Here is a 112,318-nt window from a genome sequence, read left to right on the forward strand (position 1 = left end):
ATTGGCGCGCGCTCGGGCCCGGCGATCTCGATCATACCGTTCGCCGGTTTAGCTAGAGCGGCGTCAGCCATGGCGTCGGCGACATTGTCCGCTGCGATCGGCTGAAAAGCGCCCGTCGGCACGCGAACACTCGTTCCTTCGGTTGCCGACTGGGCGATGGCACCCACGAACTCGAAGAACTGGGTGGCATGGACGATTGTGTATGGCACTCCTGAGCTGCGGATATGCTCTTCCTGACGCAGTTTGGCTCGGAAATATCCCATCGCCTGCATACGATCTGTGCCGACCACCGACAGCGCGACATGATGACGAACGCCTGCGGCCTTTTCCGCCGCAAAGAGGTTGCGACCAGCTGCATCGAAGAATTCCATTGCGACGTTCTCGTCGAAGGACGGCGAGTTCGCCAGATCGATAACCACCTCGGCACCGGCCAGAGCTCCGGCAAGACCTTCTCCAGTCACTGTGTTCACGCCCGAATTTGGAGATGCGGCAAGCACCTCATGTCCCTTCTTGCGAAGCCGTTCGACGGTTTTCGAACCAATGAGGCCCGTGCCTCCAATTACGACGATCTTCATGTCCTATCTCCTGGTTTCAAGTTTGATATTGAGTTGCGGGTCTGCTGCCGGCGTTATTCCGCCGAGGCTGCTTCCTCGATTAGAGAGGCTATTTCCTTGGGATGTGACACCGTCAGGGCATGCGAACCGCCCTCGATGACGACGGTCTTCAACGCATGCGCGCGCTTGGCCATGAAGCTCAGCACGGCTGGCGGGATGTTGCGATCTGCGGAACCGTAAATGGAGTAGGACGGCAGCGTCTTCCAGGAGGCGGCGCCCGACGGTTCGGCCAACGCGGCCTGCGTGATTGGGCGCTGGGTGGCTGCCATCAACCGCGCCTCGTCTTCGGCCACATCGGCGGCGAACTGATCGTGGAAGCGGTCCCGTCGAATGTAGAGGTCCTGCCCGCCGCCCGGCAGCGCAGTCGTAGTCAAAGCGTCCGCCAGCGTGCTGCCGGGATATTTTCCCGAAAGGCTCGCGCTTGATTCACCGGCCTCCGGAGCGAAAGCGGAGACATAGACCAAAGCCTTTACATTCGAATTTCCGTTCGCCGCTTCGGTGATGACCGGCCCGCCGTATGAATGACCGACCAGCACCACCGGTCCCGAAATCGAGCGGAGGACACCTGCGACAGTCGCGGCATCGCTGGCGACGCTGCGGAGCGGGTTGGCAGCGGCGATCGCCGTATAACCGTCCTTGGCAAGCGCGCCGATAACACCGTTCCAGCTCGACGAGCCGGCGAATGCGCCGTGCACCAGCACGATCGTCGGTTTGGCGGGCGGTTCCGCGGCATGTGCGAATGCTGCAACTGCCGTACCCACCATTGCGGCAAGCGACAGAGTTTTGATGATATCGCGCATCTTATGTCTCCTGTTAAAGCCTCTTCGACTGGTCAGGAGAATGCGCTACGCCGGGCCGCCAGCCTATCGAACAGAGGCATCGACCATCTAGTCCCAGAGTACAGGTAGGATAGATCGGGTGATTAGGTTATCCCGCCTGAACTCAGGGCAACCGCCCCCGTGGAAAGGGAGGGCCTCATGCCTCGCCAGTAATCGGCGGCTAAAGCTCGAAGACAATCCCAGCTTTCCGGGTCGTGTCAGATGGCGAAGGAAGGGGCGTACGGCGCTGACGCGCCAAGACCAATCGCCTCGGGGAGCAGCTTTTGGTTGTGAGGACAGTATTGCGCAGGCTCAAGCCTGCGGCGTCTCGCGAAGACTGGAAGGCAATGAATCCCAGGCGCGAATGAGTTCGCCGATAGAAATAGTCCGCATCTTACGCATTACATTGCTGCGGTGGAGTTTTACCGTGATCTCGCTGATGCCGAGCTCGAAAGCGATTTGCTTGTTGAGGCGGCCGCGCGCAACTTCACGAAGCACCTGACGTTCGCGCGGCGTCAGCGTCGCGAACCGGCTGGAATGCTGATGGATGTTCTCCGCCTGCGCCCTCTGCTCCACGTCCCGCTGAATGCCCGCAATCACGGCGTCCAACAACGTCTGGTCGCGCACCGGTTTCGTCAGGAAATCGACGGCGCCGGCCTTCATGGCTTGCACTGTCATCGGAATGTCGCCGTATCCTGTGAGAAAGACAATGGGTTTCGTAATTCCGCGCGACGAGAGTTGATGCTGCAAGTCAAGACCACTCGCGCCGGGCATTCGGACATCTAGCACCAGGCAGCCGGGCCGATCGGGGAGACCGGCGCTCAACAGTTCCCGGGGCGACGGGAAACAGACGACATCAAGCCCGACAGATTCCATAAGTTCCTGAAGGGAGTTGCGAACGTCTTCGTCGTCGTCGACGACGAGGACCAATGGACTATCCGCAGTGACGGTTAAGGTGTCCATCGGATCACCTCTCGAAAAGGCGGGAAACAGGCTTCACGAAGCGTCTCCCGCCAACCGAATCGTCTCCCGGCTGAATGGGCAACAGCGAGTGAGAAGCACCGCTGCCTTCTAGGACGATTGTATCCTTCATTGCTCTACATCCCCATCTACCCGAGCGGCCGCGTTTTCAGCCCGCCAGCCGCAACTTCACGTCCTGCTTCGCCTGCAATTCAGGGCAACGCTCCATCTTCCGCAGCAGGCCCCCGGGTCCTGGTCCTTGCCCTGTCGACAAGCCATTTGCGAACATCGTCGGAGAACGCTGGCGGCGCCTTGCGCGCCAAATCACCGGCAATATCCGCCAACGTCTGGCTCGCGAGCGAATCTCGCATAGCTTTCTCAGCACGCAACATCACCGCATGGATCGCGCATACGCCTTTCGTTGCCCATGACGGTGGCCGGTCCCGATATACAGCGCAGCGGCTGCGAATCTCTTGGCAGTCAAACAAGGGCTTTCTGCCTTCGATCGCGTCAACAACCTCCAGAACGGTGATATCTTGGGGCTGCTTTGCAAGCAGATATCCTCCTTTTATGCCCTCGGATGCGGTCACGATCCCCGCCTTCTCCAGCTTCGGAAATACCTTCGCCACAAAGCTAGGCGAAATCCCCTGAAAGTCAGCCAGATCGCGACTGCTGAGCGGCGCTCCCGGCGAGCTTGTCAACCACAGAAGACAATGCAACCCGTATTCAACACCTGCTGTTATGTGAGCCATAACGCGGACTATACTTGTCCGCGTTATGGCTGGCAAGCACTGATTTGAACTGCCCCGAAGCGCAACTGCGGCGGCACGGAAATCAATAACCGCTGAAGAGGGCAACGTCTGGCTTCCGCCTAAGCCATCATCGGCATACGGCAATCGGCAGATACATTGTGACCTGAGTGCCGGCATTGAGTTTACTTTCAACGGCGATATGTCCCCCCACTTCCTCGACGAACCGCTTGACCACGGGCAGGCCGAAGCCGCCAAGCCCCGTCGCTCTTGTTGTGAAGAAGGGCTCGAAGGCGCGCTGCAGCGTATCTGCGCTCATGCCGAGGCCATTGTCCAAGATCTCTATCTCGACAGCCGCCGTAGATCCGCCTTTTGCCGCTCTTCGCGCGGCAAGTGCGATAGTCCCGCCATCCGGCATGGCATCGCGCGCATTCGTCAGCAGGTTCATAATGGCTCCCAGCAGATTGATCCGACTGCAGGTCAGGGGCGGTAAATCCGGCTCCACCTGAACGTCGAGCTGAATTTCGGGCTCCCAGATTTTCTCGACCAGCTCCCGAAGCTCGCTCAGGCAGCCACCGATGCTGACGGCTTCCACCGAGGCCGCTCCCTCGCGTGCCCGACGGAGGGTCTGCTCCACAAGCGTTCCGGCGCGTGCAAGAGACATTCTCGCGCTGGAAACGATGGGCGGCAGGCTCGGATCGGCCGCCAAATGAGCGTTGCGGGAGAGGATGTTCAATGCTGATACCGCAACCTGTATGAGATTGCCCAGATCATGAACCGTGCCGGGGATGGAATCGGGCGGGTGACCCTTAGCGGCGGCACCGGCAACAGAAAGTGGAAAGTCGTTCTTGGCTTGCAAGCCTATTTCGCTATGCGACATGAGATCCTCCATGGGCGCAGAACAGGCCCAAATCGGTCAGCAACTCACCGCAAACTAAGGGATGGCAGCGGTGGGATCGATCAAGCTAAGGATGGGACATGGCCATACCGATAGATAGGTTTTCACGGGGGTGGTCTTGTCTCGAGCAGGATGGCTCGGAGCAGTAGGCAAATATGCTGGGTCAATCCGATCGATCTTAGATACGCACCAAAGGATTAGCCGCATCCGCCGCAAGCAAGGTTCAATTGTCCGTATGATTGGGCAGCGGCGCGGTCCGCATGACCTCGCGCTCGTCACAGCGACTACAAAGTCTCGCAATCCATGACCTCGAATGACGAGGTCATGTTGCTGTTGGTTGCTATCTAGCCGGCGATATAGGATGTCAAGACGGGATCGGCGACCGAAGGGTCCGCACCCCCCCCGGCCGCCGGCTCGCCAACGCTTTTCGCGGAGTTCAAGTAGCGCGAAACCACGGAGCAGTTACAACTAGTCAATGCGGAGGCCTTGCCCAATCCGGACCATTCTCACCTGCCGCTTTAAGGCGCCGGCGCATTCTCTGGCGCAGGAGTCTGCGAATTCGCCGTCAGTCGGACTTCAGGCATGCAATCGTGGCTTCCCCCAATCCAGGCGGAGTTCGCGCGTCAACCAATTGGAATAGAGAGCCAACATTCCGCGTGCCGCCCGGTCGCCTTGAAGGGACTCGAACCTAAAATCTCCTTGGGATTGAACATGGGAGGCGAAGCTGTATCCAATGAAGTTGATGTTGATCTTGCCGTCCAGGTGGCGCTTCGGCTGCTGGCCTCGACGGGACAAAACCAGGAATGCGGACATCCTCAGTCACCTCAAGCCGCGCCCCTCTCCACGATCGATCAGCCCGTTCGCTCGAAAATCAGGCGGACCAAAGTTCCATCGCTTGCTGCGGCATTGATTGTCGTCGCAATCAGCCGGAGCGGTCCCCGCGCGACGAGCGCTTTCGGCTGAGGGTGTTGTCCGGGACCGGCGTCGAAAAAGGCAGAGCATTGATGATCGGTGTCGAGCACGGCGATGAAGGATGTTGTGACGACAGTTTCGCCGCAAGCGGCGCATCGGAGAATGTACGATCCGAAACGGACAACGGATTCTGTGTCAGCCCGTCCGCACGACACGCAGGCCAAAATACCGTTCATTGCATCAATTGCACCTGGCGACGTTGCGTCTGTATGGCTCATGAGGCGGCGGCTAGAATGATCGCAATAACGAGCAGCAGCGGACCCATCCACTTGAAATGACGAACGACCGACGGCCGACGGGCCGGATTGCTTGATAGCGACAGATAACCAAATCCGACCCCCGTCATCCAAAGGCCAGCGCAAAACATGATGAATTCGTCAATGTACGCTGCTACCATGCTTCTCTGCCTCAGGGTTGTTGAATGTGGCCAAATTTCGTCGTTGGCCATCGCCACCAGGTCTTGTAAATATCGCCACCAGGTCTTGTAAATCATGACGGCGGAGCCCCTCGTTTTGCGGATTGTCGAGAGGTTCAAGTGGCTTCACCCGCGTGAGACCGGCCAAGACTACCTGAGCTAACGCCGTCAGAATGCTGTCTTAGGTCATGAATTACCACCGCCCTGGTCTATGTAAAAGCATAAACCCGTTTTCGCTTGGCGGAAACGAGCAACCTCCCAGCGTTCAGATGCCTTGGGTCTAAAAACTCGATACCCCTAACCGCGCGCTCTGGTGAGGGAGTAGCATCCCCCGCTATTCGGGACGCCGAGCCTTTTCCGAGGGCAACATTCCGCTGAACGTCCCTAGCCGAGGCGGATGTTCAAGATTCGAGATGGAAATCGAGGAGTTCTTGCGGCTCTCTGGTATCTGGCCCTCGCCCCGTTTAGCCCCTGGAGGCGATGCCAGGCTCGACAGTGATGTTCGAAGAAGCGTGGCCTTGAAACGCCTACCTATTCGCTCTAATGAATGGCGAAGGTTGAGCATCGGCCATATTTCGGTGGTACAGGCAGTTCAGGAAATGACGGATTCGGTGCTCTCGGACGGCAATGATCCCCAGCGGTTCCTCGCGGGTGTCATCGAACGATGCTACGGAGAGCTCCGACGCTATGCGCGACGGAGGGTTGGCGACGATGCGGTGGCGGACGAACTTGTCCAAGAGGCTTGTCTACGGCTGGTGACGACTGGCAACGACCTGCCGTTCAATCCACGGGCCTATCTCTACCGCATACTCTCGAATCTCGTTACTGATCACCATCGCCATCGAGTGCGCCTCCAGAGAAGTTTCATCGACGCTGGCACCCTGGATGCTGCCGATGATCGGCCGGATGCGGAGCGGGAGGTCATCGGCCGGCAGCGACTGGCAGTTCTCGCACAGGCCGTTGCTGAACTTCCGCCGCGATGCCGCGAGTGCTTCGTTCTTCGGCGCTTCGAAGGGTTGTCCCACGCCGAAATCGCCAATCGGATGAGGATCAGCACCAGTGCTGTGGAGAAGCACCTGGCAGCGGCAACGGTCCACTGCGCTCGGCGCGTAAAGGCAAATGACTAAATTTGCACCCGACCTGGGGCTTGGCTCCTCCAGAACGTCTTCTGTTTTGGTTGGACTAACTCATTGTCTCATTGTCTCTGGACGTTACAAGGCTAACCGTTGTTCATGACGGATCTCAACGACAAGGATATGCTGGAACAGGCGGCCGAATGGTTCTTTCGGCGCGATGGCGGCCCTCTCTCGGTAGAGGATGAGGTGGCATTCCGTTCTTGGCTTGCGGCCTCAGATCAACACCGCGACGCTTATTCAGAAATTGCCGGCACTTGGCGGGACCTTGGAGCGGCTCAGCTAACCCCGGCCTTTCTAACGCCGCCTCCGCCTGCGCGTGACTTCCTGCGACCGATCGCGGCCGGCTTCACGTTTCTCTGTCTCCTTGGCCTTGGCATTTACGTCCTCGACGTTCCATCGACGTTGTTTGCCGATGGCTATACGGCAATTGGCGAATTCCAGGTCCTGGCTTTGCCGGACGGCTCAACAGCCGAAATGAACAGCGGCACGGCTATTACAATTGCCTACTCTTCTGGTGAACGCAGAATCCACCTTAAGAAGGGTGAGGCTGTCTTCACCGTGATTTCCGATCCGCACCGACCTTTCATTGTGGAGTCCGAGGGAGGCGAGGCAACTGCGCTCGGCACCGTATATGGTGTTCGAAACGATGACCGCGGCGGTGTCGTGACGGTAATCGAAAGCCATGTTGCCGTTTCGGGCAAGCCTGCCGGAGCATCCGTCGAACTCGGCCCGGATGAACGTGTCCGTTACGAAGATGGCCATCTTGGCTCCATCGAGAAAGTGGATGCTGCATCCGAAACGGCATGGAGACGGAGAAAGCTGATCTTCGTCGACCGGCCGCTGGGCGAGGTTATCGACGAACTCAACCGCTATCATAAGGGAGTGATAAGGATTGTCGATGGGTCCATCAGAGCGCGACGGGTCAGCGGCGTGTTTGAGACAAGCGACATCGTCAAGATCATCGAGGCGCTGGAAAAATCCTTTGGATTCAATGACACACGGCTGGGAAGTCTCGTGATCTTGATCCATCGCTGAATTTTTTTGAAATATCTTGATTTCCTTACTCCGGTTTTTCTCTGGGCAAACGTCTTAGACCGCGAAATCATCTGATTGCCTGTTGTCAGCGGTCAGAGATGTGTCCAGGGGGTCTACATGAATTCTCACTTTGCGGCGTCTCACCGCTCCACGCGCAGGCTGGCGGTATTTCTTGCGACGACGGTATTTTTGCCGGTTGTCACGGTTCCTTTCGTCGGCATCGCCGCTGCTCAGGAGCGAGCCGTGACGGTGCGGTATGAAATCGCAGCCGGGCCCCTGCCCCAGGCATTAAACCGCTTTGCAGACGTGGCGGGTTTGCAACTTATCTACGATGCTGCGGCCACACGATCGTTGCGGACAGATGGCTTCCGGGGAGAAGGCGCAGCGCCGGAAGTGATCGCCAAGCTGTTGTCGGGGACTGGACTAACCTGGCGGTTCACCAGCAGAAACAGCGTGACGATTATCGGCCCATCGGAGACGGCAAGCGGCGCGTTTGGCTCTGACGACGCGACCGTCCTTCAGCCCATCATTCTAAGCGGCGGCCAGTCGAGTGAGGATTCCTACAATTTGGATTCCAGCACCACGGCCACCCGTATCTCCGCCGATATTCAGAAGACACCACGTTCGGTAAACGTCGTGACACAGCGACAGATGATCGACCGGGGGGTATCCGATCTCGAAGAAGCAATCGCCTATTCGCCAGGTGTCGCCACCGGACTCTACGGTAACGATGATCGCTACGACCAGTACGTGATCCGCGGTTTTGAAACCCAGAATGTCGGTACCTATCGAGATGGCATGCCGTTGCGCACATTCGGCTGGGCGGCATGGCGGACCGAACCTTTCGGGTTGGAGCGCCTCGATATTCTCCGGGGGCCGACCTCCGATCTTTATGGGTCCAACGAGCCGGGGGGCCTGGTCAATGCCGTGACCAAACGTCCGAGCTTCGAGCCAGGCAATACGGTCTTTGGCCGTCTTTCCAGCTATGGAGGAATGGAGGCCGGCATCGACAGCACTGGCCCGATCGGCGATGATTTCGCCTACCGCTTCGTCGGTGTGGCCAACCGATCAGGCACAAATTATGACGAAGTCGATCAGGGACGTTTCTACGTGGCGCCTTCGTTGACGTGGAAGCCGGAAGACACAACCAGCCTCACTCTTTTCGCAGAAATTCAAAAGGACCATGTCGGAGACAGCTGGTCGGTTGTGCCGGAATACGGATCGCGGCGCCACAACCCGCTTGGGCATTTCTCGCCGGATACCTACACCGGACTTGCAGACCACAACTCCGTCAAAACCAGGCAGACCACCGTCGGCTATGAGTTCGAGCATGAGTTCGAAACGGGCATCACCTTCCATAGCAAAGCGCGATATGCGCAAAACGACTGGCGGATGCGAACCGCGGTTCCGGCCGCTTTCGTCTCGCTGCCTGCACTGTTTGGTGTACCTGGAGCAGATCCGAGTTCGGTTGACACCGCGTTGCTCAGCAAGTTCGATCTAGACCAGAAGGCCTACCAGGCGAGTTTCGATAACAATTTATCTTACGAATTCGAGTCCGGAGACTTGAGCGGCACTATTGTGGCAGGCTTCGACCATTACCTTGCCCGTTCCGATGTGGATTATGCCCAGGGATATCTGGGAGAGCTGAATCTCTTCACGGGTGATCTGACAAACTTCCTGTCCGGGCTTCCCACCCATCTGCCTGCCGTTTTGAACAATGACATAGATCAGACGGGTGTGTATCTGACGAGCCGGAGTGAGTTCGACAACCTCGTTTTCAGTGGCGGCATCCGGCATGATTGGGTCACGAGCTCAACAGAAACGAGTGCCGGAAAGATCACATCCGAAGGTCAGGTGACGTCCGGCAGTTTCGGCATTGCCTGGAATTTCGATGATGCATGGACCGTCTATGGCAACGCTGCCTACTCCTTCAACGTTCCTCCCGCCGGCATCACGGCAAGCGGCGCGGCCCTCGACATGGAGACGTCACGTGCCTACGAAATCGGCCTGCGTTACAAGCTGCCGGAAGACCGCGGTCACTTTAACGTGGCCCTGTTCGACACAACAAAGCTGAACGCCACTTATAACGACCCGACCGACTTGACTGGAATAACAAAGATCCAGGCAGGCAAGGTTCGCTCAATGGGTGTCGACGTCGACGCGCTTCTTGAGCTTAGCCACGGCTTCACGGTTCTCGGCTCCTACACGTATGTGGATGCCGAGGTGACGAAGGATCCGACGCTCCAGGGCAAGAGGCCTGCGAGGGCGCCTGTCCATTCGGCCTCCGCCTGGGTCAAACATGATGTGCAGGCGCCTGCGCTTGAAGGTCTCAGTCTTGGGATCGGGATACGGCATGTCGGCTCATATTTTTCGGATGCCACCAACGCCTATCATATCAGCTCCGCTAACCTTCTCGATGCATCGATCAGCTATCAGCGGGACGGCTGGAGCCTCGTTCTGGCCGCGCGCAACCTCGCCGACAAGGAATACGAGGCCGAATGCAATGCCGCCACATTCGCTACGGCGGTAGGCCCACTGGCGGACTATGCCGGTAGCTGCACCTACAACGAGGGGCGACGGGTGACGTTCACCGCGTCGCGCAAATTCTGAACCAATGCATCCAGCGAAGCGAAGGCACCTCTGGGTGTCAGATTATTCGGGGCACCCGATGCAGGTTTTGAGAAGATTGATAGTCCTGTCGACGCTGTTATTGACCGCGAGCAGCGCGTGTGCGGAAGACTTCCCGCGCACGATCGAGCATCGCTACGGGTCTACGGTCGTGACGACAAAGCCGGTTCGAGTGGTCACACTCAGCTACATCGGGCACGACTTCGCGCTGGCATTGGGGATCAAACCGGCAGGCTTGCGCTACTGGTACGGAAACAACCCAAAGGGCGTCTGGCCTTGGGCAGAGAAAGCTCTCGGAGACGAAGTCCCGGTTGTCTTGAGTGGTCAGATCGATCTCGAACGAATCGCTGCGCTGCACCCTGACCTCATTGAGGGGATGTGGTCAGGCATGACCGAAGCCGAATACCGATTCCTGTCGAGAATAGCGCCCACCTTGCCACCGGCGGCCGACGGCGGGGATTACGACATGCGCTGGCAGGAGATGACCAGAGTTTTCGGTTACGCGACGGCTCGCGAAACGGCCGCAAAGGAGATTATTGATCGACTGGAGGGGAAGTTCGCGGCCGTTCGGGCGGCACACCCCGATTGGCATACGAAGACAGCGGTGATGGCGTCTATACGAGGGCCCGAAACCTTCACGTCGCGCGATGTCAGAAGTCGCTTCCTTGCCGCCCTTGGCTTCAGAACGCCAGACGCGGTCGATGCGCTGGCGGTGGGGCGGAGTTTCTATGTGCGCTTGTCTCCTGAAGATCTGACCCCGATCGACACTGACGTACTGATCTGGCTGAATTCCGGAAAAGGGCGCCCTGAGTTCGCAAGCCAGCCGCTTTATCCCTTTCTCCGTGCTGTCAGGACTGGGCGTGAGGTCCATGCTGACGTCCTGCTTTCTGCAGCGCTTTCACATTCCAGTCCGCTCAGCCTCGACTATGCGCTTTCGAGCCTCGTTCCGGAGCTTGAGAAGGTGCTGGCAAGTACTTCGCCCTCAAACGCTGCTAGCGCCGGGGGCCAAAACCCATGAAGAGCCGGCCGCTGTTACTCCTCGCGTTGCCCATTTTCCTGATATTGTTCGGTCTGACACTCTCACTCGGCCCTCGGCCTATTACGTTTAACGAGCTGTGGAATGCACTCGTTGCCAGGGATTTTAATCGGCCCGAAGATATTGTCGTGTGGTCGTTGCGAATACCGCGGCTGGTGGCAGCCTTATTGTGCGGCGCGGCCCTCGGAGCGGCTGGCTCCATCATGCAGACAGTTACCCGAAACCCGTTGGCAGACCCTGGGCTGCTTGGAATCAATGCCGGAGCGGCTTTCGGTGTGGTGATCTTCATTGCCGTTGCCGGCGATGCAATAACATTGGCAAGATCGGTGGCCGCCATGGCGGGCGCAACCTCGGGTGCCTTGGCTGTTCTGGCGCTTGGAGCCTTTGCGGGCAGCAGGCCGCACCCCATACGTCTGCTTCTCGCGGGTGCTGCCGTCAGCGCGTTCTTCCTGGCGATTGTGCGTGGCTTCCTTTTGCTGAACCAGCAAGCGCTCGACACCTATCGTTTCTGGGTCATGGGCGGGCTTGACGGGATATCCATGGCAGCCATCGGGACGTTGTCGCCACTGTTCGCCGCAGGCCTCGTCCTCGCGGTGGCTGCCGGATTGATGCTGAACGCCTATGTGCTCGGCGAGGATCTCGCCAGGTCGCTTGGCGTCGATATCCGGCTCGCCTACCTGCTTGGACTTGCCGCCGCCGTTTGTCTCTGCTCGGCCGTTGTCACGCTGGCAGGCCCTATCGGCTTTGTCGGACTGATCGCGCCACATCTTGCCATGGGGCTGGTCGCCGGGGACGAGCGTATTCGGCTATTGGTGTCGGCCCTTCTGGGCGCCACCATCCTCCTGGCTGCCGATATCGCTGGACGTCTGCTGTTTGCCGGCACGGGCATGCAGGCGGGGGTGATGGTCGCCGTGATCGGCGCACCGGCTCTGATCCTTGCAATCCGGAGAGGACGGGTAGGCGTATGAGAAGGCCAACTGCTGTGACGTGGCGATGCTTTGCGTTTTCCGGGAGGGTTAACCCGCAGACGCTTGTCTTGACCGTGCTGACGCTTGCAATCCTCATGTCTGTCTCCGGGCTTGCTCTGTACTTTGGAAACTATCCGCTGACCACGGCGGAAATATCGACCATTCTCTTTCAGCAAGGGGATGAAACCCCCGATATCGTCATTTGGTATCATCGTCTGCCGCGCCTTCTCGTCGGGATCGGGGCTGGCGCAGCTTTTGGCGTCGCCGGCGCACTGATCCAGGACATGTTGCGCAATCCGTTGGCTTCTCCAGACATCGTCGGATTTAGTTCCGGCGCTGCCACCGGAGCGCTTTTCACCGTTATGCTGACCGGAAGCAGTTTTTGGGTCTTGCCAGGAGCCATGGTTGGCGGCGTGTTGTCCGCAGCGTTCGTTCTCGCGCTCGCCTGGAACAAGGGGCTGTCGTCAGCGCGTCTCGTGATTACAGGTTTGGCGCTGAGCCTCTTCCTCATGGCTCTCGTCGATATCATGATGGCGCGGCTAGATCTCTTGACCGCCGCAGACATCATGAAATGGCTCGTCGGCGCGTTTCCCAGTCCCGAATGGGGTGACGTAGTCCTGATCTTTGGCGCATTGATCATACTTGGGCCGTTCGCGCTATGGCAGGGATTTGCACTGAAGAGCCTGGCACTAGGCGATGACATTGCCACAGGTCTAGGGCTCAACGTCTCGACAACCCGATTGAAAATCCTCTTTCTGTCAGTTGGCCTCACCGCATGCGCCGTCAGTGTAGCCGGGCCCCTGCCGTTCGTCGCCTTCGCAGCCAATCCAATCGCCCGCAGGCTTTCAGCTGCATCCGGTGCGGGCAACGGCTCGCCGCTTTTGGGAGCCGCGGCAATCGGGGCGTGCCTGACGGTCCTTGCCGATCTTGTCTGCCGTTCTCTCCCTATTGGGGCCGATCTTCCGACCGGGGTCTTCACTGCGATGATCGGAGCCCCGCTATTGGCGTGGCAACTTACCCTCGAAATCCGCAAGGGAGTGATTTGATGAAAACCGCCACCTTTCCACTGTCAGCTGGAGGCCTGACACTGACGCGGCCGGTCGGCACTGTGCTCGACGACATCGGTCTTGCTGTGCCAAGGGGAAAGATCAGTGTCGTCATCGGTCCCAACGCCTGCGGGAAGTCAACATTGCTGCGTTGCCTCGCCCGGCTTTTGCGGCCGGATGAGGGGGAGGTGTTGCTTGAAGGAGACCCCATCGATCGCCAGAAGTCGAAACAGGTCGCAAGGCAGCTGGCGATCCTGCCGCAAAATTCGACCGTCCCGGAATATCTACGCGTATTCGATCTGGTCGCGCGGGGAAGAACTCCATGGCAGTCACCTTTGTCACAATGGTCCCGCGGAGATGCTCTGGCGGTCGAGCGAGCCCTGGCGCTGGCCGGTGTAGAGGCGTATTCACTTCGGCCCCTGTCGGAACTGTCCGGCGGACAGCGCCAACGAGCCTTCATCGCAATGATATTGGCGCAGGACGCACCAATCCTCTTGCTCGACGAGCCGACAACGTTTCTGGATCTGCCCCATCAGATCGAGCTTCTGGATCTGGTGCGAAAGCTGAATCGGGAGAGTGCCAAAACGGTCGTCATGGTTCTCCACGACATCAATCTGGCCGCACGTTTCGCCGATCATGTATTTGCACTCAAGGATGGGAAAATACATCGCGAGGGCGCGCCGGGCGATGTGATCACGGAGGCGACGATGCGGCAGATTTTTGGGTTGGATTGTCTCGTCATACCCGATCCGCTGCATGGTTGTCCGCACGTGATTCCTCGGTGAAAGGGCAAATGATGTCGGTCATGGAGCGGAATCCACATCCTTTCATCGCGCATGCGGTATTTCCGGGCATCGGGTTCGAGATCGTAAAGTCGATCATTCTACGTGAGGCACAACAGCAAGGTCTGCCCATTGTTGAGGAAAATGGCTGTGTTGGTTGCCGCACGGACCTTGGCGAAATCCTCGTATGCGCAGCATCCGATGGTCTCGAAATGACGGTAACGGCTGCACAGAGCGATACCCTCCAGCTGCTGCGCGACGAGATCGGGGAGCATCTGCTAGAGGTCGCGCCGGAAATAGCCCGTGTTCTGTGCTGGAAAACAGTAGACGGTGCCGGTGTATCGCCGCCGGGTTTCCGTCTCTGCAAGGTCGTCTCGGTCAACCCTATTGGGTCGGCTTTCCTGCGTGTGCGGCTGTCGGGTCGCGACCTCCAGCCCTTCACTGGGGATGCCATCCACTTTCGGCTTATACAGCCACCATGCAGCGGGCCGCCGGCCTGGCCCTATATTGGCAATAACGGCCGGACCGTATGGCCGACAGGAGACGGCGCGATGCATCGCCCCGTCTACACAGTCCGGAACGCAGATCCGGACGCGAGCTGGATCGAGTTTGATGTGTTTAGGCACCTCGGCGGCCGCACCGGCAAGTGGGCTGAGACCGCTCCCGCGGATGATGTCGTTGGTATCATGGGGCTTGGCCGAGGAAAGCTGATCCAACGCCCCCAATGGCTGATCGTAGGTGACGAGGCAGCATTTCCCGCAATCGCAAGGTTATTGGAAGCACAGGCAGTGGACATAACGGGCTCTGTTTTTCTTCTCGAAACCGTGCCCGGATCCGCCGAATATCCCATTCCAACTCCGGCGGGCGTCAGCCTGACGACGCTTTGCGTGGATGCGATCGGCGATTGGTCTGCCGTAATGGCAGCCCTCCCGCCGTTGCCCCACGATCTGCGAAATGTCTGTGTTTGGTTCGCTGCTGGGAAAGATATGGCCGACGACTTCAGGAACCTCTCCATCATCCAATCTCGCCGCCCGCCTGATCTCCACATTGCGGCCTACTGGTCATAACCTGCATTGGCAGGACGGCATTCCAAGCACTCCCACTGCAAGCAAGGTGCGGCGGTTCAAATGCGCGCCCCGCCTTGTGCCAATAATACGCTCAAAGTTCATCAACGCTGGCATCATATGATCCGACTTTGCAGGTAAAGGCCGCGATAGAACACCTCCATGTTCGACCATCATCTGATCCGTTTTTTCATTTCCTGTTACCCCACCAAATCCGACGTAGGGAATTGTGTCCAACTATCTTTATTCGCCCTGAGTGGATCACGGCGAAGTGGAAAAGCCGATCAAATCGTGCTGAAAATCAACACACGGTCAAGGTGCGTGTCAAACAGCACTGACGTTGATGGAAAGGTACTACCACATGGTTTTCAACATGACGTTTGGCATTCGATTCATCCGCATCCTGACAAACCTGTTGCGTCGATCGGCGTTCATGGCCGCTATTTGCATCTCTCTCCCAGCACACGGAATGGAAGATCCCGTCAGCGGACTGAAGATCAATCTCGGCAGTGGATTCGTCATCAAGCGCGACTCTGCAAAGGACCCGGTATATGATGTCCTTTTCGGGATCGACCCCGCCTCCGGGCAACCGCGGCCAGTCGGAACATCAAGCTATCTCTGCGGCGTTACGTTTCGTGCCGATCCCCAGAACGTCGGTTTCACTCAGCCTCAGATCAACGCGAGATCCTTGATGAGAAATGGAGCGTACAGGCCCGGAGATCGCTCTCGGCTAGCATAGAGCTGGAGACCGCCAGCGCTTTCGAGATCGATGACATTTCCGGAGTCGAGTTCATCGGCGTTCCTAAAACCGGTCCTGACCACGCGAACGTTCGGATGATGATGTCCATGCTCGAAACCCCCAAGGGACGCACAACCGTTACCTGCGCTACCACCAAGGCGAGTTTCAATGATGTCATGCCAATGTTCCATAGGATCCGAGATGCCATCAGCCCTCCGCGCTAGGAGCGCCTCCTGAGCTCTCACAATTTGGTCGAAGCCCTCATGAAAGCAGCAAGCCGCCCCAGATTATGCCTGGTGACCTGCGGTCGGAGGGGCCGGGGTCAGTGAAGTTCGCACTGACCTCTCCAGGATAGGTTTCACGAGCCCGCGATCGGCATGGAGCAAGAACGCGCTCACGGAAGTTCTGAATCCGCAGCCTTCATGGCGGCGGAATCCTACGGCACGATACATATCGGGAGCGAGAACTTCGGACCAGATAATCAGGCGGCCCAAGGTCTTGAGGGATCCGAACTCACGGCACCTACATGCAGACGTAGTTATCTGGACCAGGGATTAATAACTTTCAGCCCAGCAGCCTCGAAAGGGCTGGTATCACGAGTGGCGATCGCGAGGCCGTTTGCTGCCGCTGTGGCTGCAATGTAGCCATCAGCCGTGCCAATCGCTCTCCCACATACCCGAGCGCGTGCCATCAGTCCGGAATAAGACTGAGAAGCAGCCAGGTCGAAGAACAGGATGCGCTCGGAAAAGTGGGGCAGCACTTCGCCCTCAAGGCGGTCGCGAAGGATAGTTTGCCGTTTCCCTGAAGGCATAGCAGCGATCCCGAAGCGAAGTTCAGCAATCGTTATCGCGGATAGGAAAAGCGTTTCGATAGCTTGGGCGTCCAACCAGGCGGTTACTGCCTCATCAGGTACCGGTTTCCAAGGCTCGGATATAACGTTGGTGTCCAGCAAGATCATTCGAAGGTCATCGGTTCAGCAGGTGTCTTGTCGCGGCTTTTCTCTATGGCTTCAACGTCGCTGTCGGAAAGCCCGGCGTCGCGACCAATGGCAGACAGCAAGGAACCGAGCTTTATACGTTCGGGAGGACGGACAGCGGCTTCAAGAATGTCGCGGATCTCGGCCTCGGTGCTCCGGCCATGATGAGCGGCTCGAACGCGCAGAGCACGATGTGTTTCGTCAGAAAGGTTTCGAATGGTGACTGCCGGCATTGATATCACCTCCGTAAAAATGATGGCCTTGATATCAAATATACAGAAATGACCCAACTTCTCAAGACGTTCATTGACGAGGACGAACATCCCGTCAGTTTAGATATCCCGCCTTGAAAGGATCTGAACCGCTGACACCCTACGCAAATGAGCTAAGGGTTTGATAAAACGAACGCCGCGGCATAAGGTTACAGCGGAGGTGCCGCAAATGGAAGCTGTATGCCCTCAGAAGTGCGTATGTAGTAACTCCGCGGCTATCCGGAAAATGTACCCAGAACCGTGGTTATGGTTAACTGCATCTCAACTCTTCGATTGTAGTTGATGTGAGGATCGGATAGCCTGTTTTTATAATTGCCCTTGCATGCGAGACGTTAGAAAATGGTCAGCTTAGACGACCGGATCGGCATTTTGGCTGAACAACACGGCCTGGCCCGCGCTAGCCTGTTCCGCAGCAGGAATACGTATCCCCAAGGTGACCACGAGGTTTTGCTGGACGGCGCCTACGGTAGCTTCGCAGTTTCGGTTGCCCAGGATGTAGACCCGATAGAGGCCTCATCCTGGGTCTGGTCATCGAACATACCTCACCATGTGCTCTTTAAGGGCGATAAGGTCAGGGTGCTGCGCTGGGATCGGCCTGATGACGCGACGGAATTCGATAGCGGTCGAGTATTGGACAGCCCAGCTGATTTCTATAACCACCTGCGGTCTGATAGGACGGAAGACCGCCGCTCCATCGTCGAGCATTCGGTGTTACTGTTCAATCGGGTGCGCAGCCTTGTCCAGCACGCAGAACTGCCAGATGAAAAGTCAATCTCGGTCTATCTGACGCTCCTTTCATTGTTTGCCGGCGAACAGCAATCCGACGGGCGGGGCATTTCGGAACAAGTCTTGCCTGCCGGTGCTAGACAATTGCTGTCGTCGATCCGCAGTAGCGATGTCGAGGGAATATACAAAGACTTTCAGACCCTGCAGCTAGGCAACCGCTCGTTGGCCGCCAACGTTGCGCTGGCGATGCGACATGCATCTGGCGCTATATTTCAAGAAGCCCACTACACTCTTGTCCAGACTCCACCGCCCGACCTGTTCAATTATCTAGGCCCTGCTGTCGTGCGTAAGCCGGCGCGCGGGGGCGTTCATTTTACGCCGCCATTTTTGGCTAGGGCCTTATCCGAACAGGTACTTCTGTCTCTCGGAGACCTGCACTCTCGAAAACATATCGCGATAGCCGACATCGCGTGCGGGTCTGCTGCCTTTCTGGTGGAAGCCTTGCGGGCGTTGGAGAGGTTCAAGTATCGAGGTCGGATCACGCTGATCGGACGAGACACGTCGCAGGTAGCCATCGATATGGCCCGCTTCGTACTCGGCATGGCAAGTAATGAATGGCCTGGGAGCCAGCGCGTCACGCTCGACCTTGCGGTCGCAGATTCTCTCAGAACAAAGCTTTCCTCTCCCGTCGATGTGGTTGTCATGAATCCGCCATTTGGTAGCTGGCAGGAGCTTGATCTCATGCAAAGAAGCTACCTGTCGGAGACATTGAGAAAAACCGCAGGGGCCAGGCCGGATCTCAGCACAGCTTTCGTTGAATGCGCACTTGACATTGTAAAGAGGGATGGGGCCGTCGCCACGCTTTTACCTGCTAACGCGCTCGACGCCAAGTCTGCCAGTTCATGGAGGCACCACCTCGCCGAGAGGAAGCGCGTTTACCTGTCTGCGCTATTCGACGACCAGACAATCTTTTCGCATGCCCGTGTGCGTGTTGGCGCCCTGATCTTGAGCGGCAATCCTATCGATGAAACAATTAAGCTGCATGCCGGAATCAATCCGGAAAGCGCGGGCGACTCATTGCGTGCGCTCAGATTGAAGCGATGGGCTATCGATGACGAGGCCGGCTTTTCGCTCACCATCGAGCCTTCGCGAACTTCATCCAGAATACCCAGCTCGCCTTCGTCTGGTGCTGAAGCGCTGCCCGACCAGAACCTTGGCCGGTTACGTCCGCTAACGCGAATTGCCAAGCAAACGCTAAAAACCACAATTGCAGACGTTTTCGAGGTTCGGCAAGGCATTCGCACCGGTGAAAACGCTGCATTCGTTCTCAACGAGGCACAATGGAGTGAGCTGCCTATAGCCGAGCGCCGATTTTTCCGTGCAGCCATTTCATCCAAGGGCATTGCAACAGGCCGGGTGACGCGTTTGTTCCACGTGTTCTATCCATATGGCGAGGCGCACGGGATAGAAAATGAGACTCAGCTGCGCCAATGGCTGCCACACTACAGCGCTTTATATCTCGAACCGAATCGTCAAAAGCTCGCCCAAAGGCGTGGCAAGGCAAGCCGGTGGTGGGAGTTGAGCTGGCCTCGCTTAGGCATGGAGACCACCCCACCTACATTTGTGTCAAAATACTGGGCAAAACCCGGTGGCATTGTCCGCCACACGCCTAGTGATGCCATGGTGCTGCAAGGTTTTGGTTGGGTCGTTCGACAATCGCCGGAGGGCGAGCTTGCAGCGAATGAACGGCAGCAGATCGAATTCGCGTACCTGTCTTTCTTGAACTCTTCCGCATTTTTCAACCTTGTGGCAGAGCATGCTCCTCCGACAGGTGGAGGCCAGTTTGACATGAGTCCTCGCTATATTCTGGACATACCGGTACCCGATCTTTTCAAGAACTATAGAAGCTTGGAAAGAGAGATTGGTGCGTTGTCGGAGTTTGCGGCGTCTCATCTCGCGGCCAAACCGGACGACCCCACGGGGTTCGAAGCCGAAATCGAGGCCATTGCCACCGCCATTTTGGGACTGGATCGCAAGCCGGGTAACGGCCGGGCAGCAAGCCCCGCCAGCACGCTTCCCCTGTGGGCCAAGCCTTTCGTCGAAAAGGGGATGGATGGAACCGAGCGGGGCTACCGGGTGAGGATATTGGGGAAGATTCAGGAACTGGCGCAGTCAGGGAACTATGTCGAAATCAATGATGCGCTTGAGGCCTCGCCTGTTTCTCAACTTGCGGAAACATCATTGATGACCCTTCTGCGTGGCACATACCGATTCAAGTCGCAGCTTAGAGATTGGAATGGCTTTCGTGATCGGGTAGCCCTCGAACTCGATCAGCGAGGACAGAATGTGAAGCGGCTCCTTATCGGATTATACGAATGACATTCCAGCACTGTGGGCAAGTTACGCCCAATCCTGCCTATGTCGGTATCGCGATCAAATCAACATCCCAGCGACACCAGCGCATGCATGTCGGCCTGCTATACCGCCATTCCAGTGGTGGGATTAGGTTCGCCCATCTCGCGATGCACAACAATCTGTGCGATGATCCGCTTCCACTCGAACCTGACTTTCTTTGGTCGGATTGTGAAGCGCTTTCCCACGCTGATTCACTGAGCGAATTCGTGGCCGATTTCATCGAGATGTGCGCCCAGTCGAAACAGATCCCCTACGGGCCGAATCCTCCCGAAGCAGCCTTCGACGAAAAGGGACGATACAAAAGTCGAGATGTTAGCGAAGGCCTCACCTGTGCAACCTATGTCTCGTCGGTTCTGCATGGCGCGGGCTTTCCCGTAGTGCAGCTTGAAACATGGCAAAGCCGTCCGGATGACGCACAATGGTGGTCACCGATATTCGACTACCTGAATGTAAAAGAACCTGCACGCGCGGCAGAGTTAAAAGGTATTAGTGTCGGTTTTCGCCTTCGGCCAGATGAGGTCGCGGTCGCTTCAACCTGCGCCCATCCGCCAATTTCTTACGATGATGCGCTCATACAATCGCGGCCTTTGCAACAGCTTCTTTTCCCCCCGCCACCACCACGAGCTGAACTCAACGCGAGCGAAATCTCACCGCAGAGCTCGATCGGCCAGATACAGAGCAATTTCCCATCAGAAAGCATCATACCCAGCGGCCAAAAGTAATTCCGGCATTCGTGAGTTTGAACTGCTTGATGGCGTCGGCGATGGCCTTCCCTATGGTCACGCGAATCCGCCATCACAGAACCAGGGGTCGGCAGCCCACGCCGAATAAGCGGCCGTTCGCCAGCCGTTTCGGCGAGCATTCCTGCAGCTACTCGCTTTCGCCATTAATTCCTCGCGAACAGCATTCAGCCCTCCGGCACCATGCGTTTGATGCAGCGAGTATCTTATGTTCAACAACTCCTCAGCAGCTTGAGAGGCATACAGCGCCGCGAGCTTTAGGCCCTTGAAGTGATTTCGGACCCTTTGCATAAGAATTGGATCCCAAGCTGCAACGGCTTGTACCTCGAAGAGGAGAGCGCTGGGCGATGTCGGCACGACGCTCGCGACCAACCACGCCTCGGAGTCGACATCGTCGTAATAGGGATGAATGCTAACCTCTTGCGCCGTAGTCGGAAACCCTGCCAGTTTTGCCTTGTTGCAATCGGTACATGATGGGACCAGGTTCAAAGGCGACACAGCAAGCGCCGGGTAGTGAGCCTTGGGCAGATGGTGATCCAATGTCATCACGTTTCGATGGGCACAGAGGGGACAGCGGCCGTTAGGCGCAGAAGCGAAAATCTCGTCATAAATTGGACGCCCGGGACCTTTTGCTCCCGCCATTCGCTGAGTGTAAACGGTCTCCATTTCATCCTTTGTTACTGCGACAACCGGTGCGATCCTGGGAATGGAATGAAGGTTCTGAAGTGGTCCGGCAACGTCATATGCGGCGGAGGCGTCAACAACAGCACTTGCTGCAGCGTTCAGCCGAGTTTTCAGGTTGACGTTTTTGACACGGCTGATGCAGAGGGTGAACGTGTCGAGTGCGGTTTGGGCTGGTTTGTCGAGTTTCAGCATCAGATGTCGTTCGCATCTCTCGCTACGATCAAGGCCCGCACAAGAGCGCGTGCTTCACCGCCGAGTTCGTTGCCAAACTTTTCGACAATTCCATTGAAGGTCGATCCGCTCTGAACCTCATCCGTAAGCAATTTGTGAAACCCGGAATGAGTTACCTCGAGGCCGAACACCTCGCGAGTTAGGATGCCGACGTTCTCGCCAAACGTCTCGACTTCCGGTCTCTCAGCTATAGAGCGCTCTCCTATCCGTCGGATCTTCCAGCAGCAATTCATTGGCACTTCCTGGAGGACCACCGGAGAGTGCGTTGCAATAACTGCCACTCCATTCCTGTTGACCAGTAGGTCCGACAACGCCCTGACGAAAGCTGACAACAAAGGCGGATGCAAATGCGCCTCGGGCTCATCGAGTAGGACAAGCGTGCGCTCCTCAACTGTCTCAACCAGTCGAGTTATCGTCAAAAGGACGATTTTGTGGCCCGAACTCAGCAAGTCGAATTTGCGCCGGGCTTCTCCTTTCACATCTTCGCTGTCGAGCTCAGGGTTTGCTAGTTCGACCACTTCCGCATCGCTAAAGACGCGATCGGTCTCAAGTGTTTCTAGGGCACGTTGCCATCGTGAGGCCCGTGCCCCCTGACGGCATGCGAGCACGCTGTTTGCAAACTCTGTTGCCAATCTCGCTGGAGATTTGGGCACCAGGCGTCTATCTTTGTCCGCACTGTCGATACGTTTCAGACCGACGTATGTATAAAGAATGCCTTCGCTTTTGTTTTGTCGGTTGGGAAGCGGCTCAAATGAGTCGAATGCACTAAAGGAGACGGATACAATGTTCGCGAAAACCTGATCTTCCAGAATATCCTCTGGATCTCCTTCAAACGATCCGACTTCGCTTGTCCGAGCGTTCGAATCGACTATTGCCCGAGTCATGTTGTTGAGCAGATGGGTCTTCCCGACTCCGTTTCGTCCGATAATTACATGCACGTTTGTCGGCGGGTTTGAGCCTGGCTCGACTTCAAACTCAAAGACCGGAGGCGACACAGCGACTCTCCGAGGCTTAGGCCCGGTATAGGAAAAGCGGTATTTTGAAAGCCGGGCGCCCCCACGCGACATGCGTGAAAACTGTCCTCGCACCGTTGCCGGCGTGACTGACCGCAAAAGCGAAACACCCGTGACACCCTCTTCGCGGGCGAGTTGAAAACGATCAAGATCAAACGCCATATCGCGCAAACCGCGCAGAATAAAGTCGCGCGCTTCATCTCCGAGGTTGTTCAAGTCTTCATAGTAGCTGTCGTCTTGGCCAAGGGAGAAGAACTCCTCGCCGAGCTCATCGAACTCCACGGGCAACGCTGGACGTCGCTGCTCCTTCTCCATTTTGAACTGGCCAATCTTAACGCCACCTATGTCATGCCGCGTTCCGTCTCCGTCAAAGACCACCAATTGGTACAAGGTATTGTATTTAAACCAGTCATCCCAATTGTCGGTCAGCAGAAAAGCGCAGCCGATAGCATCGGCCGGTGGCCTTACACCATGCGCTAGAACTTTAAAGAACAAGACGTTTCCCCACTTCTAGTGGTAGCCGACACACGAGCAGTGCACTTTTGACCGGATCTACGAACCATCAACGGTCTCCAGCTTGGAATTCACTGATTCAGCAACTGGCTCGCGAAGGCGCTCGTGCGCAACTTCTTGTGCTTCAACGAAGAAGCTTTTACCGGAAATTCCTGCTCGATCGAAAAATGCTTGGTTTCGCTCGCGTGCGTCATTCAAAAGCGTATCCCAGCCAATCAGCTCTATCGATCCTTTGAAACCGCTACGTGGCTGGTAAAAGCGACCTCGACCGTCTGCTGTTCGATCCCAGGAATAGGTCCAGTCATCCATTTTTCCCACAATATCGGCGACAATGAAGCAATAGAAAACTGTGTCCTCTTTCAGTTTAATGGGCCTCCCGCGTACGTCGATCTGCCCGCCGCCCAGCAGCCGACGCACATAACGCTCTACTTGATGCTGGGGATTTTCGTCGTCTGCGTAGCTCGTCCTACCTGGGCGCTTGAACTCAACGAGCAAGACCCGTGACGGGTCGTCGGTCTGCCGTAGACCGTGTACATGATCGAATATGAGAACGTCCGGCCGCTCATCACTGTCCACGGCGCTGGTCAGGTTGTGAAACTCGTCGTCTGAGCTGAAATATTGCGCGAACGTCAATCTCTCGTCGATGATCCAGAGGTCATGCGACGATGCAGGCACGACCTTCCTCGCCCCATCTGCCAACGTGTTTATCCTTAAGGGGCAAATGAATGAATGCAGAATGTCCTCTCGCTGGTAACTACTATCACGGGAATCATCGCGGACTTTTTCGAGCAAGATTTCCATGAAATCCAAAACCACCTTTCGGCGAACAATATACTCCGCCAGGCTTTTCTGCTCGGTTTCCTCGATGGCTTTGCCTGCGGCTTCAATTGCGGCCGAGAAGGTGTTCACATCGACTGATGGCTCTTTAAGCCGTTCCAGAACTTTCCGGATTTTCTCCGCTTGCCGCTGATCACGCCGAAACCGTTCACGTGAAAGATGACCAAATATTGCGTCGTCATTCAACTCGCCCGATGGAAGCTTGTCCTGGAGATCATCGATGTCGCCAAACGCAACAGATGGGTATGATTCCGTTATCGCTCTGACGCGCGTGCGCTGGTCTTGGCGGAGAGCCGCCAATGGCGCCGCGAGAAAAGCTTCGATGTAGGAGAAGCAGACATCGTTGACGATGTCGTCCAGGACAGCGTCCTCAAACTGAAATTTGGTTCTTTCTTGGTTGACGTTCTTGTCGAGGTAGGCGCCCGTCAGTACGGCATGGAAAACTCGATCGCTCTTTTCGCCGAAGAACTTTAAGCCCAGCTTGCCGTCTATCTTATGAGAATGAACGGTACGGTCATGAGCAATGAAATGGACGAAATGTGAGCCCTGCAAGTCAGCGCTGGCAATCTTGTCGCATTCCATGAGTGTGAGACTAAGCTCGCCATACTCGGCGCTTTCGATGCTCGGAATTACCTCTTTTCGATGGATAACCGAGTTGATCTCGTCCGGGTAGTGTCGTGTCTCGTCTCCGCAGTGAACGGTCACTCGAGGCGACCTGGAACCGATGAATGTTGGAAGGAAATGAGATGTAAAATGTTGAAATACGTAGCTTGCCCGGCCCGGAAATTTTGCTCGATACGGATTGTCGCGTAACCCGTCGAACTCCACAAGAAAGCCTGTGTCAGTGGTCGAGTTCCCCAGGTTTTCCTCGCTGTAATCCTGGATCTGATCTGACAACGACAAGACAAACCTGAAGCTCCTCCGCTTCACAGCCTCCCCTTCAGCGTAGACGCTGTTGACCTTTATCCCTTCAAAGCAATCCAGCCACAGAAGACGACCAACGCCCTTCCCGCCACGGGCGTACTTGTTGTCAGTATCAGTGGTAGAGAATGCTTCAAAGTTGCGTTCGTCTAAACCATTGCCGTTGTCCTCAACCACAATCTTCACTGGCGCCTGCTTTCGACCTGTGACGATGGTAACAACAACGCGGCCGTCGCGGGCCACATTCTCGCGGAAACGATCCTGTGTTGAGTGGATAGAGTTGCTAACGGCTTCGAACAACGGTTGCATGGCATCAGCCGTATTCGATGGCTTCGGTAAACGATCAATTCGTTTAACGAGATTTGTTCGCAATGATGGCACAGGCTGCTCCCCAAGTAGAACACAATCTAAGCGGTAATTAGATCTATTCGCAATCGACCTGACGCGAACACGACAAATAAAGTTTCCTTGCGTGTTATAGAATTCCCCATGCCCGAAACCTCCCCCTCCCCGTCATCTCCCTGAGGCCAAGCTCCAAAACAATCCGCCGCGCCGCCTGCGGCGTCATCTCCAGCGTCTTGGCCACCATCCCGGCCGACACCAGCGGTTTTGCCATGACCAACTCGACCAGCTCCGGCAGTTTCGACGATGTCCGGCGCCCGTCCAGCTTTCGGTCCATCATTGCCTTCGCCAGCGTCAGCCGGTCATGCTCTTTCAAGCCAATCTCGGCAGCAGCAAGCAGGCCATGGGCGATGGCAAGCAGCCGGGTCTCGCGATCGCGATGCCGGCGCCGATCCACCGGGATGGTTCTCAGGCCGGTATTGACGGCGGCGAGATGGGCACCGGTGGTAACGCCTGCCTGGCGCAATATCGACGCGGCCAGCAGCCGGCCGAGCCAGGGCGCGTGCTGAAGGACGGAAAGTTCGTTCCAGGCATCGAGGGTGACGATCGCCTGCAGCACCGCCGGCAGGTTTTCTGCCTGCCGCAGCACGCCGCGCCATTCGTCAAGCCGCGCATCCTCGTCCCAGTCGAGATCATAGATTATCGGATCTTTTTCTTGGCCGCCGCCACGGCCGGGCCGCCTTGCGTTCTCGATCGCCGCCTCGGATCGAGCCAGCACCGCATCAATGGCGGCATAGTCGACGCCGGGTGGATCCTCCGCGTCATCACCATCTTGCCCCTCCCCTTCCGGATCAAGCGTGGTCTCGCGCCGGGTGGCGCCAGCCGCCTCTGCTTCGCCGACGCCGCTCGACGTCACTGCCTCCGTCTGCCGGAGCGTTCGAATGCCGTCGGCCGATAGCGCCCAACCAGGTGGTTGGGCGGCAATGCGCCGGCGAGTGCGCAGCACATCGCGGGCGATGGTGAGTTCGTGGGTGGGTGTGCGAATATCGCGGGTGGCGTCGTGGAGGACGAGGTCTTCCAGGTGAACGAGTTCGCCATCGATCCACAGCGAGGCGCAGGCATCGGTGAACTGGGTGCGCTCGATCCAGCCCTGGCCGACCTTCGAACGGGCCACCCGCTCGTCCAGACGCGTGAGAGCGACGCCGGCGTCAAAAGCCGGCTGCATCAGGGCTGTTATGCTGATTTTCGCGAGATCATAAGGCATTGAATTTATGGTAAATGATTTCTTACAGGAACTCTATCTAAATATTACGGTTCGCCAGATGGTATAGTCGATAGTTGAGGTTATAACCATCGATAAGTACAGGTTATCAGAGGTGATGCGTACAGTGCATCTGTACGCTGATGAGCGACATGCTATCTTTGCGGAAAAAGCGCTGCCGGAGCCCAAAACCATGACGCAAACCAGCTACAAGATCAGTGAGGCCCGCAAGAACTTTGCCGAGGTACTCGAACGCGCCAACCGGGGCGAGGAGATCATCATCATGCGGGGCAATGATGTCTACGCCCGCATCGGCCCGGCTGAAGCCGGTGGCAAGCGGCCGTTCGGCCTGCTGCGCCAGCGTGGTCTGCCCGACGACCTGTTCGACGATCACGATGCGGATCAGGCGGCGATCGACGCCGGTGACTGGAACGACGATACCGGCGTCTTTCGCGGTCCCCTCCCCGATGACGAGAATCGCTCGTGAAAATCCTGCTTGATAGCCACGTGGTCTACTGGTGGACGATCGGCAGTGACCGCCTGTCGACAAGAGCCAGATTGCTCATCGGGGACAAGGCCAACGTTATCCTCGTGAGCGCCGTCTCTTTCTATGAGCTGAACAACAAGATGCGCCTCAAAAAACTTGATCTGAAACCGCAGGAATTGCGGGCTGCGGTGACAACCAGCGGTCTGCAGACATTGGCCATCAGCGATTTGCATGCCGAACTGGCTGCTGCATTTGACTGGGAGCATCGCGACCCGTGGGACCGGATCCTGGCGGCACAGGCCCGGCTCGAACACTGCGCTTTCGTCTCGACGGATGTCGTGTTCGATGCAGTGCTTCATGAACGAGTCTGGTGAGATTGCCAAAAATGAAAGTCCTTGTTGAAATTGCAGAGACCTTCGACCGATTTGAGGAATTGTTTGAACGCGGCGATGAGATCCTGATCTGCCGTGATGGGACTCCCATTATAAAAATGAAGCCGATCCCGAAAGGCCCGGATCCTGGGGAAAAGCTATCGGCTCTGATGGTAGAAGGTCGTACAACCGTGCCGGCCAGCAGCACATCAAATCACGACGATTTTTATGACGAGCACGGTCTGCCAAAATGAACGCCATCGATCGCCGCGCGAAAGAACTCGACACCATCGCCGCTGTGCTGCCGCTGGAACGGCGCGACGAACTCGCCGAGCTTCTGACCGATCAGAATGTCGAAACGCTTCGACACCTCGTCAACGAAGGCGTGGGCGAAAACACTTTGCGCGCCCTCACCTCGGATCTCGCCTATCTGCAGGCCTGGTCGCTGGCAGCCACGGGCCGCTCTCTGCCGTGGCCGGCGCCCGAGGCGCTGTTGTTGAAATTCGTTGCCCATCATCTGTGGGATCCGGCAAAGCGCGAAAGCGATCCGGACCATGGGATTCCGGTAGAGGTCGAACGAAACCTTCGCGGCCAGGGCTTTCTAAGGGTGATAGGCCCGCATGCGCCGGATACGGTGCGCCGGCGTCTGGCCACCTGGTCGACCCTGACGAAATGGCGCGGGATGACCGGCGCTTTTGCCTCCCCTGCTCTCAAGTCCGCCATCCGGCTCGCTGTCCGTGCGACACTGCGACCGAGAAGGCGCAGGAGCGCCAACGCAGTGACTGGCGATGTGCTGGCCAAAATGCTGGCGACCTGTTCCGAGTGGCGGTCTGCGCGATATCCGCGATCGGGCGATCCTGATGGTAGCCTTCGCTTCTGGCGGCCGCCGGCGCAGCGAGGTTGCCGGATTGCGGTGCGAACAATTGACCGTCGAGCCGCCCATACCGGTCGAGAATGGAGCCACCCTCCCCTCCCTTGCCATTCATCTCGGGCGCACCAAAACCAGCAACGGCGATCACGATGAAGTCGTGTATCTCACCGGCCAGCCGGTCGAGGCGCTGGATGCCTGGCTCGAAGCTGCCAGGATCGAAACAGGCAGTGTGTTCCGAAAAATCGATCGCTGGGACAATGTCTCGCGGCGGGCGCTCGATCCGCAGTCGATCAACGCGATCCTGAAACAGCGGGCGGTGATGGCTGGATTGGACAGTGGGGAGATTTCAGCACATGGCCTGCGATCGGGGTATCTGACCGAAGCGGCCAATCGCGGGGTTCCCCTCCCGGAAGCGATGGAGCAATCACGGCATCGCTCGGTTCAGCAGGCGTCGTCCTACTATAACAACGCGACACGGCGAAGTGGGAGGGCGGCGCGGTTGCTGTAGCTGCTAAACGTCCAACAACGATTTAGGGGACATTCTTCTCATTTTAGTGAGATGACCCAAATCATCGAACAGAACGACGAAAAATCACTTCGAGGACATATCAGCGCCGTCTCTCAGCACGGCGCCTGTGCGTGATGTTTCGCGCCTTAGGTGCCGAGCGGCAGCCCCTCACCTCCCCTGCGACGAGGACAGGGCGCCAACCCATCTCGCCAGTCTTGCTGATCGGGCGCGCGGCTATGTCGAGGCGGCCAGTTCCGCCAATACCCGCAAAGCCTATGCCTCGGACTGGAAGCATTTTTTCCGCCTGGTGCCGGCGGTCCGGCCTCGCTCCCCTACCACCGCATCCGCAGACTGTCGGCCTCTATATCACGGCCTGCGCTTCCGGCGCAGCCGAGCGCGGGACGAAGGCGAACTCCGTGTCGACGATCGAGCGCCGCCTTTCCTCCTTGTCCTGGAATTATGCCCAGTGCGGCCTGACACTCGAACGAAAGGATCGTCATATTGCCACGGTGCTGTCTGACATCCGAAAAAGTCACGCGCGACCTCCAGTCCAGAAAGAGGCGATGCTGACAGAAGATCTCATCGCCATGGTCGAAACGCTCGATCGCGGCACACTCCGCGGCCTGCGTGACCGCGCCATGCTGTTCATCGGCTCCTAGCGTCGATGGTGGCACAAGGTTGCATCAATATTCTGTGTGCAATTGACAGCAGCTCTGTCATCCATACTATGAGCTTCCTATGTTGTCAGAGACATACAAGCACTCGAGGCCTCATGATCTGCGTACCGCTTCAGAAGTTTGGCCCTGTTGTGCAGAGGATCACATTCTCGCGTGGGCCTGAGCAGTTTGAATGGAGGATCGGTCGAAGCGATGGGGATCCGATATGTCGTTCGTTGACATACGATATCGTCAGTGAAGCCTTGCTAGTCGCGGAACAGAAACTGCAGCGGTTCTGCCACGCGGTCAACGATTGGACCGGCCACACTGACGAAGATCGTGCCAGTTTTCTAGCTGAGCTCAAGGAAATGGGCCGCGACTTGACGGCAGCGTTTTTTGCTGGAGAGGCACCATTGTTCGTGGAACGACTTAGTTCGACTCGTTCCAAAATAGTTGAGCAGGTGCACATAGGCATCACCCAGCAGTTGCCGTTGGACTTTTGTTTGCTCGAGGCCAACGGCGAAGAATTTTTTCTTGGCGAACGGTACCTTTGCCCGCAAACGTTGAGTACGCGGACGGACGCACCGTTGCGAAATCTTATAGCCGGCGCGACCGGTCACGGCGGTTTCTGTCCGGTCGGTTATGCTGAGGACGATGAATTGCCGAGCGCTTGCAAGACCCCTGCCTCCGTCACGCGCCCGCATGTTGAAGAATTTGCTGTTATATCGGAGAACCTTGCAACCGGAGTGACTGCCAGTGTACTTCCCGGCATCACTTCGCTACTGACTTCCGACGATCTGAAAGCACTTAGGAAGTGGATCTCCGCGCGCTACCAGGTGCTGCATATCAACAGCCACGTGAAACGCCAGGAAAGAAACAGGTATCGCCCCCATCTTCAACTGCGAAGCAAGGCACTTGTTGGCTCAGAACATCTCAACTTGCCATCACCAGAAAAGCCGGATTTCACAGGGACGTTTGTCTTCTTAAATGGGTGTGGCACCGTTATCGGTTCGACCAGTTTCAATACGTCCGTAGCGCGCCACTTCCTAAAGTACAACGCTTCGGGCATCACATGCACGACTGGTCCCGTTGATGACGCATTCGCAACGGAATTCGCTCGCGAACTCTATACGAACCTGAATGGCAAAAGGATGTCGGCTCGCCACGCCGTGATCGCGACGCGCGCGGCTATGACCGAGCGGAAAGGTCACCCGATGGCTTTGCTATATACGTATATTGGCCAAGATGATTTGGTGCTCAAACAGGGCAATGCTGCGTGAAAGCCCAAGGTTAGATCGTGTGATAACATCCCACCTGAACATGCCGGATTGCTGGAGGATTGAATTAGGTGCATGTAATTCTGCTTGAACGCTTGAAAAAGCTTGGTCAAATGGGCGAAGTCGTGAAGGTCCGCGACGGTTTTGCCCGAAACTTCCTGCTGCCGCTCGGCAAGGCTCTCCGTTCCAACGAAGCCAACAAGAAGCGCTTCGAATCCGAACGCGCCACGCTCGAAGCCCGGGACCTCGAGCGCAAGGGCGAAGCCTCCAAGGTCGCCGAAGTTCTCGACGGCAAGTCCTTCATCGTGGTTCGCGCCGCCGTCGAAACCGGCCAGCTCTACGGCTCGGTCGCTGCCCGCGACATCGTCGAGGCGCTTGCCGCCGAAGGCTTCAACGTCGGCCGCAACCAGGTCGACCTGAACACCCCGATCAAGGAAATCGGCCTGCACAAGGTCGTCCTGCACCTGCATGCGGAAGTCGAAGTTTCGGTTGAACTGAACGTTGCCCGCTCCGCTGAAGAAGCCAGCCGCCAGTCCAAGGGCGAAAGCCTCACCTCCGTCGACGCCATCTACGGCGTGGACGAAGATGCGCTGCGTCCGGAAGACTTCTTCGATCCGGAAGCCGACTGGGACGACGATGACAACTACATTGCCGCCGAGAAACGTGTTTATAATCCATTAGTTAGCGCGAATTTCTCGACATTAAGGCCTCAGCAACTATCTGTTAGTAGTATTGTGACTCGTATGAGTTCACCAGATCTAGGTGAGCGACTTGATAGTATAAGAGAAGCGTCGCAGTTGCTCCTTTCCCTTGAGGGAGGAAATACCATGCCGATCGAGAATTCGCAGCCAGATGCTGCAACATCTGGCTTCGAGGTATCTACGCTTCCGGCGCGGCTTTACGAACGAATGTTCGTATCCGAGCCAACAGAAGCCAGAGCAGCAGCCTATTCGCTTGTTTTAAGCGCGCCCGAATATCGAGGCCATCTGGACCCGCAGGCGTCACCAGAGCAATTGTCTCGAACACAGCTGGCGGAGTTCAGACAAGGTTTACAGAACCTCTTTTCAGATATCGGCGTAAACTATTTTTCCTACATGGACGCTTCAATGCCACCAAGTTCTAATGGAGACCGCCAAATTGTTCATGTCGTGGTGAAGGTCAGCAGGAAGCTGCCGTTTGATGTTGGCGGACAAATCCTGCTGCTGCGCGAAACCGAGATCGAAGATTGTCATCTTAGGATATCGAGTCCGATCGCCCTTGGAGTTGAACAATATCCTGACAAGGATGCCGAGGCTGGTGTAATTACCTCGGCAAAGGCGGATCTCTTGATTCAGAGGCATCAGTTGCACGAACATACTGGACTACCGATCACAGTGTCGTTCAACCATTCGGTTGAGACGGTTGACCTACCCGTCCGTGAAGCGTTCCGCTAATTTTCAGACTCATCTTCGGTTCTGATCAGAAGTTCGGTATCAATTCCGAAATCAGCCAGACTTGCCAGTTGGATAGTCCGTCCGCCACGCTCCAGGGCCAGATTCTCGGCAGACGCATTCTCCCCGCGATTCTGCAAGATCGTATTCTCCAAGCCTCGGAACCAGAAGCCAGCGCGATTGTCGCGAATCAACTCGACAGCCTGAAATGCGACGACTACGGGTTCAGAAATCCGCCGCATATGGATCTGGTGGCCGGTTGACGTCGCCTGATCGAAGGCAAAACCAATTTCCGCCCACTCCTCTACATCAAAATCGATCCCCGTCTTCATCTCACTTCGGTCAGCCTTAGCAAGATATGCGCCGTTCGCTTGAATCGTCTCAAGCACGAGATAAAAGCTCTGACCTTCATCCAGGTAAGCGCGTCCCACGTCATTCAGAGTGATCTTCCTGAACGCCGCCTCAGCTTCACCCTGGCTGATTGAGAGTCGCTTGCAGCCTGCGAGGTTGATATCGAGTTCTGTGACTCGCATTCGGTCGAGGGCCGCTTTGACCTTGCTGGATGGAACACTGGCGGTCGTTAAAACTTTTGCGAGTGACACGGCCGCCTTGACGGTCTGCTTGGTTGTTGCGCTTCGACCAAGACGAGGATACGCACCACTTCCGATCGTCCCACGATAGGGACGATCGAACAGATTGTCTGCTTTGTCGAAGATCGGTCTCGTCTGCTTATGCTTAAAGCGGCGACGAGCTATATCTCCTGGCGCGAGCTCGCTAGGACGCAAGCCTGTCTTGAGGATCATAAACCCATCCTCTTTGAAAAGAGCTTTAGCTATCTCGTCATCGGTATTGTTTAGGCATTCGAACATTTTACCTCCGGTAAGCTCGTTAGATTTCAACAGTGACAAATTTAAAAATCACGGCGCCAATAAAATTCTGATAGTTATACTAACTTTGCTTGAGAGCTTCGCCACGCACGATCCCTTTTTTTAACAAAACTATGCGCAACCCACATTACAACCGCGATAGAAGTAGCCAATTGTTCCATTGTTTTCCGCGTCTTAAGCGCCAGTTGCTTCAGGGCATGAGCGCAGCTATGTCCAAGCGGCGAGCGCCACGAACACGTGGAAGGCGAACACCCTTGACTGGAACCAATTCCGCTTACAACCCGAATTCAAATCGCCAAGTTAAAAGGCACGGCCCTTCACCATCCTCGCCGAAATGGTATGGCAGCCAAGGATGAACTCGAAACGAATGGGCAATGTGAAAACGAATTACGTCTCGACGTCATTGAGCGCGCCTGAATTTATCCATTCGCGGATGACTTTTATCTGCGGACCGGTGGCGTAGGGTCCCAAGTATGGCATCCGAGGTATTCCCTCTTCGTCCAACGGCCCCATCAATACTTGTAGCAGGTATGTTTCATCCGCCCGCCCATTACCCACCATCGACGGGTCAATCAGCCGATAGGTCGACCCGAATATCACCGCAGTCGCCTTTCTCAACCCATCGGCGGTATCCCAGCTGAAGAGATTGCCCCCATGAGATAGTTTCATATGGGGAATATTACGCCCTTTAGCTAGCGTATCCAGTACTTTCTTGACATCGGCAAAGCATGCCATAGTCGTTCCCCTATACCGTATGTTCGAGGACTTCGAGCGTCATAGTGAGTGCTTCCTTGAATTCCGCGGCCGTTGCCGGAGCCTTGTCGCGAGCCGTTTGAATTCTTGTTTTCCACTCGTCGACCGTGGCCACAGGGAATGGTCGGAATGTTTGTACAGCGATCCTGAAGGCACCCGCTGATTCCCACTTCCCGTTTGGCTGGGCAGGATTTAATTCCGCTTCAATGTAGGCCAGCAATTTAGGAACAATGTCCTGTGTTTCTCGCATAAGACTGCGAATTGCGGCCCTGTTGATAAGAGGATCAGCATCCGCGTCCACCAATTCCAGGCGCAAAGCGCGACTGTTGCTGTCGCCGGCAAGGGCGCGAATGACAGCAAGCGCCGTCTCCGTGTCGTTTTCCTCCATGGCTTTGGCAAGCACATCACTCAGAGTGGGGGTGGTGCCCGCCGGCGCAAGCGTCAACGCCGTGACTAGCTGGGCTCGAAGGGAGCCGCGGATGCTGGGTGCCGCCAAGAGATCGGTCAGATAAACCCGGGCATGCGGATCGTTCATCTGCGCGAGTGAAACAGCCGCGGGCACGGCCTGTTCGTTACTCACATCGGTGGCAACGCGCATGAGCGCATGATGAACGTGGTGAGCCAAGTGTTTAGGAACGTTCCCATGGTGTATCACGGGCGCAGCTTCGATGATCGCTGCCATTAAGGGGCCAGATTGATCAGATTGTTGTTGTAGCAACTCGAGCACGAATTCTGCGCCGCGCGCTGGATCTCCTCCGATCAAATCGGCTGCTGCCAGTTGACGGAGATCCTTCGGCGACGCCGTCTCCTGCATTATGGACTTTAAAATTGCTTCCGTTTCCGAATGACCTGAGTTTCTGAGGATAGTCAGGGCTTTAAATCGGCGAGCCACAGGCGCTTGGCTATCCCGGATCGTTTCTGCAAGCACGCTTTCCAGGGAGACTGAGTCCGAGACCGAAACCACGGGCGGCTGCGGCCTCACACCGAACGGCACGTTATCATAGGCAACTCCGTGCGGCAGTGCGCCGGTCAAACCAAAGTAGTCAATCATATCCGCCGGACGTGGCTGAGCGTCGGCGGCTGGCCATGTGCCGTTCGTCACCGCCTTCGGAAACGCGCCGAACGGGTTTTGATCGGGACGATTGCCACGGCTCTCATCGTCATCTACGACCCGCCCTGAGGTCCCATCCCACGGCCACATCGCATCTTTCAAATTGTGCCCGAGCGTAGTGACTTTTGTATCGTTGGGAATGAATGCCCCTATGAAGTTGTAGCTGTCCGTATTTGTCCCGACGGTGTCAAACCGGTCATAATGCCATTGCCACTGAGCCCATAGCCGGTCATGCTCGGCATGGAACGGCCAAAATGAGGGATCTGATGGGGAAATAAGGCAGTTTGCATGCCAGGCGCCCAGGAGAGCATGCCCGAAGTTATGCGGATTATCCTCTAGGCCGCGCCTAAATTCCCCAAACTTGTCTGCGTCCGGGTAAGGTGGTGTCGCGCCAAAGAGCTCCGTGTCACCAATAAGCGGCTTCCCATTGCCCATCTTCAGCCACGACGTGTCCTTCGGTGAGCGAATGACCGTCTTGAGATCCTTATAGGCAATGCTCCAACCGTAGAGCCAATTGGCCGGCGAGAAAATTACCTCGGTTTGGAATGTGTCCACCGATCGCCGGTTTGTTCCGAGAATTTGACGATCAAACGCCTTGGTGGCTGCATTGATGCGCCAATAGGGGATCGTTACCGCAGGATTGATCGCCTGCAGACGACGTTCGAAGAGTAGCAGGAACGCCCTATGCCAGGGTAGAAAAGCAGCGCCGCCATGGGCTTGATCTGGCCAATATTTTGGGTTGAGCGTGCCATTCGGTAGCTTTGCTTCCTGGTAGGGAAACTTCCCCTGTGAAGCAAGGTCATGCATGATCGGAAACAGTTCGAACCCGTTCGCCTCCATGTGCAGATCCCGCATCGCCTTGAGAAATGCGGTGAGTTCCGCCGGAGTCAAACTGTCGATGTTTTTCCTGACGCGGACCATGACGGCGTGCGTGCCGACGATCGGTCCAGCAGCATCGCCGGAATGCACCTCAATGACCGCATCTTTGTCTGCAGTGCTGGCGCGCGGATACGCCCCGGCGACCACGAACGGGACCCAGCTCCCGTCTGGAGGCAGCGTTACTTGAAGTGCTGGCTGTGTAGCGGTTTCCCCGGGCGCGACCTTGTCGGCAAACGCGACTAGCCCATCAAGGGGCTGCGTTCGCCCCTCAGGAAGCGGCTGCTCAGGGTCGTTTGTCAGCGTCACCACTACTGGTGCTGACGTGGTGCCAGTAAATCTAATTCGCGCTGGTGTTGGTGCCCATGTCAGGTAATCATCGGTCGGAGCGGAGGTGCCGTTGATCTCGACCTCGACCGTTGGCAGATTGCCAGATTGCGCGAACGCCGTTTTCGTTCCGGATGGTACGGGAAACCCCGCAGATGCTAGAAATATTCCGCCAAGGACCTCACGCCGACTGATCGCCATCATCGCCTCCCCATGAAAGGATCCAGCATCCATTTGCAAAATGTAACACAGATGAATGCCTGTCAATTAGATTGAGTGACCACGTTCAACTGATCGTACTGGTAGCAATTTGGGACGGCGTCCTCGTCGCCGTGCCACTTGATCGCCTGGTACGATCCGTTTGTCATCTCCTCGAAGTCAACGAGAACCTCGAGGGACGCTGCATCGATTTCTGATCACTGCGCGATCCGAACGATACTTCGACAGCGCAGGGTATGTTCTCGCTACTCGTCCTGAGCGCCGTTGCCCGACTGGAGCGCGCCCTGATAGCCGAGCGAACAAAGTTGGGGCTGGAAGCTGCCAAGGCACTCGGTCGGATCGCGAGCGGCGTGATCCTCCGTGAGGGCGAAATCGTTCTCGCCGTCAGTGGATATCAGGCAACGACATCGTCTATCAGCGATTATCCTCTTGCACATGGAAAAATACCCAGAGCTTCAGCCTGCTCCTTGGTCAGATGGCTGTACTTGGGACTATGAACGATGAAGTCTCCCCTCATCACCGTTACAATCGGGTCGTCTGCGGCCTTGAAATAGCAAAGCTCGGCAGCGTCGGATTTCGATAACAAAATCTCATTGCTGTTTATGGCCTTTCGCAGGTTCATCGTTGCAGTGCAAATACGAACAATCTCTTCGATCTGGTCGTCGGCCAAGGTGGCTACGTTCAACCGCTTGATTGCAGATTCAATTTTGCGTCGCTGTATACGACGACCCGGCGGCTCCGGGGTTGGAACATCTTTAGCCGACGCCTTAGTGGACCGTATCTTTTGTTCGCTCTTACCCTTGCGCGCTTTCGTCATCGCATTGCTCCTCTATCGAAACTTTGCCTACCGATCGTTTCGCAGTCCCGCTCGTTCCAACTGGTTCAGATGGAAGGCTTCTGCGAGCGGGTTCAATGATCTCGTGCCAAGGGCCATCGGGCCAAACGTGAAGACGAGCTGGTGTGTACGATCGCGTCCGGTCTTAAAGAAAGTGCCGTCGGGATTTACGGATTTCGTGGTGAAGACCCATTTCGGGGTGATGTTACCAGAGACCGATTCCTTGATCGAAACGGTTTGAGACAGAACGTTTTTCTCTCCGACGATCGTGTTTTCGGCACTCGGGGCGCCGGCCAATCCCAGTCGCACGGTTACTAGGCGAGATTCCAAGGTTGGAAGAATTTTAAGATCAATATCGACGAGGGGTGAGCCCTCTTTGTTGCCATCCGGGTTGCGGCAAGGCCGGGTCTTATTGTCAAGACGAAATAGATTGGGCTTATAGAGGGCGGAGAGTGGGAAGAACACATTGTATTGGGTTTCGTTCGTAGAAACTGATCCAACGCTCACCCCGCCTCCGATGGAAATGGGTTTATCTGGCGTCCAGATGAAACCCGGAGCGATGGTGGAGTTTTCCGACACCGTTAGGTCCGTCGCAACCTCGACACCCCAGTGTTGCAGAAATTCGCTGTACGCCTTGCCGCCAGGTCTCCTCGAGGCCAAGTCCAAGTCGTTTCTAATTGCGAGGGTGACGGCGTAGCTAAGCTCGCATACGACGCTGTGCACCAGCGTGGTATTCATTCGGATAACATCACTGGTGCTAGAGTTGGGCCAGTCGCGTTGGCTCGGAATGTAAGTTCCGCAACTGGTCAATGGCAGACATGCAACGCTGGCCAAAAGTAATGATGCCTGATGCGTCCTTTTCAATATCGCCTCCCACAAGCAAAAGGAATACTTCGCCGATCTTGAATTAGATCAAGTTCCGCAGCGCTCACAGATAATATTTTGAATTCCGCCTCGAATACTGAATATCAGCTCCAGCTATCACCTGTCAGTTGCAAACTGGCAACACCGTGAAAAATATCCCAACCATAAAATGCTGTATGTGGGCGCTCGGTCGGCTGAAGCCGGTCTACGAAAGAGCATGAGGCAAGACTCACGTTCCGGTGTTAATCCACGCTTGCAATGCGTCATTTTCTCGCGCGTTTCTTACTTGTACAAGACACCCGAAAAGCGCGCGAGAAAACCGTGGCAAACGGCAAGTCGCCAATCCATCGCCGGCCCCCAAACGTCTTGTAGGCTATGCACGTGTGCTATAGCCGCCGGCGTTCGCGGCGACCTCAGCGAGACCGAGTGCCTTCAAGTTCTCCGGTCATTCCCTTCGCGCTGGCCTTGCCTCCTCGGCCGAGGTCGACGAGCGTTACGTCCAGAAGCAGCTCGGTCACGCGTCCGCCGAGATGACCCGAAAATATCAGCGGCGAAGGGATTGCCTCCGCGTGAATCTGACCAAGGCTTCAGGGCTATAGCTGGCGCCTGCCCTCTATCGCCCGACCGCCCGCTTGCAGATTCACTTCCCACGCACTATAGTCACTATAGTCATGTTGGTTACAGGTGAGACTATGCACGCATCAAGGCACGATGATATGAGCTGGACGGTCGCTGGCGCGAAGGCAAAGCTTTCGGAAGTCATGGAGCGCGCGCAGTTGGCGCCTCAGACCATTACCCGCAATGGGAAGCCGAGCGTGGTGGTCGTTTCTGCCGAAGAGTGGCAGAAGAAGACTGCGCGCAGGGGATCGCTTGCGGAGTATCTATTGGGATCGCCTCTGCGTGGCGCCGATCTGGATACTGAGAGACAAAACGACGAGCCGCGTGACTTGTCGCTATGAGACTCCTTCTCGATACGAACGTTCTGTCGGAAGTTACAAAACCCCGCCCCGCTGAAGGTGTTTTAAACTGGCTCCACGGGCTGGACGAGGACCGCACGTTCATCAGTATCATCTCGATTGCAGAAATTCGCCGCGGTGTCGCGCTGATGGATCCTGGGCGAAAGCGCGACGCCCTGGATGAATGGCTCACGCATGATCTGCCTCAACGCTTCGAAAACAGGATTATTCCGGTGGAAGCGCCTGTCGCCTTGGCTTGGGGTGATCTCATGGCTCTTGCCAAGCGAAGTGGTCGCGGGCTCGCCACCATGGACGGCCTAATTGCCGCTACCGCCGTCGCTCACCAATTGACCCTTGCGACGCGCAACACCAAGGATTTCGAAGGCTTTGGAATAGACATCATTGATCCATGGGTGGACTGATCGGGCTCTTGTTTGTCGATCTCGGTGCTCGATTGTGAGAGACAAGGAAGGCTCGTTCCTTGGGTTGGCCTACGATGTGCGCAAACCATATGAGCGGCGACCGGGCAATCCTGATGGTCTTTTGCATCCGGCGGAAGGCGGCGCAGCCAGATTGCCGCTCTTCGCATCGAGCAGAGACCGAGGCACCGACGTCGTCGAGAACGGCCCACCCTCCCCTCTTTGGCCATTCATCTAGGCCGCACCAAAACCAGCAGCGGCGATCACGACGAAGTCGTCTATCTCACCGGCAAGCCGGTCAAAGCGTTGAGTGCTTGAATGGTTGCCGCGAAGATCGAGAGCGGCGAGTTTTCCGCTTCCCGAGGCGATGGAGCAGTCAGGCCATCGTTCGGTGCAACAGGCTTCGAGCTATTACACTAGCGCGACTCGGCGCAGCGGTCGGGCGGCCAGTCGACGCGCTCGAAACTTGGCTAGCTGCCGCAAGGTCGATTGCTGGAGCAAAGTCTCGACACAGGACCGGGAAGGCTTAGCCTACGTCAAAAGGTGGCGATGTGTTCGCGCGATGAAATAGTAGAATTTGCCTTATAACGGCCAAGAGGGCGTCATGAGCAAATCTGCTTTCTTCGGAGTGATATTTTTTATCTCAACGCAAGCCACAGCCCAAATGGGCGATCGCTACGAGTTTCGCGCGCACAGTACGCAGCTTATAGATCGCGTTTGGTGGTTTCATAGCGTCGCCATCGACAATCAGCAAAATAAAACTTGGTGGTGCGTCTACTACGTCAATATTCGTACGATCATCACGAAGCTGGAATGTTTGCGGAGGCTGATTCCGTCAACGGATATAGATCCAAGCTGGTCTGGCGGCATGGCTTTGGCGAGCAGAAATACTGATCCGCCGAAGATTGCTTGGTCACTGGATCCCTATGCAGGTAATCTGGAGGCCTGTCTCTTGGTCACCAAACTGAGCTGTAAAGCCGTGCAGCTCGGCTCTTCTCCCAGGTTGCTAGAGTCCAGTTTGCCTTCGCCTTTTCGGATATGGAGATAGAGCTGCCAGGGTTGAGATCACAGCTGGTCGTCGCTGAATTCGAAGATCTCGTAGCCGTCAGCCCCGGAGAGTTCCGCCGCACTCCACAGGATCCGATAACCTTGGCCGAGCTCTCCGTTGAAGCCGTTGGAGGCGGCAAGGAAGGCCTTGATCTCCGCCGGCAGGATAACCTTCAGTTTCGCCTCGCAGGCCGCGATTTCAGCCGGGCTTGCACCCGGCAACTGGCAACCGTTTACAAATTTCTCCAGCATCAGCAGGCCCATTCGAGCTTCATCTCCTTGAGGTCGATCTGGGCGACACCGTCGCCGAAATTGAAGCCGCCGAAGATCTCCGAGACCTCGATGTAGAAGGGCGAGAAATCGGGATAACCCTGCATCGGAAACATCGTGCCGCCGAGATGGGCGTGCCAGTCCTGAAAGCGCTCCAGCCCTAAAGCCTGGCCTTCTTCGGAATAGGCGGCGATATAGCCGCTGACCTCGTTTTCGTGCCTGAATTCGCGCGCTGGCTTTCCGACATTCGGGTCGCCCTCGCGCAAGGTGATCTCGATCGGCCAACCGTAGTCGAGCGCTTCTGTTCCCGGCAAGTTCTTCCAGCCCCCTCGCAGGCCGCGCTGCGGCCAGAAGCTCGTTGACGGCCAGTCCGCCGGGCGAAAAGACGCTTTTCGCCTGCTGCTCGGCCACCGTTCTCGGTAGGTTGAATTCGCCGAAATAATCGAGCGGCGATTTCGAGAGCCAGCCGGGAACAGGAGCGCCCCCGATGGCCGGCGGTGCACCGAGCGGTGCTGCAAACTCCTCTTCCGTCAGCCAGAAGAGAACGTAGGCGTTGTCCATGAATTCCATGTCGAAGCGGCGCGGATCGGCCCGGCGCGCACCTCCGGTGTCCACATTTCCGCCTGCCGGGGGCGTTTCCCATTGTTCGTCGACAAAGAGCGAGATCGCCACATACTCTTCGCCGAGCGTGCGATATTGCGGCGGCAGTTTCACCGTGAAGGCGTGGCGAAGCGGCATACCGTTGGTAGCGCTGACCGGCCATCTCCTGGCATCGATGCCCGGCGGGCGGCCATAGCACCAGCCGCTATCGGGACGGCGGGCGAGATCGACAGGATCGGTCATCGTCAGGTCATAGGCCTTGGTGAGGCTGGGATCGGCATATTTATAGGGCCGCTCCGGATAGACCGCCGTCGGATCCGTGAGACTGATGATCCTGACGACATCCTCTCTGATGCCGACGCCGAGCGTGAGCGTATCCGACAGGTTTGTCTCCAGCATGGTCCAGCCATATTTCTCCCGCTCGTCCGAGATGCGCTCGACACCGGGATAAAGCCGATGCAGCTCTTCGGCCGGCATTCCCATCCTGACGCCATGGATAGGGGGAAGTTCGAAGGGGGCGCGGAAATGAACCTCGCCGAGCCTGCCATCGGCGGTAATGCGCGTGCCGAATTCCTCGATATGCAGATGGCCTTCCGCCTGTAGGCTCGGCTCCTTCCAGCTCGTCCCCAAAGCCGCCTTCAGCTCCTCCACAGATACACCCGGCTGCATCGGAGCCAATCTCGCATTGTCTATCGGCATGCGCGTCATCTCTCGCTGACCGTCCCGCGCAAGAGATAGGACGGGTTGGAGACAGGGCAATGACGTAGCGGGAGGTTGAAGGCTCAGCGTGGCGGGGTAGCAGCCGACGTCTGATGGAAGCGCGTATTCCATCGAAGTAGATTGGATAGCCACCGGAGGCGAAGTTGTCAGCGCGCCATCGGAGGCGATCGAGATCATCCGGAAAAGGTCTGCATCGCAGCCCAGGATCATGAGCAGGTGTAACGTCGGGCCGCCGTCCATCGCTGGAGCACCGGGATCAAACTCGCATTCCGGTGTGGGACTAACAGAACTGCCAGTGGACGGTGCGGGTTCTTTCACCTATCGATTGGTCATGAAATCGTCGCTCGATCATATGCCCCCGCGCAAACAGCGAGAACTCGGCAGGGTCCTGGAAGTCCTGCACGAGGAATTCGAGGACGCCCTGAAACAGGGCACGGCCGGCTTCAAGAAGCGCGGCCGGATCCTGAAGATCATCCTGTTCGGCTCCTATGCCAAGGGTGGATGGGTCGACGAGCCGTTCACCATGAAAGGCTATCGCTCCGACTTCGATTTGCTGATCATCGTCAACGACCGCAGGCTCTGCGAATTCGCCGACTATTGGTACAAGGCCGCCGACCGGCTGATCCGCGACACGTCGATCGAAACACCGGTAAGTTTCATCGTCCATTCCAGGCGCGAGGTGAACACCTACCTGAAGGAGGGACAGTACTTCTTCTCCGACATCCGCAAGGAAGGCATCATCCTCTATGAACTGGATGACGAGCCGCTGGCGGAGCCGCAGCCGCTGTCGCCGGCAGATCGTTCGAGAATCGCGAGGGAGCATTTTGAAGAACGTTATCCCACCGCGGTCGGCTTTCTTGATACCTCGCAATACACGCTCAGCAGGGGCCGCAACAAAGAAGCTGCGTTTCTTCTCCATCAATCGCTCGAGCAAGCCTATTCCTGCGTCCTGCTGACGTTGACGAACTATGGTCCGCCTTCCCACAACATCAAGTTCCTGCGCTCTCTCGCCGAGGAACAGGACCGGCGTCTGGCCGAGGCGTTCCCGCGCGATCAGCACCGCGAGCGCGCCTGGTTCAACACGCTGAACGAAGCCTATGTGAAGGCGCGCTACTCGAAGCATTACGAGATCAGCGAGGAGGCCCTCTCGTGGCTGGGAGAGCGGACTGAAATTCTGCTCGCCCTGGTTAAATCGGTCTGCTCCGAGCATCTGAAATCTTTGGAAAGCAGCCCCAACTAGTGCCGGATCGATTGTTGTCGATCCGGCACTAGCTGGGCAAACAACAGGCGGGGCTCTCCTGGTCGAAGCGGGCCCGGGGTATGGAAGCGTTCTCGTTTGCGCTCAGCCGCGTCAGCCTTCTACTTGGCTACGCATCCCCATGAACTGGAATTTTTCCCAACGGCAACCGAAACACCGATAGCGCCAGCACGATCATTTGAGGCGCTGTTCAGTCTGGGCGTCGAACAGATGGACATGGTCACCGGAAAACGTCAGACGAACGGTTTCGCCCGCGACCACCACGCTCCTGCCGTTCAAGGCAATGACAATCTCAGGCGTTGTCGCAGTCGTGATGAACGTCACCGCGCCGGTCGTTTCAACTGCCGCGACGGCGACCTTGAAGCCGGCGGCATCAGGCGCGGCTAACGTAAGATGCTCCGGGCGGATGCCGACGATCAAGGCACGCCCGGCCGGCAGCGGGCAATCGAAAGGAATGGTTTGCGGCTCGGCAAGATCCAGAACAAGGGCTCTGCCGTCAGGCGTCGAGCGCGCCGGAATGAAATTCATCGCCGGCGAGCCGATGAAGCCGGCGACGAAGCGATTGCTGGGCCGGTCATATAGATCGAGCGGCCTGCCCTGCTGTTCGATGACGCCGTTGCGCATCACGACGACATGATCCGCCATCGTCATCGCCTCGACCTGGTCATGGGTCACATAGACCGAAGTCGCGCCGAGGCGATCATGCAGCGCCCTGATCTCCTTGCGCATGTGGACACGCAATGCTGCATCGAGATTCGAGAGCGGTTCATCGAAAAGAAAGGCCTGCGGGTTGCGGATGATGGCGCGGCTCATCGCGACGCGTTGACGTTGCCCTCCCGACAGTTCGCGGGGATATCGGTGCAGCAGGTTCGACAATCCGGTAATCGCCGCGACATCGGCGGCCGCCTTTTTCCTCTCCGCCTTGCCGACCCCGTTGATCTTCAGGCTGTAGGTCAGGTTCTGTTCGACGGTCATATGCGGGTAGAGCGCATAGGACTGGAACACCATGGCCAGATCCCGCTTTCGGGGCGGCACCCCGTTCATGCGCTTTCCGGCGATGACGAGATCGCCGCTCGATATGGTTTCGAGCCCCGCCAGCGAGCGCAGCAGCGTGGACTTGCCGCAGCCGGACGGTCCGACCAGTGCGACGAACGAACCCTTTCGAATGGAAAGGTCGATATCCTTCAGCGCATGATAGGCGCCGTAATATTTGTTGACGGCCGAGAGTTCGATCTGGTGGGTCATTTCAAGGCTCCCGATGTGAGTCCGGACACGATGCGGCGTTGCAAGAGCACGAAGATGGCGAGGATGGGCGTCACATACATGGTGGCGTAGGCCATGATGTTGTTCCACTCGCTGGTGTTCGGGCCCATGAAGGAATTGAGCCCGACGCTGGCGGGCTGGAGCTGGATGTCCTGGATCATCGATTTGGAATAGACGAATTCGCCGAAGGCCTGCATGAAGATGAGGATGGCGCTGACCAGAATGCCGTTGCGCGCCAGCGGCAGAACGATGTTGAAGAAGGCGCCGATGCGGGAATTGCCGTCCACCAGCGCCGCCTCCTCCAGCTCCATCGGCACGGCCATGAACGTTGCGCGCACGAGCACGACAAAGAAGGGCATGCTTTTGGCGGTAATGGCCAGGATAACGGCAAAACGCGGATATTCGAGCAGGCCCACTTGCGAAAAACCCACGAAGATCGGCGTTATCATCAACGAGGCGGGCAAAACCTGAAACATCAGGATGAGGAAAAGCCCGATATCCACCCAGACATTGCGATAGCGCGCCAGCACATAGGCACAGCCGGTGCCCAGAAGCGCGATCAGCGCCACCGCACCGAAGGCAATGACGGTGGAGTTCCACAGGTAGCGGCCCATGTTCCGGCTTTCCCAGACATAGGTGAAGGTCTGCCATTGGGCAGAGGAGGGCCAGAATGTCGGCGGCGTGGCAAACATTTCCGAGCCGCTTTTCAGCGCCGTCACATACATCCAGTAGAGCGGGAAGAGATAGATCGCCGCCATCACGATGGACAGGACAAGCAGCAGCCGGTTGCGTGCATTGTCACTCATCCGCGCACCTCGTGACGTGTGGAGCGGACATAGACGGCTGCGGCAAACATCACGAAGACGGTCATGATGACGGAAATGGTGGCGCCCTTGCCGAAATCATATTGCCGGAAGGAAAGATCCCAGGCCCAGTATTGCGCGACATTGGACGAATTGTTCGGGCCGCCGTCGGTAATCGCGGCAAACAGATCGAACTGTTGCAGGGTGAAGATCAGCCCGAGTGCGATGATGGCGCCGATGGTGGAGCGCATCATCGGCAGGGTGATGGTCCAGAAGCGCTGCCAGGCATTGGCGCCATCCATTTCCGCCGCCTCGTAGAGATCTGCCGGAATGGCGGCAAGACCGGTCGCAAGCAGGATCATGTTGAAGGAGGTGCCAAGCCAGATATTGGCCAGGATGACCGCCCAGAGCGAAAAATTCGGGTCCGACCGCCAGAAGATATTGCCGTCCATGAGGCCGGTTTGCTGCAGCAGAAAATTGAGCACGCCGAAATCGCCCGACAGGATCCAGTTCCAGATGGCGCCGACGACGAGGCCGGGCATGACCCAGGAAACCAGAAACAGGCCCCGCAGCCAGGACGCGCCGGGAAAATTGATCCAGAAGAACAAGGCGAGCGCAAAGCCGACCAGGAACTGCCCCGTGATCGACCCCACCACGAAGACGATCGTGTTCCTGAGGATGGACATGGTTTCAGGCTGGGTGAACAGGTCCACATAGTTCTTGAAGCCGACGAAAGGCCGGATGACGCTGCCGAGGCTGAACATGTCCACTTCCTGGAAGCTCATCAGGATGTTGTAGAGCAGCGGAAGTCCTGACAGCGCCAGGAGAAACGTGAAGGGCACCCCGACCAGAACAAGGTCGAAGCCACGGCCATCCGTGATGCTGGAGAACACTCTTTTCATCGAAACCTCGCTGAAGCCTGGATGATGACCCGGCGGTGGGTGCCGGGCCGTCACTGCGGGATGGCGGCTGGCTCAGCCCCCGATCGACTTGATCTTCGCAGCTGCCTGATCGAGCGCGGCCTTCGGCTCCATCTGGCCTGTCAGGGCTGCCTGAATCGCGTCCTGTACGGCTTTCGAGATTTTCGGCCATTCCGGCGAAGGGCCGCGTGGCTGCGCATATTTCAGCTGTTCCACGAAGGTGGCGAGCGCTGAATCCTTCAGGGCATTGCCCGTCGGCGGGACCGGAAGGTCGGACCGGGCCGGAAGCTGGCCGAAATCCTTGTACATGGTCACATCCTTCGACGCGAAGAATTCCAAAGCCTTGAAAGCCTCTTTCGGATGTTTGGTGCTGGAAAAGATCGCCCAGTTGAAATCGCCCATGGCGGATGAACGCTGAGCGCCCTCGCTCGGCACCGGCAGAAGCGCGGTGCCCCACTGGAATTTGGCGTCGCTCAACATCCGGTCGATTTCCCAGGGGCCGGAAATCGCCATGGCCGCATTTCCGGCATTGAAGGTGGCCGTCGAATCCCATTGGCTTCGGGTGAGCGTATCCGGCGAGGCCAGCTTTTCATCCAGCATCTGCTTCCAGACCGTCAGGGCCTTGACGGCACCTTCGCTGTTGATCGTCTTATAGGTGGCGCCGCCCATCTGCGCCCAGGGCAGGAACTGGAAAGTGCCTTCCTCGTTGGCCTTGGCGGAAAAGGTGAGGCCGTAGATATTCTTGGACGGATTGGTGAGCTTTTTCGCCGTCGCCAACAGTTCGGCCCAGGTCTGCGGCGGCTTTTCGGGATCGAGACCTGCGGCCTTGAACAGATCCTTGTTGTAATAAAGCGCGATCGTGTTGGTCGCCTTCGGCACCCCGTAATATTTTTCGTCCCAGGTCACCGATTTCAGCGGGCCGGGGAAATAATTTTCCGGTTTGATCACCTTCGATTGCCGGATCATGTCGGTCAGATCCAGAAAGGCCTTGCGGGACGCGAACATGGCATGGTTGGGATTGTCGATGGTGATGATGTCGGGCGCCTTGCCGGTCGAATAGGCGCGCATCGCCTCGCTCACCACATCGTCGAACTGGAGTTGGCGATATTCGATCTGGATGCCGTTCTTCTGCGCGTTGAATTCCTTGATGAGGTTGGGCGCGGGCTGGATATCGCGGTCCAGCGACCAGAGAACGAGTTTCACATCCTCCGCTCTCGCGCTCATGCCGGCAAATGACGCACTGGCCAGAGCCAGCGCAATGGAAATCATAGTCCTGCGGATACCCATGGTTCTCCTCCTTCTTGGTTATCCTCAATTCTCATCCGGCTGACGCAGAGCTCCTTCTCTGGCCAGCCGGCCTGCGCATCAGACCGGATCGGCGACGAACGTGCCGCCCCTTGCCTGTTTCAGATGGTTCAAGGCGTGGATCTGGCCGGTCATTTCCAGCGCATCCCGGTAGACGGGATCATGCCATCCCTCGATGTCGATGGAGCCCGACCAGCCGGCCAGCCGCAGTTCCGAAATAATGTCGGTCCAGTTGCTGTCGCCAAAGCCCGGCGTGCGCATGAAAACGAAGGGATGTTTTCCGAAGATGCCGTGCTCGCGGATCACGTCCCAGCGGATGGTCGCATCCTTGCCGTGAACGTGGAAAATCCGCTTTGCCCATTTGCGGATCTGCGGCAAGGGCTCGATCAGATAAACCATCTGGTGGCAAGGCTCCCATTCGAGCCCGATATGCTCGTCCGGCGTCTCATTGAAAATAAGTTCCCAGGCATCCGGGTTATGGGCGATGTTCCAGTCGCCGGTCGCCCAGTTGCCGTCCATGGCGCAATTCTCAAAGGCAATACGGATGCCCTTGTCGGCGGCGCGGCGGGCAAGTTCGCTCCAGATTTGCCGATAACGCGGCAGGCTTTCCGGCAACGGCCTGTTGCGGATGCGCCCGGTGAAGCCGGCAACGCAGGTGGCGCCGAAATGATGGGCGTTGTCGATGCAGTCCTTCCAGCCCTGAAGCGTCTGGAGATCGAGTTCCGTTTCTTCCAGCGGATTGCCGAACATGCCGATGGTGGAGATCGTGATGTCCCGCTCGCCGATCGCCTCACGGCAGCGTTTGCCAAGCTCGGCGATGTCCTGACCGTTGGCGGTCTGCCAGAAAAAGGGCTGGAAGCTTTCAAAGCCCATGTCGGCGATCTGGGAAATCCGCTCGGCGGCCTGGCCCTTGGTGGCGCTGATCATGGTGCCGATGCGGATGGAATGGTTTGCCTGTCCGGTCATATTGCTGGCCCTTATGCTGCAAGGTCGATGGTTTGCCGGGACCTGGCGCTTTCAATCGCGCCAAACACCATGGCAAGGCTCTTGATATTGTCCTGTCCCGCTGTCTCCGGCACGCCGCCGGTTTCGATCGCCGAGAGGAAATCGGCAATGACGCTGGCATGGCCGTGGGTTTCCTCCTCACGGGCGGGCGGCAGAACCTCGATCGGGATTGCGCCGCGCAGCAAGCCGTTGTCGCTTCCCGCAACCGAGGCGCGGAAGGCATCTTCGCCGTCCCAGGTCAGCATTCCGTTCGAGCCGACGATGCGCCATTCGCTTTCCCAGCTGGTGCGCTGGCCTTCAGCGCACCAGGAGCCGCGATAGGTGAAGACCACGTCGTCGGTGAGCTGAAACACGGCATTGGCGCTGGCGCCATGGGCATACCAGGAGCCGGGCGGATTTGTTTCCAGGCAGTAGACGGAAAGCGGTGCCTTGCCGGAAACGAAACGCGCCGCATCGAAGGTGTGGATTGCCATGTCCAGAAGCAGGACATTGTCCATCTGCTCCCGGAAGCCGCCGAAATGCGGGGCGATGAAGAAATCGCAATGGATTGCGGTGATCTCGCCAATCGCGCCGCTCTCGACGAAGCGTCGCATGCGCCGCACACCGGAAATGAACCGCCGGTTCTGCACGACGGCATGGATGCGCCCGGCAGCCTCGGCGGCGCGGACGAGGTCTGTCGCCTGCTCCATCGAGGTGGCCATGGGTTTTTCGCTCAGCACATGGCATCCGTGGGAAAGCGCGGCCTTCACGACGGAATGGCGGGCGGCGGGAATGACGACGTCGAAGACGATGTCCGCACCGGTTTCGCTGAGCACGGCGGTGAGATCGGATCCGACAGAGACGGGCTGAAGAGAAAACTCGCCGGCCAGGGCCTGCGCAACCGACACATCGAGATCGACCAGACCCACGACGGTCAGCGCTTGCCTCAGCTTCGGCCTCGACTGGAGCGCACGCAGCCACCCTTTGGCCATGGCTCCGCAGCCACACAAAACGACCTTGTATGTCACCGACATCCTCCCCATGCAATGGTTACGGCACGGCACCTCCTGTGCAGCCGTAAACGTTTACGGTACTATGAACGCATCGATTTTTTTGTCAATACTGCTTCCGAAAACGATTACGGTCGTATGTCGAACCCTTGAAAGGCTCCCCTGTGACAGGCATCCGCCAACTTGCCGATTATCTGGATATTTCCATTGGCACCGTGTCGCGCGCGCTCAATGGAAAGGCGGATGTGAACGCGGAAACCCGCAGGCGCGTTCTGGAGGCGGCGGAGAAGCTTGGCTATGTGCCGAACCAGTCGGGCCGCTCACTGCGCAAGGGCTCGACCGGGGTGGTCGGTTTCATGATGCAGACCGGCCCGGAAATCACCAGCCAGGGAGACGCTTTCTTCATGAGCGTTTTCGACGGGGTGCAGACCGTGCTTAGCCGCCACAAGCTCGATCTCGTCGCCCTGCTCTGCTCTTCCAACGAAGATCCCTATGCCTATCTGCAACGCACCGTGGCGCGCGGTTTTGCCGACGCCATCATCCTCTCGGCCACCCGCCGCAATGATGCACGGTTCGAACTGTTGCACCGGCACGATATTCCCTTCATCTCGCTCGGCCGCAGCCTGACCGATGTCGGCCAGCCGTGGATCGATCTGGACTTCGAAGGCATGGCGGAGGTCGCGATCAAACGGCTGATCAAGGCGGGCCACAGAGATATCGGGATCATCTGGCCCCATGGCGATCTCAACCTGGGTTACCTGTTTGCCGATCGATGCCGCGAGGTGCTCGCGGAACATGGGCTTGTCCTCAGCGAAGATCATGTCTTCCGGGCGAAACCGAGCGAGGCGGGGGGCTACGCTGTAGCACACGAGATCGCATCCAGATCTCCACGCCCGTCGGCAATCGTCCTGGTCAATGAGATACTGGTGACAGGGCTATACAAAGGACTAGAGGACGCCGGCGTCAAGCCGGGCAAGGACATTGCGATCATCGGTCGCTACAGCCCTCAGACCCAGTTCCTCTCTCCGGCGTTGACCTGCTTTACGTTGTCGCTTCGTGATCTGGGGATCAGCCTGGCGGAGCATCTTCTGTCGGTCATGCCGGCCTATCAGTCCGATTACGTCGGACAGACACCCCGCGTGATCTGGCCCATGACATTGATCGAAGGCACAAGCGGCTGAGCCGCAGTCTCGGCGGATACCCAGGGTCAACCCAGAAGATGACGTCTTAGCCATGACGCACCTTAAGGAGAATTGGATCGGGGACCTCGGTGTTCGGGCTGGGGAATTTCCCAAAGGCTTTGCAAAACGCTTGACATCCGGACGGGAGAAAGCAAATGCTCTGCCATGGGGTTGCGATCACCCCACGAGGCCACGGCCGAAGAATCGCGTCCATGAACCCGCAACAACGGAGGACGCGTCATGCCGTCATTTCTTGAAATCACACCCGACAAGCTTGCCCGCATCATCGGCACGCCAAACCTGCCGACGATCATCGACGTCCGCAACGACGAGGATTTCGGAAGCGATCCCCGGTTGATCCCCGGATCGATCCGCCGGGATTTTCGCCGCGTTACCGAATGGGGCACCGAGATAGCCGGTCCTGCCATTGTCCTTTGCCAGAGAGGACAGAAACTCGGCCATGGCGTTGCGGCACATCTCAGGGCAATGGGGAAACAAGCCGAAACGCTGGAAGGCGGGTTCGAGGCCTGGCGCGACTCGCAAGGCATTCTCGTTCCCGAGGAAAAGCTCCCTTCGCGGGACGTCCAGGGGCGAACCGTCTGGGTGACGAGGTCCCGCCCAAAGATCGACCGGATCGCCTGCCCGTGGCTGATCCGTCGGTTCGTCGATCCTGCCGCGATCTTTCTGTTCGTTCCGGCGAGCGAAGTGGCGCTGGTGGGCGACCGCTTCAACGCGACGCCTTTTGACATCGAGGACGTGTTCTGGAGCCATCGCGGGGAACTGTGCACCTTCGACGTGATGATCGACGAGTTCGGATTGAAGAGCGACGCTCTTTTGCATCTCGCCACCATCGTGCGGGGCGCCGACACGGCCCGACCCGAGCTGGCCCCTGAAGCGCAGGGTCTGCTGGCCATCTCGCTCGGATTGTCACGGATGTTCAACGACGATCTTGAGCAATTGCAGGCCGGCCTGTTGGTCTATGACGCGATGTATCGCTGGTGCCGCGACGCCACGGAGGAGACACATAACTGGCCAAATCCGAGGAAGGGGTAGCGGCCATGACCGATACGGCAAAAAGCCTCATCGCCAGCCAGCCGGTCGCCGGCGGCGATGTCGTACCTCTTTCCGAAGCCGTCAAGGTCTGGGCACGGGTCGCCGCACTCAGCTTCGGCGGCCCGGCCGGCCAGATCGCGGTGATGCACCGGATCGTCGTCGACGAAAAGCGCTGGGTCGGGGAGCATCGTTTCCTTCACGCCCTCAACTACTGCATGCTTCTGCCCGGTCCCGAGGCCCATCAGCTCGCCATCTACATCGGCTGGCTGCTCAACAAAACGAAGGGCGGCATGATTGCAGGTCTCCTGTTTGTCTTGCCGGGCTTCATCTCGATCCTGGCGCTGAGCTACATATATGTCCTCTTCGGCGACGTGACCCTCATTGAGGGGATGTTCTTCGGCCTGAAATGTGCCGTGCTCGCGGTCGTCATTCAGGCGGTCTTTCGGATCGGCAGTCGCGCCCTCAAGAACAAGGTGATGGTGGCGATCGCCACCGCCGCGTTTGTGGCGATCTTCCTCCTTCACGTGCCGTTTCCGCTGATCATCATCGGTGCTGGTGCCATCGGATATTTTGGCGGCCGTGCCGGGGTCGCTGCGTTCAGGGTCGGCGGCGGGCACAAATCCGGTTCCGGCAAAATCCTCGAAGATCGGGACTCCGTTCTCGGCGAAGACATTCCCGTCCATGCGCGATCGAACCTGGCCTGGTCGCTGAAGACCTCAGGCATCCTTGCGGCGCTGTGGCTCCTTCCGGTCGCCGTTCTGCTGCTGACGCTCGGCCGTGACAACGTATTTTCGCAAATCGGCGTGTTTTTCAGTCAGATGGCGGTCGTCACCTTCGGCGGCGCCTATGCCGTGCTCGCCTACGTCGCGCAGGAGGCCGTCGAGCAGTTCGGCTGGCTCCGTCCCGGTGAAATGCTCGATGGACTCGGCATGGCGGAGACGACACCCGGGCCATTGATCATGGTCACGCAATTTGTCGGGTTCCTTGCGGGCCATCGTGATCCGGGAGCGATCAATCCGCTGACCGCAGCGACCCTCGCCGCCATCCTGACGACCTGGGTTACGTTCCTGCCAAGCTTCCTCTGGATTTTTGCAGGCGCCCCATTCATCGAAAAGATGCGGGGCAACGTCGCCCTGACGGGGGCAATGTCGGCAATTACCGCCGCCGTCGTCGGCGTGATCCTGAACCTCGCGGTCTGGTTCGGCCTGCACGTCCTGTTTGGCGAGGTTCGCCAGATATCGGCGGGTCCGTGGTCCATGGATATACCTGTCTTGAGCTCGGTTATTTTGCCCTCACTCGTTTTGACGGCCATCGCCGCCATATCCATCTTCCGCTTTGGCCTGTCGGTCATCACGACGCTTCTGGGGTCAGCAGTTTTGGGAATCTGCTGGAGCTTTATCGCCTTGAGTTGATGTGGGCCGAGACGCTTGGCGTCTCGGCATTGTTTAGATTGGTGCCGGTCAAGGGGCGACGCGAATAGATCCTGCGGCTTTGACGCGACTGGTGCAGCTGTCTACCGCCACTGCGTCGCATTGCCTGCGGCACAGCCGTAGGGCGGCAAGGAACCGGCAAAGGTGGCCTTGAGCCTGGCGCACCCCCAGCTGTTGATCGGACCGGGCATGGAACTATTGAGCGTAATGCCGACTTCATCATAGGGGCTGTCAGTATTGGTGACATAGCGATGCCAGCGGAAACCGACGAGAACAACGATTGCAAGGACGACCGTCAGCAGCAGGCGAATCAATTTCTTCATGGGAATATCCTTCAGACGCAAAATCCAGCGTCTAGCACCCGGATGTCGAAGCTGAAAGTGCTGCTGCCAAGCGCACGCCGGTCCCATCGGATGCAGGGCCGCAACAAGATTGTGACCCTTATCTTGAGACCACCCTCCCGCTAACAGGGCCGGGTGGGAGCGAGATTTGCACGCATTGCGGTCAGCCCCACTTCATTTCGCCAGTGGCGACCTTGGAGCCTATGTCGAGCGCGATGCCCATGCCAAGCCCCGGGAAGCGCGCTTCCATCGCCGCCTTCAGCCCGGCCGAACCCTTGGCCTTTGCCAGTTCTTCCTCGAACGCCTTCAGATAGGCGATGGTATGTGCGACGCCTGAAAGGTCACTCAGTGCTTCCGGCGTCATATGGCCGGCGACCACGATTACCGGCTTGCGCGCTGCGATCTTCTCGAGATTGGCGATCCAGGCGGCCCGCAATTCGGCGCTGTTGGTGTCGGCCGTCCAGACGTGAACACCGTTGAAGATCATCACGCCGCCGAATACGGCGTTCAACGACGGGACGAAGAGATAACGGCGATTGGACAGGCCTTCCGCGTCGACGATCTCGACGATTTCGCCGTCAACCGTCAGCGCCTTGCCGTCAAAGGTTTCCGGCATGACGATGTCGGCCAGCGCCTGCGGGCCGTTCTCCTTGAGCTGCGGCCCCCAGACAGCAAGCTTCTTTTCGACACTGCTCTTGATGGCCGCGACAGTGGCCGCGGCCGCGATCACCTTGGTACCCGGGAAGGCAGCCTTGATCGGGCCAAGGCTGAAATAATAATCCGGATCGGACTGGCTGACATAGATCGTGGTGAGCGTCTTGCCCGTGGCCTTGATCGCTTCGGCGACAGCCTTGCCGTCGGCGAGCGTGAAGCCGCCGTCGATCAATATGGCTTCCGTTGCGCCGGAGACCAGGACCGGGCTGCGGAAGAACCCGTTCTGCCCGGCAGGAAAGTGCTTCCACGTCAGGCCGGTGGCGGCATGGCCGAGACCCACGGGCGCAAAGACGGCGGTGGCGCCTGCGCCGAGAGTGGTTTTCATCATCGTTCTCCTTGTGAACATCGCTGTCTCCTGGTGTTGCGTTCGGTCTCTGGAATTCAGGTTATGACGACTGGGCTGGCAGCCTGATGGGATGCCGGTCTGATCCCGGCAGCGGATCCAGCCGATGGGGGATGTGGATCCTGACGCTCATGCCGCGCTGCTTGTGAAGCCGTAAATGACATGAGGAAATAGAACCAGGAAGACCAACAAACACGACAGAATGTATGCTAAGAGCTGACAATCACAGGGGAAGCCTTCATGCAGGATGCGACCAATCTCAACCGGCTCGCCTATTTCGTGGCTGTCATCGATGCGGGGTCTTTCACCCGGGCGGCCGAGTATCTCGGCATCACCAAGGCGGTCGTCAGCCAGCAGGTTGCAAGGCTGGAAAAGGAGGTCGGCACGACGTTGCTGATGCGCACGACGCGGCGTCTGCAGCCGACCGAGGCGGGCCGGATGTTTCACGCCCGATGCGTATCGATCCTGAGGGAGGCCGAGGATGCGCTGGCGGAACTGGCGCAAGCCAGGTCAGAACCCAAAGGCCTGTTGAGGATCACGGCGCCCTATGACTATGGCACCTCGGTCATCGTGCCGGTGGTCACCGCCTTCACGGCCCGTTATCTGGATTGCAAGGTCGAACTGAACCTCAGCGACAAGATGGTCGATCTGGTCGCCGACAATATGGACCTCGCCATTCGTGTCGGGTGGCTCGCCGACTCAAGCCTGCAGGCCAGGCGGATCGGCTCGTTTCAGCAATACCTGGTCGGTCCGCCGCAGCTTGCCGGCAGAATAGCGGACCTGAATGGGCTCGCCGAGTTACCCACCCTGCCTTTTGTTGCCAACAACGCGCTACGAGAACCCTTGGAGTGGAGGTTCACGCGCGGCGGTCAGGAGACGCTGACGGTGCGGTTCAAGGCGTCGATCGCGATCAATACCACGCCGGCGGTCATGCAAGCGGCGCGGCAAGGTGGCGGATTGTCGGTCCTGCCGGACTTTCTCGCGAACGCTGAACTGGCCAGTGGACGCCTGATTCACGTCCTGCCCGATTGGCAGCTGCCCTCGGGTGGCGTGTTCACGGTCTATCCGGCGGCACGCTTCCGTCCGCCGAAAGTCTCCGCATTCGTGGAAATGCTGATAGCGGGTTTGAGAACCGAAACACCGGGCGCGGAATGAAATCCGGTTCCCGGCCATCTGCGGCTTGACAGATTTTCCAATTCACTCATAGTATAAATTGGTCAGACAATCTGACCGCATGCGCATCAAGGGAGTGATGCGCTCGGAGGAATTCGATGTTCGTGGCGTTGGAGCCGCGCCGGCTTTATCGCCAGGTCGCGGAGCAGATTCGTGTGCTGATCGACACGGGGGAACTGAAGCCGGGATCGAGGCTTCCGCCCGAGCGGGAGCTTGCCGAGCGGTTTTCCGTTTCCCGGCCGACAGTCCGCGAGGCACTGATCGTGCTCGAGGTCGAAGGTCGGATCCAGATCCGGATGGGATCCGGCGTCTACATCTCCAGCGCCCCGAAGCAGCCCGCGAGTGTCCTGCCGAACGACGAAGGCGGCGGCCCCCTCGAAATCCTTCAGGCGCGTTGCCTGATCGAAAGCGGCATCGCGGAAGAGGCCGCACGTCTCGTAACGCCCGACGGCATTGCCCGCATCGATCTGCTGCTGGAGCGCATGGAGCAGTCGCTGAACGACGGCCCCGTCGCTCTTGCCTGCGACCGCGACTTTCACACGGCGATCGCCGACATCATCGGCAATTCGGCGCTGAAGCACTTCACGGGGCTGATCTACGATACCCGGATGTCGCCCTATTTCACCAAGCTCGCCAGCTACTTCGAAGGACCGCACACCTGGAAGCTGGCGCTCGAGGAGCACCGTGTCATTCGTGACGCCATTGCCGCGGGGGATCCCGCCGCTGCGCGCGAGGCCATGCGTCGTCACCTGACGCTGGCGCAAAAGAGATTCTCGGAAAGCTTCGGGGAGGAACCGACCCGAGAAGACTGACCGTCCGCCATCGCGGCCGGATCGACCATACAGTTCCGTTTCACCTGGGAGGAAAGAATGAAACACCGACTGAAAACATTGCTGGGCGCCGCCGCAGTCATCGTTGCATCGACGCTTTCGGCGCATGCCGAGACCGTGCTGAAATGGGCTCATGTCTATGAGACACCCGAACCTTTCCACACCGACTCGGTCTGGGCTGCCGGCGAGATCGCCAAGCGGACCAATGGCCGCTACAAGATCGACGTCTATCCGGCTTCACAGCTTGGAAAGGAAGCCGACATCAACCAGGGCCTCAAGCTCGGCACCGTGGATATCATCATCTCCGGCTCCAGCTTCGCGGCGCGTGACCACAAGCCGATCGGCGTCACCTATTATCCCTATATCTTCCGCGACCCGAGCCATCTTCTGGCTTATACGAAGAGCGACGTCTTCAAGAAGCTCGCCAAGGGTTACGAAGACAAGACGGGCAACCACATCGTCGCTCTCAGCTATTATGGAACGCGCCACACCACATCCAATCGCCCAATTTCGAAATGCGCCGATATGGCAGGCCTGAAGATGCGGGTACCGGATGTTCCGGCCTACTTGGCAATGCCGCGCGCCTGCGGTGCCAACACGACGCCGATTGCCTTTGCGGAAGTCTACCTGGCGCTGCAGAACGGCACCGTGGAAGCCCAGGAAAATCCGCTGACGACGATCGAGGCCAAGAAGTTCTACGAGGTCCAGAAGAACATCGTGCTGACGGGTCACATCGTCGATCATCTCAATACCGTCGTCTCCAAGACCCGCTGGGCCAGCCTCTCCGACGAAGACAAGAAGATCTTCACGGATGTGATGCTGGAAGCCGCAGCCCGCACGACCAAGACCATCGAAGCCCGCGAAAAGGCGCTCGTCGATGAATTCAAGAAGAAGGGCCTGACCGTTACCGACATCGACAAGGCAGACTTCGAGAAGAACGTCATCGACAAGGTGAAGCTCGAGGACTTCGGCTACGAAAAGGCCGACTGGGAAGCCATCCGCGCGTTGAAGTGACGATCCCAGCCCCGGCGTGCAACGCGTCGGGGCAATCTCTTGCGATTTTTCATGAACGGAGTGGACCCGATGACGGAGCATTCGCACGCGCCGATAAGCGTGGAAGAAATGGCGCATGCCTTTGAGGAGGAAGCAGCGCCCGTTGACCTGTCTCCCTATGCCATCGAGGACTGGGTGACGCTTGCGGTCTTCTGGGCCATGGGTCTATCCGTATTCCTGCAATTTTTCACACGCTACGTGCTGAACGACAGCTTTTCATGGACGGAGGAAATCGCCGCCAACTGCCTGGTCGTCGTCGTGTTTCTCGGTTCCGTGATGTGCGTGCGAATGGTCCGGCATATTCATGTGGATCTGCTCTACCGTTTCCTGTCGAGGCGGGCCGGAAGGCTCCTGGAACTCGTGGTCGATGCGATCAGCATTGCCTTCTTCGCCTATATCACATGGCTGATGTGGCGTTATCTGGAGATTGTCGGGGAGGAGCGAATGGTCACGGTCGACCTGCCGCGCGGCATCGTCTTCTACACAGTCTTTGCAGCTTTCGCCCTGATGTTCCTGCGATCCGTCCACAACCTGGTCAAGGACCTGACCGGCACCAAGACCGTGCGCGAGCAGGCGCAGGACGATATCCATGTGGGAGGAATTTGACCATGCTGCTTCTGATTGGGTCATTCCTCGTACTTCTGATGATCGGCACGCCGGTCGCCGTCTCCATGGCTGTCGCCTCACTGCTCTACCTGGTGATCTACGGCGTGGCTCCTGACATCATCGCCGCCCAGCGCATGATCGCCGGCGTCGAAAGCTTTCCGCTGATTGCCGTGCCGTTCTTCATCCTGGCCGGCAACCTCATGAACATTGCCGGCGTCACCGGCCGCATCTATCGCTTTGCGCTTTCGCTCGTCGGCTGGATGAAGGGCGGCTTGGCGCAAGTCAACATCATCGGCTCGGTGGTCTTTTCCGGCATGTCCGGAACGGCGCTGGCAGATGCTGCCGGTATCGGCACGATCGAAATCAAGGCTATGAAAGACCATGGCTATCCGGTCGAGGCGGCCGTCGGCGTCACCGCGGCGTCGGCAACGCTCGGCCCGATCTTCCCGCCGTCGCTGCCTTTCGTCATCTACGGCATGATGGCGAATGCGTCGATCGGCGCCCTGTTCATGGCGGGCATCATCCCCGGCATCGTGATGACATCGCTGATGATGCTCACCGTCTATATTTTCGCCAAACGCAAGGGCTGGGGCTCCGATACGCCCTTCGAGCTGAAACAGTTGCTCGGCGCCTCGCTCGAAGTGGCGATCGTGCTTGCCTTCCCTGCCACTGTCTACCTGATGATCCTGGCGGGTCTGTCGGTCAATGTCGCGGTGCTGATCGGGCTTGCGTTTCTGGTGGCGCTGGACTGGTACTTCGATTTTTCCGCCGTCATGGCCCTGATGACGCCTGTCCTGTTGATCGGCGGCATGACCATGGGCTGGTTCACGCCCACCGAAGCCGCCGTGGCGGCTGTCCTCTGGTCGCTCTTCCTCGGCCTGGTGCGCTATCGCACCATGACGGTGAGGGCATTGGCCAAGGCATCCTTCGACACGATCGAAACGACGGCCTCCGTTCTGTTCATCGTCACCGCGGCATCCATCTTCGCCTGGCTGCTGACGGTCAGCCAGGCAGCGCAGCTGTTCTCCAACTTCATGTTCAGCCTGACGGACAGCTGGTGGACCTTCCTGATCATCGTCAACATTCTGCTTCTGATCGTCGGCGCCTTCCTCGATACGATCGCCGCCATCAGCATCCTGGTACCGATCCTGATGCCCGTGGCCGCACGCTACGGCATCGACCCGGTGCATCTCGGTCTCATCATCACTCTCAACCTGATGATCGGCCTGCTCACTCCGCCGGTGGGCATGGTGCTCTTCGTTCTCTCCCGCATCTCCAAACTGTCGGTGGAACGAACTGCGCTTGCCATCCTGCCCTGGATGATCCCGCTGTTCATCGCGCTCGGCCTTATCACCTTCATCCCGGCGATCACGCTTTGGCTGCCCACCCAGCTTGGCCTCATCCGATAACCGCCGGGTCCGCCTTCGGTGGACCGGCGACCTCTTGAACGAAAGGTACCAGTGCGATGCAGACGCGCGTTGCCCGCCTTCATGCTCAGCGTGACCTCCGAGTGGAGACGCTGGATGCCCCCGATCTCGGCCCAGGCGAGGTGCTGCTTAGAATGGCAGCGGGCGGCATCTGCGGCTCCGATCTCCACTATTATCAGGATGGCGGGTTCGGGCCGGTGCGGGTTCGCGAACCCATCATCGCCGGCCACGAGGCCTCCGGCTTCGTGGAAGCCTTGGGCGCAGGAGTTTTAGGGCTCGAACTCGGGCAACTGGTTGCGGTCAATCCGTCGCAGCCCTGCGGCGATTGCCAATACTGCCGGACCGGCCAGCCGATCCATTGCCTCGACATGCGTTTCATGGGCTCGGCGATGCGCCTGCCGCACGAAAACGGCATGTTCCGCGAGAGGCTGGTCGTCCCGGCGATCCAGTGCCATCCGGTGGGGCAGGATGTGTCGCCGGGCGAGGCCGCCTGTGCGGAGCCGCTTGCCGTGTGCCTGCATGCCGTCGCCCAGGCCGGAGACCTGTCGGGTCGCAACGTGCTGGTCACGGGAGCAGGTCCGATCGGACTTCTGACGGTCGCCGCGGCCCGGCATGCGGGCGCCGCCCGGATCGTGGTAACTGATCTGGCCGATGCGGCACTGTCACGCGCGCCGTCCATGGGGGCGACCGAGACGATCAACGTGGCTTCCAATCCGGACGGGCTTCTTCCCTTCCAGGAGAACAAGGGCAGTTTCGACGTGGTGTTCGAATGCTCGGCTTCAGGTGCGGCCCTGCGCTCGGCATTTGCCGCGATCAAGCCCCGCGGAACCCTCGTCCAGGTCGGTGTGACCGGTGACATGACCATCCCGCTCAATGCGCTGGTCGGCAAGGAGATCGTCTGGCGCGGCTCGCAGCGCTTCCATGCGGAATTCGCCGAAGCGGTCGATCTGATCGCCCGGCGGCGTATCGACGTGCGGCCGATCATTTCACACAGCTTCCCGCTGGATGCGGTGACCGCGGCTTTCGAGCAGGCTGCGGATCGTTCCAAGGCCTGCAAGGTGCAGATCACATTCCAGCAGACCAAATAATCGTGAGGGACAAGACATGAGACATACGTGGCGCTGGTTCGGCCCGATCGACAAAGTGAGCGTGGGAGATGCCGCGCAGGCCGGCGCGGAAGGCATCGTTTCGGCGCTCCACCACATTGCGACCGGCGAGGTCTGGCCGGTCGACGAGATCGCCAGGCGGCACGAGGAGATCAAGGCCGGCGGCCTGGTGTGGGATGTCGTGGAGAGCGTTCCGGTTTCCGAAGACATCAAGACGCAGACCGGCGACTGGAAGCGCCACATTGCCAACTGGCAGGAAACGCTGCGGCGTCTCTCGGCCTCCGGCATCCGCACGGTCTGTTACAACTTCATGCCGATCCTCGATTGGACACGCACGGACCTGCGCTGGGACACCCGCCATGGCGCGAAGGCCATGCGGTTCGACCTGACCGATTTTGCCGCCTTCGATATCCATATCCTCAAACGTCCCGAGGCTTACCGCGATTATCCGGAATGGCTGCGGGAGGAAGCGGCAGAGCGGTTTTCCGCGATGGCGGATGCGAAGATCGCAGCCCTGGGCAAGAACATCGGGGCCGGGCTGCCGGGCTCGGCGGACGGCTATACGCTCGACCAGCTGCTGGAAAAGCTGCGGTCCTACCAGGGCATCGACCGGGCACGACTGCAGCAGAACCTCGTCGACTTCCTGACGGAAGTCACGCCCGTGGCGGAAGAAGTCGGCATCAACATCTGCGCCCATGGCGATGATCCGCCCTGGCCGTTGCTCGGCCTTCCCCGCATCCTGTCGACCGAAGCCGATTACGCACATATGCTGGATCAGGTCAGCGCGCGTGCCAATGGCGTGACGCTCTGCACCGGCTCGCTGGGCGCAAGAGCCGATAACGATCTGCCCTTCATCGCCTCGCGTTTTGCCGACCGCATTCATTTCGTGCATCTGCGCAATGTGACGCGGGACACCGACACGGTCCCCTGCTCATTCTTCGAGGACGAGCACCTGGAAGGCGCAACGGACATGGTTGCCGTGATCGCCGCGCTGCTTTCGGAGGAGGCCCATCGGCGCGGGGAAGGCCGCGAGGATCACCGCATCCCCATGCGACCGGATCACGGGCAGGAAATCCTCGACGACCTGGCCCGCGGTGCGCAGCCGGGCTATCCCGCCATCGGGCGGCTGAAGGGGCTGGCGGAGCTTCGCGGCATCGAGCGAACGCTCACGCATCCCCGCTATGGCCTGAGGGCATGATCATGAACTGGCTGCCCGGCCAACAGTCGTCACATAGTCGCTGAGAACATGGCCGTTCAAACAGCCGGCGGAGGTTCAACCGCGCCGGAAGGAATGATGCAGGCGAGCGCCTGATGAACCGTGACCTCCGAAAGAAGGTCCCCCGCTGCGTCGCAGACACGGATACTGCGAAGACCGAACTGCCCACCGCCGCGAAGGCAGTCTGCGGCGAGATCGCGGATGCCTCGGGTCGCCTCCGTGGTCGCAGCTTGAAGATCGGGAAGGTCCGAGCCGTCAGGATCATCGATCACGAGCGCAGACAAATAATTCAGGTGAAGGAAGAATTTCGGCATTCGAGTGCTCCAGGGTCGCGACTAGCTCCTCCCGCCAAAGCACATCGTTTGATAGGGATATGAATATATCTAGTATTTTAGAATTGTCTACGGGACTAAATACCCTCCGCACAGGACAAATACCTGCAGTTGGCGGACTTGGAGCGACGGATTGTCCGCTGGCGCACCAAACCACCGCGGTATTTTGAAGCTTGTATACTGCCAATATCGTCTGCTGAATTCTCAGGGCGCAGACGGCTGAGAGTGGCTACTCTTGCCCCAACACCGGCCAAGAGAACCATGACGGCAATTTCCCAAACATCCATGCGCAACAAGCTCCTCGCATCACTGCCAAGCGCCGACTTCGAGCAAGTCGAACGTCATTTGGAGCATATCGATCTGCCGCGCCGCACCCCATTGGGCATGCGCCATGAACAGATCGAACATGTCTATTTTCCGACAGACGGCATCGCGTCGATGGTTGCCGTTTCACCGGAAGGACAAAGGGCCGAAGCGGGCATATTCGGCAACGAAGGGTTCTTCCCGACGTCCGCGGCCATGGGAAGCAACGTCAATATCTTCGACTGCAACATGCAGGTGGCAGGTGAGGCTTACCGGATGACGCTTCCACAGTTCGTCAGCCTCCAACAGGAAAATAGGAACTTTGCAAAGCTCCTGTTGCGCGCCGTCGAAGCGTTCACGGCTCAGGTGGCCTATACCGCATTGTCCAACGCTGTCCATGGCGTAGATGAGCGACTGGCCCGCTGGTTGCTGATGTGCCACGACCGCTTGATGGGAAATGAAATCCCCCTTACCCACGATTTCATTTCGGTGATGCTGGCCGTGCGGCGCCCGAGCGTGACCAGTTCCTTGCACATCCTCGAGGGCAATTTGTTCATCCGCTCGCAGCGAGGGATGATCACCATCCGGGACAGGCCTGCAATGGAGGAGTTCGCCCACGACGCCTACGGTCCGCCCGAGGAGGACTACCGACGGCTGATGTCAGGGCTTTTCCAGGCCTTTTAAAGCAAAAGGGAAAAGGTCAAGTCTCAGTGCAGTTTGAACTCGCCTTCGACGCGACGCCACTCATTGGGCCCGATCAGGCGCTGGTGGGTATAACGAACGGAATGCAGCGGTCCGTCGAGATTGGCCTGCCAGAAATCCAGAAATTTCTGCATCTCGGGAAACCCCGGGGCCAGATCGTAATCCTGCCAGACATAGGTTTGCAGGACGGATTCGAAATCTGGAATGTGGTAGAGAATATGCGCCGTCGTAAGACCATAGCCGTTCAGCTGCCGCTCGAGATCCGATGAAAATTGCATGCTTCATCTCCGTTTAATGACAGTTCGAAACTTGGCCTGATTTTTTACAGACCTTCAACCGAATTCCAAACGCCGGGCTCTGATTTCTGTTCCTTATCAGCATGTTAGCAGCCAAGTGCGCGAAGTGCTGATTTTTCGTCTTCGCCCTCTTGAAATCGAAAAACCGGAAAACCAGATCATTTCGCGCAAAATGCTCGTGAGAGGTTTTGCACCCGCCCGGACTGGTCATCCGGTCCGGGCGGGGGAACAACGTCATCATTGTTTGTCCATTGGAGGAAAACATGTCGTTCCGACCGCTTCATGATCGCATTCTCGTCCGCCGGGTCGAATCGGAAGAAAAGACCAAGGGTGGCATCATCATTCCCGACACAGCCAAGGAAAAGCCGCAGGAAGGCGAGGTCATCGCCGTCGGCCCTGGCGCCCGCAACGACGCCGGACAGGTCCAGGCACTCGACGTCAAGGTTGGCGACCGCATCCTGTTCGGCAAGTGGTCCGGCACCGAGATCAAGATCAACGGCGAAGACCTGCTGATCATGAAGGAAAGCGACGTCATGGGCATCATCGAGGCCCGGGCCGAGCAGAAGAAGGCCGCCTGAGAACACCATCCATCAGTCAAGCAAGCTGCCTAATCGAGGAGTGAAAAATGGCTGCGAAAGAAGTCAAGTTCAACACCGATGCCCGTGAACGCATGTTGCGTGGGGTCGACATCCTGGCCAATGCCGTGAAGGTGACGCTCGGTCCGAAGGGCCGCAACGTCGTGATCGACAAGTCCTTCGGGGCACCCCGCATCACCAAGGACGGCGTATCGGTCGCCAAGGAAATCGAACTGGACGACAAGTTCGAAAACATGGGTGCGCAGATGCTGCGGGAAGTGGCATCGAAGACCAACGACCTGGCTGGTGACGGCACGACGACTGCGACCGTGCTTGCCCAGGCGATCGTCAGGGAGGGCGCAAAGGCCGTCGCTTCCGGCATGAACCCGATGGACCTGAAGCGCGGCATCGACCTTGCCGTCGATGCGGTCGTCAAGGAACTGAAGGCCAACGCCCGCAAGATCTCGAACAATTCCGAAATCGCCCAGGTGGGTACCATCTCGGCCAATGGCGATGCCGAAATCGGCCGGTATCTCGCCGAAGCCATGGAAAAGGTCGGCAACGAGGGCGTCATCACGGTTGAAGAAGCCAAGACCGCCGAAACCGAACTTGAAGTCGTCGAAGGCATGCAGTTCGATCGCGGTTATCTCAGCCCCTACTTCGTCACCAACCAGGACAAGATGCGGGTGGAACTCGAGGATCCCTATATCCTGATCCACGAGAAGAAGCTCTCCAACCTGCAATCCATGCTGCCGGTGCTGGAAGCCGTGGTTCAGTCCGGCAAGCCGCTGCTGATCATCGCGGAAGACGTCGAAGGCGAAGCGCTTGCCACCCTCGTCGTCAACAAGCTGCGTGGCGGCCTCAAGATCGCTGCCGTCAAGGCTCCGGGCTTCGGCGATCGCCGCAAGGCCATGCTCGAAGACATCGCCATCCTGACGGGCGGCACCGTCATCTCCGAAGACCTCGGCATCAAGCTCGAAAACGTCACCCTGAACATGCTGGGACGGGCCAAGAAGGTGGCGATCGAGAAGGAGAATACCACCATCATCGACGGCGCAGGTTCCAAGGCAGAGATCGACGGTCGCACGACCCAGATCCGCGCCCAGATCGAAGAAACCACTTCCGACTACGACCGTGAAAAGCTGCAGGAACGTCTGGCAAAGCTTGCCGGCGGCGTAGCGGTGATCCGCGTCGGCGGCTCGACGGAAGTGGAGGTGAAGGAAAAGAAGGACCGCGTCGACGATGCGTTGCATGCGACGCGGGCCGCTGTCGAAGAGGGCATCCTGCCTGGCGGCGGTGTTGCGCTGCTGCGCGCCGTCAAGGCACTCGACAACCTTGGCACCGCCAACCAGGACCAGCGGGTCGGCGTCGAGATCGTCCGCCGCGCGATCGAGGCTCCCGTTCGCCAGATCGCCCAGAATGCCGGCGCCGAAGGTTCCGTGATCGTCGGCAAGCTACGCGAGAAGAGCGAGTTCTCCTACGGCTGGAACGCCCAGACCGGCGAGTATGGCGACCTTTACGCCCAGGGCGTCATCGATCCGGCCAAGGTCGTCCGTGCAGCGCTCCAGGACGCCGCCTCCGTAGCTGGCCTCCTCGTGACCACGGAAGCCATGATTGCCGAAAAGCCGAAAAAGGAAGCTGCTCCTGCCATGCCCGCAGGGGCCGGCATGGACTTCTGAGTGATGATCCGGCCCGCCCTGTCCCAGGGCGGGCCAACCCGCTCAACGAACAATCGACCACCGGGCGAAATCGCCATCTCCAGCAATGGGGTTACACGATGAGAAAGGAAAATACCGAGAATACCGCACCAGAGCAGGCCGCAGCGGCAATCAGCGCCGCCCATCTGCTGCACCCGGCGTCGCATTTCGACCACCCGCGGGACGTGCTGGCGGCCGAACACATCGGCAGGGACGAGAAGCGGGCGATCCTCGCATCATGGGCTTCCGACATATCCGCCATCGAATCCATGCCGGCCTTGCGCCGTTATCCGGGCATGGAAACCGTCGTCACCTATGACGAAATCCTCGAGGCCCTGAAAGCGCTCGACGGCGGCGGCGAGCCTCTTCCAGCGAAAAGACCGCGAGTTTTGGCGGAACCCGGCAGGAGCGACCGCAGAAAGCCACGGAACCGACGGCTTCGCGACCGTTTTGGCCTGTGCGGCTACTGGAACGGACGTCGCCGTCAGTTGTTTGAAACCTGAACATTCCAACCCGCCGCGTGCCGTCCTGACGGGCGCGGACATGATTTTTGCCGACGACTCTTTGCTCTCACGAGGAGGTTTTGCCGATGAAGATCGCTCAGATCGCACCGCTCGCCGAAAGCGTTCCGCCGAAGCTTTACGGAGGGACCGAACGCATCGTTTCTTATCTCACCGAAGAACTTGTGGCCCAGGGCCACGACGTCACTCTCTTTGCCAGCGCCGATTCCGTCACGGACGCGAAGCTGGTGGCGTGTTCGCAGGTCGCGCTGCGGCTCAACCCGGCCGTCAGAGACCACCTGCCGCATCAAATGGTCATGCTGGAGGAAATCCGCCGCCGGGCGTCCGAGTTTGATGTTCTCCATTTTCATATCGACCTGCTGCATTTCCCGCTGATCCGTGATTTTGCCGACCGCACGGTGACCACCCTGCATGGTCGCCTCGACCTGCTGGACCTGCATCCATTTTATCGGACCTTTCCCGATATCCCGCTGGTCTCGATCTCCAACGATCAGCGCCGCCCGATGCCGCCGGTCAACTGGTCCGGAACCGTCTATCACGGCCTGCCCGCCGACCTCCTTCCCTTTACCGCTACACCGAAAGGCAACTACCTCGCCTTCCTCGGACGTATTTCGCCGGAGAAGCGGCCGGATCGCGCAATCGAGATCGCGACAAAGGTCGGCATGCCGCTGAAGATCGCGGCCAAGATCGACAATGCCGACAAGGCCTATTGGGAGACGGTGATCGAGCCAATGGTCAAGAGCCATCCGAATGTCGAATTCATCGGCGAGATAGACGAGCCCCAAAAAGCGGCTTTCCTCGGCAATGCCGGCGCCCTGCTCTTCCCGATCGATTGGCCGGAACCCTTTGGGCTGGTGATGATCGAGGCCATGTCGTGCGGCACGCCGGTTATCGCCTTCCGCTGCGGCTCCGCTCCGGAGGTGATCGACGACGGCGTTTCCGGCATTCTGGTCGACAGCGTGACTGAGGCTGCCGAAAATGTCGAATGGGCATTGCGGATGGATCGGAGAAAAGTGCGCGCCACATTCGAGAAACGCTTCACGGCCAAACGAATGGCACGGGACTATCTCGAACTCTATCGCAATCTGCCGGGCGTCCGCACCAAGGCCGCACCTATCCGCCGGTCAACCGGCCAGGCGCTCGACCTGCAGGTGGTCGCCTGAAATCTTGAGGAGAAGCCATGTCGATCGCCTCTGCGGACAACCCGACCGGGGTGCTGGCCGGCCCAGGCGCACCGGTCGCGCAATTCTTCATCCCCGCTGCCGCATCGCTGCAGGAGCGGCGGCCACGTACCCTGAAGCACGGCGATACCTTCGCCGTCTTCGATCACAACGGCGATGCGCTCTCCGGCCCGGGCAGCCCGGAAGGCCTCTTCCACCGCGACACGCGCTATCTTTCTCACCTGTACCTGTCGATCAATGGCCGGCGCCCGATGCTGTTGTCGTCGACATTGCGCGACGACAACGCAACACTCACCTGCGACCTGACCAACCCCGACCTCTTCGACGGCAAGGGCAGGCTCATCCTCGAGCATGACCTCATCCATCTGCGCCGGTCGCGCTTCTTGTGGAAGGCAAACTGCTACGAGCGGCTGACCGTCAAAAATTATGACGAGCGACCGCAGCACATTTGCATGGAGATCGCATTCGCGACAGACTTTGCCGACCTTTTCGAAGTCCGCGGTACCGTGAGGGCAAGAAAAGGGCGGCATCTTCCGGCGGTCATCGAGCAGGGCTCGATCCTGCTTTCCTATATCGGTCTGGACAGCAAGAAACGGCTGACACGGCTTTCCTTTGATCCGCAGCCGGACAAGCTCGGCAGCGACCTTGTCGTCTATGAACTCGATCTGGCACCGCACGAAAGCCGGTCGCTGTTCATCGAGATCGGCTGCGACCAGGCGGCGCAAACCGACAGGGCCGGCTACCGCTCGTTCTTTTTTGCCTTGCGGGATGCCCGACGGGCCCTGCGCGCCGCGTCTTCGCGCGCGGCGTCGATCGTAACGTCGAACGAGATCTTCAACGAGGCGGCCCGCCGCAGCATTTCCGATCTCTACATGCTGATGACCGACAAACCGGAAGGTCCCTATCCCTATGCCGGCATCCCGTGGTTCAGCACCGTGTTCGGCCGCGACGCCCTCATCACCGCGCTGCAAACGCTCTGGCTCGACCCGGAGATCGCCCGCGGCGTGCTTGGCCATCTGGCGGCCAACCAGGCAACGGAGCTGGACCCGGCCTCGGATGCGGAGCCGGGCAAGATCCTGCACGAGGTGCGTTACGGCGAAATGGCCGAACTCGGAGAGGTTCCCTTCCGGCGCTATTACGGCAGCATCGATTCGACGCCGCTGTTCCTGATGCTGGCCGGCGACTACCTGAAGCGGACGGGTGACCTTTCAACGATCTTCCGGCTTCTGCCGCATATCGAAGCGGCGCTGACATGGATCGACGAGCACGGCGATCGCGACGGCGACGGTTTCGTCGAGTACGGGCGCCAGACGGAAGAAGGCCTGATCAACCAGGCATGGAAAGACAGCCAGGATTCCGTCTTCCATGCCGACGGAACGCTGGCCAGAGGTCCCATCGCCATTGCCGAGGTGCAGGCCTATGTCTATGGCGCGTGGCTGAGTGCTGCCGAGATCTTCCGTCGGCTCGATCGGCCGGAACAGGTCACCCACCTTCTGGCCAGGGCGGAAGGCCTGCGCCGCGCGTTCGATGCGGCCTTTTTCGACGAGGAGCTCAGCACTTACGTGCTGGCTCTGGATGGGGACAAACGGCCGTGCCGGGTTCGATCGTCGAATGCCGGCCACGCGCTTTTCACCGGCATTGCCTATCCAGAAAGGGCGGGACGGGTCGCACGTACGCTCATGAGTGCATCGTCCTTCTGCGGCTGGGGCATTCGCACCATCGCGTCGAGGGAGGCGCGCTACAACCCGATGAGCTACCACAATGGCTCGGTCTGGCCGCATGACAATGCCCTGATCGCCAGCGGTCTGGCGCGATATGGTTTTCGCACGCAAGCGGCGCGGATATTCGACGGACTGTTTGGAGCCTCGACCTATATCGACATGCGGCGGCTTCCCGAACTTTTCTGCGGATTGCCCCGACAGCGCGCGCAGGGGCCGACATTCTATCCGGTCGCCTGTTCCCCACAGGCCTGGGCCGCGGCTGCTCCGCTTTCGCTGCTGCAATCATGCCTCGGTCTCGATTTCGATCCGAATGCGTTGCAGATCAGCTTCAACGAGCCCCAGCTTCCGGCATTCCTCGACGAGGTCACCTTGCGGCATCTTATGATCGGCACCGGATCGGCCGACATTGCCATCCGCCGCTCCGGCCGCCAGGTCGTGGTCGATGTCGTCGACCGCAAAGGCGATGTTCGGGTTCTGACGATCGCGTGAGCGGGCACCAGGCCCGATCGGAACCACTGCCGGGTTTATTCGGCTTGCTCTTCCTCGTCGGCGGCGAGCAGATCGACAAGGACGGCAACCCTGCCAATCGGCAGATGGCGCCCTTCGCCCATCAGGGCTTCGTCGTTGCTGATCCAGGCCCAGGCTTCGGCCAGTTCGGCCTGGGTCGCGCCGGTTGCGATCACCTCGGTCACAAGTGTCCGATCGACGGGGCCGAGTACGGCGATGACGTCCTCTGAAGTCATTGTCATGATCTCTTCCTTTCCATGCTTCCACCCGCTTATATGGAGGCGAGAAGGCAAAATTCCATTTTTTTGCTTGAGGAATTCGAGAGTCTTGAAACGTCAACCCGCTGAATTATATCAGTAATGTCGATCGTCTGAGGGGATCGACACAAAGCCCGGAGGCGCTGGCAGCGTCTCAGCGTCTCCTGTTCCATGTTGCTTCCAAGGAGGATATGGCTATGAGAACAAACCTCGATTTCTCTCCCCTGTTCCGGTCGAGCGTCGGCTTCGACCGAATGTTCAACCTGCTGGAAAAGGCAGGCAGCTTCGACGTGATCGACAGCTGGCCGCCCTATGATATTCTCAAGACCACCGAAGACGATTACCGCATCACCATGGCGGTTGCCGGCTTCGCACAGGACGAACTGACCCTTACGCAGGAGCAGAACATGCTGCTTGTTTCCGGTCAGAAGGCCAAGGAGGATGAAGGTCAGTACCTGCATCGCGGCATCGGCGGGCGGAGCTTCCAGCGCCGCTTCCAGCTTGCCGACCACGTAAAGGTCGTCGGCGCCAGCCTTACAAACGGTCTGCTGACCGTCGATCTCAAGCGCGAAATCCCGGAAGCGATGAAGCCGCGCAGGATCGAGATCGCGGCCGATTCCGCTCTTCCGCGGCTCGAAACGGGCTATGTCGAGGCGGAGAAAACCGCCGCGTAAGGCTTTCCAACACCGAACGGGCCCAGGTGCCGGATACTGCCCCGCACCTGGGCATTGTTGTATCTGGAGCCTATCTTTGCGATTCTATAGCATAGCGGTGACACCTGCTCTGACCCGGATTCACGGATTGAACAGCAGGTTCGGCATGTAGAGCACGATCCCGGGCATGAAGATCAGAATGAGCGTCACCAGCGATACCGCGATCAGGAAGGGCATGGATTCGCGCGCGTAATCTTCGATCGGGCATCGGAGGATCTGGCAGACGACGAACATCGCCCCACCCACCGGCGGGGTATAATTGCCGATCGTCGCCGCGATGATAAAGACCAGTCCGAAATGCACAGGGTCGATGCCGTATTGCTGGATCAGCGGCATGAAGATCGGCGTCAGCATAACGATCAGCACCGAGCCTTCCATGAACGTGCCGGCCACCAGGATGAACAGCACGATGATCACCATGACGATGGTCGGATCATCGGTGATGCCGAGCATCCATGTGGAGATCACCTCCGGAATGCGCTCGAAGATGATGCCGTAACCGAACACGGCCGAAAGCGCGAGCAGGAACATCACCGCGCCCACGTCGATCAGGCTGGCCTCGACCGCCTGCTTGAAGCTCGTCCAGGTCAGCATCCGATAGGCGAAGACTCCGACCAGGAACGCATAGACGACGGCAAAAGCGCCGATTTCCGAGGGTGTGAAGACGCCGAAGCGCAGGCCAAAGATCAGGATGATCGGGAAGAGGATCGCCCAGCTGCCGGCGATCGAGGCCTTGACGACCTCGGACGGCGTCGGTGCGCGGTCCAGTTCCGGCTTGTAGCCGTGCTTGCGGGCGGTGATCGAGATGGTTACGGCAAGTGCCGCCCAGAGCATGAAACCCGGAATGATGCCTGCAGCAAACAACCGGCCGATCGAGACCTGCCCGACGGTGCCGTAGAGAATGAAGCCGATGCCGGGCGGAATGATCGGCGCCATCAGCGAACCGTAGGACAGCACGCCGGCCGCATAACCTTTCGAAAAACCGCGCTTCAGCATCTCGAAGCCGAGCAGGCGGGTATTCATCGCCGCATCGGCGATCGACGAGCCGGTCACGCCGCTCATCAGCGTCGAAAGCGCGATCGACACCTGCGCCAGGCCGCCCTGCAGTCGCCCGGTCAGCACCGAGGCGAGCTTCAGGAGGTTATGGGCGATGCCCGAGGAGTTCAGGAAGTTTCCCGCGAGGATGAAGAGCGGCACGGCGAGCAGCGCGAAATTCTGCGTCTCCGTCACCGTCAGCTGAACCGTCATGGTGCGCGGCAGGTCCGGGTTCTGCAGGAAGAAGACCACGCCGGAAATGCCGACCGCAAAGGCGATCGGCATCCCGATGACGAGGAGGACGGTGAATACGATCGCCACAAGCAGCATGGCGCGCCCTCACACCACGTCGACGGCGGCATTGGCGACGTGTTCACCGCGCAGGTCCGCCCGGATGTGAAGGAGCGTGGTGGCAAGCAGAAGTGTCGCGCCCACGGGAAGGCTTGACGTCACCCAGGAATAGCTGACCCATGGAATGCCCTGGAAGGAGCGGATGCTGCTGATCCAGGTAAGGGTGAACCCGTAATACATGATGAACAGCAGGAAGGCGACGATCAGCACATAGTTGACCAGGCGCAGCGTCTTCTGCAGCTTTTCCGGCATCCGCAGGGTAAACACGTCGAGCGCCATCATGCTGTTCTTGCGCCAGGCGATGTCGGCGGCCAGAAAGCAGGACCAGGCGAACAGGCAGGTCGCCACGTCGATCGTCCAGTTCTGCGGATAGCTGAAGAAGCGGGCAAGCCCGCCCACAAAGATCAGCAAGGTCATGAGGATCAGAAACGTACCCGCGACGATTGCCTCGATCTTTCCGATGAAATCGTAAAAGCGTATCATCATCTCGTCCTTTCGCGGGCCGTTCCGATCCTCCAACCGCGGCTCCTATTTCTTGCCGAGCTCCGCCCGGACGGCGTTCCTGGCCTCCAGAATGCCGAGCTTCGAATAGGCGGCCTCGCCGGCCTTTCTGAACGCAGCAAGATCGATGTCGCTCACGACCTGCATGCCGCGCTTCTGGAGATCGGCCTTGATCGTGTCCGCCGAGGCCGAGATCTTCTGCGAGGTCTCGCGGCCGGCCGCCCGGCATTCCTCGACAAGCGCCGTCTGGAATTCCGGCGGCAACCTGGCGAACCAATCGGCGCTGACCACCTGGAAGTTGATCAGCATGATGTGCTTGGTCTCGTTGGCGTATTTCAGCACCTCGTAGAAGCGCCCGCCCGGAATGTTGGCATAAACGAGCTCGACCCCGTCGATCGCCTTCTGTTGCAGGGCGGGGTACATTTCGCCAAAGGCCATGGCGGTCGGCGCTGCACCCAGCGCCCGGATCGATTCCTGCCAGATCGGTGCAGGCGGGGTGCGGATCCGCAGGCTAGCGAGGTCCTGTGGTGTCCTGATCGGCTTGTTGGTGAAGAAATGGCGGAAACCCTGCACCCAGTCGAAGCAGACGACCTTCAGACCATGGCTGGACGCGAGCTCGTCCTGCCATTTCTTCAGTGATGGGGTTTCCGAAAGTTTCCAGACATCCTCCAGCGTGTCGACGAAATAAGGGCCGTTCATCACCGCGATGCTGGGGACGTAATTGCCGAGACGGGCGGAATCGGTGTTCTGGCCGACATTGGCGCCCTGGCGGATCTGTTCGATAATGTCTTCCTCGACGCCGAGCTGGGCGCTGTGGAACACCTCCAGCTTCAACCCGCCTTTGGTCCGCTCGTCCACCTTCCTTGCCCAGTCCTGGAAACCCGCATGAAACGGTTCGCTCGGCGCCAGAACGTGGTTGAAGCGCAGGGTGAATTTTTGCTGGGCGCTTGCCGGCGCCGTCGTCAGCGCGGCCAAACCGGCAGCCGCCAGAAGCGGCAGCAGTCTCTTTGCAGAAATGCGCATGCTCTCCTCCTCTTCGTGTCTTCTGGACATCTTTGCCTTGCCGGCTCCTTCGCCGGCAGTCGTCACGGCAACAGCGCGGGGGTCTCCAACCCGAAGCGTTCGCCAAGCTTTACGAACGCCTCCCGCGTTGCCGGATCCAGTGGAACGCCACGCTGTTCACGCTCGTCGGCGACCATCCATTCGCGGTCGCCCGGCGCCATCACCCGCATGCCCTCGCGCGGCGGCGAAGAGCGCAACACCTCGACATAACGCTGCATGCCGGCGGTGAAGACCTCTTCGGGCACGAAAGCGCCGGGCTTCATGGCCAATACGAAAGCGCCAAGAGCGCGGGGCGTGGAAAAATCCGGGCCGTTCATCGGCAAGAGGTCGAAGCTCAGCCGCATGCCCGACAGAACCGCACTCAGGATTTCCACCAGGCCCGCCAGCCCCGCACCCTTGAACCCGAACTCGCCGCCGACCGGCGCCAGCATCTCGGCCAGCGACGGATCACGGATGTCGCGGCCCTCGACATCCGAGGCGACGCCCGCCGGAAGCTCGCGGCCGAGGCTGCGGTAGAGCTTCACGCGGTTATAGGGAATGGCGCTCGTCGCCATGTCGAGCAGCCAGGGCCTTTGACCGGCGACAGGCACGGCAAACGCGATCGGATTGGTGCCGTGGAACCGCATCGCTCCGTCGTGCAGACGTACGAAACTGTCCGAATTGCAGAAAGCAGCGCCGATATACCCTCTCTGCGCCGCATCGAGCGCATAGGCGCCGGCCGGGCCAAAATGCGAGCTGTTGCGGATCGAGACGACGCCTATGCCGCATGTGTCGGCAAGCTCGATCGCCTTGTCCATGGCGCGATAGGCGGCAAGCGCCCCGTGGCCGTGATCGGCATCGAGCAAAGCTACCGCCGGCGCGGACTGAGTCACAGTGATGTTCGGGCGCTTGTTCACCCGGCCGCCGGTCATTGCGGTGATATAATGGTCGAGCAGGCGCACTCCGTGGCTATCCACGCCGAGCTGCGAGCCATGCATCATCGCCCGGGTCGCGGCATCCGCGGTCGCCTCTTCCGCCCCGGCGGCGACAAAAGCCGCGCGGCAGAACCGCTCGACATCGCCGATTCCCGCATGGACCATATCCTCGGTGGCTGAAGTCTGACTCAAAGCGTCTGTCCTCCGTCGATTACGAGTATCTGCCCGGTCATGAATGCTGCTTCGTCGCTGGAGAGAAAAACGGCCGCCGCCGCCATCTCCTCCACCGTGCCCAGCCGGCCCATCGGCTGGCGGGACATGAAGCTGCGCCGCATCGCTTCCGGATCGGCCGCCTCGTCGATCCGACCCTGCAAGCCGGGCGAAAGCGTCGTGCCCGGGCAAAGCGCGTTGACGCGCACGCCGGTCGCGATCACGTCGCGCGCCACGGCCTTGGTGAGGCCGATCAGCGCCGCCTTGCTTGCGCCATAGGCAACCCGGTTCGGGACCCCGGTAATGCTCGAAGCAACCGAGGCGACATTGACGATTGCGCCGCTGCCGCGCTCGATCATGCCGGGCAGGACAGCCTTCATGGTACGGAAAGCGGATGTCGCATTCTGATCGATGCTTTTTTGCCAATCCTCTTCTTCGCAATCGAGGATCGAGCCGTTGTGAACCCAGCCGGCACAATTGACGAGAATGTCGATCGGGCCTGCCTTGGCAAGCACCGCCTTCACCTCCGCAGCATCCGTGACGTCGAGCCCGACGATCTCGATGGCGGGCGAACGATCGGCAAGATCGGCCATCTTGGACGGCGTGCGGCTCGTCGCCACGACTGTCGCTCCTTCTTTGGCAAAGGCGAGCGCGATGGCCCGGCCGATGCCTTGGCCGGCACCAGTCACCAGAGCGCGCTTCTTTGCCAAACGACCCGCCATCCACCTTCCTCTTCCACAGGCGCGTATCGAACGTCTAGTGTGTACACTAGACGTCATTTAATTTTTGGCAAGACGGTTTTTGGATCACGAAATGGCGAGCTTCGGTTCGGGCAGTGAAGCCGGCGAATTGAAGGGATGCAGTCGACCTGCTAGTTTCCTTGCCTTAAGGCCGCGCTGGAGGCGGCCCAGGCGTCAAAAGCGGGGGCCGGAAGCAGGGAGGCAAGATGGTGGACGGGCGCGTGGCCAATGCGGAGGAGCGTCGGCCGAAGGTCGCAGGCGGTGCTGCGCCTCGTCTCTACCAGCAGGTCTACGAGATCATAGCAGGGCAGGTAGCGCAGGGTGTGCTTCCGCCGGGCAGGCGCGTCACCGAAAGCGCGATCGCCCAGCAGTTCGGGATCAGCCGGGCGCCGGCGAGGCAGGCTCTGGCGGAGTTGGAGCGCGAAGGGTTTATCGAAAAATCGGCCGGCCGCGGCTACCAGGTAAGCGCCTCGGAGCCGGGAAAAGCAGCGCGACCGGCGGAGCTTTCCCATATGGCCGATGAGCCGCGCCTCACCCAGTTGTCAAGCTGGGAAAGAATCTACGGCGAGGTGGAAAGCGAGATTGCCGCACGATGTTTCTTCGCCGGCTGGCGCGTCAACGAAGCAGAACTTGCCCGCTTTTACGATGTCAGCCGCACGGTGGCCCGCGACGTCGTCGGTCGGCTACAGCAACGCGGCATCGTCCGCAAGGATGAGCGGGCACGCTGGGTCGCGCCGGCCATGACGCCGGATCACGTCGGTGAACTCTACGAACTGCGCTGGCTGCTGGAGCCCGTGGCGCTTGAAAAGGCGGCGCCCAGGGCTTCGCCCGAAGTCCTTGCCGTCATGCGCGACCATCTGCAATCGGCCATGGACAATGCGGCCGAGCTTACGGGCCCGGATCTCGACCGGCTGGAGGAGGAATTGCATGTCATCCTGCTCGGCCACTGCGACAACCGCACGCTGATGCAGGCGATCGGCCTGCCGCAGGCGCTGCTCGTCGCGCATCGCTTCCTCTATCAGTGGATGCCGCGGTTGTTCGGCTCGGAGCCTTTCCTGCCGGAACATATGGAAATCGTCGAGCGGCTTGAGGCCGGAAGGGTGGGAGACGCGGCGGCCTCGCTGCGACAGCACCTGCAGGTTTCGCGTCAGCGGGCGATCGACCGCATCACGCGGGTAACCCGCGAAGTGCATCCGCACGACCTGCCCTATCTGGACAAACTCGACTGAACCTCCGCCCGGCGCGGCAGCACCGGCGGCCGGGCTACCTCACCGGTATCGCTACCTTCGTAGGGAACATGGTGTCGCTTCACGCGCCGTCTTCGACCAGAAGTCGAATGACGCTCTGGCTCATGTGGAAACTCATGACTTCGTGTGCCTGCACCGGGTCGCCGGCCTTGATCGCTTCAAGGATGCGTTGGTGCTCTTCGACGACACGCGGCGCCACCTGGTCGGGCGGCCGTTCTTGCAGCTTGCGGGTGAACTCCATCATCAGCTTGATCTGGTTGTGCATCGTCCCGAGCGCAAAGGGAAAATACGGGTTGCGGGTGGCTTGCGCCACGGCCATGTGAAAGGCAAAGTCTGCTTCAAAGACGCCCTCGCCGGGCGGCAGGGTCAGCATCCGACGGTGCGCGTCCTCGATACCGCGGATCCCTTCGGGATCACAAAGCCGCGCCGCGTCCTCCGCTGCGGCGCATTCCACCACCTGGCGAAACCGCATGCAGCGCTTCATGTCGAACACCGTCTGGATCGACAGCCCCTGAATATCGGCGGCCGACGGCACGACATCCGCCCGAGGCTGCACGAAATTGGCTGAGCCTCGCCGGGAAATGATCCGGCCGGCGTCACGCATCTTCACCAGCGCCTTTCGCAGGACTGGACGCGATACGCCGAATTGCCGGGCAAGCTCCGCCTCCGGAGGCAGGCGTCCGCCCCCCTGCCAGGCCGGCGCCTCCAGCATTGCTTCCAGCCGGGCGAACACATGCGACGACAGGTCCTTAACGGCGCGCGTTTGCTGAATTATCTCATCCATCGCCACATCCTATCTCCGGCATCCGCCCTTTCCAAGTGGGTCGGACGTTACTAATATTTACTTATATTGACAAATGAGTTCGCTTGCGCGACTTATTTGAAGATCGCCGCCAAGGTGGCCTGAAACCCGCATGACCTGAGAAGTGCCCGACATGACAGAGGACCGGATGCTCATCGAGCCGAATTCGTCGACCCACGCCGCCAACAGCCATCTCGCCCGGCATACGCCGCGTATCGTTTCCGTGCGGGCGATCCCGGTTGCGGGACGCGACAGCATGTTGCTCAACCTCAGCGGCGCGCACGCTCCCTTCTTCACCCGCAACCTGGCGATCATCGAAGACGATTCGGGTCATGTGGGTATCGGCGAGGTTCCAGGCGGCGAGACGATCCGCCGGACGATCGAGGAAGCAGGCCCTCTCCTGATCGGCCAGACGATCGGCGGCTATAACGGCCTGCTCGACCAGGTGCGCAAGACGTTCGGCGACCGTGACAGCGGCGGCCGCGGACTGCAGACCTTCGATCTGCGCACCACCATTCATGTGGTCACGGCGCTGGAATCGGCGCTGCTCGATCTTCTCGGCCAGCATCTCGGCGTGCCGGTGGCAGCCCTTCTCGGCGACGGCCAGCAGCGCGACCGGGTCGAAATGCTCGGTTACCTCTTCTACGTCGGTGATCGCCAAAAGACCGACCTCCTCTATCGTGATGGCAAAGGCGAGACCGACCCATGGTTGCGGCTGCGCGACGAGGAGGCGCTGACGCCGGAAGCGATCGTCAGGCTCGCCGAGGCAACGCAGGAGCGCTACGGTTTTCGCGACTTCAAGCTGAAAGGCGGCGTCTTGCGAGGCGACGAGGAAATCGAGGCGGTGACGGCCATCGCTCGCCGCTTCCCCGAGGCCCGCGTCACCCTCGACCCCAATGGCGCATGGTCTCTGGAGGAGGCGGTTCGCCTCTGCAAGGGACGCGGCGACGTGCTCGCCTATGCGGAAGACCCCTGCGGTGCCGAGCAGGGTTATTCCGGCCGCGAGATCATGGCCGAATTTCGCCGCGCCACCGGGTTGCCGACCGCCACCAACATGGTGGCCACCGATTGGCGGCAGCTCTCGCACGCGATCCAGTTGCAATCGGTCGACATCCCGCTCGCCGACCCGCATTTCTGGACCATGCAGGGCTCCGTGCGCGTCGCACAGGTCTGCCAGACCTTCGGCATGACCTGGGGCTCGCATTCCAACAACCATTTCGACGTGTCGCTGGCGATGTTCACCCATGTGGGCGCGGCAGCGCCCGGGCGCGTGACCGCACTCGACACCCATTGGATCTGGCAGGACGGACAGCGGCTGACCCGCGAGCCGCTGAAGATCGAGGACGGACATATCGCAGTGCCGGATCGGCCGGGGCTCGGCGTCGAGCTGGATATGGAGCGCGTCGAGGAAGCCCACCAACTCTACCTGAAGCACGGGCTCGGCGCGCGCGACGACGCGACCGCGATGCAATATCTCATCAAGGACTGGCGCTTCGACAACAAGCGGCCGTGCCTGGTGCGCTGACGAAAGAACCACAGGGCCGCCATGCGCCGCGGCGGCCATCACCAGGACGCGGCGTCAAGGATCATTGAGGAGGATGAACCATGAAAGCGCGAACACTGCTTGCTATTTCGCTTAGCCTCGGCATCGCTCTTGCCGCCGGGGTTGCCAGGGCGTTCCCCGACGGCCCGATCACCATTATCGTGCCCTTCCCGCCAGGTGGCGCGACCGATACGACTGCGCGGTTCATGGAGCCGCACATGTCCAAGGTATTGGGAGCAAACATCGTCGTCGAAAACAAACCGGGCGCCACCGGCGCGATCGGCGCCGGTCTGGTCGCCGATGCGGAAGCCAACGGCCAGACGCTGCTGGTCGCCTCGCTCGGCACCTTCGCCACCAATCCCTATCTCCAAAAGAAGCTCTCCTACGATCCGGTGAAGGACTTCGATCTCCTGACGGTCGCGGTGAGCACGCCCAACGTGCTGGTCGCCACGCCGAAATTCAAGCCGGGCAGCGTTCAGGAACTCGTGGCGGCGATGAAGGAAAAGTCGGAAAGTGTTACCTTCGCAAGTTCCGGCACCGGCTCTTCCGATCACCTGACTGCCGCTCTCTTCTGGCAGGCGACCGGCACCAAGGGCGTGCACGTGCCCTATAAGGGAGGCTCTGCGGCACAGGCCGATCTCGTCGGCGGCCATGTGGACGTGTCCTTCCAGAACCTCGGTGCGATCATCAATTTCGTGCAGGGCGGGCAGATGAAGGCGCTCGCACAGACGGGCGAGAAACGCCATCCGCTGCTGCCGAACGTGCCGACGCTCACCGAACTCGGATACAGCAATATCGTCGTCAACGCCTGGCAAGGCGTTGCAGCGCCAAAGGGTCTGCCGGCCGACGTCAAGGCAAAACTCAATCAGGCGATCCAGGCCTCGCTCAAAGACCCCGAAGTCGTTGCCAAGTTCAACAAGCTGGGCTTCGACGTCGTCGCCAATTCGAACGAGGAATTCGGCACCTATCTCAACAAGGAGATGGCGCGCTGGAAGGACGTCATCGAAAAGGGCAATATCAGCGCGGAGTAATCCGTGGATTCACGGGCCGCCTCAGTCCCTTGAGCGGCTTCCTCGCAACATCGGGGAAGTCGCCTCAAGGTCCGTAAGAGACTTTTCCGGCATCCGGTCCCCCATCGGCGACCTCGATGTGAAAGAGATCTTTGATCGACGCGACCACATCCTCGATCCGTTCGACGGGGCTGCGGCTCTCCGGCTCGACCGGTACGACTTCCAGCACGCTTGACAACTTGAACGATCGGACACCGTCAGTCACGGTTGTGTACAATCTCCCGTTTTCAATCCTGATGTCTTCAGCAAAAAAATCGTCACTGTCCTCGACTGCCACCAGAAACATTCACAACTCCACGCGATCTTCGGATAGCCCATAAGATCGAGCGGAACACATCATTTCAAATCGAGAAAACGAGGTAGGCCCGGTTGCTCCTTTCGGTGGTGCCGGGTGGACATGTCCACAACAAGCTCCTGTACTCCCGCATCTGGACGCTGAAATAGATCGTCTGGCGGATATGCGAATCACCAGCACTGAACAATGATGGCGATGCGGGAAGACCCCCACCATCAGCAATGGTCCCGCCTCGCGACTGGAGTCCGGAATCCAGTCGCTTGCGCTCAATCGTGCAAGGCCAAGGGACCCATGTTAGCGGTTCCGGCAGTCGAAGCTTGCCGCGCTGTCGACGTTTCCATCCCCCTTGTATTGCGCGTAGGACGGGTAGGGGCATAACGGACGGGTCCGGCCGGGAAAAGCCTTGCCTGAAGCTTCGACACTTCGTGGAGCCTCATCCTTTTCGACCCAGTCGACCAGCTCGGTCAACATGTCGAACTGGTCGAGGCCGGCGGGACCGCCACGGCAATGGGCCATGCCCGGAACGAGATAGAGCCTGGCCCAGTCCTCCACCGGCTTGCCGGTCTTGGTCGCCGTGCTCATCCGGTTGAAGAAATCGACCGTATCGTTGGAGGAGAACCACGGATCACTCACTCCATGGAAGAAAATGATCTTGCTTCCCCGGGCAGCGAAGGAACTGAGGTCCGTCCATTGATCGGCGTTGATCAGCCGCTGCTGCGGATCGCCGATATCGGCTTTCTCGACGGCATCGTCCACATCGAACCTTATGGCGTTGTTCTTGAACTGCCGGTTGCGCTTGTCATCGAACCGCATGAGCCCTGGAATGGGATCTGCCGTGCTCATGACGCCCGTATCGTAGGGAAACGCCACATAGGCGGGCCGACCTGATGCATCGAGTGTCGGCGAAAACGTCTCACTCACCACGTCCACCTGCTGTTTCGTCAGGCAGCCGTCGGCTTTACCGGCAGGGCAAAGGAGGCTCGCCGGATCGAATTTGCAAGCGGCCGGATTTGCGATCATTCCGTCTTCAAGGCCATCAAGGCCATCGCAGGACTTCAGTATCCCCTTGAGAACCAGGTCGCGATCGGCATCCGAGAAGGCCTTCGCTCGGTCCGGCGCGCCGTCGGGGCCGGCCGGAGATATCCTGTTCATCGCAACGTTCTTGGCGGCGAGCGACATGTTCGAACGGCTTGTACGCATGGCCGGAGCCCCGGCGATAATGCCGTCGAACAACATGGGAAAGCGTTGCGCAGAGGCCATCGCCTCGCGCCCGCCGGTCGAACATCCTGCGAAATAAGAGCGATCGGCGACCTTGCCGTAGTAGGCGGCGACCAATGCCTTGCCGAGCCCCGTAACCTTCTCGACCGACCAGCCGGCGAAATTCAGCGTGGCGATCTGATCCGCCCGGAAGGAGGCGTCCCAGGCTTCTCCCTTGTGGCCGCTATCATGCGAGATGACGGCGAACCCACGGGAAAGGCCATTCTGCGCTCCGGCGGCCACGTCTCCCAGGGCTGGCCGCACGACGCCATTCAGGCCTCCGCCGCCTTGGACCAGAAACCTTCCTGTCCAGTTGTCCGGCAAAGCAATGGAAAAACCGATGGCATAGGGCTTGCCGTCCGCGCCGGTGCGGTGTTCGAACGACCCGCTGACGAGACAATGCGCCGGTCCCTTGTCCTTGATGTGATCGGCGCTCGCGACCTTCATGTCGAACCCGGCCAGTTGAAGGGTCTTCGCCGCCGAGCATTTGGCTTCGGGCGAAGAATCCGCGGCGACGGCCGGGGTCAAGCCGGGCACGAGGGCAACAAGCGCTGTGGCAACAACCAGCCTGATCATATCCGATCGTCCTCCTCCATGACGCAGCCTCCTCAAGCCGCGCCGCAATCGCACCAGATTTCAGGCTCCCTGTCAATCAACGGCGGCGCTGCTTGCCTGCCCCAGTCGGTTATTCGGGCTGTCCGCCGATCGTTTCCAATTGTGCCGGCGGGACGGACATGGCCGGCCACTTGATAGCGGTTCTCACATCCTTCATTGCTGCTATCCGACGCGTCGTCTCGACGAAATCGAGCACGATCTTCGATTTTTCCTCCGCATGCCAGGCGACGAGCAACTCGACCTCGGCGGGGATGTCGTCAAGCCGCCTGTACACGAGATAGGGGCTTGGATTGTGGGCGAGCCAGGACGGCGCGATCGCAATCCCGACGCCGGCCGCCACCAGGGTGCCGATCGCCAGGGTATGTGACACCTCCTGCACGATGACCGGGTAGACGCCGGCGCGGCGCAGTGCGCCCATGATCGCGTGGTAGTAGCTCGCCCCGACAGTCGGGGCATAGGTGATGATGGGCTCGCCGGCGAAATCCTTGACCGTCAGGTCTTCCTTCAGCGCCAACCGATGCTCCCTGGGCAGCACCGCCACGAAACCTTCCTGCAGGATATGCTCGGTCTTCAGGAAACCTGCCGGGTTGGTCGGGCGGATGAAGGCCACCTGAACCTTGCTGCTCTGGAGCAGTTCGAGCTGCTGCGCCGTGCCCAGCACCTGCACGTCGACGGTCATCGCCGGATAGCGTTTTCGAAAGTCCGAAATGACCGGCGGCAGGACATGCGATAGCGCCACATGCACGCCGCTGACGGAAATCGTTCCGCTATCGTCACCGGAAATGGAACGGGTATGCGTGACCGCCCTGTCGATGCCGCCTAGGATTTCCTGGGCATGACGCAGGAAGATTTCGCCTGCCGGCGTCAGCTTCACGCGGCGGGTGGTGCGACGGAAAAGCTTGGTGCCGAGGCGATCTTCGAGCTGCCGGATCTGCTGGCTGAGCGGCGCCTGCGCCATGCCGAGCTTGTCGGCGGCGCGGCTGAAATGCAGCTCTTCGGCGACGCAGGCGAAATAGTGGAGGTGACGAAATTCGATGCCATATTTCATATCCAGAACATATCAATACCCCCGTGATTTTGTAATAGATAATAATTTATTCTCGTGATTAGTTTTAAAAAAACGACAATAAAATTGGAACAGCTGGAGCTTCGGCTTCCGAAACGGAGCGTGAATGACGCGTTTCTGGGTGTTGAAAATTCTGCGGACCGTGTTGACGCTTTGGTTCGTGGTGACTTTCGTATTCGTGGTGCTGAGAACGTCTGGGGATCCGGTCGTGGCGCTTGTCGGCGCCGATGCCACGCCTGAGGAAGTCGAACAGTTCCGCCAGCTCTGGCGTCTCGATGATCCGCTCTGGATTCAGTATTTCCGCTACGTCGTCCAGATGGCGACCGGCCAGTTCGGCATTTCCTACCGCGACGGCCGCGAGGTCATCGACATCATCGCCGAACGGGTTCCGTGGACGCTGATCCTCGGCCTTTTTTCCTATATCGGGGCCATCCTGATCGGTGTGCCGGCCGGAATTATCGCCGCCATCAAGCGCGGATCGACCTTCGACAACCTGATCATGGCGACCGCCGTGTTCGGCTTCGCCCTGCCGAACTTCTTCCTCGGCATCCTGATGATCCTGCTCTTTTCGCTGAGCCTGCAATGGCTGCCGAGTTCCGGCACCGGCACCGTGTTGCACCTGATCATGCCCGCCATCACGCTTGCGACCTTCACGGCCGGCACGCTCGCCCGCTTCACCCGCTCGGCGATGCTGGAAGTGCTGGACAAGCTCTATATCCGCGCCGCCGCCGCCAAGGGCGTCGGTTATTGGAAACGCATCATTTTCCATGCGCTGCCGAATGCCAGCATCCCGCTCGTCACCATTATCGGCCTCAATCTCGGCGAACTGATCGGCGGCGCCATCGTCGTCGAGACCGTGTTCGCATGGCCGGGCGTCGGCCGCCTGCTGGTGACGGCCGTCTCTTCGCGCGACCTTGCGGTCGTGCAGGGGCTGGTGCTGATCATGGCGGTGACGATGGTGCTCGCAAACCTGGTCGTCGACCTGCTCTACGGCCTGCTCGACCCGCGCATTCGCGTGCAGAATTGAGGGCCGGCGGATGAAGCGCGTTTCCCCCATTCTGGTTTTCGCCATCGTCATTCTGGCGATCGCGGTCATCGTCGCCATCATCGGCAATGTCTTCACGTCGCACGGCATGTCGCAGCAGAACCTGCTCGCCCGCCTGAAGCCGCCGGCCTTCATGACCGGCAGCAATCCAAACTTCCCGCTCGGCACGGACCGTATCGGCCGCGACATGGTGGCAAGAGTGATTGCCGGCCTGCAGATGTCGCTTTCGGTGGCGATTGCCGGCACGATCATCGGCGCCGTCTTCGGCTCCGTCATCGGCTTCATCTCTGCGCATTTCCGGGGCTGGGTCGAGGAAGTGCTGATGATGCTGGTCGACTTCCAGGCATCGCTGCCGTTCATCCTCATCACCCTGACGCTGCTTGCCTTCTTCGGCAACAGCATGACGCTGTTCATCATCCTGATGGGCCTGTTCGGGTGGGAAAAATACGCCCGCCTCTCCCGCGGCGTGGTTCTGTCGGCGATCAACCAGCCTTATGCCAAGGCGATCGTCGCGCTCGGCGCCGGCAACGGCCGGCTCTATCTCAAGCATGTGCTGCCGAACGTCGCGAGTGCCCTGATCGTGCAGGTAACCCTGACGTTCCCGCAGATCATCCTTCTGGAAACCTCGCTGAGCTTTCTGGGGCTCGGCATCCAAGCCCCGCAGACCAGCCTTGGCCAGATCCTCGGTGATGGCCGGGACTACCTTTCGACCGCCTGGTGGATTTCGATCTGGCCTGGCCTGGTCATCTTTCTCGTCACGCTCTCGATGAGCATCGTCGGCGACTGGCTGCGTGACCGGCTCGATCCGATGCTGCGTGCCCGAACAACCTGAAAATGCCGTTCGAACATAAATAAACAAGGGAAGGTGGAACGATGTTTACAAGACGTGAAGTGGGAAATCTCATTCTCGGAGCGGGGGCGCTGTCGATGGTGGGCAGCCTGCCGAAAGCAAATGCCGCGGACAGGCCGTCGCTCAATATCGCGGTCGACAATCTCTGGGCCAATATGGCGACGATCAACGGCATCTCGACGACGTCGCGCCGTATCTTTCCGAATTTCTACGACAATCTCGTCGACCGCGACTACATCAAGGACGAAAACGGCCTGATCTTCGCACCGAAGCTCGCGACGAAATGGGAGCAGAAGGGCAATATCTGGACCTTCACATTGCGGGAGGGCGTGAAGTTCCACGACGGCACCGAGATGACGGCGGAAGACGCAGTGTTCACGCTGTCGCCGGAACGTCTCTGGGGTGCAAAACCATTCGAGCCGCGCGGCAAGACTTTCACCGCCGGCTTCAAGCGCGTCGAGGCGACCGGGAAATACACGTTCGAGATCGAGACCGAGCGGCCGGACCCGAACATCCCGAGCAAGCTCACCGGCTATATCGGCTTTGTCGTGCCGAAGAAATATTACATGGAAGTCGGCGTCGACGCCTTCGGCCAGAAACCGATCGGCACCGGCCCCTACAAGGTCACGACCTTCCGCTCCGGCGAGATCATGGTTCTGGAAGCCTTCGACGACTATTGGGGCGGCCCGCCGCCGGTCAAGCAGATCTCCTGGAAGATCGTTCCGGAATTCGCCGCCCGCATGGCCGGTCTCGTCTCCAAGGAATTCGACTTCATCGTCAACATTCCGACCGACCAGGAAGCCGCCCTCGAAAAATACCAGGGCGTGACGCTGAAGCGGGTTCTCGCCGACAACTACCCGGCTCTCGCCTTCAACACCCGTCCCGATCCGGAAGACAATCCGCTGGTCGATCCGAACCTGCGCTACGCCATGGTCCAGGCGATCGACATGAACGCGATCGTCCAGGCGCTCTTCAACGGAACCACGGAACACCCGGCAGTTCCGTTCAACTTCAAGGAATACGGCAAATTCTACGACCCGAACTTGCCGGTGAAGCTCCCCTACGACGTGGCGGCCGCCAAGGCGCTCGTCGCAAAGACCAAATACAAAGGCGAGAAGCTGCTGTGGCATATCACTCGCCAGTTTTACCCGAACTACGAAGCCGCTGCCGAAATCATGGTCGAGCAGTGGCGCGAGATCGGCGTCAATGTCGAGGCGCAGATTCGCGACAATTTCGAGCTCGTCTACCGCCGCCCCTATCACATGATGAACATGTCGATGAGTTCGGACTTCATCCCCGGCGACCCCTACCAGCCGCTGTGGCTCGATTGGGGTCCGACGGCATCGCGTTCGACCGCCACCTGGAAGACCTGGGACCCATCGCCGGAATTCATTGCACTCGGCAAGAAGTTCGATGCCACCACGGATTTCGAGGAGCGCAAAAAAGCCTATCTCGCGCTTTCCGAAGAATGGCAGCGCATCACGCCCGGCTATTATCTCTGGAAGAGTGTCTACAACTGCGCCCACCGCGCCGGCATCGAATTCAAGTTCAAGCCGAACGGCGAAATGCGCATCTACGGCGACTACTTCAAGTTCGTATGATGGCAAGCACACGCAAGCATGCGCTGAAGGATATGACGTTCGCGGAGTTCCGCGAACGTCTTTCCGAAAAACCCGTCATCCTCCTGCCCTTCGGCAGTCAGGAGGAACAGGGACCCCACGCCCCGATGGGCGATTTCATGCTGACCGAAGCGGTGGCGGCAAAGGTGGCGGAGGCCTCCGGCGCGATCGTCGCGCCGATCATCCCCTTCGGTTACGCCGACTTTTTCAAGACCATTCCCGGCGGCATCCAGTTCCGGGCCTCGACCTTCTCGGCCGTGGTCGAGGATACCGTGACCGCTTTTCTCGATCACGGCGTCGAGCATATCCTGATCCTGAACGGCCATACCAGCAATGCGCCGCTTTTCGACCAGACGCTTCGCCGCATCCGCACAGAGCGCGGCGTCTCCGTCGCCTTCATCAATCTCTGGCAGGCGATCCCGGACGCGCTCTGGAAGGAGTTGCACGGCTCCTCGGTTGCGGCGGCCCGCGGCCATGGCGGCGATCCGCTGACCTCGATCTACCTGCATCTCTTCCCCGAACTGATGCGGATGGACCTTGCCCGCCCATCCGTGCGCGAAAAAGCCTTCGGCCTGCCGACCGGGGGCGTCAACAACGTCCAGTTCGAGGGCATGCCGGTGCATGTGCCGCTCAATTGCGACGAGGTGAATGCCGACGGCATGCTCGGCGGCGATCCGCTGCTCGCCAGCGCCGAGAAGGGCGAGAAGATGGTCGAGCATCTCGTCGGCTTCTGCGCCCGGTTCGTGGAGCACCTGCGCCGCTGCGACATGCGCTCGGTGACGGCCTTTTCACCACAAGAAGAAAAGGTGTCCTCATGAGCAATGAGCGGCTTTCCATCGAGCGCCTGAACGTGCCGCTGCCGCGCGGCGCCGATCGCGCCTTTGCGGTCGAAGACCTGTCGCTGTCGGTCAGCAAGGGTGAGATCCTTTGCATCGTCGGCGAATCCGGCTCCGGAAAATCGCTGACCGCGCTGGCCGCAATGGGGCTCCTTCCCCGCAACCTCGGCAAGCCGGCAGGCAAGGTGATGTTCGAGGGCAAGGACCTGCTCACCCTCGACGAGGCGTCCCGCCGGGACATAACCGGCCGGCGTATCGCGATGATCTTCCAGGAGCCGACGGCGGCGCTCAACCCGATCTTCCGGGTCGGCGAACAGGTGTCGGAGACATTTCGCATCCATACGTCGCTGAGTGGGGCCGAGATCCGCAAGAAGGTGATCGATCTCTTCCGCGAAGTTCAGCTCCCAAATCCCGAGCAGATCTACCATTCCTATCCGCACCAGCTTTCCGGCGGCCAGTGCCAGCGGGTGATGATCGCCACCGCCCTTGCCCTCGATCCTTCGGTGCTGATCGCCGACGAGCCGACCACCGCGCTCGACGTCACCACCCAGGCACAGATCCTCAAGTTGATGCTGGAGCTTCGCGCCAAGCACGATACCGGCATCATCTTCATCACCCATGATTTCGGCGTCGTCGCCGAGATCGCCGACCGCGTCGCCGTCATGCAGACAGGCAGGCTGGTCGAAATCGGCACGCGCGACGAGATCCTCAACCATCCGAGAGAAGACTATACCCGCCGCCTGCTCGCCGCCGTGCCGACGCTGACGCCGAGGAAGGAGCGAGAAGGCCTTGGGAAGCCGGTGCTGATCGCCAGGAATATCGTCAAGACATTCGCCCGCTCGGGCCTCTTCGGCGGCGGCCGCACCGTGAAGGCGGTGGACGACGTCGATATCACCATCCGCCGTGGAGAGACGCTGGGCCTGGTCGGCGAGTCCGGTTCCGGCAAGTCGACGCTGGCGCAATGCGTCATCCGGCTCGTGCAGCCGGAAAGCGGCGATATCTTGATTTCCGGCGGCGATTTCGCCGGCCTCAACGGCAAGGCGCTGCGCGAGGCACGCCGCAAGGTTCAGATCGTCTTCCAGGATCCGTACACTGCGCTCGATCCGCGCCAGAAGGTCGGCGACTCCATCGCCGAAGGCCCCGTCATCCACGGCCTCGACCGCAAGGCGGCGATGGCCCGCGCGCTCGACCTGCTCGAAGCCTGCGGCCTCGACCGCGCCTCGGCCACCCGGTTCCCGCACGAGTTCTCCGGCGGCCAGAGGCAACGCATCTGCATCGCCCGGGCGCTCGCGGTCGAGCCGGAACTGCTGATCGCCGACGAGAGCGTCTCCGCCCTCGACGTCTCGGTGCAGGCCCAGGTGCTGAAACTGCTGGCCGACATGCAGGAGAGGCTTGGGTTCGGCATCCTGTTCATCACCCACGACCTGCGCGTCGCGAGCCAGATCTGCGACAATATCGCCGTCATGCGCAACGGCCGGATCGTCGAACGCGGCGATCCCGCATCGCTGTTCGGCGCGCCGAAAGAAACCTACACGAAGGAACTGCTCGCCGCCGTGCCCGGCCAGGGCTGGCAGCGTCACGCCAGTGAAACCGAGGCCGGGGCGGCAAAGTCCCGGGAGGAAACCCCATGAAGAAATATCACATCGGCAGCGTGCCGAAACAGGTCGACCCGGAACTCATCGCCAGGTTCGAAAGCGTCGAGGTGGCGACCATCGGCCATTTTCGCCATCGCGGTTTCGTGCATCATTCGATTTCCCCCGTTGTCGAACCGGGCAGGACGCTGGTCGGCACGGCGGTGACGGTGGCGATCCCGGCAACCGACTCCACCCTCCTCCATCACGCGATCGGCTTCATCCGCCCCGGCGATTTCCTGTTCGTCGACAGGCTGGGCGATGACCGGCACGCCTGCATCGGCGGCGGCGTCGCCTTCGCGATCAAGGCCGCCGGCGCAATCGGCGTCGTGCTCGACGGTCCCTGCACCGATGTGGAGGAAATTCTCGAACTCGATCTGCCGTTCTGGTCACGCGGCGTCTCAGGCATCACCACACGGCTCAACGATCTCGGCGGCTCGCTCAACCTGCCGATTTCCTGTGGCAACGTCCCGGTCCTGCCGGGCGATATCGTGGTTGCCGATGCAAGCGGCGTCGTGGTGATCCCGGTCGATGAGGCTGAAGACGTCGTCGAGGAGGCAATCGCGCGTCAGGCACGGGCGGGCCGCAACAAGGACAAGATCGCAGCCGGCGAGAAGCTCGGCGATCTCTCTGGCGCCAGCCGTCTGGTTGCCGCTGCGCTGGAGCCGAAATGATGGAAAATCCGCAATACAATTATCTGCGCGTCGAGCGTGGCGTCTATCGCAAGATCGCCGGCATCAGCGAACGCGGCGTCGTTACCTCCCAGCACTACGCGGCGGCCGAGGCTGGGGCGGCGGTCCTGTCGGCGGGCGGCAATGCCGTCGACGCTGCGGTGACCGCCGCCTTCACCTTGCAGACCGTCGAACCCTGGATGACCAGTCTGGCGGCCTGCGGTTACATGCTGGTCGCCCAGCCGGACGGAAAGGTCGAAGTGGTCGAATTCACCGGCCGCGTGCCTTCGTATTTTGACGAGGAATTCTATAGGCCCGATCCCAGCATCAAGACCTTCATCGGCCACCCGGCATCGGTCGACAACCGCAATGTCCGCGGCTTTACCGCAGCCGTCGTACCCGGATGCGTGCGCGGCTTTGCGGAAGCGCTGAAGCGTTACGGTACGATCGGCTTCGACCGGGCGCTGACGCCCGCGATCGAGCGTGCCCGCAAGGGCATCTATGTCGACTGGCACACGACGCTGGCGATCGCGATCGCCGAGGGCGAGCTCGCCATGGATCCCGGCGCCCGGTCGATCTTTCTCCCCAGTGGCCACGCGCCGGAGCCTGGAGTGACGCTACCACTCGATCAGCTCGCCCAGACGCTAGAGCAGCTGGCCAGCGAAGGCCCGGATTCGCTCTATGGCGGCGCGATCGGCGAAAGACTAGTCGCCGATCTCAATGCCGGCGGCAGCTCGATCACCTTGGAGGACATGGCCAGTTACGCCCCCCTCCTCTACCCGTCCCGGACCATGCCCTTGCAGGGCAAGACCGTGCATGTGGCGGGGGAAACCAGCGCCGGCCAGCGGCTCTTCGACGCGCTTGATCACTTCGACAGGACGCGCGGAAAAGGCCCGGTCGACGCTGGTTTCTTCATGGCCATGGCCGAGGCCCTCTGGGAAAGTTTCGGCGCCCATCGCAAACGCCTCAATCCGGCCGAGACGACCAACAAGACCAGCACCACGCAGGTCAACGCCGTGGATCACGAAGGCCGGATGGTGGCGATCACCTTCACGCTGCTCAACCGGTTTGGCGCCCGCGCCTTGTCGCCATCGACGGGCATCCTGCTCAACAACGGCATGTCCTGGTTCGACCCGACCCCCGGTCGCGCCAACTCGCTGACACCGAACGCCTATGCGCCGAGCAACATGTGCCCGGTGGCGATCACCGACGAGAACGGCGCCTTCGCGGCTTTCGGCGCCGCCGGCGGCAACCAGATCGTGCCGTCGCTGGCCCAGCTCACCGGCATGATCCTGCATGCCGGCCTCGACATCGAAGAGGCAATGAACCTGCCGCGCATGACGACCGGCCCGCATAACGACATCATCGTCAATGTCGACATGCCCGCCGACCAGATCGAGGCGCTCGAAAGGATCGCCACGGTGAAGCCCGCCGCAGCGGTCGTTTATCCCCGGCCCTTCGCCGCGCCCGGCATGGTCGGCCGTCGGGGCAATGCCTTTGTCGGCATGCCCGACATCACCTATCCCGCCGCTTACGCCGCCACAGCCTGACGAGACCAAGATGACAGAGCTGACTTTCGCCCCCGTCGATATCGACGGCGTTCTCAAGATCATTCCGCCGACGGCACCGGCCGTACCGCTGGTGTTCGACTCGCCCCATAGCGGCCTGACATTGCCGGATTTCGAGCGCACGGTTTCAGACGAACTGGTGCGCGTCGCCGCCGACACCCATGTGGACGACCTCTTCGGCTTTGCGCCGTCGATCGGGGCGCCGCTGCTGATCGCGCATTTTCCGAGGAGTTTTCTCGACCTCAACCGGTCGCTGAAGGATGTCGACCTGGAAATGGTCGAGGGCGAGTGGCCGCATCCGGTCCGTGACAGTGCCTCGGCACGCCGCGGCATGGGCATCACCTGGCGTTACGCCTGGGGTGACACGCTAATGTATGGCCGCAAGTTGACGGTGAAGGAGCTGGAAGACCGCATCGACACCTATTGGCGACCCTACCACCGCCAGTTGGTTCGGCTGCTCGATGAAACCCATGCGGCCTTCGGCAAGGTCTATCACGTCAACTGCCACTCGATGCCGGCGATCGGCCACGTGCTCTCGCCCGATCCGGCCGGCACCGTCCGCAAGGACATCGTGGTCGGCGACTACGAAGGCGTGTCGAGCGAACCGGATTTCGTGAAACTCGTGGTCGAGACGCTGGAAGGGTTTGGCTATTCGGTGTCGCTCAACGTGCCCTTCAAGGGCGCCGAGCTGGTATCGGCCTACAGCTCGCCTGGCAAAAACCGCCACAGCATCCAGATCGAACTCAACCGCAAACTCTACATGGACGAGGAAACCCGCGAGAAGATCGCCGGTTACGACGAGTTGAAGGTCAATCTCGCCACGCTCGGCACTGTCATGCGCGACTACGTCCTGCACAAAAGCTGAGGGGCGGCGGACGCCACCAAGTCCCGCAACAGCGCGCATAAGCTCTCCTTAACGCTCAACACGTATTGTGGGCGTGCAACAGGCCAGCGCGGAATGGTAGGCGACCTTCATTGACGACAGCGGTTCCCCTTCGATTACATTCATCGCTGCCCGGGGCTCCGGACGGCTGGGCTGCTCCGATGCTGGTCGCCCAGAACATCGGTCATCGACGCACGGCTGTTCTCGTCATAGGCACCGGTGCGGCCAAGCTGGACCTCCCGCAGCTTCCGGCAGAAGACATCGAGCTTTCGGTTGTTTCAGCATGCGACGGCGTTGAGAACCTCCAAACAATCGTTGAGGCGTCACAACCCCACCTGATCCTGCTCGACATTCAATTCGCAGACTTGTGCGGCGTCCAGATCTGCCGCCAGCTGAAACACAGCTCGGTGACGTCTGAAATACCGGTGATCCTGGTCACTCCCGAGGGCGATGTCGGTGGGAGGATCGCTGGCTTTGAGGCCGGTGCGGCTGACTGTGTCTCCAGCACGATCGACAGCCGGGAACTTGGTGCGCGCCTCAACGCACAACTCGCATCGAGCCGCAGCCGAAAGCAGATTCTGAGCCAGGACGAACAGCTTCGGACCGCACTCGCCAGCATGAGCCAGGGTGTTTGCCTCTTCCATGCGGACGGTACATTGGCCTTGTCCAACCGTCGCTACGCCGAGGTTTACGGGGTCGACCCAGCCTTGATCCGCCCCGGGCAGTCGCTCGAAGACATTATCAAGTTGAGGGACGAAGTCGGAGCCGTTCCGAAGATGTCCATGGAGGAATACCTCGAATGGGCGCAGGACACGAACGCCGGCGATTCGTCGCAAGTCTGGGTCAAGGAACTTAAATCGGGCAAGGTCATCCGGGGCTGTCATCAGCGTACGGCTGACGGGGGCTGGGTGTCGACGCATGAGGACGTGACCGAGGCGCGACTAGCCGAACGATCTCTTGCTGAAGCTCATGCGCAGGCCGAGCGCGCAGAGCAGGAGGCAAGAGCTGCCCATGCACGCCTGCTGGCCGCCTTCGAAGTCGTCCCGGAAGGACTGGCACTGTTCGATGAAAATGATCGATTTGTGATGTGGAACCGCCGCTACGAACAGCTTTACGCCGATAGCGGTGCTCCCCTCGTCAAGGGCATGGGTTTCGAGGACAGACTTCGCAGCGGGCTGCAGCGTGGCCAGTATCCCGACGCGATCGGCCGCGAGGAGGAGTGGCTGGCCGATCGATTGGCTCGTCATGCGGAGCCCAACAGCGCCCATGAGCAGCGCCTGCCGGGGAACCGATGGGTCCGGATAGAGGAACGACGCGTTTCCGGCGGCGGAAGCGTGGGGATCCGCGTCGACATCACGGATCTGAAGATGCGCGAGGCTTCCTTCCGGCTGTTGTTCGAAGGAAACCCCCTGCCGATGTGGGTTCAGGACCGGGAGAGCCTTCAATTTCTCGACGTCAACCAGGCGGCTCTTGATCACTACGGTTATGATCGTGACCTTTTTCTTTCCATGACACTGCTCGACATCCTTTCACCGGAGGACCGGGAAAGAATGAAAACCGCGGTCCCGGGTACGGAGCATGTCAGCGACGCCAATCGTTCCCAGCGGCATCGGACGGCGTGCGGCGCCGAAATCGAGGTCTTTATCTATTCGAGCCAACTTGCCTTCGACGCCCATCCGGCCTCACTGATTGCCGCAGTCGACGTCACCGAGCGAAAACGCGCGGAAAGGGCGCTGCTTCAGCATCGCGACGATCTGGAGGAAACAGTGCGCAGCAGAACGGCGGAAATTGCCCGTCAGGCCGCGGAACTGGAACGGATGCTCGATCAAGAGCGGCAGGTCAACGAACTGCAGCGGCAATTCGTCTCCATGGCGTCTCACGAATTCCGGACGCCGCTTTCGATCATCGACGGGGCGGCGCAACGTCTCGTTCGCCGCAAGAACGCGGTGACGCCGGAATTCATCGGTGAGAAGACAGAGCAGATCCGCAGCGCGGTTTCGCGAATGCTGGAACTGATGGAAAGCATCCTCGCGGTCGGACGCTTGGATCACGGCCACATCGACATCGTCCGCAAGCCATGCGCGCTGGGCGACATCATCAGGACCTGCAGTGCGCGGCAGGAAAGCATACGTAAATCGCACCGGTTCCTGCTCGATCTGGAGCGGCTTCCCTTAACGATTTACGGCGACGGTGCGGCGCTGGAGCAGGTATTCACCAATCTCTTCTCGAATGCGGTAAAATACGCGCCGGACTCTCCAGACGTCTATGTCACGGGGTGGCAGCAAGACGACTGTGTCCAGATTACCGTTCGCGACGAGGGCATAGGTATCGACGCGGACGACTTGCCCAAGATGTTCGGGCGCTATTTCCGGGCGAGAAGTTCGTCCGGCATCGCGGGGACGGGTATCGGCCTCAACCTGGTGAAGCAGGTGGTCGAGTTGCATAGCGGCGAAATTCACGTGGACAGCGTCAAGGGTGAAGGAACCGTATTTACAATCAAGCTGCCGATCGCCGCGCCCGAGCAAACGGACAACGACGCGGCGCAGACGTTGACCGACCAGATGGATCTACCGATCGAGGTCCAGACGTAAAAGTAACAACACGCGGCTCGACGTGATTGCGGACCCGGCTGTGATCGGCTCATCGGCCGCCTTGTCCCCAATCATCTGGGCCCTAGATCCGGCACATGGACGCTGAGCGAATCACAGGTTCTACCAAATCAGCAAGCCCGTCTTCGCGGAAACCTCTCCAGAGGCCGAGCCCGGCCATTGTGGAACAAGTCGAGCGCCTACTGGGTGGGCGCACGCGGAATATCCGGCTCAACGGCGAGCTGGCCCGGCTTTTTCGTGAACGCTCCTGGCCGCAGACCGCCAAGATCATCCGCGCCTGGATGATCTGGGTCAGCGTGCTCGACGTCCTGACCTTGGGCCTCTACGCGATCCTGCTTCCGACCGAAACCGTGATGTCGATGCTTTGGCCGGCATCCATCCTTCCCCCCGCAGCTCTCGTCGCCGCGATGGTGTTTCTGCGGCCGCGCGCTTTGTGGCTGCAAGGAGTTTTCCTTCTCTCGGCTGTCTTTTTCATCCTCCTGTCCGTAGCCCTGGTGGGCGTCAGCGCCGGTGGCGAGTTTTACGAGCGCCATCTGACCATCATGCTTTTTGTGGCCGTCACTGCCATCATCATATTTCCCATCCTGCTTGGCTGGGCCATGGCGATCGGTGCTTCGGCCCTTGGTATCTACCTCGTGTTTCAACTGCACAATCCAGGCATCGAGGCGGGAAGTGCCCTGGCCAGCGCCCTGTTTTTCGCAAGCGGTGTGGCAGCAACCATCGTTGCCCGACGTACTGCAACGATCCTGGCGCACAAGAGTTTCTTGCTCGAGTTGCGAGACCGAAGTCGCCTCGCCGAGCTTGCTGACGCCAATTCCCAGCTGGAACTGCTCGCACGAACCGACCCGCTGACCGGTGTCGCCAACCGGCGCTCGATGATGGAAACGCTCTATCGTTTCTGGAACGAGGACTTAACACGAACCAGAGGCGCGGCGATGCTGATGTGCGATGTCGACGACTTCAAGCGCCTCAACGATAGTCTCGGGCATGCCGAAGGCGATCGCTGTCTGGTGAAGGTTGCCGGCATCATTCAGAGCAGCATGAGAGACGAACGGGACCAGGTCGCCCGTTACGGCGGCGAAGAGTTTCTCGTCTTCCTGCCCGGCGCTGACGAGCGGGAGGCCAGGATCGTCGCCGAAAGAGTTCGCAGCCGCGTAGAAGCGGCGTCGCTTCCAAACCCCACCTCCCGCGTCATTCCTTATGTCACGGTCAGCATCGGAGTAGCGGCGCTGATGCAGGACAGTGAACTCGTCTCGGCGGAGCATCTTCAGCGCCAGGCGGACGCTGCGCTCTATCTTGCCAAAAAAGCCGGCCGGAATTGTCTGATAATCCATGCTCCAGAGACCGGGCAAACCTCCGATTAAACCTGCCCACTCGGGTGGTTGGTTGGGGACGAAATCAAGTTCCAATATCCCGTCTGCCGAACGAGCCAGCGAAATCCTCCTTGAGTAGGAGTGACGAGCCGGATATCGATCGACCCGCAAGCCAGCCAGCCCAGCCTTACAGTATCGAAGTCTACATATGATGATGGCTTGGCGGTTGCACGCCAAGCCATCATCCCCTCTTCGGAAGGGATAGTACCCTTTACGGCGAAAGTTCCTCCAGAACCTGGCCCTTGGTCTCGACCGCGAAGAGGGCCGTCACCAGGGCGCCAACGAGAAGGATCGCTGCGAACGCGCCGAAAACATACTGGATGCCCATCGACGACATGACCCAACCCACCCCGATAGGGCCCGCGGAGGATCCGAGACGAAGCCAGGCGCTGCCTGTACCCGTGCCAATGGCACGAAGGCGGGTCGGGTAGATTTCCGCCGAATAGAGATAGAGCGAGAAAGTGACGGTCTGGACGATGGCGTAGGCGAGACCGGCCAGGATCAGGACCTGTATTGCCGACGTCGCACCCAGCCAGGCGAGGATGGCAAGCGGGATCGGCGCGATCAGAAGGGCACCGGTGTACCAGCGCTTGCGACCGACCTTGTCGATGAGCAATGCGCAGATAACCGCCGCGATCACGCCACCGACCGAGGTGATAAATCCGTATAGGATACTGGTTTCCAGCGGCAGGTTGAATGTCTGGCGATAGAGGGTCGGAAGCCAGGTGATCGTCCCATTGGCGACCATATAGGCACAGAACCACATCGCCCAGATCGACAGCGTGCGCTTGAGGTAGATGCCCTGGAAAAGTTCGCGCCAGTCCGATCGACGACGGACGGGGGCGGCTACGATTTTCGGCTCCGGCAGCTCCTTGCCGGCAGCACGAGCGCTGTTCTCCAACTTGGTGACGATGCGGTCGGCTTCCTCATAGCGGCCGTTGGCGGCGAGCCAGCGAGGCGATTCATTGAGGAACCAGCGCAACGGGATCATCAGGACGGCCGGGATCAGGCCGACGACGAACATCGCCTTCCAGCCATAGGCTGGGACCATGAAATAGCCGATCAAGCCCGCGCCGACGAGACCGAGCAGAAACATGACCTCATACAGCAGGAAGAAGCGGCCCCGCCCCTTCGAGCTGATCAACTCGTTGATATATGCACTCGCGACCGGAACTTCTCCGCCGGTTCCGATGCCTTGGATGAAACGAAATGCCATCATCATGCCGGCGCCGGCCGCAAAAAGGCATGCGACGTCCATGCTGACGAATAGCAGGATGGTGAATAGCAGCACTTTGAGACGGCCGATCCGTTCGGCAAGCCAGCCAAAGCAAATGGCGCCGATCAACTGCCCCAGGTAGCCCATCGACAAGATCATTCCCGTCTGTCCCGGGGTCAAACCCCACTCGCGGACAAGAACCGGCATGGCATAGGCTATGGCAATGACGGTGTAGCCGTCAAAGAACGTCGCTGCGCCGACGATATTTCGAGCCCAGAAGACCTCCCGGGTCACTGGCAGCCGTTCCAGGCGGGCGCTGATTTCAGCTTGGGTATCGACGGCCGGCGACTGCGCGGCCATCCGTTGTTCGATATTCATGTTTCCTCCCTCTGCCTGGCCCACTCTCCCGGCCTGGCGTCGAACCTACGTGTTGGATGTCTTAAACTTCGGGACCCTTTGGCATGCTGTGGTTGTGGATCCGCAAGGCATGGCTCTCTCTCATCGGCCAACCGGGCACCAGCGTGACAGACGGTGCGACGGCGGCGCATCACTCGCCGATGCGACCGCGATCCCCTATCCGTAAAAAGCCCCCGCTTGAGAGGCGGGGGCGTCCTCAGTCACTCGGCTGCCAGAAGCTGCTCAACCCGGCCAATGCCGGCAGCATCGAAGGCTGCAAAGATCTCCGCTTCGGCCTTTTCGCCGAGGTTCTTCAGCGGCTCGCGGATCGTGGCATGGTCAAGCACACCACGATGGACAAGCCCAAGCTTGAGGGCGACGGTGCCTTCCATATGGGAACCACGGTGGTAGACGGCACGGGTGACCGGAAGGAGACGTTCGAAGATCCGGCGAGCTTCCGGATAGTCCTGCGCCTTTCCTGCCTTGATCAGGTCGATCAGCAGTTCCGGTGTGATATTGCCGTAGCCGACAAGCAGGCCGTCGACATCGAACATGGTCGGCAGCAGCCATTCGTCATGGCAGCTCAGGATCTGCAGGTTCGGGTTGGCCTTCTTGAGTTCCGGAATCTCGACGTACCAGCGCTTCATGTTTCGAACGCCGTTTTTGGTGGCGACGACGCCGTCTTGGGTCGCGATCGCAAGCTGGGTGTCCAGGTCGTAGGAAGCCTTGGTGGCATCCGGGTACTGGAACAGGATGCACTGCAGGCCCGATTCCTGCCAGATCGCCTTGTAGCGATCCTGCGGGGCGCCTTTCTGGAAGCCGAAACGCAGCCAGCCGTGGTTCGGATAGACAAGAGCACCGGTCGCGCCGGCAGACTTGCACTTCTTGGCTTCTTCAGCGGCGACCCTGGTGCCCTCGCCGGTGATGCCAGCAATGATTGGAACCCGACCATCGACGGCTTCGACATAGGTGCGGATGAGCTTCAGGCGCTCTTCCTCGGTCAGGAACGTACCTTCGCCGGCATGGCCAAGGATAACCAGGCTCTTGACGCCGTCCATGCCGGCAAGCCATTTGGCAATACGGGCATTGGCCGGATAATCGACCTCTCCGTCGCGGGTAAACGCGGTAACGGGTGCCGGGCTCAGGCCTCTCAGATCCATCGTTGGCATAGATTGTCTCCTCCTAGATAGCCGCTGTCCGCCTTCGTGATCAGCGGTGGGATCGTTAATGGGAACGTTCCCACTATCGTTTCCGATTTTACTGGAGTCAAGATTTTTTTTGTTGCATGGTTGGCGCGTTGATCACGAGAACGCCGCAGATGGAAAAAAGCGAAATGGATTCAAAGCCCGAAGAAGCGAGCCGCCAGACACGAGTGACCATCCTTGATGTCGCTTCGGCAGCTGGCGTTTCGAAATCGACGGTATCGCGCATCCTCGATGAACGACTTCCCCGATCCGACAACGAGACCTCGCGCCGCGTCCGGAAAATCGCAGAAGACATGGGTTATGTCCGAGACGTCTCCGCGGCGAGCCTCCGACGCGGCAACACGATGACTGTCGGCGTGATCGTGCCCCGGCTGACCGATACCGTCATGGCAATGCTTTATGAAGCCCTGGCAAAGGCATGCAGCAAAAGTGGCCGCTTCGCGATTGTCGCAACGACGGATGACAAGCCCAGGGCCGACAGACTTGCTGCCGAGTCTCTTCTGAAACGAGGCGTCGACGGCTTGATCCTTTCGACTGCACGCGAGGATGACGATTTTCCCGACGAGCTGGGGGCCCGGGGTGTACCTTTTGTCCTGGCGTTGCGTACCGATGGACGGAGCCTGTCTTCGGTCGGCGACGACAGGCTGGGCGGCTATCTGGCGACGCGCCACCTCCTGGATCTCGGTCATCGTCGTATCGGAGTAATTGCCGGTCCTTCATATGCTTCCAGCTCGCGCGGGCGCGTCGAAGGCTACAGGCAGGCACTGGAAGAGGCCGCGATCTCGGTCCGCCCGGATTGCATTGTGCCGTCGACCTTCGGGATCGACGCCGGAGCGGATGCGGCCCTGCAGCTCATGCGCCTCGAAGAGCGTCCGACGGCGATCTTTGCCGTGAACGACAACACCGCGATCGGTGCTCTTTCCGGCCTGTCACGCCTCGGAATATCCGTACCCAATGATGTTTCAGTCGTCGGATACAACGATATCCCGATCGTCAGTCATCTTCCGACACCGCTCACGACACTGCGCGTCCCCTTCGAGCAGATTGCGTCAAACGCTTTGGATCTGCTCACGATTGGCGCCACTTCGGCTGACGATCGAATCCGTATTTCGGCTCCGACCCTCATACCCAGAAAATCGTCCGCCAGGCCCAGTTCTTGAAGGGCGTTGGACTATTTCCCTGCTGATCGCTTCGACCCGGACCAGCCTTGATATTTACCGCCAACTGACCTCGATTGGCGCGCTTGCAAGCGAGGAATTTGCGGCGGGCGACACCCCTGATTCGGCCCGGAGTTTGGCGCGAGGCTCGGCCGAGGTCGCCGGCTTCAATTGCCGGATGCTCGGCTCATCAGGGATCGCCATTGGCCGAGCGTTTCGGTCAATTTTATCCGGTCGTCCGGAGCGAGCCGCGGCAGGCCGGGAACCCGCACTTCGCCGACCGAAACGCCAAGCTCTATTTCCACGGCTTCCTTGACGACCGTAACGTTTGCGCCATTGCGGTATTGCGTGCGCATCCGCTCGAAGGGCTCGATGATGTCGATCATCCGGCGAGCCTCTTGATAATCTCCAGCCTCAAGTGCGGCATGAATCGCCAGCGAAATTTGGGGCGCGACGTTGACGAGACCGGAGGTGAACCCGCGGGCGCCGGCAGCGGTGAAGGCTGGCGCCCAGCTTTCCGCCAGACCGCAAACGAACAGCGCGTTGCCCGCAGCGGATGCCGCGACGGCCCGAGACAGAAGCAGGATGTCGGTCGTCGCGAACTTGATGCCGGCGATGTTCGGATGAGCCGCGAGCCGCAGCATGTCGTCAAGGCTGAAACCATCCGCCCTGACATAAGCGACCATCGGCAGCAGAGACGCATCGGCGAGATTGCGGAAATAATCGATCTGGGCGGCGGGCGCTGCGAAAGGATCGACCGGCTGATGCGACATGACGGCGGACGCACCGATCGTCTTCGCTGTCCTTGCCATGGCAATCGCCTCTCGCAACGAGCGCCCTACGGCAGCCGTCACCGGCGCCTTGCCGTCGACGCCCGCCACTGCCGCTTCGGTGACGACCGTGATTTCCGCTGGAGTGAGCGCATAAAATTCACCAGTGTTGCCGGCCGCGACGATATTGTGGATGCCGGCTTTCGCCACCCGCGCATAAATCGCACGGGTGACACCGATATCGACCTCGCCATCCGCTCCGTAGGCGGTAATCGGTACGCCGGAAATCCCGGTCAGGATTTCGCGGAATGTCAGGATATCCATAAGCTTTTCCTCAGATTGCGAAGCGATGAACAGGCGTGCCGCAAGCCCCCGGCTCGAAAGCGTAGATCGTGCCGTCTTCGAAAGTACCGTTGTTGTCGGTGGAGAGCGTGGTCACGTAAAGAGTAGCGAGATCGGGTCCGCCGAAGCAGGGCATGCTCGGCCCCTTGGCGGGCATCAGATAGGCCTCGACAACCGTTCCATCCGGCGAGATGCGGTTGAGCCGTCCCCCCTGCTGGCCGGCGATCCAATAGAATCCGTCGGCATCCACGGCGGCACCGTCCGGCCGTCCTTCCTCCGGGGTGAAGTCATGCAGGCGGCGAGGAGGCCCTGTGACGCCGTGCGCCGAATCGAAATCGAAGATCTGCGCGTAGAGCCCACTGCTGTCGGAATGGTACATCGCCCGCCCATCCGGGCTCCAGGCGATACCGTTGGAGGTCATCAGGTCGCCATCGATCACTGTGTCGAACGACCCGTCCGGCTTCACCCGGTAAAGGCGGCCATTGCCCGTCTGCGGTATCGCCTCGTCGCGGGTACCGACCCAGAAGCAGCCGTCCGGCCCGGCCTTTCCGTCGTTGAGCCGACTGTCCGGCCGACCGCCGTCCGGGTCGCAGAGCAGTTTCATCGTACCGGTTTGGGGGTTCAGCAGGTATACGCCGCTTTCCAGCGCCACCGCGACCTCGCCATTTTCACAAAGAGCCAGGCAGCCGATCTTCGCCGGCATTTCGAACCGATCAACGGCGCCGCCGGCCCGCAGGCAGATTGCCGCGGGTGCGAGGATGTCGACGAACCAGAGATCGCCGGTGCGCGCGTCCCATGTGGGGGACTCTCCGACCTTAAGGGGAAAGTCGATGACGCGGCGAACCTTCGGTGTGATGATCTTTGTTTCGCTCATCGCACAGCCTCCGTGAATACGATCAGTCCGTTCTCGTCCCGGAGCCGGATTGTCCCGTCGTGCTGAGGATCGCAGAAACCTCCGCCCTGGAAGAATGCGGCAAGCGGGCTTTCATCCACCGGCTCGAGGCGCAGATGATCGCGCGAGAAATCCTGTGGCCGGTAGCCGAGCCGCTCGGCAAGTTCATCCTTCCACCAACCGGCATCGTTGCGCGACATGCCGTAGACGACCGCGGCAGCGATGTCGGGATGGGTGAGGCCGATCTTCACAAGCTGGAACAGGTCGCGCGGGCTGATCCAGATCGCCGCCGCCCGTTCGCTGTTCGGATAGGGACCGGCATTGCCGATGCGGATCGATAGCGTGCGGATATCCGCCTTGTCGTAATAAAACCCGGCGACCATCTCGCCCCAGCATTTCGACAGGCCGTAGCGGGTGTCGGGCCGCGGCACGTCGAGGGGCGTGATCGTCTGCGAACGGGGATAGAAGCCGGTCGCGTGGTTGCTGGACGCGAAGACGACGCGGTTCGTGCCGTTGGCGCGGGCGGCATCGTACAGATTGTACGTGCCAAGAATATTGCTCTGCAGCATGTCGCCGATATCGGCCTCGCGGGGAAGCCCGCCGAGGTGAATGACGCCGTCCATGCCTTCGAGTGCGGCACGCATGGCGCTTGCATCCGCGAGGTCGCCCTCGAAGAAGCTTTCGTTCGACGCGAGTTCTTTCGCCGGCCTGATGTCGATCAGCCTGATGTGTTCCACCTCGGGGCGCAGAAATCCCCGAAGCTGCGTGGCGATGTTGCCCGCGCCACCTGTTATCGCAATCCGTTTCAACACCCCTCCTCGCGATGCCTCGCATCGCATGAAATCGAAGGCCTCCTAGCCTCCCACGCCCTGGAACATGCGGGCGCGCGCATTCAGTATATGGTTCTTCATGGCGTCATGGGCCGCCGTTTCCCGCCGTGCCAGGATCGCCTCCACGATCGCCTGATGCTCGTCCTGCACGTGCCGCACATGCAGCGGCGTCCGCTTCAGGCTGAGGCTGCGGGTCACCGACATGCCGATCGAAAAATGTGGTCGGAACCAATCACGGACGGTGACGTGGAACTGGTTGCCGGTCGCCGCGGCGATGGCGTCGTGCAGGTACTGGTCCTCTTCCGCACCGAGTTCGCCGATTTCCAGACAGTGTTCGAGGGCAGCGAGCGCCGAAAGGATACGGATCCTGTCATTGGCCTGCCAGTTGCGGGCTGCCAGTTCTGCCGCTTCCGCCTCAAGTCCGGCGCGGAATTCGAAGAAGCGTTGGACGTCGGCAAGCGATCCGACCGGAACCTGCCTCAGCACCGACGAGTCCGGCCGCTGCCGCACATAGGAGCCGGATCCCTTGCGAGACACGATCAACTCATCCCTGCGAAGCCGCTCCAGGGCTTCGCGCACCACAGGCCGCGATGCACCGAACATGACTGCAAGGTTCGGCTCGGAGGGAAGGCGTTCGTTGATGGGAAAACGGCCGTCGGCGATCATGCCTACGATCTTCTCGTAGATGATATCGCTGAAACGAGGCTCCGCCTTCGCGGCCGCTATCACGCCCGATTGGTTCATCAACGTCCCTTTTCACGTCTCCATTCGCGAAACGCCTGCTCGGCTTCGGCTTCCGGCGGATAAAGCCCGAAAATACCCTCGCCCGCCCCCACGCGTTCTTCGACGAAATCCTCGAAAACCGTCTGCTCGAAGGCTCCGACGAGGCGCGGAGCGCCCTTGTTGATCTTGTGCATGTTGCGAATGAAGACGTTTCGCAGGCCGTGCTTCAGAAGCACCGAGGTCAGCGTGGCTGTCGAGACGCTCTTCAATTTTTGGCGCGAGTCTTCGCTGAAAGTCATGCGTCTCCTCCCTGTCGACATGGCTCTTTTTCACCAGCAGTATTTAACCTGTAAAAATCTGTCAATACTTGTAATCATCTGAAAACCTGCTTATGGTCGTTTTAGCCGATGGGATGGAGGTCCTCGGCGGTCGTGGCGGCAGGGAACCTGCCATCGATCGCCTTTCAGGTCGGCGGTTCATTTGGGAGGAAATTAATGCGCGACGACGAAAATATGTCTTCCGGCGTTACCCGCCGGACGTTCCTTGCAGGCGTTGGCGGGGCCGTTGCCCTGTCAGTTGCGGGCGGCAGCGCCAGCGCGGCTGCGACCAAGGAGGCGCCGCAGCTTGCGGCCCTCGTCAAGGACGGCAAGCTTCCGCCGCTTGCCGAACGTCTTCCGAAGAACCCGATGGTCGTGAAGCCGTGGGAAAAGATAGGCACCTACGGCGGCACGCTGCGGCGCGGCCTTCGCGGTTCGTCTGACCATAACGGTATCCTGCGCATGGTCGGCAATCAGGGCCTGGTGCGCTGGAACATGGACTTCACCCAGGTTCTGCCGAATCTCGCGGAGCGCTGGGAAGTCAATGCGGATGCCTCGCAGTTCACCTTCTACCTCTTGAAGGGCGCGAAGTGGTCGGATGGCCATCCGTTCACGGCCGACGACGTGGTGTTCGCCATCGAGGATGTCGTCAAGAACAAGGAACTCTACAGCTCGACGCCGGCGCAGATTTCCGTGGCCGGCAAGCCGGTCGTGGTCGAAAAGATCGACGACTACACCGTCAAGTTCACCTTCGCCGCAGCCAACGCGCTTTATCTGGAAAACCTTGCGACCCCGCTCGGCCAGCATCCGACGCTGTTCGCCAAGCACTACTGCAGCAAGTTCCTGCCGAAATACAACCCGAACCTCGATGCGGACGTGAAAGCGGCCGGTTCATCGAGCTGGCCGGACCTCTTCCGCGCCAAGTGCGGCGACATCGAAATTCCGCAGCGCTGGGGCAATGCCGAGAAGCCGGTGCTCGATCCCTGGATGATCAAGGAGGCCTATTCCGGCGGCGCCACCCGGGTGCTGATGGTTCGCAATCCTTACTTCTGGCAGGTCGATACCGAGGGCAACCAGCTGCCCTATGTCGACGAGCTGAATTTCGGCATCTCGCAGGACGTCGAGTCGCTGATGCTCAACGTCATCTCCGGCAAAATTGACATTCAGGAGCGCCATATCAATTCGCTCGCGAACAAGCCGACGCTGTCGCAGAACATGAAGAAGGGCGATTACCGCCTGCTGTCGCTCGTACCGTCCGCCGCGCAGCAGTGCTCGCTCTACCTCAACATGACCCACAAGGATCCGGTGCTGCGGAAGATCTTTGCAGACAAGTCGTTCCGCCAGGCCCTTTCGATGGGCATCAACCGCCAGGAAATCATCGACATCGTCTATTTCGGGCAGAGCGAGGGCTACCAGACCGGCCCGCGCCCCGGCCACCCGTGGTATCACGAGAAGCTGGCACGGCAGTTCACCGAATTTGCGACGGACAAGGCCAATGCCATGCTCGACAAGGCTGGCCTCGACAAGAAGAATGCCAATGGCATCCGTCTGCGGCCTGACGGCGAGCCGCTCTTCTTCGCGGTCGACGTCATCCCGACGCTCTATCCCGACCTCGTCGACGTGCTGGAACTGGTGAAGTCGCATTGGGTGAAGATCGGTATCAGCATGAAGGTCAACACCATCGAACGCGCCCTCTATTATACGAGAGGCGACGACAACGCCCATGATGCGCAGGTCTGGCCAGGTCCCGGCGGCCTCGACCCGATGCTCGATCCGCGCGACTTCTTCGCCTTCCATCCGCAGGGATCGCGTTACGCCATTCCGTGGACGCTCTGGTACACGTCCAACGGCGCCAAGGGCGAAGAGCCCCCGGAAAGCCAGAAGAAGCGCTTCAAGCTCTATGACGAAGCTCGTTCCACGGCCGATGTCGACAAGCGCGGCGCGATCATGAAGCAGGTCTTCGATATCGCTGCGGAAGAATTCGAAGTCATGGGGATCTGCCTCGCTGTGGGTGGCTTCGGCGTGATCCGCAACAACCTGCGCAATGTTCCGGAAAAACAGCCGGACAGCTGGTCCTGGCCGAACCCCGGCCCTGCCCTGCCGCAGCAGTTCACGTTCACGAGCTGAGTGGGCACGAGCTGAATTACTCCAACTGTGCCGCCGCCCGACCGGCGGCGGCACCCTTCCGGTCCCATTGCATCACCTGCCCGAACGACGGTCGAAGGCTTTCGTATTGGCATGCCGTGCAATCCGAATTGCGAGCTTTGCATGCTGAAATTTATCATCAAACGTCTGCTATGGATGATCCCGTCGCTGTTTGCGGTCAGCTTCCTCGCCTTCGTTCTGATCCAGCTTCCGCCGGGCGACTTCGTCACTACCTATATCGCGACGCTTGCCTCTTCCAACGAAGTGGTCGATCAGAACACCGCAGCCGCACTCCGCGAGCGGTTCGGCCTCGACCAGTCCATGCTGGTGCAATATCTGAAATGGATCTGGGGAATTCTTTCCCGCGGTGATTTCGGCATCTCGTTCGAATGGCAGCAACCGGTCTCCGGCCTTATCTGGGAACGCATGGCGCTGACCCTGGTCCTCGCGCTCGCAAGCCTGATCGCCACCTGGGCGATCGCGCTGCCGATCGGCGTCTACTCGGCGGTCAAGAAATATTCGATCGGTGACTATGCATTCACGGCCTTCACGTTCTTCGGCCTGTCGATCCCGTCTTTCCTGTTGGCGCTGGTGCTGATGTATATCGCCGCCGTCGAGTTCGGCGCGGATGTGGGCGGCCTTTTCTCACCGGAATACGAGACGGCGCCTTGGAGCATTGCCAAGACGCTCGACCTTCTGTCGCGTCTGTGGCTGCCGGTGGCGATCCTCGCGGTATCCTCGACTGCGAGCCTGATCCGCGTCATGCGCGCCAACATGCTGGACGAGCTGCCCAAACCTTACGTCACGACCGCTCGTGCCAAGGGGCTCTCGGAGTTCCGGCTGCTGATCAAATACCCGCTGCGCATCGCGCTCAACCCATTCATCTCGACGATCGCCTGGCTTCTGCCCAACCTGATCTCCGGCTCGGTCGTGGTGGCGATCGTGCTCAACCTGCCGACAGCGGCGCCCCTGCTTCTCCAGGCGCTGATGGCGCAGGACATGTATCTCGCAGGCGCCTTCGTGCTCCTGATCTGCGCTCTCACGCTGATCGGCTCGCTGATCAGCGACATCCTGCTTGCGCTGGTCGATCCGCGCATCCGGCTCGAATAGGAGGCCCGAATGGTCGATGCAACCATCCTTAACGATCGCCCCGATCGCGTCGCCGTCGCGGCGCAATGGCAGCTGATCTGGTGGGCCTTCAAGCGGCACAAGCTCGCCATGGCCGCCCTTGTCGTCACCGTCGCGATGTACATTGTCGCGATCTTCCCCGGCTTTTTCGCGATCAACGACCCGATCCTGCAGAACGCCCGTTCAACCTTCCATCCGCCGCAGAGCATTCATTTCCTCGATACGGCCAACGGGTTCAGTTTTGGCCCGTATTATTACGGGATGAAGCTGACGCGCGATCCGAACACGCTTGCCGCCCTCTTCGTCGAGGATACCAATACGAAGATTCCCATCCAGTTCTTCGGGCGTGGCTACACCTATTCAGTGCTTGGCCTGTTCGAGACCGACATCCACCTGATCGCCACCACCGACGACAGCAAGCCGCTCTACCTCTTCGGCGCCGATCGTCTCGGACGCGACGTCTACAGCCGCACGGTGCAGGGTGCACAGATCTCGCTGTCGATCGGCCTGGTCGGCGTGTTCCTGTCGCTGCTGCTCGGCATCGTGCTCGGTGGCATTTCCGGGTACTACGGCGGCCGGATCGACTTCGTCATGCAGCGCGTCATCGACTTCGTGCTGTCGCTGCCGACCATTCCGATCTGGCTGGCGCTCGCCGCAGCCCTGCCGCAGGGGTGGCCGGCGGCACTGCAATACATGATGATCACCGTCATCCTGTCGTTCACCGGCTGGGCGCAACTTGCCCGCGTCGTGCGCGGCCGCTTCCTGTCGCTGCGAACCGAGGAATTCGTCGCCGCCGCTCGTCTCGACGGCGTCTCGGAGGGCCGGATCATCTTCCGTCACATGCTGCCAAGCTTCTCGAGCCATATCATCGCCTCGATGACCTTGGCCGTGCCGGCGATGATCCTGGCGGAAACATCGCTCTCTTTCCTCGGCCTCGGCCTGCAGCCGCCGACAGTCTCCTGGGGCGTTCTTCTGCGCGAGGCGCAGAACATCCGCTCCATCGCCACCGCGCCATGGCTGTTCATGCCGGGGCTCGCGGTCGTCATCGCCGTCATGGCACTCAACCTTTTCGGCGACGGTCTGCGTGATGCGGCCGACCCGTACAACAAGTGAGGCGCGGATGACCGATATCCTATCCATCACGCCCCGTCCTTCGATGGCAGCGGGCAAGACGCTGCTCGACGTGAAGAACCTGGTGACGGAGTTTCCGCTTCGCACCGGCATCTTCAAGGCGGTCAACGACATTTCGTTTTCGATCGAGCCCGGCAAGACCCTTTGCGTGGTCGGCGAAAGCGGCTCCGGCAAATCCGTCACCGCCCGCTCGATCCTGCAGATCATCGACTCGCCCGGTCGCATCGCCTCCGGTTCGATCATCCTCAATCGCCAGGACGGCACGTCGGTCGACCTGGCGAGGCTTGATCCGCGCAGCAAGGCGATCCGCGCCGTCCGCGGCCGCGACATCGCGATGATCTTCCAGGAGCCGATGTCGTCGCTTTCGCCGGTGCACACCGTCGGCGACCAGATTACCGAAGTGCTGCGGCTGCATTTGAACATGAGCAAGGCGCAGGCCCGCAAGGAAGCCGCCGAACTGCTGCGGCAGGTGGAGATCCCCAATCCGGAACAGGCGCTCGACCGCTACGCCTTCCAGTATTCCGGCGGCATGCGCCAGCGCGCCATGATCGCCATGGCGCTTGCGTGCAAACCGCAGCTGCTGATCGCCGACGAGCCGACCACCGCGCTCGACGTGACGACCCAGGCGGAAATCCTCGACTTGATCAAGCGCCTGCAGCAGACGACCGGAATGGCCGTGCTGTTCATCACCCATGACATGGGCGTGGTGGCACAGATTGCCGACGACGTGCTGGTCATGCATCACGGCGTCATCAAGGAATACGGGCCGGTCGACCAGATTTTCCATACTCCGAAGGATCCCTATACGAAGATGCTTATCGGCTCCGTGCTGAAGCTGGAGCAGAAGGCGGAAATCCGCCTCGCCCGACCGCCGCTCGACACGAGTGCCGAACCGATCCTCGACATCCGCAACCTCTCCATGCATTTCGGGGAGATGAAGGCGCTGAACGATGTGTCGATCGCTCTCCTGCCCGGCGAGACGCTCGGCATCGTGGGCGAAAGCGGTTCCGGCAAGACGACGCTGGGCCGCTCGATCATGCGGCTCTACGATCCGGCATCCGGCGAAATGCACTACCGGCGCGCCGATGGCAGGGTGGTCGATCTCGCCAAGCTCGAGGGAAAAGAACTGAAAGCCGCCCGTCGCGAGCTGCGCATGGTCTTCCAGGACCCGTTCGGCTCGCTCAACCCGCGCATGACGGTCGCGCAGGTGATCGGCGAGCCGCTGCTGGTCAACGGCCTGTCGAAGGGCAAGGAACTCGACGAGCGGGTCTGCCACCTGATGGATCAGGTCGGCCTCGATCCGGCAGGGCGGGAACGCTACCCGCACGCCTTTTCCGGCGGTCAGCGCCAGCGCATCGGCATCGCGCGGGCGATCACGCTCAATCCGCGCATCATCGTGGCGGACGAGGCAACCTCGGCGCTCGACGTCTCGGTGCGCTTCCAGGTGCTGGATCTCCTGATGCGGCTGCAGGACGAGCTCAAGCTCGCCTACATCTTCATCAGCCACGATATCGGCGTCATTCGCTACATGTGCGACCGCGTCGGCGTCATGTATCGCGGCCGGCTTGTCGAAGTCGGCGGAGCGGACAAGGTCTGCAACAATCCCGATCACCCCTACACGCAGGCATTGATTTCGGCCATTCCCCGGCCGGATCCCCGCGATCGCGATCGCTCCAAGCGGTTCCGGTACATCGAGCCAAGCCCCCACATCGATCCCAGCAACGTCAAGAATAGAAGTTCTGTGCGATGAAGATCACAGGAATCCGCACCTTTCTCATGCATGTGGGCCAGCCGCACCGTTCAAAATGGGCGTCCGACGACGCGTCTGCTTCTTCCGGTCCGGGATCGTCCGAACGAGGTTATTTCGGCGGCACCCGCAACTGGCTGTTCCTGAAGATCGATACCGACGAGGGGATTACCGGCATCGGCGAATGCTCCGGCTGGCCGCGCGTCATCGAGACGGCGATCAAGGATCTCGCGCCGCTCCTGATCGGCGAGGACCCGACGCATATCGAAAAGCTGTGGCAGAAGATGATGATCGCCATGATGGGCCACGGCATGCTCGGCACGGTCGGTGGCGGTGCCATGACCGGCATCGACATGGCGCTCTGGGACATCAAGGGCAAGGCGCTCGGCGTGCCCGTCTGGAACCTGCTCGGCGGCAAGGTTCGCGACCATATTCCGATCTATTCGCATGCCAATACCGTGGAACAGGCGCTTGCCGTGAAGAGCCGCGGCATCAAGGCGATCAAATGCGGCGGCGTTTCCGATCCAGTCCGAAAGGTCGCCACGTTGCGCGAAGCGGTCGGCGACGAGATGGATATCGCCATCGACCTTCACGGTGCGCCATGGATGACGCCCGCCGATGCCTGCCGGCTGGTGCGCAAGCTCGAGCCTTATGAGCTGATGTGGGTGGAAGACCCGATCGCGCCGGAGAACGTAGACGGCTACCGCCGCATCCGCGATGCAGCGCATGTGCCACTTGCCGCCGGCGAACGCAGCGCCACGATTTTCGGTGAGCGCGAGCTGATCGAGAAGGAACTGGTCGACATCATCCAGCCGGATACCGGACGCGCCGGCGGCATTACCCAGATGAAGAAGATTGCCGCCATGGCGGAGGCGCACCACATCCAGTTCGCGCCGCATTCCGGCTCGCTCGGGCCGGTCGCCGAATATGCCGCTCTGCATTTGATGGCCGCGATCCCGAATGCGTTGATCCTGGAACGCCTCGACGACGACTGGGAGGGGCGCAAGAGCGTGATCGTGCCGCATCCGGTCCAGGAAAACGGCTTGATCGTAGTGCCGGACGCGCCGGGACTGGGTTGCGATATCGACGAGGAATTCGTTGCCCGCTACCCGAGCCAGGGCAATCTTTCCGTACAGGTTCAGCCGGATAGCGGCGCCTATGCGCCGGGCACCTGGGGCGAGCATCTCTATGTGCAGACGCGTGTGTCGCGTCGGCAGTATTTCGGCAAGTAAGGACACAGAAGATGAAGATCGACCGGATGCGGGTTTTCATGACCCGCGACAAGGACCGCCCGCGCGTCATCGTCGCGCTCGATACCGACGACGGCCTGACCGGCTGGGGCGAATGCTACAACCACGGGCCGGACAAGGCGCTGCCACCGCTTCTCGACTATCTTTACGGCTTTGTTGCCGGTCAGGACCCGACGCGGG

102 protein-coding genes and 7 pseudogenes (2 of these 109 running past the window's edge) are annotated in these 112,318 nt (G+C 59.7%); 61 read left to right on the forward strand and 48 right to left on the reverse strand.

All coding sequences use genetic code 11. The features are described 5' to 3' along the window. From ACSQ3G_RS30810 to ACSQ3G_RS30840, 7 genes are all read right to left on the reverse strand, one after another. Positions 1-575: the 5' portion of an SDR family oxidoreductase gene (locus ACSQ3G_RS30810; protein ID WP_436113045.1), read on the reverse strand. Its footprint begins 184 nt before the window's first position; the window shows 575 of its 759 coding nt (coding positions 1-575); the start codon lies at positions 573-575; its stop codon lies off the left edge, out of view. Between the two features lie 53 nt (positions 576-628). Beyond that, a complete protein-coding gene (locus ACSQ3G_RS30815; protein ID WP_436113046.1) occupies positions 629-1,414 on the reverse strand; it encodes an alpha/beta fold hydrolase in 786 nt (261 codons plus the stop codon). A 330-nt stretch (positions 1,415-1,744) separates the two neighbouring features. Next, on the reverse strand, positions 1,745-2,395 hold the full coding sequence (locus ACSQ3G_RS30820) for a response regulator transcription factor (RefSeq protein WP_436113047.1): 651 nt from the start codon (positions 2,393-2,395) through the stop codon (positions 1,745-1,747). A gap of 209 nt (positions 2,396-2,604) precedes the next feature. Continuing rightward, positions 2,605-3,321 carry an RrF2 family transcriptional regulator gene (locus tag ACSQ3G_RS30825; protein WP_436113048.1) on the reverse strand — a complete coding sequence of 239 codons (717 nt, stop codon included), beginning with the start codon at positions 3,319-3,321 and terminating at the stop codon, positions 2,605-2,607. After that, complete coding sequence (locus tag ACSQ3G_RS30830) at positions 3,272-4,021, reverse strand: sensor histidine kinase (protein ID WP_436113049.1); 750 nt, start codon at positions 4,019-4,021, stop codon at positions 3,272-3,274. The genes ACSQ3G_RS30825 and ACSQ3G_RS30830 overlap by 50 nt, the downstream gene beginning before the upstream one ends. A gap of 869 nt (positions 4,022-4,890) precedes the next feature. Then, entirely contained in the window at positions 4,891-5,187 is a 297-nt protein-coding gene (locus ACSQ3G_RS30835) for a hypothetical protein (RefSeq protein ID WP_105403697.1), read from the reverse strand. 38 nt (positions 5,188-5,225) lie between these two features. Further along, the gene (locus ACSQ3G_RS30840; protein WP_105403698.1) at positions 5,226-5,408 is read right to left on the reverse strand and encodes a hypothetical protein; all 183 of its coding nucleotides are present in this window, start codon (positions 5,406-5,408) and stop codon (positions 5,226-5,228) included. 431 nt (positions 5,409-5,839) lie between these two features. Here ACSQ3G_RS30840 and ACSQ3G_RS30845 point away from each other — a divergent pair, with 431 nt between their 5' ends. The 8 genes from ACSQ3G_RS30845 to ACSQ3G_RS30880 all read left to right on the forward strand — a co-directional run bounded on the left by ACSQ3G_RS30845 (position 5,840) and on the right by ACSQ3G_RS30880 (position 15,124). After that, positions 5,840-6,553, forward strand: a complete 714-nt coding sequence (locus ACSQ3G_RS30845) for an RNA polymerase sigma factor (RefSeq protein ID WP_436113050.1) — start codon at positions 5,840-5,842, stop codon at positions 6,551-6,553. Between the two features lie 105 nt (positions 6,554-6,658). Continuing rightward, the gene (locus tag ACSQ3G_RS30850) at positions 6,659-7,597 is read left to right on the forward strand and encodes a FecR family protein (RefSeq protein ID WP_105403700.1); all 939 of its coding nucleotides are present in this window, start codon (positions 6,659-6,661) and stop codon (positions 7,595-7,597) included. Between the two features lie 117 nt (positions 7,598-7,714). Next, complete coding sequence (locus ACSQ3G_RS30855) at positions 7,715-10,207, forward strand: TonB-dependent siderophore receptor (RefSeq protein WP_436113051.1); 2,493 nt, start codon at positions 7,715-7,717, stop codon at positions 10,205-10,207. A gap of 58 nt (positions 10,208-10,265) precedes the next feature. Continuing rightward, entirely contained in the window at positions 10,266-11,243 is a 978-nt protein-coding gene (locus tag ACSQ3G_RS30860) for an iron-siderophore ABC transporter substrate-binding protein (RefSeq protein WP_172723933.1), read from the forward strand. Next, positions 11,240-12,229, forward strand: coding sequence for a FecCD family ABC transporter permease (locus tag ACSQ3G_RS30865; protein WP_436113052.1), 990 nt, complete (start codon positions 11,240-11,242; stop codon positions 12,227-12,229). The genes ACSQ3G_RS30860 and ACSQ3G_RS30865 overlap by 4 nt, the downstream gene beginning before the upstream one ends. Positions 12,230-12,303: 74 nt before the next feature. Beyond that, entirely contained in the window at positions 12,304-13,275 is a 972-nt protein-coding gene (locus ACSQ3G_RS30870; RefSeq protein WP_436113242.1) for a FecCD family ABC transporter permease, read from the forward strand. Next, positions 13,275-14,060 carry an ABC transporter ATP-binding protein gene (locus ACSQ3G_RS30875; protein ID WP_105403705.1) on the forward strand — a complete coding sequence of 262 codons (786 nt, stop codon included), beginning with the start codon at positions 13,275-13,277 and terminating at the stop codon, positions 14,058-14,060. The genes ACSQ3G_RS30870 and ACSQ3G_RS30875 overlap by 1 nt, the downstream gene beginning before the upstream one ends. A gap of 8 nt (positions 14,061-14,068) precedes the next feature. Continuing rightward, positions 14,069-15,124 (forward strand): siderophore-interacting protein, encoded by a 1,056-nt coding sequence (locus ACSQ3G_RS30880; RefSeq protein ID WP_436113053.1) that lies wholly within the window; start codon positions 14,069-14,071, stop codon positions 15,122-15,124. 1,274 nt (positions 15,125-16,398) lie between these two features. Here the strand turns inward: ACSQ3G_RS30880 and ACSQ3G_RS30885 are convergent. Beyond that, a complete protein-coding gene (locus ACSQ3G_RS30885) occupies positions 16,399-16,818 on the reverse strand; it encodes a type II toxin-antitoxin system VapC family toxin (protein ID WP_436113054.1) in 420 nt (139 codons plus the stop codon). After that, on the reverse strand, positions 16,815-17,069 hold the full coding sequence (locus ACSQ3G_RS30890; protein WP_436113243.1) for a FitA-like ribbon-helix-helix domain-containing protein: 255 nt from the start codon (positions 17,067-17,069) through the stop codon (positions 16,815-16,817). The genes ACSQ3G_RS30885 and ACSQ3G_RS30890 overlap by 4 nt, the downstream gene beginning before the upstream one ends. Positions 17,070-17,447: 378 nt before the next feature. Here ACSQ3G_RS30890 and ACSQ3G_RS30895 point away from each other — a divergent pair, with 378 nt between their 5' ends. Continuing rightward, positions 17,448-20,213 (forward strand): N-6 DNA methylase, encoded by a 2,766-nt coding sequence (locus ACSQ3G_RS30895; protein ID WP_436113055.1) that lies wholly within the window; start codon positions 17,448-17,450, stop codon positions 20,211-20,213. Next, positions 20,210-20,971, forward strand: a complete 762-nt coding sequence (locus ACSQ3G_RS30900) for a hypothetical protein (protein ID WP_436113056.1) — start codon at positions 20,210-20,212, stop codon at positions 20,969-20,971. Before ACSQ3G_RS30895 ends, ACSQ3G_RS30900 begins: the two co-directional genes overlap by 4 nt. A 57-nt stretch (positions 20,972-21,028) precedes the next feature. On the opposite strand, the gene ACSQ3G_RS30905 is transcribed toward ACSQ3G_RS30900, so the two are convergent. From ACSQ3G_RS30905 to ACSQ3G_RS30920, 4 genes are all read right to left on the reverse strand, one after another. Next, positions 21,029-21,865 carry an HNH endonuclease gene (locus ACSQ3G_RS30905; RefSeq protein ID WP_436113057.1) on the reverse strand — a complete coding sequence of 279 codons (837 nt, stop codon included), beginning with the start codon at positions 21,863-21,865 and terminating at the stop codon, positions 21,029-21,031. Beyond that, positions 21,865-23,412, reverse strand: a complete 1,548-nt coding sequence (locus ACSQ3G_RS30910) for an AAA family ATPase (RefSeq protein WP_436113058.1) — start codon at positions 23,410-23,412, stop codon at positions 21,865-21,867. Before ACSQ3G_RS30910 ends, ACSQ3G_RS30905 begins: the two co-directional genes overlap by 1 nt. Before the next feature lie 57 nt (positions 23,413-23,469). Continuing rightward, on the reverse strand, positions 23,470-25,497 hold the full coding sequence (locus tag ACSQ3G_RS30915; RefSeq protein WP_436113059.1) for an ATP-binding protein: 2,028 nt from the start codon (positions 25,495-25,497) through the stop codon (positions 23,470-23,472). 166 nt (positions 25,498-25,663) lie between these two features. Beyond that, positions 25,664-26,794 carry an RHE_PE00001 family protein gene (locus ACSQ3G_RS30920; protein ID WP_436113060.1) on the reverse strand — a complete coding sequence of 377 codons (1,131 nt, stop codon included), beginning with the start codon at positions 26,792-26,794 and terminating at the stop codon, positions 25,664-25,666. Between the two features lie 190 nt (positions 26,795-26,984). Between ACSQ3G_RS30920 and ACSQ3G_RS30925 the strand changes: the two genes are divergently transcribed. From ACSQ3G_RS30925 to rplI, 7 genes and pseudogenes are all read left to right on the forward strand, one after another. Beyond that, positions 26,985-27,278, forward strand: coding sequence for a type II toxin-antitoxin system Phd/YefM family antitoxin (locus tag ACSQ3G_RS30925; RefSeq protein WP_436113244.1), 294 nt, complete (start codon positions 26,985-26,987; stop codon positions 27,276-27,278). Next, positions 27,275-27,652: a type II toxin-antitoxin system VapC family toxin gene (locus ACSQ3G_RS30930; RefSeq protein ID WP_436113061.1), complete on the forward strand. Its 378-nt coding sequence runs from the start codon at positions 27,275-27,277 to the stop codon at positions 27,650-27,652. The genes ACSQ3G_RS30925 and ACSQ3G_RS30930 overlap by 4 nt, the downstream gene beginning before the upstream one ends. A gap of 11 nt (positions 27,653-27,663) precedes the next feature. Then, on the forward strand, positions 27,664-27,903 hold the full coding sequence (locus ACSQ3G_RS30935; protein WP_436113062.1) for a prevent-host-death family protein: 240 nt from the start codon (positions 27,664-27,666) through the stop codon (positions 27,901-27,903). Next, a pseudogene (locus ACSQ3G_RS30940) lies at positions 27,900-29,028 on the forward strand (site-specific integrase). Before ACSQ3G_RS30935 ends, ACSQ3G_RS30940 begins: the two are co-directional and overlap by 4 nt. Positions 29,029-29,079: 51 nt before the next feature. Continuing rightward, positions 29,080-29,681: pseudogene (locus ACSQ3G_RS30945) on the forward strand (site-specific integrase); the annotation flags it as partial. 239 nt (positions 29,682-29,920) lie between these two features. Then, positions 29,921-30,964 carry a CHAT domain-containing protein gene (locus ACSQ3G_RS30950; RefSeq protein WP_436113063.1) on the forward strand — a complete coding sequence of 348 codons (1,044 nt, stop codon included), beginning with the start codon at positions 29,921-29,923 and terminating at the stop codon, positions 30,962-30,964. 68 nt (positions 30,965-31,032) lie between these two features. After that, positions 31,033-31,605: pseudogene (gene rplI, locus ACSQ3G_RS30955) on the forward strand (50S ribosomal protein L9); the annotation flags it as partial. Between the two features lie 785 nt (positions 31,606-32,390). Here the strand turns inward: rplI and ACSQ3G_RS30960 are convergent. From ACSQ3G_RS30960 to ACSQ3G_RS30970, 3 genes are all read right to left on the reverse strand, one after another. Further along, entirely contained in the window at positions 32,391-33,260 is an 870-nt protein-coding gene (locus ACSQ3G_RS30960; RefSeq protein WP_436113064.1) for a hypothetical protein, read from the reverse strand. A gap of 405 nt (positions 33,261-33,665) precedes the next feature. Further along, a complete protein-coding gene (locus tag ACSQ3G_RS30965) occupies positions 33,666-34,013 on the reverse strand; it encodes a hypothetical protein (RefSeq protein ID WP_436113065.1) in 348 nt (115 codons plus the stop codon). Positions 34,014-34,023: 10 nt separating this feature from the next. Further along, positions 34,024-36,549: a tyrosinase family protein gene (locus ACSQ3G_RS30970; RefSeq protein WP_436113066.1), complete on the reverse strand. Its 2,526-nt coding sequence runs from the start codon at positions 36,547-36,549 to the stop codon at positions 34,024-34,026. 116 nt (positions 36,550-36,665) lie between these two features. Here ACSQ3G_RS30970 and ACSQ3G_RS30975 point away from each other — a divergent pair. Further along, positions 36,666-36,953 (forward strand): annotated as a pseudogene (locus ACSQ3G_RS30975) (recombinase family protein); the annotation flags it as partial. A gap of 32 nt (positions 36,954-36,985) precedes the next feature. On the opposite strand, the gene ACSQ3G_RS30980 reads toward ACSQ3G_RS30975, so the two are convergent. Continuing rightward, on the reverse strand, positions 36,986-37,381 hold the full coding sequence (locus ACSQ3G_RS30980) for a hypothetical protein (protein WP_436113067.1): 396 nt from the start codon (positions 37,379-37,381) through the stop codon (positions 36,986-36,988). A gap of 27 nt (positions 37,382-37,408) precedes the next feature. Continuing rightward, positions 37,409-38,137: a hypothetical protein gene (locus tag ACSQ3G_RS30985; protein WP_436113068.1), complete on the reverse strand. Its 729-nt coding sequence runs from the start codon at positions 38,135-38,137 to the stop codon at positions 37,409-37,411. A 511-nt stretch (positions 38,138-38,648) separates the two neighbouring features. On the opposite strand from ACSQ3G_RS30985, the pseudogene ACSQ3G_RS30990 reads away from it, so the two are divergent. The 5 genes and pseudogenes from ACSQ3G_RS30990 to ACSQ3G_RS31010 form a co-directional block, all read left to right on the forward strand. Beyond that, positions 38,649-38,862 (forward strand): annotated as a pseudogene (locus tag ACSQ3G_RS30990) (tyrosine-type recombinase/integrase); the annotation flags it as partial. Between the two features lie 93 nt (positions 38,863-38,955). Further along, positions 38,956-39,222 carry a type II toxin-antitoxin system Phd/YefM family antitoxin gene (locus ACSQ3G_RS30995; RefSeq protein WP_436113069.1) on the forward strand — a complete coding sequence of 89 codons (267 nt, stop codon included), beginning with the start codon at positions 38,956-38,958 and terminating at the stop codon, positions 39,220-39,222. Beyond that, positions 39,219-39,641 (forward strand): type II toxin-antitoxin system VapC family toxin, encoded by a 423-nt coding sequence (locus ACSQ3G_RS31000; protein WP_436113070.1) that lies wholly within the window; start codon positions 39,219-39,221, stop codon positions 39,639-39,641. Before ACSQ3G_RS30995 ends, ACSQ3G_RS31000 begins: the two co-directional genes overlap by 4 nt. Before the next feature lie 98 nt (positions 39,642-39,739). Next, positions 39,740-40,095, forward strand: a pseudogene (locus tag ACSQ3G_RS31005) (site-specific integrase); the annotation flags it as partial. 147 nt (positions 40,096-40,242) lie between these two features. Then, positions 40,243-40,686: a hypothetical protein gene (locus ACSQ3G_RS31010; protein ID WP_436113071.1), complete on the forward strand. Its 444-nt coding sequence runs from the start codon at positions 40,243-40,245 to the stop codon at positions 40,684-40,686. A gap of 17 nt (positions 40,687-40,703) precedes the next feature. On the opposite strand, the gene ACSQ3G_RS31015 is transcribed toward ACSQ3G_RS31010, so the two are convergent. The 3 genes and pseudogenes from ACSQ3G_RS31015 to ACSQ3G_RS31025 all read right to left on the reverse strand — a co-directional run. Next, positions 40,704-40,949, reverse strand: a complete 246-nt coding sequence (locus ACSQ3G_RS31015; protein ID WP_436113245.1) for an SMI1/KNR4 family protein — start codon at positions 40,947-40,949, stop codon at positions 40,704-40,706. After that, entirely contained in the window at positions 40,937-41,269 is a 333-nt protein-coding gene (locus ACSQ3G_RS31020; protein WP_436113259.1) for a hypothetical protein, read from the reverse strand. Before ACSQ3G_RS31020 ends, ACSQ3G_RS31015 begins: the two co-directional genes overlap by 13 nt. A gap of 640 nt (positions 41,270-41,909) precedes the next feature. Continuing rightward, a pseudogene (locus tag ACSQ3G_RS31025) lies at positions 41,910-42,515 on the reverse strand (DUF7256 domain-containing protein); the annotation flags it as partial. Between the two features lie 91 nt (positions 42,516-42,606). Here ACSQ3G_RS31025 and ACSQ3G_RS31030 point away from each other — a divergent pair. Then, positions 42,607-43,515 (forward strand): nucleotidyltransferase and HEPN domain-containing protein, encoded by a 909-nt coding sequence (locus tag ACSQ3G_RS31030; RefSeq protein ID WP_436113072.1) that lies wholly within the window; start codon positions 42,607-42,609, stop codon positions 43,513-43,515. A 192-nt stretch (positions 43,516-43,707) separates the two neighbouring features. On the opposite strand, the gene ACSQ3G_RS31035 is transcribed toward ACSQ3G_RS31030, so the two are convergent. From ACSQ3G_RS31035 to ACSQ3G_RS31060, 6 genes are all read right to left on the reverse strand, one after another. Further along, positions 43,708-44,778 carry an ABC transporter ATP-binding protein gene (locus ACSQ3G_RS31035; protein ID WP_436113073.1) on the reverse strand — a complete coding sequence of 357 codons (1,071 nt, stop codon included), beginning with the start codon at positions 44,776-44,778 and terminating at the stop codon, positions 43,708-43,710. Further along, positions 44,775-45,602 (reverse strand): carbohydrate ABC transporter permease, encoded by an 828-nt coding sequence (locus ACSQ3G_RS31040; protein ID WP_436113074.1) that lies wholly within the window; start codon positions 45,600-45,602, stop codon positions 44,775-44,777. Before ACSQ3G_RS31040 ends, ACSQ3G_RS31035 begins: the two co-directional genes overlap by 4 nt. Then, the gene (locus ACSQ3G_RS31045) at positions 45,599-46,501 is read right to left on the reverse strand and encodes a carbohydrate ABC transporter permease (RefSeq protein WP_105435299.1); all 903 of its coding nucleotides are present in this window, start codon (positions 46,499-46,501) and stop codon (positions 45,599-45,601) included. The genes ACSQ3G_RS31040 and ACSQ3G_RS31045 overlap by 4 nt, the downstream gene beginning before the upstream one ends. Positions 46,502-46,573: 72 nt before the next feature. Then, on the reverse strand, positions 46,574-47,806 hold the full coding sequence (locus ACSQ3G_RS31050; RefSeq protein WP_105401843.1) for an ABC transporter substrate-binding protein: 1,233 nt from the start codon (positions 47,804-47,806) through the stop codon (positions 46,574-46,576). A gap of 78 nt (positions 47,807-47,884) precedes the next feature. After that, positions 47,885-48,790 carry a sugar phosphate isomerase/epimerase family protein gene (locus tag ACSQ3G_RS31055; protein ID WP_436113075.1) on the reverse strand — a complete coding sequence of 302 codons (906 nt, stop codon included), beginning with the start codon at positions 48,788-48,790 and terminating at the stop codon, positions 47,885-47,887. Positions 48,791-48,801: 11 nt separating this feature from the next. Then, positions 48,802-49,836 carry a Gfo/Idh/MocA family protein gene (locus ACSQ3G_RS31060; protein ID WP_436113076.1) on the reverse strand — a complete coding sequence of 345 codons (1,035 nt, stop codon included), beginning with the start codon at positions 49,834-49,836 and terminating at the stop codon, positions 48,802-48,804. A gap of 146 nt (positions 49,837-49,982) precedes the next feature. Here ACSQ3G_RS31060 and ACSQ3G_RS31065 point away from each other — a divergent pair, with 146 nt between their 5' ends. The 3 genes from ACSQ3G_RS31065 to chrA all read left to right on the forward strand — a co-directional run bounded on the left by ACSQ3G_RS31065 (position 49,983) and on the right by chrA (position 53,464). Further along, complete coding sequence (locus ACSQ3G_RS31065) at positions 49,983-50,999, forward strand: LacI family DNA-binding transcriptional regulator (protein ID WP_436113077.1); 1,017 nt, start codon at positions 49,983-49,985, stop codon at positions 50,997-50,999. A 240-nt stretch (positions 51,000-51,239) separates the two neighbouring features. Next, the gene (locus tag ACSQ3G_RS31070) at positions 51,240-52,052 is read left to right on the forward strand and encodes a chromate resistance protein ChrB domain-containing protein (RefSeq protein WP_436113078.1); all 813 of its coding nucleotides are present in this window, start codon (positions 51,240-51,242) and stop codon (positions 52,050-52,052) included. A 5-nt stretch (positions 52,053-52,057) separates the two neighbouring features. Continuing rightward, positions 52,058-53,464, forward strand: a complete 1,407-nt coding sequence (chrA, locus tag ACSQ3G_RS31075; protein WP_436113079.1) for a chromate efflux transporter — start codon at positions 52,058-52,060, stop codon at positions 53,462-53,464. A gap of 101 nt (positions 53,465-53,565) precedes the next feature. Here chrA and ACSQ3G_RS31080 read toward each other — a convergent pair whose 3' ends face one another. Together ACSQ3G_RS31080 and ACSQ3G_RS31085 are read right to left on the reverse strand one after the other, a co-directional pair. After that, the gene (locus ACSQ3G_RS31080) at positions 53,566-53,805 is read right to left on the reverse strand and encodes a hypothetical protein (protein WP_436113080.1); all 240 of its coding nucleotides are present in this window, start codon (positions 53,803-53,805) and stop codon (positions 53,566-53,568) included. A 181-nt stretch (positions 53,806-53,986) separates the two neighbouring features. Continuing rightward, positions 53,987-54,883, reverse strand: a complete 897-nt coding sequence (locus ACSQ3G_RS31085) for an MBL fold metallo-hydrolase (protein ID WP_436113081.1) — start codon at positions 54,881-54,883, stop codon at positions 53,987-53,989. 237 nt (positions 54,884-55,120) lie between these two features. Here ACSQ3G_RS31085 and ACSQ3G_RS31090 point away from each other — a divergent pair, with 237 nt between their 5' ends. The 7 genes from ACSQ3G_RS31090 to uxuA all read left to right on the forward strand — a co-directional run bounded on the left by ACSQ3G_RS31090 (position 55,121) and on the right by uxuA (position 62,273). Then, positions 55,121-56,035, forward strand: coding sequence for a LysR family transcriptional regulator (locus tag ACSQ3G_RS31090; protein ID WP_105401836.1), 915 nt, complete (start codon positions 55,121-55,123; stop codon positions 56,033-56,035). A gap of 116 nt (positions 56,036-56,151) precedes the next feature. Then, positions 56,152-56,865, forward strand: a complete 714-nt coding sequence (locus tag ACSQ3G_RS31095; RefSeq protein WP_436113082.1) for a FadR/GntR family transcriptional regulator — start codon at positions 56,152-56,154, stop codon at positions 56,863-56,865. 57 nt (positions 56,866-56,922) lie between these two features. After that, complete coding sequence (locus ACSQ3G_RS31100; RefSeq protein WP_046665592.1) at positions 56,923-57,897, forward strand: sialic acid TRAP transporter substrate-binding protein SiaP; 975 nt, start codon at positions 56,923-56,925, stop codon at positions 57,895-57,897. A 69-nt stretch (positions 57,898-57,966) separates the two neighbouring features. Then, positions 57,967-58,542 (forward strand): TRAP transporter small permease, encoded by a 576-nt coding sequence (locus ACSQ3G_RS31105; RefSeq protein ID WP_436113083.1) that lies wholly within the window; start codon positions 57,967-57,969, stop codon positions 58,540-58,542. Positions 58,543-58,544: 2 nt separating this feature from the next. Continuing rightward, positions 58,545-59,951 (forward strand): TRAP transporter large permease, encoded by a 1,407-nt coding sequence (locus tag ACSQ3G_RS31110; RefSeq protein WP_436113084.1) that lies wholly within the window; start codon positions 58,545-58,547, stop codon positions 59,949-59,951. Positions 59,952-60,007: 56 nt separating this feature from the next. Further along, positions 60,008-61,057: an L-idonate 5-dehydrogenase gene (locus ACSQ3G_RS31115; protein WP_436113085.1), complete on the forward strand. Its 1,050-nt coding sequence runs from the start codon at positions 60,008-60,010 to the stop codon at positions 61,055-61,057. Positions 61,058-61,073: 16 nt separating this feature from the next. Beyond that, a complete protein-coding gene (gene uxuA, locus ACSQ3G_RS31120; protein ID WP_436113086.1) occupies positions 61,074-62,273 on the forward strand; it encodes a mannonate dehydratase in 1,200 nt (399 codons plus the stop codon). A gap of 56 nt (positions 62,274-62,329) precedes the next feature. On the opposite strand, the gene ACSQ3G_RS31125 is transcribed toward uxuA, so the two are convergent. Next, positions 62,330-62,605: a DUF6894 family protein gene (locus ACSQ3G_RS31125; protein ID WP_436113087.1), complete on the reverse strand. Its 276-nt coding sequence runs from the start codon at positions 62,603-62,605 to the stop codon at positions 62,330-62,332. 279 nt (positions 62,606-62,884) lie between these two features. On the opposite strand from ACSQ3G_RS31125, the gene ACSQ3G_RS31130 reads away from it, so the two are divergent. Further along, positions 62,885-63,610, forward strand: a complete 726-nt coding sequence (locus ACSQ3G_RS31130; RefSeq protein ID WP_105401831.1) for a Crp/Fnr family transcriptional regulator — start codon at positions 62,885-62,887, stop codon at positions 63,608-63,610. Positions 63,611-63,633: 23 nt separating this feature from the next. On the opposite strand, the gene ACSQ3G_RS31135 is transcribed toward ACSQ3G_RS31130, so the two are convergent. Further along, complete coding sequence (locus tag ACSQ3G_RS31135) at positions 63,634-63,906, reverse strand: usg protein (RefSeq protein ID WP_105401830.1); 273 nt, start codon at positions 63,904-63,906, stop codon at positions 63,634-63,636. A gap of 281 nt (positions 63,907-64,187) precedes the next feature. On the opposite strand from ACSQ3G_RS31135, the gene groES reads away from it, so the two are divergent. The 5 genes from groES to ACSQ3G_RS31160 all read left to right on the forward strand — a co-directional run bounded on the left by groES (position 64,188) and on the right by ACSQ3G_RS31160 (position 70,108). Then, positions 64,188-64,502, forward strand: a complete 315-nt coding sequence (groES, locus tag ACSQ3G_RS31140; RefSeq protein ID WP_105421705.1) for a co-chaperone GroES — start codon at positions 64,188-64,190, stop codon at positions 64,500-64,502. 47 nt (positions 64,503-64,549) lie between these two features. Beyond that, entirely contained in the window at positions 64,550-66,178 is a 1,629-nt protein-coding gene (gene groL, locus ACSQ3G_RS31145) for a chaperonin GroEL (protein WP_105435308.1), read from the forward strand. Positions 66,179-66,276: 98 nt separating this feature from the next. Next, on the forward strand, positions 66,277-66,699 hold the full coding sequence (locus tag ACSQ3G_RS31150) for a hypothetical protein (RefSeq protein WP_436113088.1): 423 nt from the start codon (positions 66,277-66,279) through the stop codon (positions 66,697-66,699). Positions 66,700-66,785: 86 nt separating this feature from the next. After that, on the forward strand, positions 66,786-67,880 hold the full coding sequence (locus tag ACSQ3G_RS31155; protein ID WP_436113089.1) for a glycosyltransferase family 4 protein: 1,095 nt from the start codon (positions 66,786-66,788) through the stop codon (positions 67,878-67,880). Positions 67,881-67,897: 17 nt separating this feature from the next. After that, positions 67,898-70,108: an amylo-alpha-1,6-glucosidase gene (locus ACSQ3G_RS31160; protein ID WP_436113090.1), complete on the forward strand. Its 2,211-nt coding sequence runs from the start codon at positions 67,898-67,900 to the stop codon at positions 70,106-70,108. Between the two features lie 35 nt (positions 70,109-70,143). Here ACSQ3G_RS31160 and ACSQ3G_RS31165 read toward each other — a convergent pair whose 3' ends face one another. Continuing rightward, positions 70,144-70,368 (reverse strand): hypothetical protein, encoded by a 225-nt coding sequence (locus ACSQ3G_RS31165; RefSeq protein ID WP_105401823.1) that lies wholly within the window; start codon positions 70,366-70,368, stop codon positions 70,144-70,146. Positions 70,369-70,580: 212 nt separating this feature from the next. Between ACSQ3G_RS31165 and ACSQ3G_RS31170 the strand changes: the two genes are divergently transcribed. Continuing rightward, positions 70,581-71,057 (forward strand): Hsp20 family protein, encoded by a 477-nt coding sequence (locus ACSQ3G_RS31170; RefSeq protein ID WP_105401822.1) that lies wholly within the window; start codon positions 70,581-70,583, stop codon positions 71,055-71,057. Between the two features lie 120 nt (positions 71,058-71,177). On the opposite strand, the gene ACSQ3G_RS31175 is transcribed toward ACSQ3G_RS31170, so the two are convergent. The 5 genes from ACSQ3G_RS31175 to ACSQ3G_RS31195 form a co-directional block, all read right to left on the reverse strand. Then, positions 71,178-72,461, reverse strand: a complete 1,284-nt coding sequence (locus ACSQ3G_RS31175; RefSeq protein WP_105401821.1) for a TRAP transporter large permease — start codon at positions 72,459-72,461, stop codon at positions 71,178-71,180. A 9-nt stretch (positions 72,462-72,470) separates the two neighbouring features. Beyond that, positions 72,471-72,968: a TRAP transporter small permease gene (locus ACSQ3G_RS31180; protein WP_436113091.1), complete on the reverse strand. Its 498-nt coding sequence runs from the start codon at positions 72,966-72,968 to the stop codon at positions 72,471-72,473. A 42-nt stretch (positions 72,969-73,010) separates the two neighbouring features. Further along, the gene (locus ACSQ3G_RS31185) at positions 73,011-74,006 is read right to left on the reverse strand and encodes a C4-dicarboxylate TRAP transporter substrate-binding protein (protein WP_436113092.1); all 996 of its coding nucleotides are present in this window, start codon (positions 74,004-74,006) and stop codon (positions 73,011-73,013) included. Between the two features lie 62 nt (positions 74,007-74,068). Next, on the reverse strand, positions 74,069-75,124 hold the full coding sequence (locus ACSQ3G_RS31190; RefSeq protein WP_105401820.1) for an Ldh family oxidoreductase: 1,056 nt from the start codon (positions 75,122-75,124) through the stop codon (positions 74,069-74,071). A 23-nt stretch (positions 75,125-75,147) separates the two neighbouring features. Next, positions 75,148-75,891, reverse strand: a complete 744-nt coding sequence (locus ACSQ3G_RS31195) for an SDR family oxidoreductase (protein WP_436113093.1) — start codon at positions 75,889-75,891, stop codon at positions 75,148-75,150. Between the two features lie 224 nt (positions 75,892-76,115). Here ACSQ3G_RS31195 and ACSQ3G_RS31200 point away from each other — a divergent pair, with 224 nt between their 5' ends. Beyond that, a complete protein-coding gene (locus tag ACSQ3G_RS31200; protein ID WP_436113094.1) occupies positions 76,116-77,138 on the forward strand; it encodes a GntR family transcriptional regulator in 1,023 nt (340 codons plus the stop codon). A 79-nt stretch (positions 77,139-77,217) separates the two neighbouring features. Here ACSQ3G_RS31200 and ACSQ3G_RS31205 read toward each other — a convergent pair whose 3' ends face one another. Beyond that, positions 77,218-77,940: a FadR/GntR family transcriptional regulator gene (locus tag ACSQ3G_RS31205; RefSeq protein ID WP_436113246.1), complete on the reverse strand. Its 723-nt coding sequence runs from the start codon at positions 77,938-77,940 to the stop codon at positions 77,218-77,220. A gap of 151 nt (positions 77,941-78,091) precedes the next feature. On the opposite strand from ACSQ3G_RS31205, the gene gudD reads away from it, so the two are divergent. Next, positions 78,092-79,483 (forward strand): glucarate dehydratase, encoded by a 1,392-nt coding sequence (gudD, locus tag ACSQ3G_RS31210; protein ID WP_436113095.1) that lies wholly within the window; start codon positions 78,092-78,094, stop codon positions 79,481-79,483. An 80-nt stretch (positions 79,484-79,563) separates the two neighbouring features. Continuing rightward, positions 79,564-80,532 (forward strand): Bug family tripartite tricarboxylate transporter substrate binding protein, encoded by a 969-nt coding sequence (locus ACSQ3G_RS31215; RefSeq protein ID WP_436113096.1) that lies wholly within the window; start codon positions 79,564-79,566, stop codon positions 80,530-80,532. A 64-nt stretch (positions 80,533-80,596) separates the two neighbouring features. Here the strand turns inward: ACSQ3G_RS31215 and ACSQ3G_RS31220 are convergent, their stop codons facing one another. The 3 genes from ACSQ3G_RS31220 to ACSQ3G_RS31230 all read right to left on the reverse strand — a co-directional run bounded on the left by ACSQ3G_RS31220 (position 80,597) and on the right by ACSQ3G_RS31230 (position 83,786). Next, positions 80,597-80,857 carry a hypothetical protein gene (locus tag ACSQ3G_RS31220; RefSeq protein WP_436113097.1) on the reverse strand — a complete coding sequence of 87 codons (261 nt, stop codon included), beginning with the start codon at positions 80,855-80,857 and terminating at the stop codon, positions 80,597-80,599. Positions 80,858-81,160: 303 nt separating this feature from the next. Then, entirely contained in the window at positions 81,161-82,699 is a 1,539-nt protein-coding gene (locus ACSQ3G_RS31225; RefSeq protein ID WP_436113098.1) for a tannase/feruloyl esterase family alpha/beta hydrolase, read from the reverse strand. A 109-nt stretch (positions 82,700-82,808) separates the two neighbouring features. Beyond that, positions 82,809-83,786: a LysR family transcriptional regulator gene (locus ACSQ3G_RS31230; RefSeq protein ID WP_436113099.1), complete on the reverse strand. Its 978-nt coding sequence runs from the start codon at positions 83,784-83,786 to the stop codon at positions 82,809-82,811. Between the two features lie 124 nt (positions 83,787-83,910). Here ACSQ3G_RS31230 and ACSQ3G_RS31235 point away from each other — a divergent pair, with 124 nt between their 5' ends. The 10 genes from ACSQ3G_RS31235 to ACSQ3G_RS31280 all read left to right on the forward strand — a co-directional run bounded on the left by ACSQ3G_RS31235 (position 83,911) and on the right by ACSQ3G_RS31280 (position 96,880). Beyond that, on the forward strand, positions 83,911-84,831 hold the full coding sequence (locus tag ACSQ3G_RS31235) for an ABC transporter permease (protein WP_105421636.1): 921 nt from the start codon (positions 83,911-83,913) through the stop codon (positions 84,829-84,831). A gap of 10 nt (positions 84,832-84,841) precedes the next feature. Then, the gene (locus ACSQ3G_RS31240) at positions 84,842-85,681 is read left to right on the forward strand and encodes an ABC transporter permease (protein ID WP_046665571.1); all 840 of its coding nucleotides are present in this window, start codon (positions 84,842-84,844) and stop codon (positions 85,679-85,681) included. A 41-nt stretch (positions 85,682-85,722) separates the two neighbouring features. Continuing rightward, the gene (locus ACSQ3G_RS31245; RefSeq protein WP_436113100.1) at positions 85,723-87,300 is read left to right on the forward strand and encodes an ABC transporter substrate-binding protein; all 1,578 of its coding nucleotides are present in this window, start codon (positions 85,723-85,725) and stop codon (positions 87,298-87,300) included. Continuing rightward, the gene (locus ACSQ3G_RS31250) at positions 87,300-88,136 is read left to right on the forward strand and encodes a creatininase family protein (RefSeq protein ID WP_436113101.1); all 837 of its coding nucleotides are present in this window, start codon (positions 87,300-87,302) and stop codon (positions 88,134-88,136) included. The genes ACSQ3G_RS31245 and ACSQ3G_RS31250 overlap by 1 nt, the downstream gene beginning before the upstream one ends. Continuing rightward, positions 88,133-89,785, forward strand: coding sequence for an ABC transporter ATP-binding protein (locus ACSQ3G_RS31255; protein ID WP_436113102.1), 1,653 nt, complete (start codon positions 88,133-88,135; stop codon positions 89,783-89,785). Before ACSQ3G_RS31250 ends, ACSQ3G_RS31255 begins: the two co-directional genes overlap by 4 nt. Then, entirely contained in the window at positions 89,782-90,459 is a 678-nt protein-coding gene (locus ACSQ3G_RS31260; RefSeq protein WP_436113103.1) for an RraA family protein, read from the forward strand. The genes ACSQ3G_RS31255 and ACSQ3G_RS31260 overlap by 4 nt, the downstream gene beginning before the upstream one ends. Next, positions 90,456-92,006: a gamma-glutamyltransferase gene (locus ACSQ3G_RS31265; RefSeq protein WP_205836972.1), complete on the forward strand. Its 1,551-nt coding sequence runs from the start codon at positions 90,456-90,458 to the stop codon at positions 92,004-92,006. Before ACSQ3G_RS31260 ends, ACSQ3G_RS31265 begins: the two co-directional genes overlap by 4 nt. A gap of 10 nt (positions 92,007-92,016) precedes the next feature. Beyond that, entirely contained in the window at positions 92,017-92,889 is an 873-nt protein-coding gene (locus ACSQ3G_RS31270; RefSeq protein WP_436113104.1) for an N-formylglutamate amidohydrolase, read from the forward strand. Positions 92,890-93,068: 179 nt separating this feature from the next. Beyond that, entirely contained in the window at positions 93,069-95,498 is a 2,430-nt protein-coding gene (locus ACSQ3G_RS31275) for a PAS-domain containing protein (protein WP_436113105.1), read from the forward strand. Positions 95,499-95,593: 95 nt separating this feature from the next. Then, positions 95,594-96,880: a GGDEF domain-containing protein gene (locus ACSQ3G_RS31280; RefSeq protein WP_436113106.1), complete on the forward strand. Its 1,287-nt coding sequence runs from the start codon at positions 95,594-95,596 to the stop codon at positions 96,878-96,880. A 220-nt stretch (positions 96,881-97,100) separates the two neighbouring features. On the opposite strand, the gene ACSQ3G_RS31285 is transcribed toward ACSQ3G_RS31280, so the two are convergent. Both ACSQ3G_RS31285 and ACSQ3G_RS31290 read right to left on the reverse strand, forming a co-directional pair. After that, positions 97,101-98,483: an MFS transporter gene (locus tag ACSQ3G_RS31285; protein ID WP_436113107.1), complete on the reverse strand. Its 1,383-nt coding sequence runs from the start codon at positions 98,481-98,483 to the stop codon at positions 97,101-97,103. A gap of 239 nt (positions 98,484-98,722) precedes the next feature. Then, on the reverse strand, positions 98,723-99,670 hold the full coding sequence (locus ACSQ3G_RS31290; protein ID WP_436113108.1) for a dihydrodipicolinate synthase family protein: 948 nt from the start codon (positions 99,668-99,670) through the stop codon (positions 98,723-98,725). Positions 99,671-99,834: 164 nt separating this feature from the next. Here ACSQ3G_RS31290 and ACSQ3G_RS31295 point away from each other — a divergent pair, with 164 nt between their 5' ends. Continuing rightward, positions 99,835-100,866: a LacI family DNA-binding transcriptional regulator gene (locus ACSQ3G_RS31295; RefSeq protein ID WP_436113247.1), complete on the forward strand. Its 1,032-nt coding sequence runs from the start codon at positions 99,835-99,837 to the stop codon at positions 100,864-100,866. Between the two features lie 164 nt (positions 100,867-101,030). Here ACSQ3G_RS31295 and ACSQ3G_RS31300 read toward each other — a convergent pair whose 3' ends face one another. Genes ACSQ3G_RS31300 through ACSQ3G_RS31320 form a run of 5 tightly spaced genes read right to left on the reverse strand, consistent with a single transcriptional unit; the run spans position 101,031 to position 104,719 of the window. Continuing rightward, on the reverse strand, positions 101,031-101,957 hold the full coding sequence (locus tag ACSQ3G_RS31300; RefSeq protein WP_436113109.1) for a dihydrodipicolinate synthase family protein: 927 nt from the start codon (positions 101,955-101,957) through the stop codon (positions 101,031-101,033). Positions 101,958-101,967: 10 nt separating this feature from the next. Next, entirely contained in the window at positions 101,968-102,849 is an 882-nt protein-coding gene (locus ACSQ3G_RS31305) for an SMP-30/gluconolactonase/LRE family protein (RefSeq protein ID WP_436113110.1), read from the reverse strand. Continuing rightward, positions 102,846-103,676 carry an NAD-dependent epimerase/dehydratase family protein gene (locus tag ACSQ3G_RS31310; RefSeq protein WP_436113111.1) on the reverse strand — a complete coding sequence of 277 codons (831 nt, stop codon included), beginning with the start codon at positions 103,674-103,676 and terminating at the stop codon, positions 102,846-102,848. The genes ACSQ3G_RS31305 and ACSQ3G_RS31310 overlap by 4 nt, the downstream gene beginning before the upstream one ends. Before the next feature lie 45 nt (positions 103,677-103,721). Further along, positions 103,722-104,441, reverse strand: coding sequence for a FadR/GntR family transcriptional regulator (locus ACSQ3G_RS31315; protein ID WP_046665536.1), 720 nt, complete (start codon positions 104,439-104,441; stop codon positions 103,722-103,724). Beyond that, on the reverse strand, positions 104,441-104,719 hold the full coding sequence (locus ACSQ3G_RS31320) for an RraA family protein (protein ID WP_436113112.1): 279 nt from the start codon (positions 104,717-104,719) through the stop codon (positions 104,441-104,443). Before ACSQ3G_RS31320 ends, ACSQ3G_RS31315 begins: the two co-directional genes overlap by 1 nt. 195 nt (positions 104,720-104,914) lie before the next feature. On the opposite strand from ACSQ3G_RS31320, the gene ACSQ3G_RS31325 reads away from it, so the two are divergent. From ACSQ3G_RS31325 to ACSQ3G_RS31350, 6 genes are all read left to right on the forward strand, one after another. Further along, the gene (locus tag ACSQ3G_RS31325; RefSeq protein WP_436113113.1) at positions 104,915-106,864 is read left to right on the forward strand and encodes an ABC transporter substrate-binding protein; all 1,950 of its coding nucleotides are present in this window, start codon (positions 104,915-104,917) and stop codon (positions 106,862-106,864) included. Between the two features lie 141 nt (positions 106,865-107,005). After that, entirely contained in the window at positions 107,006-107,992 is a 987-nt protein-coding gene (locus tag ACSQ3G_RS31330; RefSeq protein ID WP_037085996.1) for an ABC transporter permease, read from the forward strand. Between the two features lie 9 nt (positions 107,993-108,001). After that, entirely contained in the window at positions 108,002-109,123 is a 1,122-nt protein-coding gene (locus ACSQ3G_RS31335) for an ABC transporter permease (RefSeq protein WP_436113114.1), read from the forward strand. Positions 109,124-109,130: 7 nt separating this feature from the next. Next, a complete protein-coding gene (locus ACSQ3G_RS31340; protein WP_436113115.1) occupies positions 109,131-110,891 on the forward strand; it encodes an ABC transporter ATP-binding protein in 1,761 nt (586 codons plus the stop codon). Further along, the gene (locus tag ACSQ3G_RS31345; RefSeq protein ID WP_436113116.1) at positions 110,888-112,120 is read left to right on the forward strand and encodes a mandelate racemase/muconate lactonizing enzyme family protein; all 1,233 of its coding nucleotides are present in this window, start codon (positions 110,888-110,890) and stop codon (positions 112,118-112,120) included. The genes ACSQ3G_RS31340 and ACSQ3G_RS31345 overlap by 4 nt, the downstream gene beginning before the upstream one ends. Before the next feature lie 11 nt (positions 112,121-112,131). Beyond that, on the forward strand, positions 112,132-112,318 hold the start of the coding sequence (locus ACSQ3G_RS31350; RefSeq protein ID WP_037086004.1) for a galactarate dehydratase. 1,001 nt of this gene lie beyond the right edge of the window; only the first 187 of its 1,188 coding nucleotides appear in the window; its start codon is at positions 112,132-112,134; the stop codon falls past the right edge of the window.

This window comes from Neorhizobium tomejilense (genome assembly GCF_964254135.1).
GTDB lineage: Bacteria > Pseudomonadota > Alphaproteobacteria > Rhizobiales > Rhizobiaceae > Neorhizobium > Neorhizobium tomejilense.

Excerpts from the sequence above, each read along its gene's own strand:
- ACSQ3G_RS30815 (WP_436113046.1), bottom strand. The coding sequence starts at position 1,414 with ATGCGCGATATCATCAAAACTCTGTCGCTTGCCGCAATGGTGGGTACG.
- ACSQ3G_RS30820 (WP_436113047.1), bottom strand. The coding sequence starts at position 2,395 with ATGGACACCTTAACCGTCACTGCGGATAGTCCATTGGTCCTCGTCGTC.
- ACSQ3G_RS30825 (WP_436113048.1), bottom strand. The coding sequence starts at position 3,321 with ATGCCGGCACTCAGGTCACAATGTATCTGCCGATTGCCGTATGCCGAT.
- ACSQ3G_RS30830 (WP_436113049.1), bottom strand. The coding sequence starts at position 4,021 with ATGTCGCATAGCGAAATAGGCTTGCAAGCCAAGAACGACTTTCCACTT.
- ACSQ3G_RS30835 (WP_105403697.1), bottom strand. The coding sequence starts at position 5,187 with ATGAACGGTATTTTGGCCTGCGTGTCGTGCGGACGGGCTGACACAGAA.
- ACSQ3G_RS30840 (WP_105403698.1), bottom strand. The coding sequence starts at position 5,408 with ATGGTAGCAGCGTACATTGACGAATTCATCATGTTTTGCGCTGGCCTT.
- ACSQ3G_RS30845 (WP_436113050.1), top strand. The coding sequence starts at position 5,840 with ATGGAAATCGAGGAGTTCTTGCGGCTCTCTGGTATCTGGCCCTCGCCC.
- ACSQ3G_RS30850 (WP_105403700.1), top strand. The coding sequence starts at position 6,659 with ATGACGGATCTCAACGACAAGGATATGCTGGAACAGGCGGCCGAATGG.
- ACSQ3G_RS30855 (WP_436113051.1), top strand. The coding sequence starts at position 7,715 with ATGAATTCTCACTTTGCGGCGTCTCACCGCTCCACGCGCAGGCTGGCG.
- ACSQ3G_RS30860 (WP_172723933.1), top strand. The coding sequence starts at position 10,266 with ATGCAGGTTTTGAGAAGATTGATAGTCCTGTCGACGCTGTTATTGACC.
- ACSQ3G_RS30865 (WP_436113052.1), top strand. The coding sequence starts at position 11,240 with ATGAAGAGCCGGCCGCTGTTACTCCTCGCGTTGCCCATTTTCCTGATA.
- ACSQ3G_RS30875 (WP_105403705.1), top strand. The coding sequence starts at position 13,275 with ATGAAAACCGCCACCTTTCCACTGTCAGCTGGAGGCCTGACACTGACG.
- ACSQ3G_RS30880 (WP_436113053.1), top strand. The coding sequence starts at position 14,069 with ATGATGTCGGTCATGGAGCGGAATCCACATCCTTTCATCGCGCATGCG.
- ACSQ3G_RS30885 (WP_436113054.1), bottom strand. The coding sequence starts at position 16,818 with ATGATCTTGCTGGACACCAACGTTATATCCGAGCCTTGGAAACCGGTA.
- ACSQ3G_RS30890 (WP_436113243.1), bottom strand. The coding sequence starts at position 17,069 with ATGCCGGCAGTCACCATTCGAAACCTTTCTGACGAAACACATCGTGCT.
- ACSQ3G_RS30895 (WP_436113055.1), top strand. The coding sequence starts at position 17,448 with ATGGTCAGCTTAGACGACCGGATCGGCATTTTGGCTGAACAACACGGC.
- ACSQ3G_RS30900 (WP_436113056.1), top strand. The coding sequence starts at position 20,210 with ATGACATTCCAGCACTGTGGGCAAGTTACGCCCAATCCTGCCTATGTC.
- ACSQ3G_RS30905 (WP_436113057.1), bottom strand. The coding sequence starts at position 21,865 with ATGCTGAAACTCGACAAACCAGCCCAAACCGCACTCGACACGTTCACC.
- ACSQ3G_RS30915 (WP_436113059.1), bottom strand. The coding sequence starts at position 25,497 with ATGCAACCGTTGTTCGAAGCCGTTAGCAACTCTATCCACTCAACACAG.
- ACSQ3G_RS30920 (WP_436113060.1), bottom strand. The coding sequence starts at position 26,794 with ATGCCTTATGATCTCGCGAAAATCAGCATAACAGCCCTGATGCAGCCG.
- ACSQ3G_RS30925 (WP_436113244.1), top strand. The coding sequence starts at position 26,985 with ATGACGCAAACCAGCTACAAGATCAGTGAGGCCCGCAAGAACTTTGCC.
- ACSQ3G_RS30935 (WP_436113062.1), top strand. The coding sequence starts at position 27,664 with ATGAAAGTCCTTGTTGAAATTGCAGAGACCTTCGACCGATTTGAGGAA.
- ACSQ3G_RS30960 (WP_436113064.1), bottom strand. The coding sequence starts at position 33,260 with ATGTTCGAATGCCTAAACAATACCGATGACGAGATAGCTAAAGCTCTT.
- ACSQ3G_RS30965 (WP_436113065.1), bottom strand. The coding sequence starts at position 34,013 with ATGGCATGCTTTGCCGATGTCAAGAAAGTACTGGATACGCTAGCTAAA.
- ACSQ3G_RS30970 (WP_436113066.1), bottom strand. The coding sequence starts at position 36,549 with ATGATGGCGATCAGTCGGCGTGAGGTCCTTGGCGGAATATTTCTAGCA.
- ACSQ3G_RS30980 (WP_436113067.1), bottom strand. The coding sequence starts at position 37,381 with ATGACGAAAGCGCGCAAGGGTAAGAGCGAACAAAAGATACGGTCCACT.
- ACSQ3G_RS30985 (WP_436113068.1), bottom strand. The coding sequence starts at position 38,137 with ATGAATACCACGCTGGTGCACAGCGTCGTATGCGAGCTTAGCTACGCC.
- ACSQ3G_RS30995 (WP_436113069.1), top strand. The coding sequence starts at position 38,956 with ATGCACGCATCAAGGCACGATGATATGAGCTGGACGGTCGCTGGCGCG.
- ACSQ3G_RS31000 (WP_436113070.1), top strand. The coding sequence starts at position 39,219 with ATGAGACTCCTTCTCGATACGAACGTTCTGTCGGAAGTTACAAAACCC.
- ACSQ3G_RS31010 (WP_436113071.1), top strand. The coding sequence starts at position 40,243 with ATGAGCAAATCTGCTTTCTTCGGAGTGATATTTTTTATCTCAACGCAA.
- ACSQ3G_RS31015 (WP_436113245.1), bottom strand. The coding sequence starts at position 40,949 with ATGGGCCTGCTGATGCTGGAGAAATTTGTAAACGGTTGCCAGTTGCCG.
- ACSQ3G_RS31030 (WP_436113072.1), top strand. The coding sequence starts at position 42,607 with ATGAAATCGTCGCTCGATCATATGCCCCCGCGCAAACAGCGAGAACTC.
- ACSQ3G_RS31035 (WP_436113073.1), bottom strand. The coding sequence starts at position 44,778 with ATGACCCACCAGATCGAACTCTCGGCCGTCAACAAATATTACGGCGCC.
- ACSQ3G_RS31040 (WP_436113074.1), bottom strand. The coding sequence starts at position 45,602 with ATGAGTGACAATGCACGCAACCGGCTGCTGCTTGTCCTGTCCATCGTG.
- ACSQ3G_RS31045 (WP_105435299.1), bottom strand. The coding sequence starts at position 46,501 with ATGAAAAGAGTGTTCTCCAGCATCACGGATGGCCGTGGCTTCGACCTT.
- ACSQ3G_RS31050 (WP_105401843.1), bottom strand. The coding sequence starts at position 47,806 with ATGGGTATCCGCAGGACTATGATTTCCATTGCGCTGGCTCTGGCCAGT.
- ACSQ3G_RS31055 (WP_436113075.1), bottom strand. The coding sequence starts at position 48,790 with ATGACCGGACAGGCAAACCATTCCATCCGCATCGGCACCATGATCAGC.
- ACSQ3G_RS31070 (WP_436113078.1), top strand. The coding sequence starts at position 51,240 with ATGCCGTCATTTCTTGAAATCACACCCGACAAGCTTGCCCGCATCATC.
- chrA (WP_436113079.1), top strand. The coding sequence starts at position 52,058 with ATGACCGATACGGCAAAAAGCCTCATCGCCAGCCAGCCGGTCGCCGGC.
- ACSQ3G_RS31080 (WP_436113080.1), bottom strand. The coding sequence starts at position 53,805 with ATGAAGAAATTGATTCGCCTGCTGCTGACGGTCGTCCTTGCAATCGTT.
- ACSQ3G_RS31085 (WP_436113081.1), bottom strand. The coding sequence starts at position 54,883 with ATGTTCACAAGGAGAACGATGATGAAAACCACTCTCGGCGCAGGCGCC.
- ACSQ3G_RS31090 (WP_105401836.1), top strand. The coding sequence starts at position 55,121 with ATGCAGGATGCGACCAATCTCAACCGGCTCGCCTATTTCGTGGCTGTC.
- ACSQ3G_RS31095 (WP_436113082.1), top strand. The coding sequence starts at position 56,152 with ATGTTCGTGGCGTTGGAGCCGCGCCGGCTTTATCGCCAGGTCGCGGAG.
- ACSQ3G_RS31100 (WP_046665592.1), top strand. The coding sequence starts at position 56,923 with ATGAAACACCGACTGAAAACATTGCTGGGCGCCGCCGCAGTCATCGTT.
- ACSQ3G_RS31105 (WP_436113083.1), top strand. The coding sequence starts at position 57,967 with ATGACGGAGCATTCGCACGCGCCGATAAGCGTGGAAGAAATGGCGCAT.
- ACSQ3G_RS31110 (WP_436113084.1), top strand. The coding sequence starts at position 58,545 with ATGCTGCTTCTGATTGGGTCATTCCTCGTACTTCTGATGATCGGCACG.
- ACSQ3G_RS31115 (WP_436113085.1), top strand. The coding sequence starts at position 60,008 with ATGCAGACGCGCGTTGCCCGCCTTCATGCTCAGCGTGACCTCCGAGTG.
- uxuA (WP_436113086.1), top strand. The coding sequence starts at position 61,074 with ATGAGACATACGTGGCGCTGGTTCGGCCCGATCGACAAAGTGAGCGTG.
- ACSQ3G_RS31125 (WP_436113087.1), bottom strand. The coding sequence starts at position 62,605 with ATGCCGAAATTCTTCCTTCACCTGAATTATTTGTCTGCGCTCGTGATC.
- ACSQ3G_RS31130 (WP_105401831.1), top strand. The coding sequence starts at position 62,885 with ATGACGGCAATTTCCCAAACATCCATGCGCAACAAGCTCCTCGCATCA.
- ACSQ3G_RS31135 (WP_105401830.1), bottom strand. The coding sequence starts at position 63,906 with ATGCAATTTTCATCGGATCTCGAGCGGCAGCTGAACGGCTATGGTCTT.
- groES (WP_105421705.1), top strand. The coding sequence starts at position 64,188 with ATGTCGTTCCGACCGCTTCATGATCGCATTCTCGTCCGCCGGGTCGAA.
- groL (WP_105435308.1), top strand. The coding sequence starts at position 64,550 with ATGGCTGCGAAAGAAGTCAAGTTCAACACCGATGCCCGTGAACGCATG.
- ACSQ3G_RS31150 (WP_436113088.1), top strand. The coding sequence starts at position 66,277 with ATGAGAAAGGAAAATACCGAGAATACCGCACCAGAGCAGGCCGCAGCG.
- ACSQ3G_RS31155 (WP_436113089.1), top strand. The coding sequence starts at position 66,786 with ATGAAGATCGCTCAGATCGCACCGCTCGCCGAAAGCGTTCCGCCGAAG.
- ACSQ3G_RS31160 (WP_436113090.1), top strand. The coding sequence starts at position 67,898 with ATGTCGATCGCCTCTGCGGACAACCCGACCGGGGTGCTGGCCGGCCCA.
- ACSQ3G_RS31165 (WP_105401823.1), bottom strand. The coding sequence starts at position 70,368 with ATGACAATGACTTCAGAGGACGTCATCGCCGTACTCGGCCCCGTCGAT.
- ACSQ3G_RS31170 (WP_105401822.1), top strand. The coding sequence starts at position 70,581 with ATGAGAACAAACCTCGATTTCTCTCCCCTGTTCCGGTCGAGCGTCGGC.
- ACSQ3G_RS31175 (WP_105401821.1), bottom strand. The coding sequence starts at position 72,461 with ATGCTGCTTGTGGCGATCGTATTCACCGTCCTCCTCGTCATCGGGATG.
- ACSQ3G_RS31180 (WP_436113091.1), bottom strand. The coding sequence starts at position 72,968 with ATGATGATACGCTTTTACGATTTCATCGGAAAGATCGAGGCAATCGTC.
- ACSQ3G_RS31185 (WP_436113092.1), bottom strand. The coding sequence starts at position 74,006 with ATGCGCATTTCTGCAAAGAGACTGCTGCCGCTTCTGGCGGCTGCCGGT.
- ACSQ3G_RS31190 (WP_105401820.1), bottom strand. The coding sequence starts at position 75,124 with ATGGTCCATGCGGGAATCGGCGATGTCGAGCGGTTCTGCCGCGCGGCT.
- ACSQ3G_RS31195 (WP_436113093.1), bottom strand. The coding sequence starts at position 75,891 with ATGGCGGGTCGTTTGGCAAAGAAGCGCGCTCTGGTGACTGGTGCCGGC.
- ACSQ3G_RS31200 (WP_436113094.1), top strand. The coding sequence starts at position 76,116 with ATGGTGGACGGGCGCGTGGCCAATGCGGAGGAGCGTCGGCCGAAGGTC.
- ACSQ3G_RS31205 (WP_436113246.1), bottom strand. The coding sequence starts at position 77,940 with ATGGATGAGATAATTCAGCAAACGCGCGCCGTTAAGGACCTGTCGTCG.
- gudD (WP_436113095.1), top strand. The coding sequence starts at position 78,092 with ATGACAGAGGACCGGATGCTCATCGAGCCGAATTCGTCGACCCACGCC.
- ACSQ3G_RS31215 (WP_436113096.1), top strand. The coding sequence starts at position 79,564 with ATGAAAGCGCGAACACTGCTTGCTATTTCGCTTAGCCTCGGCATCGCT.
- ACSQ3G_RS31220 (WP_436113097.1), bottom strand. The coding sequence starts at position 80,857 with ATGTTTCTGGTGGCAGTCGAGGACAGTGACGATTTTTTTGCTGAAGAC.
- ACSQ3G_RS31225 (WP_436113098.1), bottom strand. The coding sequence starts at position 82,699 with ATGATCAGGCTGGTTGTTGCCACAGCGCTTGTTGCCCTCGTGCCCGGC.
- ACSQ3G_RS31230 (WP_436113099.1), bottom strand. The coding sequence starts at position 83,786 with ATGAAATATGGCATCGAATTTCGTCACCTCCACTATTTCGCCTGCGTC.
- ACSQ3G_RS31235 (WP_105421636.1), top strand. The coding sequence starts at position 83,911 with ATGACGCGTTTCTGGGTGTTGAAAATTCTGCGGACCGTGTTGACGCTT.
- ACSQ3G_RS31240 (WP_046665571.1), top strand. The coding sequence starts at position 84,842 with ATGAAGCGCGTTTCCCCCATTCTGGTTTTCGCCATCGTCATTCTGGCG.
- ACSQ3G_RS31245 (WP_436113100.1), top strand. The coding sequence starts at position 85,723 with ATGTTTACAAGACGTGAAGTGGGAAATCTCATTCTCGGAGCGGGGGCG.
- ACSQ3G_RS31250 (WP_436113101.1), top strand. The coding sequence starts at position 87,300 with ATGGCAAGCACACGCAAGCATGCGCTGAAGGATATGACGTTCGCGGAG.
- ACSQ3G_RS31255 (WP_436113102.1), top strand. The coding sequence starts at position 88,133 with ATGAGCAATGAGCGGCTTTCCATCGAGCGCCTGAACGTGCCGCTGCCG.
- ACSQ3G_RS31260 (WP_436113103.1), top strand. The coding sequence starts at position 89,782 with ATGAAGAAATATCACATCGGCAGCGTGCCGAAACAGGTCGACCCGGAA.
- ACSQ3G_RS31265 (WP_205836972.1), top strand. The coding sequence starts at position 90,456 with ATGATGGAAAATCCGCAATACAATTATCTGCGCGTCGAGCGTGGCGTC.
- ACSQ3G_RS31270 (WP_436113104.1), top strand. The coding sequence starts at position 92,017 with ATGACAGAGCTGACTTTCGCCCCCGTCGATATCGACGGCGTTCTCAAG.
- ACSQ3G_RS31275 (WP_436113105.1), top strand. The coding sequence starts at position 93,069 with ATGCTGGTCGCCCAGAACATCGGTCATCGACGCACGGCTGTTCTCGTC.
- ACSQ3G_RS31280 (WP_436113106.1), top strand. The coding sequence starts at position 95,594 with ATGGACGCTGAGCGAATCACAGGTTCTACCAAATCAGCAAGCCCGTCT.
- ACSQ3G_RS31285 (WP_436113107.1), bottom strand. The coding sequence starts at position 98,483 with ATGAATATCGAACAACGGATGGCCGCGCAGTCGCCGGCCGTCGATACC.
- ACSQ3G_RS31290 (WP_436113108.1), bottom strand. The coding sequence starts at position 99,670 with ATGCCAACGATGGATCTGAGAGGCCTGAGCCCGGCACCCGTTACCGCG.
- ACSQ3G_RS31295 (WP_436113247.1), top strand. The coding sequence starts at position 99,835 with ATGGATTCAAAGCCCGAAGAAGCGAGCCGCCAGACACGAGTGACCATC.
- ACSQ3G_RS31300 (WP_436113109.1), bottom strand. The coding sequence starts at position 101,957 with ATGGATATCCTGACATTCCGCGAAATCCTGACCGGGATTTCCGGCGTA.
- ACSQ3G_RS31305 (WP_436113110.1), bottom strand. The coding sequence starts at position 102,849 with ATGAGCGAAACAAAGATCATCACACCGAAGGTTCGCCGCGTCATCGAC.
- ACSQ3G_RS31315 (WP_046665536.1), bottom strand. The coding sequence starts at position 104,441 with ATGAACCAATCGGGCGTGATAGCGGCCGCGAAGGCGGAGCCTCGTTTC.
- ACSQ3G_RS31320 (WP_436113112.1), bottom strand. The coding sequence starts at position 104,719 with ATGACTTTCAGCGAAGACTCGCGCCAAAAATTGAAGAGCGTCTCGACA.
- ACSQ3G_RS31325 (WP_436113113.1), top strand. The coding sequence starts at position 104,915 with ATGCGCGACGACGAAAATATGTCTTCCGGCGTTACCCGCCGGACGTTC.
- ACSQ3G_RS31330 (WP_037085996.1), top strand. The coding sequence starts at position 107,006 with ATGCTGAAATTTATCATCAAACGTCTGCTATGGATGATCCCGTCGCTG.
- ACSQ3G_RS31335 (WP_436113114.1), top strand. The coding sequence starts at position 108,002 with ATGGTCGATGCAACCATCCTTAACGATCGCCCCGATCGCGTCGCCGTC.
- ACSQ3G_RS31340 (WP_436113115.1), top strand. The coding sequence starts at position 109,131 with ATGACCGATATCCTATCCATCACGCCCCGTCCTTCGATGGCAGCGGGC.
- ACSQ3G_RS31345 (WP_436113116.1), top strand. The coding sequence starts at position 110,888 with ATGAAGATCACAGGAATCCGCACCTTTCTCATGCATGTGGGCCAGCCG.